This window comes from Dysgonomonas sp. 511, assembly GCF_010501105.1.
In the GTDB taxonomy this organism is placed as follows: Bacteria; Bacteroidota; Bacteroidia; order Bacteroidales; family Dysgonomonadaceae; genus Dysgonomonas.
In genome coordinates, this window is sequence record NZ_QVMQ01000005.1 from 57,672 (window position 1) to 144,478 (window position 86,807).

General features: G+C 43.2%; 69 protein-coding genes and 1 tRNA gene (1 of these 70 only partly in view). 31 read left to right on the forward strand and 39 right to left on the reverse strand.

What is annotated here, in order from left to right:
- Positions 1–1,112 carry the 3' portion of a DUF1735 domain-containing protein gene (locus D0T57_RS03390; RefSeq protein WP_163270895.1) on the forward strand. Its footprint begins 97 nt before the window's first position, so only the last 1,112 of its 1,209 coding nucleotides appear in the window; the start codon falls outside the window, past its left edge; its stop codon occupies positions 1,110–1,112.
- A gap of 82 nt (positions 1,113–1,194) precedes the next feature.
- A complete protein-coding gene (locus tag D0T57_RS03395; RefSeq protein WP_163270897.1) occupies positions 1,195–2,253 on the forward strand; it encodes an Ig-like domain-containing protein in 1,059 nt (352 codons plus the stop codon).
- 130 nt (positions 2,254–2,383) lie between these two features.
- Here the strand turns inward: D0T57_RS03395 and D0T57_RS03400 are convergent, their stop codons facing one another.
- Complete coding sequence (locus D0T57_RS03400) at positions 2,384–6,631, reverse strand: acyl-CoA dehydratase activase (protein WP_163270899.1); 4,248 nt, start codon at positions 6,629–6,631, stop codon at positions 2,384–2,386.
- A 24-nt stretch (positions 6,632–6,655) separates the two neighbouring features.
- Entirely contained in the window at positions 6,656–7,288 is a 633-nt protein-coding gene (locus D0T57_RS03405; RefSeq protein ID WP_163270901.1) for a TetR/AcrR family transcriptional regulator, read from the reverse strand.
- 652 nt (positions 7,289–7,940) lie between these two features.
- Between D0T57_RS03405 and thiL the strand changes: the two genes are divergently transcribed.
- From thiL to D0T57_RS03460, 11 genes are all read left to right on the forward strand, one after another.
- On the forward strand, positions 7,941–8,969 hold the full coding sequence (gene thiL, locus D0T57_RS03410) for a thiamine-phosphate kinase (RefSeq protein WP_163270903.1): 1,029 nt from the start codon (positions 7,941–7,943) through the stop codon (positions 8,967–8,969).
- Between the two features lie 15 nt (positions 8,970–8,984).
- Positions 8,985–9,644, forward strand: a complete 660-nt coding sequence (locus D0T57_RS03415; RefSeq protein WP_163270905.1) for a Pr6Pr family membrane protein — start codon at positions 8,985–8,987, stop codon at positions 9,642–9,644.
- Between the two features lie 106 nt (positions 9,645–9,750).
- A tRNA-Asn gene (locus D0T57_RS03420) sits at positions 9,751–9,824 on the forward strand.
- A gap of 302 nt (positions 9,825–10,126) precedes the next feature.
- Positions 10,127–11,533, forward strand: coding sequence for a glucuronate isomerase (gene uxaC, locus D0T57_RS03425; RefSeq protein ID WP_163270907.1), 1,407 nt, complete (start codon positions 10,127–10,129; stop codon positions 11,531–11,533).
- Between the two features lie 118 nt (positions 11,534–11,651).
- Complete coding sequence (kduI, locus tag D0T57_RS03430) at positions 11,652–12,494, forward strand: 5-dehydro-4-deoxy-D-glucuronate isomerase (protein ID WP_163270909.1); 843 nt, start codon at positions 11,652–11,654, stop codon at positions 12,492–12,494.
- A gap of 29 nt (positions 12,495–12,523) precedes the next feature.
- Positions 12,524–13,681 (forward strand): DUF4861 family protein, encoded by a 1,158-nt coding sequence (locus tag D0T57_RS03435; RefSeq protein WP_163270911.1) that lies wholly within the window; start codon positions 12,524–12,526, stop codon positions 13,679–13,681.
- 82 nt (positions 13,682–13,763) lie between these two features.
- Positions 13,764–14,801 carry a sugar kinase gene (locus D0T57_RS03440; RefSeq protein ID WP_163270913.1) on the forward strand — a complete coding sequence of 346 codons (1,038 nt, stop codon included), beginning with the start codon at positions 13,764–13,766 and terminating at the stop codon, positions 14,799–14,801.
- 88 nt (positions 14,802–14,889) lie between these two features.
- A complete protein-coding gene (locus D0T57_RS03445) occupies positions 14,890–15,681 on the forward strand; it encodes a gluconate 5-dehydrogenase (RefSeq protein WP_163270914.1) in 792 nt (263 codons plus the stop codon).
- A gap of 37 nt (positions 15,682–15,718) precedes the next feature.
- Positions 15,719–16,081 carry a four helix bundle protein gene (locus tag D0T57_RS03450; protein WP_163270916.1) on the forward strand — a complete coding sequence of 121 codons (363 nt, stop codon included), beginning with the start codon at positions 15,719–15,721 and terminating at the stop codon, positions 16,079–16,081.
- A gap of 48 nt (positions 16,082–16,129) precedes the next feature.
- Positions 16,130–16,801 (forward strand): bifunctional 4-hydroxy-2-oxoglutarate aldolase/2-dehydro-3-deoxy-phosphogluconate aldolase, encoded by a 672-nt coding sequence (locus D0T57_RS03455; RefSeq protein ID WP_163271026.1) that lies wholly within the window; start codon positions 16,130–16,132, stop codon positions 16,799–16,801.
- 110 nt (positions 16,802–16,911) lie between these two features.
- Entirely contained in the window at positions 16,912–18,495 is a 1,584-nt protein-coding gene (locus D0T57_RS03460) for an MFS transporter (RefSeq protein WP_163270918.1), read from the forward strand.
- A gap of 98 nt (positions 18,496–18,593) precedes the next feature.
- On the opposite strand, the gene D0T57_RS16010 is transcribed toward D0T57_RS03460, so the two are convergent.
- Positions 18,594–19,613: an FKBP-type peptidyl-prolyl cis-trans isomerase gene (locus D0T57_RS16010; RefSeq protein WP_163270920.1), complete on the reverse strand. Its 1,020-nt coding sequence runs from the start codon at positions 19,611–19,613 to the stop codon at positions 18,594–18,596.
- Positions 19,614–19,869: 256 nt separating this feature from the next.
- Here D0T57_RS16010 and D0T57_RS03470 point away from each other — a divergent pair, with 256 nt between their 5' ends.
- The gene (locus tag D0T57_RS03470; protein WP_163270922.1) at positions 19,870–21,645 is read left to right on the forward strand and encodes a DEAD/DEAH box helicase; all 1,776 of its coding nucleotides are present in this window, start codon (positions 19,870–19,872) and stop codon (positions 21,643–21,645) included.
- Positions 21,646–21,802: 157 nt separating this feature from the next.
- On the opposite strand, the gene D0T57_RS03475 is transcribed toward D0T57_RS03470, so the two are convergent.
- The 16 genes from D0T57_RS03475 to ruvB all read right to left on the reverse strand — a co-directional run bounded on the left by D0T57_RS03475 (position 21,803) and on the right by ruvB (position 49,031).
- Positions 21,803–24,547: a substrate-binding domain-containing protein gene (locus tag D0T57_RS03475; RefSeq protein WP_163270924.1), complete on the reverse strand. Its 2,745-nt coding sequence runs from the start codon at positions 24,545–24,547 to the stop codon at positions 21,803–21,805.
- Positions 24,548–24,638: 91 nt separating this feature from the next.
- Entirely contained in the window at positions 24,639–25,526 is an 888-nt protein-coding gene (locus D0T57_RS03480; RefSeq protein ID WP_163270926.1) for a carbohydrate kinase, read from the reverse strand.
- Positions 25,527–25,561: 35 nt separating this feature from the next.
- Positions 25,562–26,722 carry an MFS transporter gene (locus D0T57_RS03485; protein ID WP_163270927.1) on the reverse strand — a complete coding sequence of 387 codons (1,161 nt, stop codon included), beginning with the start codon at positions 26,720–26,722 and terminating at the stop codon, positions 25,562–25,564.
- Between the two features lie 14 nt (positions 26,723–26,736).
- On the reverse strand, positions 26,737–28,953 hold the full coding sequence (locus D0T57_RS03490) for a GH32 C-terminal domain-containing protein (protein ID WP_163270929.1): 2,217 nt from the start codon (positions 28,951–28,953) through the stop codon (positions 26,737–26,739).
- Positions 28,954–28,984: 31 nt separating this feature from the next.
- Positions 28,985–30,574, reverse strand: a complete 1,590-nt coding sequence (locus tag D0T57_RS03495; protein WP_163270931.1) for a glycoside hydrolase family 32 protein — start codon at positions 30,572–30,574, stop codon at positions 28,985–28,987.
- A 12-nt stretch (positions 30,575–30,586) separates the two neighbouring features.
- A complete protein-coding gene (locus D0T57_RS03500) occupies positions 30,587–31,990 on the reverse strand; it encodes a DUF4960 domain-containing protein (protein WP_163270933.1) in 1,404 nt (467 codons plus the stop codon).
- Between the two features lie 25 nt (positions 31,991–32,015).
- Positions 32,016–33,749, reverse strand: coding sequence for a RagB/SusD family nutrient uptake outer membrane protein (locus tag D0T57_RS03505; RefSeq protein ID WP_163270935.1), 1,734 nt, complete (start codon positions 33,747–33,749; stop codon positions 32,016–32,018).
- A gap of 19 nt (positions 33,750–33,768) precedes the next feature.
- The gene (locus D0T57_RS03510; protein ID WP_163270937.1) at positions 33,769–36,876 is read right to left on the reverse strand and encodes a TonB-dependent receptor; all 3,108 of its coding nucleotides are present in this window, start codon (positions 36,874–36,876) and stop codon (positions 33,769–33,771) included.
- Positions 36,877–37,287: 411 nt separating this feature from the next.
- Positions 37,288–38,091: a DUF4249 domain-containing protein gene (locus D0T57_RS03515; protein ID WP_163270939.1), complete on the reverse strand. Its 804-nt coding sequence runs from the start codon at positions 38,089–38,091 to the stop codon at positions 37,288–37,290.
- Positions 38,092–38,115: 24 nt separating this feature from the next.
- Entirely contained in the window at positions 38,116–40,464 is a 2,349-nt protein-coding gene (locus D0T57_RS03520; RefSeq protein WP_163270941.1) for a TonB-dependent receptor, read from the reverse strand.
- A 455-nt stretch (positions 40,465–40,919) separates the two neighbouring features.
- Positions 40,920–42,524 (reverse strand): hypothetical protein, encoded by a 1,605-nt coding sequence (locus D0T57_RS15600; protein ID WP_185154617.1) that lies wholly within the window; start codon positions 42,522–42,524, stop codon positions 40,920–40,922.
- 53 nt (positions 42,525–42,577) lie between these two features.
- Positions 42,578–43,498, reverse strand: coding sequence for a FecR domain-containing protein (locus D0T57_RS03535; RefSeq protein WP_163270945.1), 921 nt, complete (start codon positions 43,496–43,498; stop codon positions 42,578–42,580).
- Positions 43,492–44,067: an RNA polymerase sigma-70 factor gene (locus D0T57_RS03540; RefSeq protein WP_163270947.1), complete on the reverse strand. Its 576-nt coding sequence runs from the start codon at positions 44,065–44,067 to the stop codon at positions 43,492–43,494. Before D0T57_RS03540 ends, D0T57_RS03535 begins: the two co-directional genes overlap by 7 nt.
- Before the next feature lie 446 nt (positions 44,068–44,513).
- Positions 44,514–46,571: an acetate--CoA ligase family protein gene (locus D0T57_RS03545; protein WP_163270949.1), complete on the reverse strand. Its 2,058-nt coding sequence runs from the start codon at positions 46,569–46,571 to the stop codon at positions 44,514–44,516.
- Between the two features lie 172 nt (positions 46,572–46,743).
- The gene (locus tag D0T57_RS03550; RefSeq protein WP_163270951.1) at positions 46,744–47,991 is read right to left on the reverse strand and encodes an ABC transporter permease; all 1,248 of its coding nucleotides are present in this window, start codon (positions 47,989–47,991) and stop codon (positions 46,744–46,746) included.
- A 17-nt stretch (positions 47,992–48,008) separates the two neighbouring features.
- Positions 48,009–49,031 carry a Holliday junction branch migration DNA helicase RuvB gene (ruvB, locus tag D0T57_RS03555; RefSeq protein WP_163270953.1) on the reverse strand — a complete coding sequence of 341 codons (1,023 nt, stop codon included), beginning with the start codon at positions 49,029–49,031 and terminating at the stop codon, positions 48,009–48,011.
- A 253-nt stretch (positions 49,032–49,284) separates the two neighbouring features.
- On the opposite strand from ruvB, the gene D0T57_RS03560 reads away from it, so the two are divergent.
- The 7 genes from D0T57_RS03560 to D0T57_RS03590 all read left to right on the forward strand — a co-directional run bounded on the left by D0T57_RS03560 (position 49,285) and on the right by D0T57_RS03590 (position 54,918).
- Positions 49,285–49,911 carry a phosphatase PAP2 family protein gene (locus tag D0T57_RS03560; RefSeq protein WP_163270955.1) on the forward strand — a complete coding sequence of 209 codons (627 nt, stop codon included), beginning with the start codon at positions 49,285–49,287 and terminating at the stop codon, positions 49,909–49,911.
- 213 nt (positions 49,912–50,124) lie between these two features.
- Complete coding sequence (locus D0T57_RS03565; protein WP_163270957.1) at positions 50,125–50,718, forward strand: TetR/AcrR family transcriptional regulator; 594 nt, start codon at positions 50,125–50,127, stop codon at positions 50,716–50,718.
- Between the two features lie 37 nt (positions 50,719–50,755).
- Entirely contained in the window at positions 50,756–51,502 is a 747-nt protein-coding gene (gene fabG, locus D0T57_RS03570) for a 3-oxoacyl-[acyl-carrier-protein] reductase (protein WP_163270959.1), read from the forward strand.
- A 244-nt stretch (positions 51,503–51,746) separates the two neighbouring features.
- Entirely contained in the window at positions 51,747–52,895 is a 1,149-nt protein-coding gene (locus D0T57_RS03575) for a porin (RefSeq protein WP_163270961.1), read from the forward strand.
- A gap of 27 nt (positions 52,896–52,922) precedes the next feature.
- A complete protein-coding gene (locus D0T57_RS16055; RefSeq protein WP_163270963.1) occupies positions 52,923–53,843 on the forward strand; it encodes an acyltransferase family protein in 921 nt (306 codons plus the stop codon).
- Between the two features lie 3 nt (positions 53,844–53,846).
- Positions 53,847–54,047: a hypothetical protein gene (locus D0T57_RS03585; RefSeq protein ID WP_163270965.1), complete on the forward strand. Its 201-nt coding sequence runs from the start codon at positions 53,847–53,849 to the stop codon at positions 54,045–54,047.
- A 13-nt stretch (positions 54,048–54,060) separates the two neighbouring features.
- A complete protein-coding gene (locus D0T57_RS03590) occupies positions 54,061–54,918 on the forward strand; it encodes a beta-1,6-N-acetylglucosaminyltransferase (RefSeq protein WP_163270967.1) in 858 nt (285 codons plus the stop codon).
- Here D0T57_RS03590 and D0T57_RS03595 read toward each other — a convergent pair whose 3' ends face one another.
- Complete coding sequence (locus D0T57_RS03595; protein WP_163270969.1) at positions 54,919–55,290, reverse strand: 2-amino-4-hydroxy-6-hydroxymethyldihydropteridine diphosphokinase; 372 nt, start codon at positions 55,288–55,290, stop codon at positions 54,919–54,921.
- A gap of 285 nt (positions 55,291–55,575) precedes the next feature.
- On the opposite strand from D0T57_RS03595, the gene kdsB reads away from it, so the two are divergent.
- Positions 55,576–56,334 carry a 3-deoxy-manno-octulosonate cytidylyltransferase gene (kdsB, locus tag D0T57_RS03600; RefSeq protein ID WP_163270971.1) on the forward strand — a complete coding sequence of 253 codons (759 nt, stop codon included), beginning with the start codon at positions 55,576–55,578 and terminating at the stop codon, positions 56,332–56,334.
- On the opposite strand, the gene D0T57_RS03605 is transcribed toward kdsB, so the two are convergent.
- From D0T57_RS03605 to D0T57_RS03625, 5 genes are read right to left on the reverse strand one after another with little or no spacing between them, the layout of a single operon-like run.
- A complete protein-coding gene (locus D0T57_RS03605) occupies positions 56,331–57,020 on the reverse strand; it encodes a ComF family protein (protein ID WP_163270973.1) in 690 nt (229 codons plus the stop codon). The two genes, kdsB and D0T57_RS03605, sit on opposite strands and share 4 nt — an antisense overlap.
- Positions 57,001–57,492 (reverse strand): regulatory protein RecX, encoded by a 492-nt coding sequence (locus D0T57_RS03610; protein WP_163270975.1) that lies wholly within the window; start codon positions 57,490–57,492, stop codon positions 57,001–57,003. The genes D0T57_RS03605 and D0T57_RS03610 overlap by 20 nt, the downstream gene beginning before the upstream one ends.
- Entirely contained in the window at positions 57,489–58,328 is an 840-nt protein-coding gene (gene prmC, locus D0T57_RS03615) for a peptide chain release factor N(5)-glutamine methyltransferase (protein ID WP_163270976.1), read from the reverse strand. Before prmC ends, D0T57_RS03610 begins: the two co-directional genes overlap by 4 nt.
- A gap of 11 nt (positions 58,329–58,339) precedes the next feature.
- Complete coding sequence (locus D0T57_RS03620) at positions 58,340–58,951, reverse strand: YiiX/YebB-like N1pC/P60 family cysteine hydrolase (RefSeq protein ID WP_163270978.1); 612 nt, start codon at positions 58,949–58,951, stop codon at positions 58,340–58,342.
- The gene (locus tag D0T57_RS03625; protein WP_163270980.1) at positions 58,921–59,262 is read right to left on the reverse strand and encodes a DUF4878 domain-containing protein; all 342 of its coding nucleotides are present in this window, start codon (positions 59,260–59,262) and stop codon (positions 58,921–58,923) included. The genes D0T57_RS03620 and D0T57_RS03625 overlap by 31 nt, the downstream gene beginning before the upstream one ends.
- A gap of 402 nt (positions 59,263–59,664) precedes the next feature.
- Here D0T57_RS03625 and D0T57_RS03630 point away from each other — a divergent pair, with 402 nt between their 5' ends.
- Both D0T57_RS03630 and D0T57_RS15605 read left to right on the forward strand, forming a co-directional pair.
- Complete coding sequence (locus tag D0T57_RS03630) at positions 59,665–64,362, forward strand: C10 family peptidase (RefSeq protein WP_368666897.1); 4,698 nt, start codon at positions 59,665–59,667, stop codon at positions 64,360–64,362.
- Between the two features lie 20 nt (positions 64,363–64,382).
- Positions 64,383–64,529 carry a hypothetical protein gene (locus tag D0T57_RS15605; protein WP_185154618.1) on the forward strand — a complete coding sequence of 49 codons (147 nt, stop codon included), beginning with the start codon at positions 64,383–64,385 and terminating at the stop codon, positions 64,527–64,529.
- Between the two features lie 148 nt (positions 64,530–64,677).
- Here D0T57_RS15605 and hflX read toward each other — a convergent pair whose 3' ends face one another.
- A complete protein-coding gene (gene hflX, locus D0T57_RS03635) occupies positions 64,678–65,895 on the reverse strand; it encodes a GTPase HflX (RefSeq protein ID WP_163270983.1) in 1,218 nt (405 codons plus the stop codon).
- A gap of 232 nt (positions 65,896–66,127) precedes the next feature.
- Between hflX and D0T57_RS03640 the strand changes: the two genes are divergently transcribed.
- Positions 66,128–66,298 (forward strand): hypothetical protein, encoded by a 171-nt coding sequence (locus D0T57_RS03640; protein WP_185154619.1) that lies wholly within the window; start codon positions 66,128–66,130, stop codon positions 66,296–66,298.
- 459 nt (positions 66,299–66,757) lie between these two features.
- On the opposite strand, the gene rplS is transcribed toward D0T57_RS03640, so the two are convergent.
- On the reverse strand, positions 66,758–67,123 hold the full coding sequence (gene rplS, locus D0T57_RS03645; protein ID WP_163270985.1) for a 50S ribosomal protein L19: 366 nt from the start codon (positions 67,121–67,123) through the stop codon (positions 66,758–66,760).
- Between the two features lie 352 nt (positions 67,124–67,475).
- Here rplS and D0T57_RS03650 point away from each other — a divergent pair, with 352 nt between their 5' ends.
- The gene (locus D0T57_RS03650; protein ID WP_163270987.1) at positions 67,476–68,348 is read left to right on the forward strand and encodes an alpha/beta hydrolase; all 873 of its coding nucleotides are present in this window, start codon (positions 67,476–67,478) and stop codon (positions 68,346–68,348) included.
- 22 nt (positions 68,349–68,370) lie between these two features.
- The gene (locus D0T57_RS03655) at positions 68,371–69,603 is read left to right on the forward strand and encodes an isocitrate dehydrogenase (NADP(+)) (protein WP_163270989.1); all 1,233 of its coding nucleotides are present in this window, start codon (positions 68,371–68,373) and stop codon (positions 69,601–69,603) included.
- A 54-nt stretch (positions 69,604–69,657) separates the two neighbouring features.
- Here D0T57_RS03655 and D0T57_RS03660 read toward each other — a convergent pair whose 3' ends face one another.
- Complete coding sequence (locus D0T57_RS03660) at positions 69,658–70,026, reverse strand: DMT family protein (RefSeq protein ID WP_185154621.1); 369 nt, start codon at positions 70,024–70,026, stop codon at positions 69,658–69,660.
- 499 nt (positions 70,027–70,525) lie between these two features.
- Between D0T57_RS03660 and dnaN the strand changes: the two genes are divergently transcribed.
- Positions 70,526–71,650, forward strand: a complete 1,125-nt coding sequence (gene dnaN / locus D0T57_RS03665; protein WP_163270993.1) for a DNA polymerase III subunit beta — start codon at positions 70,526–70,528, stop codon at positions 71,648–71,650.
- Positions 71,651–71,804: 154 nt separating this feature from the next.
- Here dnaN and D0T57_RS03670 read toward each other — a convergent pair whose 3' ends face one another.
- The 11 genes from D0T57_RS03670 to D0T57_RS03715 form a co-directional block, all read right to left on the reverse strand.
- The gene (locus tag D0T57_RS03670) at positions 71,805–73,445 is read right to left on the reverse strand and encodes an ABC transporter ATP-binding protein (RefSeq protein WP_163270995.1); all 1,641 of its coding nucleotides are present in this window, start codon (positions 73,443–73,445) and stop codon (positions 71,805–71,807) included.
- 1 nt (position 73,446) lies between these two features.
- A complete protein-coding gene (locus D0T57_RS03675) occupies positions 73,447–74,556 on the reverse strand; it encodes a nucleotidyltransferase family protein (RefSeq protein WP_163270997.1) in 1,110 nt (369 codons plus the stop codon).
- Positions 74,557–74,562: 6 nt separating this feature from the next.
- Entirely contained in the window at positions 74,563–74,832 is a 270-nt protein-coding gene (locus D0T57_RS03680; protein ID WP_163270999.1) for a PqqD family protein, read from the reverse strand.
- Positions 74,829–75,278: a hypothetical protein gene (locus D0T57_RS03685; RefSeq protein WP_163271001.1), complete on the reverse strand. Its 450-nt coding sequence runs from the start codon at positions 75,276–75,278 to the stop codon at positions 74,829–74,831. Before D0T57_RS03685 ends, D0T57_RS03680 begins: the two co-directional genes overlap by 4 nt.
- Positions 75,269–76,132, reverse strand: a complete 864-nt coding sequence (locus tag D0T57_RS03690; protein WP_163271003.1) for a hypothetical protein — start codon at positions 76,130–76,132, stop codon at positions 75,269–75,271. Before D0T57_RS03690 ends, D0T57_RS03685 begins: the two co-directional genes overlap by 10 nt.
- 38 nt (positions 76,133–76,170) lie before the next feature.
- A complete protein-coding gene (locus tag D0T57_RS15770) occupies positions 76,171–76,293 on the reverse strand; it encodes a hypothetical protein (RefSeq protein WP_255490477.1) in 123 nt (40 codons plus the stop codon).
- Positions 76,294–76,473: 180 nt separating this feature from the next.
- Entirely contained in the window at positions 76,474–78,474 is a 2,001-nt protein-coding gene (locus D0T57_RS03695; protein ID WP_163271005.1) for a glycoside hydrolase family 97 protein, read from the reverse strand.
- Between the two features lie 121 nt (positions 78,475–78,595).
- Positions 78,596–79,981: a Gfo/Idh/MocA family protein gene (locus tag D0T57_RS03700; RefSeq protein ID WP_163271007.1), complete on the reverse strand. Its 1,386-nt coding sequence runs from the start codon at positions 79,979–79,981 to the stop codon at positions 78,596–78,598.
- 32 nt (positions 79,982–80,013) lie between these two features.
- Positions 80,014–81,117 (reverse strand): phosphotransferase enzyme family protein, encoded by a 1,104-nt coding sequence (locus tag D0T57_RS03705; RefSeq protein WP_163271009.1) that lies wholly within the window; start codon positions 81,115–81,117, stop codon positions 80,014–80,016.
- 213 nt (positions 81,118–81,330) lie between these two features.
- A complete protein-coding gene (locus D0T57_RS03710; protein WP_163271011.1) occupies positions 81,331–82,047 on the reverse strand; it encodes a hypothetical protein in 717 nt (238 codons plus the stop codon).
- Positions 82,048–82,057: 10 nt separating this feature from the next.
- On the reverse strand, positions 82,058–82,738 hold the full coding sequence (locus tag D0T57_RS03715) for a M15 family metallopeptidase (RefSeq protein WP_163271013.1): 681 nt from the start codon (positions 82,736–82,738) through the stop codon (positions 82,058–82,060).
- Positions 82,739–83,144: 406 nt separating this feature from the next.
- Between D0T57_RS03715 and trpS the strand changes: the two genes are divergently transcribed.
- The 3 genes from trpS (at position 83,145) to D0T57_RS03730 (ending at position 86,754) form a co-directional block, all read left to right on the forward strand.
- Complete coding sequence (trpS, locus tag D0T57_RS03720; protein WP_163271016.1) at positions 83,145–84,134, forward strand: tryptophan--tRNA ligase; 990 nt, start codon at positions 83,145–83,147, stop codon at positions 84,132–84,134.
- A 274-nt stretch (positions 84,135–84,408) separates the two neighbouring features.
- Positions 84,409–85,761 carry a DUF4026 domain-containing protein gene (locus D0T57_RS03725; protein ID WP_163271018.1) on the forward strand — a complete coding sequence of 451 codons (1,353 nt, stop codon included), beginning with the start codon at positions 84,409–84,411 and terminating at the stop codon, positions 85,759–85,761.
- A 9-nt stretch (positions 85,762–85,770) separates the two neighbouring features.
- On the forward strand, positions 85,771–86,754 hold the full coding sequence (locus D0T57_RS03730) for a glycosyltransferase family 2 protein (protein WP_163271020.1): 984 nt from the start codon (positions 85,771–85,773) through the stop codon (positions 86,752–86,754).
- The last annotated feature ends 53 nt before the right edge of the window (positions 86,755–86,807 follow it).

Here is an 86,807-nt window from a genome sequence, read left to right on the forward strand (position 1 = left end):
ATAATGTAGCATATATAAAGGATGCATATATGAAAAAATATGCCGAGCTCTATGTTGGGAACGAGGACGCTACTATTTTGGCAATCCCTGTGAGCATGACTCATGTGGACGAGGAGAAAGAAGTAAAGATGAATATCGACTTCTCTACTGAGGTATTGGATGCATACAACAAGAAATATAACAAAAACTATGTTATGTATCCAGCCGAAAGGAGAAAGTTTTTGTCGAAGGAAGTTGTAATAAAGAAAGGAGCAGCTGCATCATCGGCACAACTGGAAATCAGCCCTTTTACCCAAGATCTGAAAGACTCGGGAGATACCTATGCCATTCCGGTAACTATAGCAAAGGTTGACGGCGCCGGTATAATGAAAGGCTCTGAATCGTTTATTTATATACTTCGCGAAATTCCTATTGCCACCACAGGCTCGGTAAAGAGCGGAGCCAATTATATACGTTTCGCAATGCCGCAGGAGGAATATTTCGAATTTACTGCGTTAACGGCTGAATTCTTGTTTAACATAGAAACATTCTCTAAGACTAATAATCATGTGATGTTTTATAATAACGTAACCAGTAGTGCCAACAAAAATGAAGGAAGTATATTCACCCGTTTAGAAAATGGTTCGTTAGGTATCGACAATACATATTTTGAGTTTAGTATTGGTGATAATGTATTTGTAACAGGAACTCCTAACGGCGGAAAATTCGAAGTCGGGAAATGGTACCATATTGCATGCGTGTATGCCAGCAAGAAAATTTACCTGTATATAAATGGCAATCTGGCTGCTAAAAAAGATGTACCTAGATCATCATTCAAGTTGCACACAGAAGTAGCTACCAAGTGGGGTGGATTTAATTTTGGCGGTGGAGGCATTGGCCTTACCAAAGTTGCCGAAGTAAGACTGTGGAATGTAGAGCGGACTCAGGAACAAATAAAGGAAAATATGTACAAGGTAAACCCTAAGACAGACGGACTTCTGGGATATTGGAAAATAAACGAAGGTTCGGGTTATGAGCTTACCGATGCTACCGGCAATAGTCCTGAAAAGGCCTATCCTAATACGAAGGAGGAGCCGCAATGGTACACAAATCAACAGCTCAATGTGGAATAAACCAAATATTTAGCAGGAAGATTATGGATGTATTTTCCATTAATCTTCCTGTAATAAACCAAATATGAAAAACATTTGAAGTATGAAAAAAATTATTATAGGATTTGTTTTCTGCTTGTCTTTCTTCCTTGTTAGTTGCTCCGACGACGATAACAACGAAAGCACAAACGTAGAATCTATAAAGATACTGGAAACTGTGAATGATACTATTTACCTGTTTAACGGAGATGAGTATCGGATAAAATTGCAGACTGTTCCGGCTAATAGCGAGGTGAAATTTTATAGTACTAATCCTGTATCTTTCAGGGTTAACCAGAATACCGGACTTATAATGACTACAGCCGGAGGTGTGGGCACAGTTATTGCCTTTGCTCCCAATGGCGATGGATGGACAAAAGCTATAACTACCGTTTTTGTGACAGAATATGTTGAAAAGATTTCGGTCAAGGCAGGCAAGGAAACGCGTATCCTGGCCACAAATGGCTCTGCTACCTTGTCGAGTGATTTTGTTGTTTCGCGATTTACAGCCACAAACAAGAAGGTGACTTACAGTTCGTCAGACCCTGATATTGTGAGTGTTGATGCAAATTCCGGGCTTATCCGTTATGTATCCAGAGGGATAGCCGAAATAACAGCAAAGGCTGAAGACGAAGGAGGTGTTGTCTCCGATCCTATAACTGTTTATTCGGGTTATAAATACGTTGAGGTATCGAGAACTACCAACGGAGCGGTAGGTACTGCATCCGAGACTGCATCCGGCTACACTATAACGAGAGCTCACGATGGCAATACTACTAACAGTGCTAGCTATTGCTGGAGAACGACCGGGCTAAATTCCCCTGAATGGCTAATGATAGACCTCAAATCCAAAAAGGATCTTAGCCAGCTATATTTCAAGAAAGGCTATAATACCAAAACGATGGAAGTTTACTATCATCCTTCAGACGAGGACGGAATAACCGGCAACAGCGAAGGCTTTGTGCAGTTCTACTCTTATGTGTTCGCCAATTCATCATGGGCGACTGTTACTTACGACATATTCCCCGAAGTTATAAGTACGCGTTATGTGCTCATGCGTTTCCCTGATACCTACAACACGTATGTAGCCATGAACGAAGTAAAATTCTCGGTAGTAGAATAATATGAACATCTGCAAGACGGATGTGTACCCAATACAATGATATAGTTCTATAATGAAGAAGAAGGTGTCCCCAAAAGTAAGTTAAGGACACCTTCTTGCTATTTTATATTATATATGCACTTCTTTTCGTTTATATCATAAAATGCAAACGGTTTTGCAGGTTCACCTCAGCAATGCCGCCGTCGATATCCAGATACAGGATATTCATATTCGGGTAAATCTCTTTCATCCGTTTCTCCACCCCTTTGGCCACAATATGGTTGGCGATGCATCCGAATGGTTGCAGGCAAACCACCTTGTCTACACCCTTACGGGCATAGTGGGCTATCTCTCCGGGGATAAGCCAGCCTTCGCCAAACTGGTTCGACAGGTTCAGCACTTCCGATGCCGCTTCTGCTTTGGCAAAGATAGATTCCGAAGCTTCGTAGAACTTAAAATTGCTGAGTATCTTTTCGGCTTTCCTCACTTTACCGTTGATATATTTCCAGATAAGTGGTTTCAGGCTTTTGAAGAAAATACTCTCTTCGCTTATACCGATCTCTACGTTTACCTTGCTGTTTACAAAGAATTGCAGCAGGAAGTCGAGCAAAGGAGGGGTAGATACCTCCACATTCTTCGAGCGCAGCCACTCCGAGATATTTGCCTGTGCATAGTTGTTGTACTTCACAAATATTTCGCCGATAAGCCCCACCTTCGAGAATTTGCGGTCGTAGATAGGCACATCGTTAAAGTCTTTCACAGCCTCGTTCAGCAGACGGAACATCGTTCTCACATCTTTCGCCCTCAGGGCATCTATACCACGTTCGATATAGAAATCGAACACGGCCTGCGATGCTCCTGCTTTCTTTTCGCGCACCGATATGGCACTGTGCATCTGTTGCAGCCCATCGCCATAAAGAACGAGAGGAATGGCCAGTTTTGCTATTTTCTTCCATTCGAGCGAAAATTCACTTTCGCCGTTCTGGTACGTTTCGCCCGAACTAAGGGCTATGACAGGGATATCGTTGAACCCTGCATTCTGCAATCCGGTTTTTATCTGTGCTATGTAGTTTGTCGCACGGCATTGCCCTCCCGTCTGGGTAATGGCAAGCACAATATCTTTCACATCGTAGTTGCCCGATTGCAATGTTGCTATAATATCTCCTAAAACCAACGTAGACGGATAGCACACCTCATTGTTCCCGTACATCAGTCCGAGGTCGGCCGACAGCTTGTTCGATTTCGGCAGGTTTTCCACCTTCAGCCCCAGCAGGTCGCCAAGGGCAGGGGCAAACGGAGAAATGAAGTCGCAAAGCCAAGGCACAAGTATTGTTTTCCGACTGTCTTTTGCTTTCTTATATGGTACAGAGTATCCTTCGTATGAAGTAGCTTTATTTACTTCTACCGATTTAACAGCTTTGAGCGATTCCACCAACGAACGCAAACGCAGGCGGATACTGCCCGGACTGGCTATTTCGTCGATACGCAATACGGTAATATTCTTGCCTACAGCCTTTAATATATCGCGGGTTTCGTCCATAAAGAAGGAATCGGGTCCGCAACCAAACGAATTGAGTTGTATCAACTGTACATTTTGCGGCAGCTTGGCTACTTCCATTGCGGCTTGTACCACACGGTTGGGGTACGACCATTGCGAAACGATATTCAACCGGGTAAACCCGTGGCTCTCCGGCTTGCGGAATACATCGTCCGTCAATACCTTGACGCCCAGATCGGATAATATCTGCCCCACTTTCTGGTGGATAAGCGGGTCGGTGTGGTAAGGACGGCCGGCAACGACGAATACAAATTCGCCGCTCGCGATGGCATCGTCCAGTATTTCTTTCTGGAATCCGTATAAATCCCGTTTCAGGTTATCTCTTGTAGCCAATGCTTTTTGGAAAGCTTTTTCAAAAGTGCTTTTAGAAACTCCGAGTTCCGACAGGTAATTGAAGCATCCTTTTGCCAGTGCCTTATCGGTGCTGAATGTGATGACCGGTGCATCGAACGGAATGCCGTGCCTTCCCATCGGGTCTATCGAGCTTCTTATCACATCGGGATAACCGCTGACTACAGGGCAGTTGAACGAGTTGGACGCCTGCCCAAACTCTTTTTCTTCCTTCACTACCAGCGGATAGAATATCCGGTCTACCTTCTGGTCTATCAAGGCTAATATATGCCCGTGTACCAGCTTGGCAGGGAAACAGATATTGTCGGACATCACCCCTCCCACACCTTTCTGATAAAGCGGGAAGGTAGATTCGGGCGACAGGCGTACATTGAACCCGCATTCGGATAGCAATGTGTGCCAGAAAGGGTAGTTGTCGAACATATTCAGCACACGCGGTATGCCGATGGTACGCCCTTTCTCTATGTTTTCGGCTTTCACAGGATGGTCGAACAGTATTTGGTTTTTCCTGTCGAAAGCATTATAGCCTTCTTTGCGGTCGGCACTCTTGTTGAAGAATACCTTTTCGCACTTATTGCCGGCGTAACTGATATTGCCGTTGCTGAACTTGAAGCGAAGCACCGAGCAAAGGTTTGTACACCCTTTGCAGGTCAACTCGCGCGAATCTATTGAGGATACATCAAACAGGGCTTTTTCGCCTGCAAATGTCGTTTCTTCGTTGGTCTTCTGCCACAGGCGTTGCGCGTATAAGGCAGCACCAAGCGCACCCATCAGTTCGGGATGGTCGGTCGAACTAACCGATTTGCCCGACAGCATTTCCAGTGCGCGGTAAACAGAATCGTTGCGGAATGTACCTCCCTGCACCACGATGTTGTCGCCCAACAGGTTGAGGTTAGATATCTTAAGTACTTTGAAAAGGCAGTTCTTCACAACTGAGTAAGCCAGCCCCGCTGCAATGTCGTCATTGCCTGCATTTTCGCGAAGCGATTGCTTTACCTTCGAGTTCATAAAGACAGTGCAGCGCGAACCCAGGTCGCTCGGATATTTGGCAAGGCAGGCAGCCCGTGAAAATTCCGACAGTTCCATGTTCATGGTAGAAGCAAAGTTTTGCAGGAATGAGCCGCAACCAGCCGAACAAGCCTCGTTCAACTCTATATTCGATATCAGCCCGTTGCTGATAAAGATGGACTTGATATCCTGCCCTCCGATGTCGAGGATAAAGGACACATTCGGGTCTACATATTGTGCCCCCGACAGGTGGGCGATGGTTTCCACAATGCCGTGATCGAGTCCCAGAGCCGATTTCATAAGGTCTTCGCCGTAGCCTGTTGCTGCCGATGAAAGGAATTTTACGGTAACACCTTTTTCTTCGGCTTCTTTGTAGAAAGCAGCTAGTCCTTCCATCGCTTTTTTGAGCGGATTGCCTTCGTTGTTGCCATAGAATTTATAGATAATATTGGCATCGGAGTCCATTATCACAATCTTGGAAGTAGTAGAACCTGAGTCGATACCCAGAAAGCATTCTACTTGTTTTTCCTCTCCCAGTTGTTTGAATTTAAGGGCTTTTATATGGCGATTTTCATTCCATTCCCTGTATTGCTCTTCGCTATGGAAAAGCGGTTCGAGTGCATCGGTATGGTTCGATGTGGTTGTCTCTTCCAGCTTGCCGATCAGCACTTGCAAATCGAGTTCCCCGTTCTTCTCATCCTGATATAAGGCTGCACCCCATGCAGGGAAATATTCGCCGTTTTCGGGTACGATGATGTCCGAATCCTGTATTTTGAGTACCTCGCGGAAAGCATTGCGCAAGGCAGGTATAAACGTCAAAGGGCCACCTATGCAAATCACTTTGGGTATTACATCGCACCCGCGCGCCAGTGTGGTCACCGATTGCAGGGCTACGGCATGTAGGATGGATGCGGATATGTCGGCAACGGGAATATTGCGGCTGATAAGGTTTTGCACGTCTGTTTTGGCAAAAACCCCGCAGCGCGAAGCTATAGGCAATATCTTATCGAAGCCCAACGCTTTTTCGCCCAGTTCTTCGATAGGGATATTCATCAGGCTTGCCATCTGGTCGATAAATGCACCTGTACCTCCTGCACAACTTCCGTTCATGCGGATGTCGGGGTGACGCCCTTCGCTGAAAAATACCATCTTGGCATCTTCGCCCCCTAGGTCGATAAGGGTATGGGCTTCAGGATACACATTTTTTACTACTTCTACGGCGGCTACTACTTCCTGTACGAATGGTATGCCTACGCGCTCGCCGATACCCATTCCGGCAGAACCCGAAATGTGTATATCGAAAAGATTGGCAGGATATTTAGCGGCAACTTTCTTTAGTTCCGTCACCAATGTCTGCTGTATGTTTGCCTGATGGCGGCAGTAGGATTTATGGACTATTTGTTGCTTATCGTCCAGTACAACTATTTTTACAGTTGTCGACCCTACGTCGATTCCCATTTTATATTGTTGTGTCGTATCCATATTCTATTCTATGTAGTTGATTCGTTATTTTGTTTCCTCGTTGGGTTTTAGTGCGTTGAGCGTGAACTCTATGACGTATTTTTGATGATTGGCTATCAGTTCGTTGTAAGTGTCGAGTGGAATATCCATGAGCGTCATTGCCAGTGTGCCAAACATGAAAGGAAACATGGACATAGATAGGATGTTCAGCAAGAAATCGGCGGCAGGGGTTTCCCTTATCGTTCCTTTTGCCACTTCTTCTTCTATGCGTTGCTCTATCTTACAGAAAGACCCATATGGATTACGTTTTTTTATCCGTTGCGTCAGTCCTTCGGGATTGAGGCTTACTTCGTTGAGGATGAAAGCAGCGATTTGCGGGTATTCGAACAATATCTCGTAGTATGTCCGTATCCATGTTTCTATCAGTTCGAGGAAGGGCAGCTCGGAATTTATGGTTTCGAACAGCCGTTTGGTAAGGACATCGAGTGCATCCTCGAATATGATCTCGAACAGGTTGTATTTCGACTTGAAGTAGTAATTGACCATCGCCACATTTGTCTCCGAGGCTTTGGCAATATCGCGGACGCTTGTCCCCTTGAAGCCGTTTTTGAGGAACAGGGCTTGCGCTTCTTTTTGTATGCGGTCTTTTACGACCGACGAGTCTTCGTTGTTAAACATGTGTTCTAAACGTTTGTTTAGCGCAAAGGTATGGAGGAAAATTTAGTTAAACAAGTGTTTAACAAAAAAGATATGGGTAATCAGATCGAATAGTCGTAGAAAATGTGAATGTGCAGGGCAAACTTTATGTAAAACACTGTGTGCTTTTTAGTTAAAAAACAAAGGCGAGCCTGATAAGACTAATGGCATAAAAAAGTAACACACTTACAATTTATCTCTCACAACTTTATCTATATTACGTAGAGTGTAAAGTTGTTATATAATAAAAACTCATAAAATTCAGAACGATAAAAAATGTGTTACAAGTGTTACTTTTTAGAGATACAAGATACCAGTAGACGAGTTAACGAGTTGGTTTCTGATAAAATATGAACTCGTATCTCGTATCTTGTCTACTTGTATCTAAAGAGAAGGTAACAATAAGAAAGTAATGAGAAGGTGTTACATGTGTTACTTTTTGGAGATACAAGATACCAGTAGACAGGTTAACGAGTTGGTTTCTGATAAAATATGAACTCGTGTCTTGTATCTTGTCTACTTGTATCTAGAGAGAAGGTAACAATAAGAAAGTAACGAAAAGATGTTACATGTGTTACTTTTTTATATTTCAAATATAGCTACCTTTACATCCTCAAACAATTTGGAAAAGGAAATGGAAAGAACAGAAATATCAAGTCTGGGCGAATTTGGGTTGATAGATTACCTGACAAAAGATATCGAACTCAAAAATGAAAGTTCGGAAAAAGGAGTAGGCGACGATGCCGCAGTTTTGTCCTATGGCAATAAAAAAACGTTGGTGACTACCGACCTCCTGCTCGAAGGCATACACTTCGACCTGATGTATGTTCCATTGAAACATCTGGGGTATAAATCGGCAATGGTAAATATCTCCGATATATATGCCATGAACGGACGCCCACGCCAGATCACTGTTTCGCTGGGCATTTCGAAACGCTTTTCGGTCGAAGACCTGCAATTATTCTACGAAGGGCTTTACCTTGCATGCCAACAACATGGCGTAGACGTGGTGGGAGGCGATACTTCGGCATCGCTTACCGGGCTGACTATCAGTATAACATGTCTTGGCGAAGGCGAAGAAGGTAGGATTGTGTATCGCAACGGGGCTAAAGACACCGATCTGGTATGTGTTTCGGGCGATCTGGGTGCTGCTTTTATGGGGCTGCAACTTTTGGAACGCGAAAAATCGGTATATGAAGGGGAGGAGAATTTCGAGCCCGATTTCATAGGAAAAGAGTATCTGCTCGAACGCCAGTTGAAACCCGAAGCGCGCAAAGATATTGTCGACCTGCTTGCCGGCGAAGGGATAGTACCCACAGCAATGATCGATGTTTCCGACGGGCTTTCGTCGGAATTGAAGCATATCTGCAAACAAAGTAATGTGGGCTGCCGCATATATGAAGAGCGCATCCCGATAGATTACCAGACTGCTTTGCAGGCCGAACAGTTCAACATGAATGTGACAACTGTAGCTCTCAATGGGGGCGAAGACTACGAACTGCTGTTTACAGTGCCGCTCTATATGCACGATAAAGTGTCGAAGATGAAAGGTGTGCACATCATCGGGCATATCACCAAAGAAGAATACGGCCTGATGCTCGAAACACGCGATGGCGGCGAAATAGCCCTTAAGGCTCAGGGCTGGGATTCGATAGGGCAATAAACATACATTACAGATATGCGGTTGAGAAATATATACAGGTTATTCTATATATTGCTGGGGATATTCGGCATACTAATGCAGTTCGGGGTATTTGCAGGTAATTTCAATGCATGGGTGCTGAACTATTATACGGTATTGAGCAACTTGCTTTGCATTGTATATTGCGCCCTCAGGATGGGATATGAAAACCGTTGGCTGGCAGATGGCAAAATGAGGGAACTTGTTATGTCTCCACTTACTAAATATACGGTTACGATGTGCATAACGCTCACTTTTCTGGTTTATCATTTCATGCTCGTTCCCGTTTGGGGCATGACATGGGATTTGAGCCTTAGCAGTATCGGCAACTATGCTGTACATTATATTATCCCTGTGCTTACTATTGCCGACTTCCTGTTTCTCGACAGGGGAGACAGTCCTGTGGCATGGTACGCCCCTTTTTGGTGGATAATGGTGCCGCTGGCTTATTTTGCATATATATTGCTGCGTGCCCCCATATTTGGCAATATCGGGACGACACCGAGCCCGTACCCTTATCCGTTTATAGATTTTACGGTTTATCCGGTTTCGCAGATACTATTGAATATCGTGGTAATAATCGTTGTTTTCGTTGTTGTGGGCTATTTGCTTCTGCTGGCGCATTATCTGATAAAAAAGGGTAAAAAGAATGCGTGAAGAAGATGTAAATTTATCTATACTATGCAGCGTTCTTATTTTTACTGTCGATTAATTGCTTTATTAAACAATAATTGTTAGTTTTGTACCCGGTTTACAAAAACACTCTTCCTTAGCTCAGTCGGTTAGAGCATCTGACTGTTAATCAGAGGGTCCTTGGTTCAAGTCCAAGAGGGAGAGCAAGGAAAGATAAGGGGTTACAGATGATGTAATTCCTTATTTTTTTTATTTAGAATGTTATCCGTCCAGACTAATACCATTACTTCCCGATAATTGTGAAGATGATCTTTCGCTATGTTATAAAACATTTTTTGTTTTTTTAAGATTTACAAATCCGGTTGTTTATCAGCCATATAGACTGTGTGAGAAAAAGTGTGTGCGTACACACATTTGTTTTTTCAACTATTCCTAATACTTTTGTGTAGAAATGTGTTCGCACACACCATATAATATTATAAGTAAACAACAAAAGATATACAATTATGAAACAGTTTCTGGATGATAATTTTGTACTACAAAACGAAACAGCACAACAACTTTATCACGAGCATGCTAAATCATTGCCTATAATCGACTACCACTGCCACCTCGACCCGAAGATGATAGCAGAAGATCATAAGTTCGACAACCTTGGTGAAATATGGCTTGGTGGCGACCACTACAAATGGCGTGCAATGCGTACCAACGGCGTTGATGAGCGTTTCTGTACAGGAAAAGACACCAGCGACTGGGAAAAGTTTGAGAAATGGGCTGAGACAGTTCCTTATACTATGCGCAACCCATTGTACCACTGGACGCACCTGGAACTGAAGACTGCATTTGGCGTCAACAAACTGTTGAAACCTGAGACTGCAAAAGAAATATTCGACGAGTGTACAGCAAAACTCCGCACTCCTGAGTTTTCGGCACGCGGCATGATGAAACATTACAATGTAGAAGCCGTATGTACTACCGACGATCCTGTAGATTCGTTGGAATACCATTTGGCTCTCAAGAAAGAAGGCTTCGAAATCAAGGTATTGCCTACATGGCGTCCCGATAAGGCTATGGCTGTAGAAATACCGGAAGTATTCAGGGCATATGTAGAAAAACTGTCGGAAGTTTCGGGCGTGCCTGTAAACAATTATACCGACCTGATAACAGCCCTGCGCAAACGTCACGACTTCTTTGCCAGCGTAGGCTGTAAGCTTTCCGACCACGGTATAGAAGAGTTTTATGCCGAAGATTATACCCAAGCCGAAATAGACGCTATCTTCAATAAGGTATATGGAGGTAAAGAACTTAGCCATGAAGAAATCATCAAATTCAAATCGGCTATGCTTGTCGAAGGTGCGATTATGGATTGGGAAAAAGGATGGACACAACAGTTCCACTACGGAGCTATCCGCAATAATAACACCCGCCTGTTCAAACAATTAGGGCCGGATACCGGCTTCGACTCTATCGGCGACTTCACTGTGGCCAAAGCAATGTCTAAGTTCTTTGACAGGCTGGACACCAACGACAAACTGGCCAAGACTATTATATACAACCTCAATCCTCGCGACAACGACATGATTGCCACAATGATAGGCAACTTCCAGGATGGTTCGGTTGCAGGCAAGATACAGTTCGGTTCGGGCTGGTGGTTCCTCGATCAAAAAACAGGAATGGAAGCACAAATGAACTCGTTGTCTAACTTAGGTTTATTAAGCCGTTTCGTAGGTATGCTGACAGACTCTCGCAGCTTCTTGTCGTACCCGCGCCACGAATATTTCCGCCGCATACTTTGCAACCTGATTGGTACAGACGTAGAGCAAGGATTGCTTCCTGCTTCCGAATTGCCATTCCTGGGGCAATTAGTAGAGAATGTATCGTATTATAATGCGAAGAACTTCTTCAATTTTTAATCAAGTGAACAAGTAGACAGGTAAACAAGATATAAGTTGTCGATTTTTTGAGTATAGAACTCGTTTACTCGTATCTTACCTGCTTGTCAACTAAACAATATTTAAAACATAGGAAACAATGAGAACATTTATCGAAGAACGTTGGGGTACACATCCCGATGATGTAAAACATTACGACACAACACAGTTAAGAAAAGAATTTCTGGTTGAAACGCTATTCGAAGCCGACAGTGTATTGATGACTTATACACACAACGACCGCCTGATTATCGGTGGTGCGCTTCCGGTAAAAGAAGCTTTGAAACTGGAAACAGTAGACCTGATCCGTTCCGAATACTTCTGCGAACGCCGCGAACTCGGTATCATCTGCATCGAAGGCGAAGGAACAGTATCAGTAGACAGTAAAGAATATAAGATGGCATTCAAAGATGCCGTATATGTAGGCCGCGGATCGAAAGACGTTGTATTCAAAAGCAACGATCCGGCAAAACCTGCTAAATTCTACTTCGCATCTTCCCCTGCTCACAAAGAATATCCGACAGCACAGATTACGTCCGAGATGCGCCGTACACGCGACCTTGGTTCGCCGGCGACCTCAAACGAACGCTTGCTCAACCAGCTAATCCTTAGCGAAATCGTTCCTTGCTGCCAGTTGCAAATGGGAATGACCGAACTGAAAGAAGGAAGCGTATGGAATACAATGCCTCCGCATACACACTCGCGCCGTATGGAAGCATATTTCTATTTCAAAATACCCGCTCAACAATCTGTATGCCACTTCATGGGGCAACCTCAGGAAACCCGCCACATATTCATGGGCAACGAGCAGGCTGTAATATCTCCTTCATGGTCGATCCACTCGGCTGCCGGAACAAGCAACTATACATTCATCTGGGCAATGTGTGGCGAAAACCTCGACTATGATGATATGGATACCTTCACTGCCGACAAATTGAGATAATAAAAATACAATTAATACCCAAATAGACTATGAATAAGATTATCAGTGTATTATTTGCATGCATATTTTTATTGTCCTGCGGTTCTTCGACCCAAGAAATGACAGTAACAATAGAGAATCCGAGCGATTTCGACCGCGTGGCGGAACTCGTTGAAATTCCGATAGACAATATCATAGAGAAAGTAAAACTTTCCGACAGCCTTGTATATGTAGTTAAAACCGAGTCGGGCGAAGTAATCCCTTCCCAAGTGACTTACAACAGGCTGCTTGTTTTCCAACCTCAACTGAAAGCAAAAGAGGCAAAGACATTTGTTATCACAAAAGGCGAACCTCAACAGTTTGAAGCCAAGACATACGGACGCTTCATCACCGAACGTAAAGACGACTTTGCATGGGAAAACGACCGCGTAGCATTTCGCGCATATGGCCCTGCTTTGATCGCTACCGATGGGCCTAGCAACGGTTTCGATGCGTGGTACAAGCGCACAAACAACCTGGTTATCGACAAATGGTATAAAAACGACCTTGCAGGAGGAGAATCGTACCACGACGATCATGGCGAAGGGCTGGACGACTATAAGGTAGGACGCACACTGGGTGCAGGCGCTATGGCTCCATATGTAAACGGTAAATTGTGGCTCAACGAGAATTTCGCATCGCAAGAGGTCTTAGAAAATGGCCCACTGCGTACTACATTCAAACTGACGTATAAAGATCTGGATGTAGACGGCAAGCAAATAGCCGAAAACCGTACGATCTCTATCGACGCCGGTTCGCAACTATCTAAAGTTGTAGAAGCATACACCATAAAAGAGCCGATGGACGTAGCAGCAGGCTTCCCTAAGCGCGAAGCCGGAGATTCTATAATCCACAGCAACAAAGGCTATATCATCTATGCAGAGCCGGCATCGCCTAAAGTAGAAGGCGTATTTCTGGCAATGATATTTCCCGAAGGAATGAAAGAAATGGTGACAGACAACACCTATGAAGTTACAAACCCTACAAGCAAGCAAAAATCGACTTTTACCCACGTACTAGGAGTAACGACCCAGCAGCCGAAAGTTCCTGTAACATACTATACCGGTTACGGATGGACAAAATTCGGGTTCGAAAACCTGCAAGCGTTCGAAAAGTATGTTGAAAACTTTGCCTCAGCGTTGAAAGAACCACTCGTAATTAAATATTGATATGATTCCGGCCTGCGGATTTGGATAGTTCCCGCAGGCAAATCATAAATCGAAAAAACAAAAATTTATTCACAAATAATCTATGAAAAAAGTTGTAACATTTGGCGAAATTATGTTGCGTCTGGCAACTCCCGGCTACCAACGTTTTATACAATCTACTAACCTCAATGCCACTTTTGGCGGAGGCGAAGCAAACGTAGCCGTATCCCTGTCAAACTATGGTATCCCTACCGATTTTGTAACCCGTCTTCCTAAAAACGACATTGCAGAATGGTGTATTTCCGATCTTAGAAAATACAATGTGGGTGTCAACAACATCCTTCGCGGCGGCGACCGTGTAGGTATCTACTTCCTCGAAACAGGAGCAGTAGCACGCGCATCGAAAGTAGTTTACGACCGTGCTAACTCAGCTATTGCCGACATCAAACCGGGAATGGTAGACTGGAAAGAAATATTCAAAGATGCACAATGGTTCCACTGGACGGGCATCACTCCTGCCCTTTCGCAAGGAGCAGCAGACGCTTGCCTCGAAGCCATCAAAGTGGCAAACGAAATGGGCGTAACCGTTTCTACCGACCTTAATTTCCGCAAAAACCTTTGGAAGTATGGCAAAACTGCATCAGAAGTTATGCCGGCTCTTGTAGAAGGTTGCGACGTCATCTTAGGCAACGAAGAAGATGCGGAAAAAGTATTCGGCATCAAGCCCGAAGGTTTCGATGTGGCGCATACAGGCGGTGAAGTAAATGCTGCTGAATTTGAGTCGGTTTGTACTCAAATGATGAAGAAATTCCCTCGTGCCAAGAAAGTGATTATCACTCTTCGTGGTTCTATCAATGCTAACCACAACACATGGCGCGGATGTCTGTATTCAGACAAATTGTATGTGTCAAAAGGTTACGACATCACACACATCGTAGACCGCGTAGGTGGTGGCGACTCTTTCATGGGCGGACTTATCTATGGTTTGATTACATATCCTGACAACGACCAAAACGCACTGGAGTTTGCAGTTGCTGCATCTTGCCTCAAACATACTGTTTACGGCGACTTCAACCTGGTTACTGTACCTGAGGTAGAGAACCTGATGAAAGGCGACGGCTCGGGACGGGTATCGAGATAAAATAAATGGATACGAGATACAAGACACAAGTAGACAAGTTAAACTTGTATCTCGTACCTTGCTTACTAACTAAATAAAATATAAAAATATGACTCAATTTTCACTAAACGGAAAAGTAGCCCTTGTAACAGGAGCTTCTTACGGAATAGGTTTCGCTATAGCTTCTGCATTGGCCGAAGCGGGAGCAAAAATAGTATTCAACGATATTAATCAAGCAGCTGTTGATAAAGGTTTGGCTGCCTACAAAGAAGTAAATATCGAAGCTCACGGATATGTGTGTGATGTTACCGACGAAGACGGTGTTTACGCTATGGTGGCACAGATAGAAAAAGAAGTTGGTGTTATTGATATCCTTGTAAACAATGCAGGTATCATCAAGCGTATCCCGATGCACGAAATGTCGGCTGCCGATTTCCGTCAGGTAATCGACATCGACCTCAACGGCCCATTCATCGTTTCCAAAGCTGTTATCCCTTCTATGATTAAGAAAGGTGCAGGTAAGATTATCAACATTTGCTCTATGATGAGCGAACTGGGCCGCGAAACAGTGTCAGCTTACGCTGCTGCAAAAGGCGGACTGAAAATGCTTACCCGTAATATCTGTTCCGAATATGGCGAGCACAATATACAATGTAACGGTATTGGCCCGGGTTATATCGCAACCCCTCAAACTGCTCCGCTTCGTGAAAAACAAGCAGACGGTTCGCGCCATCCGTTCGATTCGTTTATCATTGCCAAAACTCCTGCTGCGCGTTGGGGAACACCTGAAGACCTTAAAGGCCCGGCAGTATTCCTTGCATCAGAAGCTTCTAACTTCGTAAACGGACACGTCCTTTATGTCGACGGAGGTATATTGGCATATATCGGTAAACAACCGTAAAAATAAATTAATAATTAAAAATGAAGAATGAAAAATTATGACTAAAATATCTGATTCTGTATTAAATATTAAAAGTTATGCTTTTGCAATTCGCATCGTAAAGCTTTCTCAATATTTATACAAAGAAAAATCAGAATTTATCATATCTAAACAAGTATTGAGAAGTGGTACAGCAATAGGAGCAATGGTAAGAGAGTCTGAGTTTAGTCAAAGCACCTCCGACTTTATTCACAAATTGAGTATTGCTCTTAAAGAAGCAAATGAAACAGATTACTGGATATCCTTATTATTCGATACTGAATATATAGATAAAAAGCTATCAAATAGTTTACAGATCGATTGTAAAGAATTAATTGCATTACTGGTATCATCTATCAAAACATTGAAAAGTAAAAAATAATTTTTCATTCTTAATTTTTAATTTTTCATTCTTAATTTTTAATTAAATATTATGCGATTTTCAAGAATAAAAGCCTGTCAGGTAATGGCAGAGACCGGTATGGTTCCGGTTTTTTATCATAGCGACCTCGAAGTTTCAAAGCAAGTACTAAAAGCTTGTTATGAGGGAGGGGTAAGAGCTTTTGAATTTACTAACCGTGGCGATTTTGCACACGAAATATTTGGCGAACTGAATAAATGGGCTGCAAAAGAATGCCCGGATATGATACTTGGTATCGGCTCGATAGTCGATGCCGGAACAGCATCTTTGTTTTTACAACTTGGGGCCAATTTCGTAGTAGGACCCCTATTAAATCCCGACATCTTCAAAGTGTGTAACCGTAGGCAAGTAGCGTATATTCCCGGTTGCGGATCTGTATCCGAAGTCGGTTACGCACAAGAGTTGGGTGCCGAAGTAGTGAAAGTATTCCCTGGCGATGTTGTAGGCCCGGCTTTTGTAAAAGGAATAAAAGCTCCTATGCCGTGGTCGAACCTGATGGTGACCGGTGGAGTAACCCCTACCGAAGACAACCTGAGTAAATGGTTTGCTGCCGGAGTTACATGTGTAGGTATGGGATCTAACCTGTTTCCTAAAGATGTTATCGCAGCAAAAGACTGGGGTAAAATAACACAGTTATGTAAAGACGCATTTGCCATAATTGCAAAGCTAAGAGCTAAATAAGGTCTCAGACCTTTTTGTTGTTTTCTTAAGCATAAATATGAGAGGAAGTTAAGTTGAAAATATATCATTAAATACTTTCTTTTGCTTAAAATACTAATAAAACTAATTATATGAATACCGGAAAAACTAAAATGACAAATTACAGGTGGATGGTCTGTGCGATGCTGTTCTTCGCCACCACGATCAACTATCTGGACAGGCAGGTACTGTCTCTTACCTGGAAAGATTTTATACAGCCAGAATTTCACTGGACAAACAACGACTATGGCAACATTACAGCGCTGTTCTCTATATTCTATGCTGTAAGTATGCTTTTCGCAGGCCGCTTTGTAGACTGGATGGATACCAAAAAAGGATTCCTCTGGGCTATCGGGGTATGGTCTTTAGGTGCTGTATTGCACGCATTCTGCGGCATCGCTACTTCGGGTATCGTTGCAGGCGAATGGTTTGTAGGATTTGAAGGCGCGAGAGAGGTAATTTCTACTGTGCAAAACATAAGCAGGGTAGCCTCGGTAAGCGTTATCTTATTCATCTTTGCCCGTTTGGTGCTAGCCATCGGGGAAGCCGGGAACTTTCCTGCTGCTATCAAGACTACAGCAGAATATTTCCCTAAAAAAGACCGCGCTTTGGCAACCAGCATATTCAATGCCGGAGCTACAGTAGGTGCACTTGCTGCTCCTGTGACTATTCCTGTCATAGCTAAATACTGGGGCTGGGAAATGGCATTTATTATCATTGGTGCACTTGGTTTCGTATGGATGGGATTCTGGGTATTTGTGTATAAGAAACCCGAAGTACACCCTAAAGTAAATTCTGCCGAATTGGCTTATATACAATCGGATGCAAATGATGAAACAGCAGAAGAGATTGCTGCCGAAAAAGCAAACGAAGGAAAGAAAATAACCTTTGGACAAGCTTTCCGTTACCGTCAGACATGGGCATTTGCCTTTGGTAAATTTATGACCGATGGTGTATGGTGGTTCTTCTTGTTCTGGGCTCCGGCATACCTGAGCTCGGTATATGGCATAAAATCGTCTGACACTGCCGGACAGTTGGCTATTTTTGTGCTTTATGCCATTACATTGTTGTCCATCATTGGAGGATGGCTTCCGTCTTACTTTGTAGACAAAAAAGGCATGAACCCTTATGCCGGACGGATGAAAGCGATGTTGATATTCGCATTCTTCCCATTACTGGCATTGTTGGCCCAACCGTTGGGAGGCTACTCATATTGGATTCCTGTTATCATTATCGGTATTGCAGGTGCTGCTCACCAAGCTTGGTCTGCAAATATATTCTCTACCATCGGCGATATGTTCCCTAAGAAAGCCATTGCTACCATCACAGGTATCGGAGGTATGGCAGGGGGTATCGGTTCGTTCCTTATAAACAAAGGTTCGGGTGCTCTTTTCGATTTTACTCAGAAGAATTGGAGTACTGTAAACGGACAGTCTCTTCTTGAAAAATACCCTCAGCTTAATAACTCTGAAACAGCAGAAGCTTTGCTAAGAGAACACAATGTGGGAAGTATCGAAGAATTACTGAAATCGTTGGCAGCAGCCGGAGATACGGTAGTGAACGGTATTAGTTCGGGATATATGATTATCTTCTCTATCTGTGCCGTTGCTTATCTTATCGGATGGGTTGTAATGAAGATATTGGTTCCTAAATACAAACCAATTACAGATCTATAAAGATTCCGTGTTTTAATATATTAGTTCAAACGAAAACATCCGAAGAAAGGCTAAGCCCGACTTCGGATGTTTTTATTTTTCAAGAACTAAAGCTCTTACTAGTCCTCTTTTACTATATCAAGCAATTCTACTTCGAATATCAGATTAGAGAAAGGCTTGATCTCCCCTTGGTCGCGCGAACCATAAGCAAGCTCGTGAGGTATATAAAGTATCCATTTAGAACCTACAGGCATCAATTTTAGAGCCTCTGTCCATCCTTTTATCACCTGAGTTACACCAAAGGTAGCAGGTTCGCCTCTTTCTATGCTGCTATCGAATACAGTACCATCGAGCAACTTGCCTTCGTAGTGAACGACAACACGGTCTTCATCGGTAGGCATTTCACCCGTACCCATTGTTATCACTTGGTATTGCAATCCGCTAGGCAATGTAACTACACCTTCCTTCAGTCTATTATCGGCCATAAATTTATCTCCGGCTTCTATCTGCTCCTTATATTCGGCTCTCATTTCATCAGCTTTCTTTTGTTGTGCTTTTTCCTGTGCCTTCATTGTAGCATTCTGAATAAGTTGCTCATGATCTTCTATCAGCAGGTTTTCTTTCTTCAGGCTTTTGGCAAATGCTTCGGCAAATGCTTTTGTATTGAATTCACTACCTGCCAGTACTTCTTCAGCAAACCTCTCTTTCATCGAAGCCATTTGTCCGCCTATTGCGATTCCGGTATTGAATGCCGTATTATCTTTTGTATCATTCATTGCCTGATTGAACCCCGACAGGAATAAATCTATACTCTTGACATTAGCTTTACTCACAGAGTCCAATTTGAAAGCCATTTCTTTCATCAACTTGTTTTTTGCTGTAGCGTCAACTGCGTTGTCCATTTTAGTACGATAGTCAGCAACTAGGGCAGCAGTATCTGCCAACACTCCCATCTGAGCAAGGTAAGGAGTTAATCCGGTGCCTGCAATACTTGCGCCCAAAGCATATGAAATAGAATCAGCCTCAGTTTTAAGTGTAAGAGGTACAGGTTGTTTTACTGTAGATTTCTTTTGCGCCGATACTGCCAAAGGACTTAGCACAGCACATGCGATAAACGCAAATAGTAATGATTTCTTCATCTTAATATTGTTTTTACAGATTGATAATCTTATGTTATTTAAACACAGAATTTTGTGTAAAAGTACTACAAAAATAGCATTTTTTATTCGTCTGCACCGGCATAGATAAAACTAAATGCAAATATCATGCGAAAAGCCGGAACAAATTACTACCTTTGCATCCTCTTATTAGCCAGCTCTTTTATGTCGAATCATTTTTTGGGGTGAGAGTAGGTTGATAAGCTTTTTACCACAAATAGATATTTGAAAATTTTTAATGAAGACATTTGAAGAGTTAGGAGTTGCCGCGAACATCCGCAGGGCAATCGAAGAAATGGGATACGAGAATCCCATGCCGGTACAAGAGGAAGTGATTCCATACCTACTGGGCGAAACCACAGACGTAATTGCACTGGCACAAACAGGAACGGGAAAGACTGCCGCTTTCGGACTGCCGATATTGCAAAAGACCAATGTAAAAGAAAACGTACCTCAAACTTTAGTACTTTGCCCTACACGCGAACTTTGTTTGCAGATAGCAGGCGACCTTGCCGATTATTCCAAATATATGGACAGCCTGAGGGTATTGCCTGTATATGGAGGATCGAGCATCGAAAGCCAGATTAAGGCGCTGAAAAGAGGAGTACAAATAATTGTAGCCACTCCCGGAAGGCTTATCGACCTGATAAACCGTAGGACCGTAGACTTGGCTAACGTGGAACATGTGATTCTGGACGAAGCCGACGAAATGCTCAACATGGGCTTTATGGACAGTATAGACGAAATACTGTCGAAAGTACCCGAAAGCAGGCAAATGCTTCTTTTCTCGGCCACAATGCCTAAGGAAGTATCCAAGATTACAAAGAAGTACATGAACAGTCCTAAAGAAATCACGATAGGACGTAAGAACGAAGGTTCTGAAAACGTGAAGCATATATACTATATGGTTCACGCACGCGATAAATACCTCGCACTGAAACGCATAGCCGACTACTATCCCAATATATACGGGATCATATTCTGCCGTACACGCCGCGAAACACAGGAAATAGCCGACAAGCTGATACAAGACGGCTACAATGCCGATGCATTGCATGGCGACCTGTCGCAAGCACAGCGCGACTATGTGATGCAGAAATTCCGCATACGCAACCTGCAACTGCTTGTAGCTACCGATGTGGCTGCACGCGGTATAGATGTCGACAGCCTGACCCATGTTATCAATTATGGTTTGCCCGACGATATAGAATCGTACACACACCGTAGCGGGCGTACCGGTCGTGCAGGGAAAACAGGTATCTCCATCGCTATTGTCCATGTTAAGGAAAAAGGGAAAATACGTGAAATAGAAAAGATACTGAACAAGAAGTTCGAGCAAGGAGAGATTCCTTCGGGAGAGGCTATTTGCGAGAAACAACTGTTCAGCCTGGTAGACAGGATAGAAAAAGTGAAGGTAAACGAGGAAGAGATTTCCAACCTATTGCCTTCGGTTTACCGTAAACTCGACTGGCTGGAAAAAGAAGACATCATCAAGCGTGTCGTTGCTCTAGAGTTTAACCGCCTGATAGATTATTATCGCGATGCATCTGAAATAGAAACAGTATCAGAACGTTCGTCGCGTAAAGATGAGAGCTATCCGCGCCGCAAAGACCGCGACCGCTCTAATGGCAGGAATGCAGAAAGAGGCTATTCGCGCCTGTTTATCAACATCGGCCGTACCGACAGGGTAAATCCTGCTACACTGATGGGATTGGTAAACGACTTTGTTCCCGAGAAAATCAACATTGGCCGTATCGACATCATGCAAAATTTCTCATTCTTCGAAGTGCCTGAAAAGGATGTGCAGAAGGTGATAAAATCTATGAGCCGCCAGGAGCAGAACGGACGCCGTATTTCGGTAGAAGTAGCACAAGGCGGAAATGGAGGCGGTGGAGAACGCGACCGCTCGTATGACCGAAAACCATCGGGACGCCCTAATAGAGAATTTTCATCAAACAAACCGGCTAAAAAAGAACATCGCAAAGGTGGAGGCCGCAAACCGAAATTTTCGTAAATAAGGGAATATAAAGATTTGGAAAGGGGCTGGCCAAAAGGGAAGTGACCCCAAAAAGGTGATAATTAAAATGTTATATAAAAGAAGGTGTCCCAAAGGTAATAAAGGACACCTTCTTTGTGTTTATGTAGTGAAGTGGTCCCAAAAATATTTTTATTTAAAGCTGCTCAATATATTCGGTCGGACTCACACCATAAATATCTTTAAAACATTTAGCAAAATAGGAAGGAGACGAGAATCCTGCTTCGTATGCCACTTCGGATACCGATGAGACTTTACTATTCAGCAATTGCTTGGCGTATTTAAGCCTTACTATCCTGATCAATTCGTTAGGAGAATAGTTTGTCAAAGATTTTATTTTCCGGTAGAGTTGCGAACGCGAAAGCTTGAGATGGTCTGCCAATTCATCTACACTCAATTCCGGGTTGGAAATGAATTTCTCTACATAAGCCTGGAAGTCATTGATAAAGTTTTGCTCCATCTCTCCCAACGACTCTTTCTTTGTATCATTTATAAGGTTGCTGCCAAAAGCTTCCTTTATTTTCTGGCGGTTTTCTATCAATTTACGCACCCTGATTTTCAGCAGGTGAGCGTTGAATGGTTTGGGGATATAAGCATCTGCTCCACTTTCGAAACCAATTGATTTTTGTTCATCGAGAGAACAGGCTGTCAATAAGATTATAGGAATGTGATTGGTAGGGATGTTCTCTTTCAATTGGCTGCACAGCTCAAAACCGTCTTTTTCGGGCATCATCACATCGCTGATAATAATATCGGGAATGAATTTTTTCGCGATGCTAAGGCCATCTGCCCCATTATCTGCTGTTATTACATTATATTCCGTATCGAGGATATATTGTATGAACTTACGCATATCGTAGTTATCCTCTACTACCAATACCATTGGCTTATCTTCATTCTCAGGGTTTAGCAATTGCACTCCCGGTTCAATCTCGTCTGTTTCCAATTCAAGCCTCGATTCTATATATCCCGAAGCATATGGGGCAGATGTACCTGCGTTGCCCGAAACAAATGGCAATAAGACAGAGAACGTAGTCCCTGCATCTTTATCGCTCCATACATCTATTTTCCCGTTATGAGCATCTACGAGCGCAGCAGTCAGCGAAAGCCCTATACCCGTGCCCTCGTTGCTCTGGTCTACCTTATAAAAGCGGTCGAAGACATTCCCCAGCATTTCGGGTGCTATATACGATCCGCTATTTGAGACTGACAGTTCTATATAATCCTTATCTTCGAGAGCCTTCTTCTTCAGTTCCACTTTAACCTTCCCCGATAGATTGACAAACTTTAAAGCATTAGATATCAGATTAAAGTATATCTTTTCCACCTTTTCTTTATCAAATACCGTATAGAAAGAAGCGGTGTCGGGCACAAAGCTAAAATCAATACGTTTGCGTCTGATCCAATCGCGAAACAGAGGATTTAATTCTTCTATAAATTCGATCAGGTTGCCTTCCGAAAAATTCATTTTCATCTTGCCATTTTCATAACTCCTGAACTCGATGATTTCTGAAATGAGATACAACAGGCGGTTGCTGTTTTTCTTGACCAGGGTAAGCAGTTCGTGCTGTTCGTTAGTCAGATGCCCGTCGCCAAGCAAAGATTCTACAGGCCCCAGTATAAGCGACAACGGGGTCTTGAACTCATGCGAAATATTAGTAAAAAAAACCAATTTGGCATGAGTAGCTTCTTCCAGCTGTTTCGAGATAGAGATCAATTGCTCTTTCTGCTCCCTTAGTTCTTCTGCCTGACGCATTATTTCTTCGTTCTGGCGTTCGAGCAACAGGTTTGCCTTGCTTTTAGCCCGATAAGCCTTAAAAGAAATGAGCAGAAGGAAGGTGATGAGAACAATGGCTATAATAGAAATATAGAACAATGTCTTCTGGTTGGTATATCTTGCCAGGCTATCGTCTAGCGAAGAGTTTATAGAATCTATTCTCGATTGCTGCTCGGCTATTTGTTCGGTCTGCAACTGCAATACCCGCACGTTGCTTTTATCCACAACGGTAGTGTACAAAGTATTCTCCCTTTGGAATGGCTGGTTTTTCAATATCTTCATCGCCAAATCGACAACCTTGTCTCCCCCCGTAGGATAAATGAAGGATGCGTCCTGCACATTATTCTCTATATTCTGTATCCCTCCGCCTTCGCCGGACAGTGCATCAACACCAATAATAAAGGGAGTCTTGCCTGTATATTTCCGCGATGCTTCATATACACCTGCTGCCATTGGATCGTTCATGGCAAACACGAGGTCTATCTGATCGTATTCGCGCAAGATATCGCTCATCTGTAGCTTTGCTTCCTCCTTGAGAAAATTGCCACGGGCCTCGGCTATGATCTTTATATCGGGATAATTCCTAAGCCCGTCTATAAATCCCGCATGACGCTCGGCATCGGAGGTAGAGCCATTCCATCCCCTCATCTCCACTATGTTCCCTCTCCCGTTGAGTATGCCTACGGCGTACAGCCCTACTTCTTTTCCTATCTGATAATTATCGGCACCCACATAGGCTGTATAGTCTTCGGTATCTATTTTCCTGTCGACCAGTATAACAGGAATACCGCTTTTATAGGCTCTTTGTATCACCGGCGTGAGGGCTTTCGACTCGTTTGGCGATATGACCAGCAGGTCTACATTTTGTCCTATCAGCCATTCTATATCTTCTATCTGCTTTTGCGTATCGTCTTTCACACTACGGATAATGATATTGGCATCCTTGTGGAATCCGATTTCCCGTTGCATCTCGTTGTTCATCGTTTCGCGCCACAAATCGTCACTACACTGCGATACACCTATGGTATAACGTATATTCTTATCTTGCTTGCATGACAAGAAAAGGAGCAAAGGAATAAAACAGAGTAAGGTTTTAATTTTCATGGTATCAAATTTAGAACAAGCTAATAAAAGTACAAAAAGCACTATTATATTGATATGTAATGGTGCTTTTTTAACAGTATATAGCAAGAGACTATCCCCTATTGTGGAACAGGTCTAAATAGGCATCGGCAAGCTTTGGCATTGCCCCATGCTGCAAACAGACATAAGCCGATACTTCTACAGCTAACTGATGGGCGTCCTCGATCCGTTCCCCATGCAAATAAGCTGCAACAAAGGCGGCGGTGAAGGAGTCGCCGGCGCCTACCGTATCGGCGACATGCACCTTCGGCGTAGCCTGATAAGATGTCATATGTGGAGTAAATACAAAGCTTCCGTCAGTACCTTTAGTAAGGATCAGGATATCGAGGTTGTACTCTCCCAAAAGCCTTTTGCATATTTCCTGCTCATCTCCATTCCATCCCAGGAGGGCGGCAACCTTGACAACCTCCTCGTCATTTATCTTCATCATATTAGCCATCTGTAATGATTCCTCGATGATTTCCTTTGTATAATAATTCAGCCGCAGGTTGATATCAAATATCTTGAGGCTGTCTTTAGGCATCAGTTCCAGGAATTTACGGATGGTTTCGCGCGATACGGCACTACGCTGAGCCAGCGAACCGAAACAGACCGTCTGTGTATTTTTGGCAAGGTTCTCGGTACGGGTGGTAAAGGGGATGTTGTCCCAGGCTACATCTTCGAGAATCTCATATTGCGGCACTCCTGCATTATTGAGCGTAACTTCTACTGTGCCTGTCGGGTAATCGGTGGTTTCAATCAGGTAATTTAGCTTTTTATCTTCCAGCCCCGACAGTATTTCTTTTCCCAAAAGGTCTTCGCCGATAGCGCTTACTATGTACCCGTTGAATCCGAACTGCGATGCATGATAAGCAAAATTAGCAGGCGCTCCGCCCAATACTTTCCGTTCGGGAAATACATCCCAAAGAATTTCACCTAATCCTACTATAATATTTTTCATTTTTTTAAACTATTATTTTATTGATATTCTCTTTTTTATGCAGCCGCCTTCCCTTTCAATCGGAACGACATGAACAGCAGATAAACCACGCCGATGCTCAATATAGCCAAAGCCCCTATCTGAGACGAAAGCGAGTCGGTAGCCAGCCCCATAAAGAATGGGAAGACAGTTCCTCCGAAAAGCCCCATAATCATGAGCCCCGAGACTTCATTCTTCTTATCCGGATTGTGCAATAGGGCTTGAGAGAATATTATAGGGAAAATATTAGAATTGCCGAAACCGACTAATGCTATGGCTATATATAATGCTACCTTGTTGTCGAAAGCAAAAAATACCAGCATTGACAATATCATGCAAACGACACTTATCCCAAAGAATTTTTTAGGAGAAAAACGCGCTAATATAAATGCTCCGGCAAAACATCCTATCGTGCGGAAAAGGAAATAGACGCTTGTAGAATAGGTCGCATCTTGTAGAGATATCCCCAAGCGTTCCATCAGTATTTTAGGGGCTGTCACATTCACGCCAACATCAATGCCCACATGGCACATTATCCCCAGAAAACAGAGCAATATAAACCCATTGCCCAATAATGCAAAACACTCTTTGAACGACGCATTCTTACTGTCTTCTTTTTCTTCAGATATAGATGTAAATCCAAGCCAGAGGATTGCCATAACAGCCACTACCATAAACAGGGGGAATAGCAAACGCCAGTTGTCGAACATAAGGGCTGCCCGCGCCATTATGATAGGTGCTATAAAAGATGCTATTGCCTTTACGAATTGCCCGAAGGTGAGCGAACTGGCCAGCTTATCGCCTTTCACTATGCTCGACAGCAAAGGGTTTAAGGATACCTGCATCAGCGTATTGCCAATTCCCAGCAGGGAGAAAGAAATAAGCATGGAGATATATGAATAGCCGGCAATAGGTATGAGCAACGATATTGCTGTGACAATAAGGCTCAGTATCACCGTTTTCCGCCTGCCTATTTTACCCATCAGCACCCCGGTAGGCACCGAGAAAAGCAAAAACCAGAAGAAAACCATCGAAGGAAATATATTTGCTTCGGTATCGGTCAGTACCAGGTCTGCCTTTACATAATTAGACGCAGCACCTACCAGGTCTACAAAACCCATACAGAAGAAAGCGAGCATCACCGGCAACAGGCTTGCATATATACTTTTTTGTTTCATTTCAGAAATTGTTATTAATTTAGATTATAGATGTTTATATCTTCCACCTCGATGGCCTGTCCGTCGGTCGTAAACACCAACGAATTGTATGGCTCGGCAGGGAAAACAATATTTGTCTGTACCACCTCTCCATCATTGACAAATAATTCGGTAGAAGCTTTATCGACAAACAGCCTTATTTTATAAGAATCTTTGGCTGCCAGCGGAGCATCAATAAGAGACGAAGCAAAATTGTCGGAGAAATCGACCAGCCCGCTTTTCGTCCTGTCTACAGAAAGGATATTCTTCGTCAGGTCGAATATAAAGCGGATGTTTTCACCCTTTATATTTACCAATTTAAACTCAAAACTATCTGTTCCTTTCGGTTTTACCGAAAATTCAATTTCATAAGCTCCCCGATTATCCCTCAGCAATTTGTCAACAGTATATGTTTTATCTACTTGCTTGGTTCCTATCTTTTCCGCATTTCTTCTCAGGTCTGCCACTTCGGCAACAGGAGGATTAGCCACCACCAAATGCTTGCCGTTGTGTACCAGTTTCAGCTCGCGAACCAATGTGTTGGCACTCGAAAAGTTTAGCGGAGGAACTGAATTTGCATAATCCCAGTTGTTCATCCACCCTATAAACAGGTGCCGCCCGTCTTTTGCCGGTGTATTATTCCATGTCACTCCGGCATAATTATCGCGACCGTAATCGAGCCATAAAGGATAATCGAGTTTATCGGCCGTAAACGTTTTACCATCGAAGTTGCCGATAAAATATTGGGTGGCGCTTCCACCATTAGGCCCTCCGGGGTTGATACTTACGAATAAGACCCATTTTGTTTGCCCGTTATAAGCCAACGGTATCAGGTCGGGGCATTCCCAGACCCCGGCATGCGAGCCAATACCTTCTCCAAATTCACTCAGCTTATTCCATTCTTTCAGGTTTTTCGAACCATAGAATGTAATGGTTTGCGATGTGGCTAACGACATCACCCATTGCCCCGAAGCATCGTGCCAGAAGACTTTCGGGTCGCGGAAGTCTGCAATATCAGGATCTGCCAATACAGGATTATGCTCATATTTAGTAAATGTGCGCCCCTTGTCGGTGCTATATGCTATAGATTGCGTTTGGCTTTTCCCGGCTGAGGTATATATAGCTATCATCGCATTTTTACCAAAACCTGCCGTATTATTCTTGTCGATAACGGCACTACCCGAGAAGATAGAACCCAGCGAGTCGGGAGCTAAGGCAACCGGCAGGTATTCCCATTTTTTAAGGTCTTTGCTCACGCTATGCCCCCAGTGCATATTCGCCCATCTCGACCCATAGGGATTGTACTGGAAAAACAGATGGTACTCGCCATCGTAGTAAACCATCCCGTTAGGATCGTTCATCCACCCATATAGCGGAGTATGATGGTACGACGGCCGGTAGGTTTCATCATAATTGAAATTGAAAGCATCGGATTGCCTGATATCACCCAAATGTTTGTCCGTCTTTTTTGCATGGGCAAATGTCAGGGTTACCTTTTTCCCCTTATATTTTTCGATGTCGATAGGAATCCAATAATCTATCCTTTCGGTCTGAGCTACTCTTATATACATGGGTACGCCTATTGGTGTGCCCTCTACGGCGAGTGCTATAACAGATTCGGGACTATCATCGTCGACAGGGACAAGGATATATTTCTTGTCGGCATCGAAGGCTAGTTCATGATCGACCATAAATACACTTTTCTCTGTATTGCTTTGTTCTATCTGGTCTACCAGTATGTGCCCCCATCCGCCACGCTGGTTATCTACGATGCGAATGATTGCTTTTTGCCCGGTGTATTCCTTCACATTCCATGTCATCCATTGCAAGGTTTCGGTTTCGACAACAGAACGCGATTTGTAAATGCTTTCATTGTTCATCACCAACTCGATATAGGTATCCTGGTTCATGCCACCGCCCAGCAGGAAATTGATATAATCGCGTTCGATAGTAAACTCTTGTGAGATAAGGGTTCCGCGCGAATCATCTCCTCCGTTGAAACTATTGGCCAGATGTTTCCCTTCAAATCCTTCTACGGCCTGCTGCCCGGCATAGCTCCCTGTGGCGGGCGTTGCTCCAAAAGCATCGCCCTCTACAGTCCATTTGTTATAAGTGCCCGATTCAAAATCGTCTATAATGATATCCGGATTTGTAGCACAGCCGATAAGCATGAGTGCTAAAAGGGTACTGGATATTTTTAATATATTATTCATTTCTTTCTTGTTTTGAAAGTTTCATATTCAATCAATAATAACTTACCTTAAGATTGCTCACTTCCACAGTTCCCGAATAACTGTTTACAGACCACGGATTCTTTTGTATTCCATAGATGCGGTTTGTATAAGCAACGTTGTCATTGATATACACTACACAAACCGAATTGTCGGTACAGATAGTCACATTATAAGTATTATCGGCAGGTGTGTCGAACAGGTAGCCATCTATTCCGGCGATGAAGCCTTTTCCTGCCTCGCCTTCTTCTTCAAAGTTTATTTTTCTCTTGTTGTTATTGTCTTCCGGATTTACCACTATTGTGTAATATTTTTCTGAGTCTGTACCACGGACAAAAGAAAAACCGAATTTGTCAGCATTACTTGCCGTTTTCACTGTGAATGAAATCTTATTATGCACATTCAGACGGTTGAAAAGAACATACGAATTATCGGTCAGTAGATAGCTGCCATTGTTGTGAGATGCACCTTCGCTCTTCTCCATCACTTTTACAGCAGACTCTGTATTATATTTCCGGGCAATTCCTTCTACAACTCCAAACGATATTGTACCATCGGCATGCTGAACAATTCTATGGGCAACCATATTTCCCGCCCATTCCGGCTCATTGTCGGCACCCACATCCGTGTTGTCGTTGCCCGGACGTGTAGGGCACCATCCCCAGATATAACGGTTTGTTCCGTCTGATGCTGTTTTTCCGGCATAGAAAGCACGCGAATCCAGAACTCCTTCTTTGCTGTCGGGGAAGGTAAGCGGATCCGACGATTTCTTCAACTCGTCTAATGTACGACCTTTGAGGTACTGAACTTTGCGCGACCATTTAGACATATCTGAATAAACGAGATACCACCAGTCACCCATCTTGAATACATCGGGACACTCATAGAAGCGATCCCAGTGCATAGGCATAAATATACCTGCATGATCCCATTGTTTCATATCAGCAGATGTGTATTCAGCCAATGCGCCTTTCCCATCTTTGGTGGTAGATACTAGCATATGATAAATACCATCCTCTCCTTCGAATACAAACGGATCGCGAAAATCATTCTTGCTATAACCGTCGGTATCGCCTTTCAAATAGAAATTGCGGTCTTTTGTCCATGTCTTGAAGTCGCTGGAGGTTGCCACCATTACCACCTGCCCGTTTTCCGAAGATGTAGGCCTGTGTTTATTACCTGTATAGAAAGTATAATATAACTTATCCGCAGGATTGTAAATAGTGCTGCCTGTGCCAATGGCCGCATCCTGTTCGGACAGCCCGCCACACGAAATCAATTCTCCCAAAGCAGTATAGTTGCCTGCATCCTTGGTGCTTAATGCCCATATGGGGTGGTAAGTGCCTACCTGATTGGGGCGATATTCCTGTAGATACATTATCTTAAAATCTTTGGCAACCGGGTCGTAAAACGGCATAGGGTCGCCTACATAGCCCACATAAGGCTTATAGTAGGTGTCAAACTTTTTTGCATCGGTAGACTGGAAATAAGTCGCTGTCCCATCCCAGTCTTTCTGAGTCAACACCGGGTCGTTATCGTCGCTGCAACCGGTAAAAGAAGCCAGCAACACAGTTAAAGCAAGCGAATATATCATTGTTTTCATAGATTACGTTTTTTATTTACTTGTTAAATAGTTGATTGCATTCTCTGTCATCCGGGCTACATTGCCATGATATCTGTCGGACGAGATATCTACTCCGAAAGCATACCAGTCGTAACATCCCGAACCGATACACAAAATGCCTCCTTTGGTGCCCTCCGGTAAGTATTCCCATGCCACGATAGCACCATCGCCGCCATAGCCTAAGTCTACTCCGCCGGTTCTATCTCTCCATACATCATAGTTGTCGTAGCCTCCCCAATCGGCTCCTATATGCCATTGTGCCGTACTGTTTGTAATCCGGTATCCGGCATCGCAGGTATATACATTGCTCGCTTCGCCGTTTACCATTACCAGATTTTGGTAAAGGGGATGATCTTCGTTCCCGTTCATAAAGAAACTCCACGGACCGCCGGTGATTTCGCCTGTTTCTTCCGACTGTCCCCAGCAGTTGTTAGGGTTATTACCATCCAGAGTTGCACCAAGTTTAGCTGCATAATATGTAGCATAGCGGGTAAGCAGCAGGTTCATTCCATTGTTATACAGTTCTTTTATCTTGACCAAAGCATTGACCGCCGAAGGTGCAGCAGCATCAAACTTGTTCATAGCGTCTATTCCTCCGTCTATATGCAGATGCCACCACATTATTTTACATTCGCTAAGGTCTACTCTGCCTGCCTGTACGTCTTCGAAAGAAATGTATTGCGAATTTGCAATGTTGTTGAGCATCCAGGTGGCTGCTTCTTTTTCCTCTGCGTTCAGCAAATCCATTGATGCAGCTAAGCCGACATACACAGCACTCGGAGCATCGGTAGGAATGACAGTAACTGTATAAACTGCTGTTGCAGTGTTGTATGTTACGGTATAATCTACAGGATTAGTAAAGTCGGCTGCAACGCCCGATGCCGGAGTTACGGCAGCACCCTCGGAAGTAGTAATCGACGGCACTAAGTTGGTTACGTCCACTGTACTCGGAACACGTACTGTAATGCTTCGTTTTGTATGGTCGATGACTCCGGCGTATGTATCGTTCAGCTTGAATGAAAGAATCTTAGCTTCATCATGCTTGATATTAACAGTATAGTCCATATAAACATCTCCATTGGTGATTTTTATAACCTGTGGAAAAGAGAAGTTCAATACGTCGCCCACCTTCACAGATGCCATAGCCCCACCGGAAAATCCGATAGCAGTAACAGTCATCGCATCCGTATCATATACTTCGGGCACACCCACTGTTATCGTCTTTGTAGTACGGTCTATTACTCCCGGATAATTGTTGTCCAGTGTAAAAGAAGTTATCCATGTATCCCCGTCTAACCGGAGGTCTGATTTATTGTCATCGCTGCATCCGGAAGCAATAAACATGATTGCACTTCCCAGAATGAGCAGGCCTATTTTATTTATTATCGTTTTCATATTCGTGATCATATAAAGATTATTATTACCATCCGCCAATATTCTGAGTATAGTTTCCATTGCTGGCGCTCATCTGAGCAAATGGAATCGGCAAATATTCATTCTTGTTCTTAGTAAATGAAGCATTGGTGTAGATAACACAATTATCTGCTTCCTGCGCAAAAAACCTGTTCAATACTCCGGCAGCTTCGCCCCATCTTACTAAATCGAAGAAACGTTCGGATTCGAGAGCCATTTCTACACGGCGTTCGAACTTCAATAAATCAAGAGCTTCCGGTTGCGAATAAGAACCTGTATAAGTCTGTATATTGAAACGGACACCATATTCCATTTCATAATCCGAAATCATCGCCGTACTCTGTTTTGCGCGGCTGCGTACCTGGTTTATCAGGCTGATAGCCTCAGCTATACGCCCATCGTTTAACTGGATTAATGCTTCGGCACGCATCAATAAAACATCGGCATAGCGCAATACGATACGGTTCATAGGCGAACCCCACCATGAGCCTTTAACCAAGTAATCGCCATCGGGGTCTACGTTGTGCTTCAATGTCACATAGTATCCATAAAGCCCGTTGCTACGGCTCCAGGTAGTAGATTCGTCCATCATATACTTCTTATTGAACTCGTAAGGGAAGCCCGGCATACCTACGGTGAGGAATAAGCGAGGGTCGGCATAATCGCTTTGCGGGTCATAATCCTGATTGTTGAAAGTGTCGAATAGTGGATATCCGTTATTGTCTGTCTTGAACGCATTTACAAGATTCTGGCTCGGTTTGTAAAAGTCGCAACCTCCATCGGTCACTCCCGGTATGTTGGGAACAATCAGCCCGTAAGACCAGTTGCAGTTACCGTTATTCGTCCCGTCATTCATCGAATATTGCATTGCCCACAGAGATTCCGTCCCGTTTTCGTATTGAGGCTCCGGACGGAAATTATTGTGGAAATCGGGTTCCAGCGCATACCCCCCTGCCGACATGATACTGTTTTCTGTATATTTCACTACTTGCAGTAAATCTTCTTTGCTGATGCTTGTCACTTCGTGGCTTTCAGCATTATCCTGACGGTATGCTTTGTATAAATAAGTCTTTGCCAGATAGGCTGCTGCCGCAGCTTTAGCCGGACGCCCTTTGTCTGCTTGCTTAGGAGGAAGATTGTCGTAGGCGAATTGGAAATCGTCAGCTATTCGCTGCCAGCCTTCATCATTGGTATAAGCTGTGTTGGAAAGGAAGTTGTATTCTTCGGGCGACAGATTGGCGTCGTTGGCAAACACTATATTTTTGTACAGGCGTTTCAGTAAGAAATGGCCGTGGCCACGTAGAAACCTCATTTCGGCAATACGTTGCTGCTTCAGCGAATAAGTGTTCCCATCAACCTGCTCCAACAATTGTAAAGCTGTATTTACACGCGATATGCAATTGTAGAGGCGTTGCCACATATCGCTTATATTCCATGCAGTAGTCATTATGCCCTGCGAAACATCGAGAGCATGAAAGACGTCTCCGTCTTCTGTTCCGTTGCCGCCTTTATAAGCGTCGTCGGAACGTACGTCATAGTTCCACATGGAGAAAGATGAATTGATATCTTCGGCTGTAATCCATACTGCATAAGCCGATATAACGAGATTGTCGATATATTCGGGATTTTTAAGTTGTTCGTCGCTGATAGTTCCCTGAGGTACCTGATCGTCAAGGAAGCCGGAACAACTGCCACACATAAGCGAAAGCCCTAAGATTGCTGTATATATTATTTTTTTCATAAAAGACTGATTTTATTTATTAGAAACCTACATTAACCCCAAATGTCAGATTCATAGGGATAGGATAGCCATAGTTTGCGTTTTCAGGGTCTACGCCTGTAAAGCTGCTGCTCTTGATAGTGAGAGCATTCTGAGCACTAAAGTAGAAACGAAGCCGGCTCATTTTCATTTTTTTGGTGAAGCTTTCAGGAACATTATAGCCCAGTTGTACATTGCGTAGTTTGAGGAAAGAGCCATTCTCTACGAAGTAAGTGGAAACACGCTTTTCGTTGTTCAAATCGCTACGCGACAATGCCGGTATATCCGAATTAGGATTGGTAGGCGACCAGGCATCAAGCACACGCTTGCCTTTGTTGAGGAAACCAATGTTAAGCCCGCTCCACAGGTCGGTTTCTTTCTTCAAATCGCTGATTACGTCTACTCCCTGCACTCCTTGCCAGAACATGGTGAAGTCGAAATTCTTATATTCCAGATAGATATTCAATCCATAGCTGAACGACGGGGTAGGATCGAAAATCCACTGTTGGTCCCGTTCGTCAATCACTCCATTATTATCCAAATCGCGCCAGCGGATACGTCCCAAACCGGCACCTTCTTGTGTAGCATGGTTATCAATTTCTTGCTGAGACTTGAAAATGCCATCGGCTACATAACCTACCTGCGAACCATTGGCATGCCCTATCACACTGCGTACTCCGTTTCCTCCGAAGGTTCCGTTTGCTGCAACTGTAGACGGCAACGCCGTAATTTCGTTACGGTAAGAAGAGATATTGGCATTCACATTGTATTTCAGCCCAAAAGATGTTTCGTTACGGTAGCCCACATTAAATTCGAAACCGGTATTCTTCATTTCCCCGGCATTGATCCACTGGGTGCTGCCTTCTCCCATTGCTGCAATACCTGCCATTTGCACCAGGATATCGGTAGTCTTTTTATAGAACATATCGAACGACCCGTACAGGCTTTGTTTCAGTACCGAGAAATCGAGTCCTATATTAGTCTGGGTAGTTGTCTCCCATTTTATATCATTATTGCCTATCTGGTTGCGCTTGAAACCGGATTGTAGAATGCTTCCTCCGTTGGTTCCGGCAATATCGTAAGAAGTACCATAACTTTGTCCTCCCGATTCTGTAACGCCGTAGTTAGGAACATAAATAGTATAACGGGCAATATTGGATATTTCCTGATTACCTGTCTGTCCCCATGATGCACGGATTTTAAGGTCATCGATCCAGGTGAGCTCTTTCATAAAGTTTTCGCGGCTCATACGCCAGCCCAGCGAAAAAGAAGGGAAGGTTGCATAACGGTTGTTTTTTCCGAAGCGGGAAGAACCATCGTGGCGCAAGGTGAGTGATGCCAGGTATTTATCATCATAGGTATAGTTCAGTTTTCCGAAGAATGAAACCAATGAGAAACCTTGTCCCGAACCGTATGACTGGGCTGTACCCGAACCTGCATCGGGCCACATATAATCGGGATTTAAGATTGAATAGCCTTCTTTATAGCCCGAAAAATAAGTATCGTCTTCGCGGTTAAGCTCCATACCCGCCATTGCATCTCCGCGGTGCTTGCCTACTTCGAGGTTGTAAGTGGCAATGGCATTCCACATCCATTTAGTCCAGTGTTCCTGCTTGGCTTCCACTGCATTTTTGTTGTTGGCCACATTGCCCTCGGTTATCGGATATGTAAAGATACGTTGCGATTTCTGAGCATAATCTAATCCGAATGTAGAACGCACGTTGAAACCCTTGAATGGATTGAGGTTGACATAAGCATCGCCAAACATACGCCAGTATGTATAACGGTTGTCGGAATTACGGTCTAACCTTGCAACCGGATTTTCGCGGTCGGGGTAACCACCTACCGGACCTGCATAGTTTCCATTGATGTCATAAACAGGAAGAGAAGGGTTGAACTGTAGTACATTCTGCAAGAATCCTCCCGGAGCCTGTACTTCCGAAGTGCGGTTAAGCGTGAAATGCTCTCCGATAGTGAGCATTTTGCCTATCAGGTTGTATTCGGTGTTTATACGCGCCGAAAAACGCTCGAAATCGCTGTCTTTTATAATACCCAGATTCTTGTAGTACCCTAAAGAGAAAAATGAGCTTCCTTTTTCCGAACCATTGCTTACCGATACATTGTATTGCTGTATAAGTCCGGTACGGGTCGTTTCATCGAACCAGTCTGTATCGGCGGCGGGAACAGTGTTGCCCGAATCGAGGTATCTGGACATACTGATGTTGTTTAGTTGCGGGTATCCGTCTGCATTGTATCCCCAGTCGTATTTATAGCCTAAGGCATTGGTATTAGGGTCTTGTCCTTCATTCACATAGGCTTGCCACATGGCACGCCCGTATCCTTCGGCATTCAGCACTTTCATCTTATTGGTGTACATGGAAGCTGCAATGGAGGCATCGAAGTTGATCTTCAACTGGCCGTCTTTTCCTTTCTTCGTAGTAATGATGATTACACCGTTTGCGGCACGAGAACCATAGATAGAAGCCGAAGCCCCGTCTTTCAAAACCTGGATGGACTCGATATCGTTGCCATTCAGTTCGTGCATCCCCGATTTGGTAGGCACTCCGTCGATAATGTAAAGAGGGTCGTTGTTGTTCAATGTTCCTATACCACGGATACGGATAGTAGCGTTACCGCTAGGATTTCCGTCTGCGGTAATATTCATTCCGGGTACACGCCCCTGCAAAGCCTTCATGGGATTGTTTTCATTCTGCTTCGCAATTTCATCTATACTCACTACTGATATAGCACCCGTAAGGTCGGCTTTGCGCTGGGTAGTGTATCCTGTTACAACTACCTCCTGCAACATTTCCTGGTCTTCTTCCAGCGCGATACTCAACGTGGCCTGCGCTTTTACCTGAACAGCCTTAAACCCGACATAGGAAATAAGGAGATCTGCCCCATTTTCAACTGTTAGTGTAAAGTTGCCATCGTAGTCGGTGATGGTCCCATTTGTTTTTCGATTAGTATCCAATACTGTGGCGCCAATAATAGGCTCTCCGTCAGTTTTGGAAACCACTTTTCCTTGTACTGTCAGGGTTTGCGCCTGAACAATAGTGCACATTAAAAAGAAGAGTGCACATAGCAGTAATTTTTTCATGCCTTCCATTCTTAGATTCTGTTATATTAATGTTTGAATTAATTTCTCCAATCGCCCTCTGCTGGAGGGGATCATTGCTTGTCTGTGAATTTAAGTATCTCCTATCTGTAAATATCTCTGCTATATGAGAGAAGGCAGAACAAGAAGATCTCTCTTATTTTTCATCATGGTAATAATTTAGAAGTTTGGTTAGTTGCTACTATTATAGATTAATCTGCATACAAAGAACATTTTATTAATGCGCTTGGACTATAAAAAAATGTTCAAAAGCTATCAAAAATGTAGCCTCTCCACATATATACAATGCTACAGGATGGCAAGGCAGCACTCGCAACGCATTAATAAACAGAAATATACAACAGAAAGAGGTCATCCATTGGACAACCTCTTCCTGTAGCTTTTCTTATTTCGAAAACGATATTACCAATCGGCAATAATCGTCATCTGATCGACAGTGGAAGCACAAAAATAGCCCAATGCACCGCCTGATATATTCGATATAGGATTGGTCTTTGAATCTTCGATCTTACTCAGTGTATCGAAGAAAATATAAGCACCCTTGTCTATGCACTGAAACTCTATCAGTATCTCGTCTCCTTTCTTTACCGGATCGTTATCTTCATCATGGGTAAATGTAGCCAATGGGTCGTGCATAGGGCTTCCATCGGTAAATTCGCAACTATATACCTGTTCTTTCATATCTGGTAGCTGTTGGCCATTGATATACACAAGGGCACGATAATATTGATTGGCCTCGCCTTTAGGATCTGTGTAATGAATCATGGGTATGGCAAAATCCATGATTGGCGCTTTGTACATTGTTAGCGAATCGAGCTTCACCAATGGCGGGATCTTCGATGTTGCGGTATATTCCTTTTCCTCATAGGTTACCGAAAGGCTGTAGGTACGCCCTATCACTCCTTTAATGTCTTGGGCAACATACCAGCCAGTACTGTTTTGCAGCAGGGTTTCGGTATTTCCGGCATCGTCCGATATTTTCACTATGGCTCCTTTGAGGAAAGGGTAACCGCTGTTGTCGTTGAAGTCGAGCGTCTGGCTGACCCTTACCATAGCAAGCTGGTCTTGTTTTACAATACCTTCTATCTGTATCCGTGGGGTAACCGAACGGAGGTCTACTTCTATTTCTTTCTCGCACGAACTGACGGTGAATAGCAGTGCCAGCACCGAAAATATAATTGTATAGTTATTCTTTAGATTTTTCATATGCTTCTATATTGCTTTTGAATGTTAGAACTTGAAATTCCATGAAATGGATGGAACGAATGTAAACAGCGAGTATTGATAAGCGGTTGTCTTACCCGAATCTTTGGTGTTGGTACGGAACTCGATCATGTAAGCATTTTCGCGCCCATAGGCATTGTACAATCCAAAGACAAGTTCGGATTGGAATTTCGGTGTTTTCTTCAACTGGCATGTCGCCCCCAGGTCGAGACGGTGGTAGTTGGGCATACGGTAACCGTTTCTCTCGGCATAATACATTACATCCCTGCCGTTTATCTGGTATTTGCCACTTGGGTACGAGATAGCATTTCCGGTATAGAATACCCATGCTGCCGATAACGACCATTTTTTGTTCAGTTCGTACATGCCAACGATGGAAAGGTCGTGTGTGCGGTCTTGAAAAGCATTGTACCACCTGTTCTCGTTTATACCGTCTATTTTTCTTTCCGATTTAGACAATGTATATCCTATCCATCCCGTAAATCTTCCCAATCGCTTTTTCAGGCTTAGTTCTATTCCGTAGGCGCGCCCTTTTCCCGATAGTATCTCTGTTTCTATTACGTCATAGCCTTCTATGTCGGCTCCGTCTTTAAAGTCCAGTTGGTTCTTCATCTTCTTGTAATAACCTTCGATACTGAATTCGAACATATTATCGTTAAAGTTGCGGAAATATCCTAGCGATACCTGGTCGGCGATTTGCGGTTTCACATTGTTGGAACTCATTGTCCACCGGTCGAACGGAGTGCCTTGTGCCGAATATGATAACAGGTGCATATTCTGCACTGTGCGCGCATAGGCCGCTTTTACAGACGAAACCTTATTTAATTTATAGGCGGCTGACAAACGCGGTTCAAGGTTTACATATGTCTTTACTACTTTTCCCGATTTGTGCCAAATACTGTCGGTCACCTCCCTATTGCCATCCAATGTATAATATTCTCCTTTGCCAAGTGCCATAAAGGCTGATGCGCGAAGCCCGTAGATAACTTCGAGGTTGTCAGTAATCTTTATCTGGTTAGAAATATAAGCAGCATTTTCGGACGAATAGCGGTTGTGCAGGTCTACAGAGTTTTTCTGTTCCGAGTCCAGGTTGTAATTGCCCGGAGCCAGGTTGTGATAGGTAGAACTAAGCCCAAATCGCCACTGGCTGTTTTTGCTTTGCTGAAAAAGGAGATCTTCCTTGAAGCTATAATCTTTGATGTTGGATTTGCCTTCCATATTCATACCTATTTCCATACCCATATGATAGTCGTATTGATTGTAGGAAAGGGAGGTTCTCGATGTCCATTTGCTATTGAATGTGTGGTTCCAGCTTGCAGTCAGGAATTTGTTGCCCCAGTCGGCTTCGGCTGCATCTTTCAGCACCATCTTATCTTTACCCATAAACCCGGAAATAGATAACTGGTCTTTGTCTGAAAAGGCGAAATTGACTTTCATATTCAGGTCGTAAAAATATAGGTAGGCATTCTTGGCATCTTCTACCCCCGACAGCCGTGCTATGGCATCGGCGTAAGTACGCCTTCCACCGACAAGGAACGAAGACTTTCCTTTCTGTATTGGCCCTTCTACATTTATATTAGAGGAGATCAGTCCTATACCTCCGTTCACGTGATACCTCTGATTATCGCCATTGCGTTGCTGCACATCCAATATGGAGGCAAGACGCTCACCGTATTGTGCCGGCATTGCTCCTTTATAGAGTGTTACATCGCGTAGCACTTCCGAATTGAATGTAGAGAAGAAGCCCATCATATGCGACGCATTGTATAGCCCTACGTTATCGAGCAAGATAAGGTTCTGGTCGGCACTGCCTCCACGCACATAGAAGCCCGAACTGCCTTCTCCTGCTCCTTGTACACCGGGCATCAGTTGTATGGTTTTTATAATGTCGCGCTCGCCTAATAGTACGGGCAGCCGGTTTATTTGCTGTATCTCCATTTTTTCGATACCCGTTTGCGGTGCCGTAACGTTGGCATCGGCACGTTCGGCCGAGATCACTACTTCGCCGAGTCCGATAGTGGCTTGCTTGAGTTCTATATTTTGTGTAATATTTTGTGTGAGGGAGACTTTTATCCGCCTCTTTTCGAAGCCTATATAATCTACCTTGAGTGTATATTCTCCTTGGGGCAGGGTAAGCGTATAGTTGCCGTTTTCGTCGGTAGATACTCCGCTGCCGTTGCGGTTTTCGATAATGATGGGCACACCTATCAGGTTTTCTTTGGTGTTGGCATCGGATACAGTACCGCTGATTTTATATGTTTGGGCAAAGGATAGTGCCGGAAACAAAAAGAGGCAGAATATCCAAAGAAGTGAACTCCAGTTTTTTCTTAACGAAAAGTTAGAATGTAATCGCATAAATTGTTAGTTATTTATTAATGTTCTTATTCGTAAAACCTGTACGTTTTTCAGTTAGCTGTTAGCAATATCTTTAGATACAAGTAGACAAGATACGAGATACAAGTTCATATTTTATCAGCACCCAACTCGTTAACTCGTCTACTGGCGTCTTGTATCTCTCAAAAAAGTAACACTTGTAACACATTTTCTTGTCGTGGCTTGCAGCCCTCTCTCCCTTTGGAGAGAGGTGGCAAAAAGTAACACATGTAACACATTTTCTTCACTTTTTCACTGTTACTTTTTTCCTCTCCCTCGTCATGGCTTTGCCTATTTCCCCCTTCGGGGGGATAAAGGGGGGCTTATATAGATAAACTTTTCTCCTGCCGATTGACTTTGTCGATATATTTATATCCCGTGTAGAAACCTATTGGATATGTCTGTTGAGCCTTGTCCTTAGTAACTGTTGGGCATTTTTATTTTAGATTAAATCTGACACCTACCTCTGCACCTATCCACAGGTCGAGTTTGTGATTGTTGCTTCTGTTTTTTATTATACTGTAAACAGGGTCTTCGACCTCGGTGAAATCCGTATCCCTGAGCAATATATTTATCGTTGGCCCACCATATAAAGTGAATTTATTTTTCCGTACCGAATAAAATACCCGTGCCTGATTCAACGCCGCCCGGCGACCCTCGTTTTTAAAATTGTTCCTATATATCTGGCTGTGCATCAACTCGAAGAGTATGCCTTTCGGCGAATCGCCCAGTTGGATACGCGTTCCTACGCCCAGCCCTACTGTTACATTCGAAGAAGGGGAATATGCTCCGAAGCTAAGGATAGAATACATCCTGTCGGTTCCTGTAATAAGGTTTGCAGCTCCGTACACATAGTCATTGGCAGAAATGCCGATTTCAAACAATCCTCCATTTTTCACATAATTGAATAACCCGAGCATGGCAGCTTCGTCTGTTTCGGCTATATTAATTACCCCTAACTGAAATCCTGCATGACTAGCTATATTGACAGTACCTATCTGAACGTCGGCGCCTTGTGCATAGTTGACCACACCTGCTATCTGGAGCCTGCTTCCGGTTGCCATATTGGCTATACCCGCTATTTGCATATCATTTATTTCGGCTGTATAATTGGCTATTCCTGCTAGCTGCACATCGCTCGATTTTCTGACAACGTTTACAAGGCCTCCTATTTGCAACCCCTTCATATCGCCTTTTACATAGTTAGCCAAGTCTCCTATCTGAACCCCGCAGGCATTGCCTCCGGTAGAATTGAAAAGCCCTGCTATCTGCACTCCTCTCATATCCTGCTTGTTTATATTGTACAAGCCGCCAAATTCGACACCGTTTACTCCACCTGTAATTCCTCCCAGTATGTTCAGCGATAGTTTATATTCTTTTTCTTTGGTATTGCTGCCATCTGTACTTATCGGTGTTATAAATGTGAGTTGCCCGAACGACTTTTGCAGACCAATATTGTATTCTGTTTTGCTGGCTGGCGCTTCTTTCGTATCCGGTTGTTCCTGTTGGGCATCAGCACCAACCCATGTGAAAGCCGATAATGCAATAATTCCTGCGATTTTTTTTAACATAGTGGTTTCGTTTTCTTGATTATTAATTAATAGGGGCGAACCCATTTCTATTCGCTCAATGGCGATTTTTCTATCTCTAATAATGCTAAGACCACTACTGAGGCCGTTTCCACTACTCTTATCTTTATTTTTTTTATCTTCTGCTATAACAGGCTCATTATCAATGGCTATTTCCGGAAGTTTTTTTGCAGATGTTATTATCACATATCTGCCTTTTATTGTATAGTAATATTTGTCGCCTACCAGCAGGTCTACTGCTTCTTTTACTCCCTTGTTGATGATAGTGACCGAAACCATATGATTGGTATCGACTACCCGCGGATTGTAAGAAAATACGATCCCCGTTTGTTGAGTTATGAGATTCATTGCCACACCCAGCTTTTCATTTTGCAGGTTCAGGTTCACTACATTTTCGGAAAGTAAACTGACAGAGAACAGGATAAATAATGATACAAGTTTTGCTTTTTTCATATTAAAACAGCATATGCTTTTGGCGTGAATGATACAATATAGGACAAGCCGGTCTATTCTATTACATAGCCGCTTTCGTTGTGGCTGGCTTTCAGGTTCAATGTTGCAGCTACTACATCCAGGATAGTGGGTAGGTCTTCGTCGGCGAATGTAACGGTAATCGGTAAGTTTTGCATATTTTTACCTTTCAGCTCTATTTGTTGCCCGTAAAATTCATTCAGCCGGGTAATTACTTCGCCTAAAGATGTTTCGTCGAACCGGAAGCTACCTGTCTTTATCACTTGATAGAACTTGTCGCTCTTCGACAGGTAATAGCCGCTTTCATTCATTCCCAGCTTAATACCTGTATTCGTATCCGAATAAAACAAGACTTCGCCTTCGGCCACACTTACATAGATGGAATCGGGCGTGTTGGCATCCACTGTGAAGCTTGTACCTATATCTTTCACATACACATTACCCGCTTTTATTATCTTGCTCCCTGTCTTCTCCGATTCCATTTCGAAGAAAGCTTTCCCTTTCAGGAAAATTGTATCATTAGCCTGATTGTCGCTAAGGTATATTTCACCATCCATCAGGTCTATTTTTGTGCTGTCGGCAAAAGAATATAAACGCTTTTCGGTAATAACGGTATATGCATCGCCTTGTTCTCCGGTGAAGATGATAGCCAGAAGTGCTATCGCTGCGGCGGCACCTAGTGACCAGATCAGGAGTTTTCTTTTACTCTTTTGCTGGGGTACGAGCCTTGGCGTCTGTTGGCCGATATGTTCTTCCAGTTTTCCGAAAGCCTCTTGTGTAGCAAATGAGGGATAGTCTGTTGTTCCCACATTCTGATATAGCGAAGTGAGCTCAAAGAAATAGTCTTCATTTTCTTGAGATTCGGCAAGCCATTTTTCTAAATGTATTTTATCCTGAGGACTTAGTTCCCCTGCAAAATACCGTGCTAATAATCTGTCTGTGTCATTTGTTACCATAATTCAACCAGCCTTATCAAGTAGTACAAAACTATAACCGAAATAAATTCCCTCAGGTTTTCCCTTAGTAGCTTCAGTGCCTTAGCTATTTGATTTTCGACCGTATTGGGCGAAATTTCCAATTGCCGGGCAATTTCCTTATAACTCAGCATTTCGAACCGGCTGAGCTCAAACACTTCCCTGCATTTGGGTGGTAGTTGTGCTATCGCCAGCTTAATCTTATAATCCAGTTCTTTTTCTACAACGCCTTCATATACTTCATTGTGCTCCGCCTGCCCTTCGAGGGCAAATTGCTGATTGTGCTTTTGTTGTATTTTCAACTGTTTAATCCTGTTCAGGCTGATATTGTGAACTGCCATATATAAATAAGACTTTACAGACGTAGTTATATTTGTATTATGGCGGTCGTCCCACAACTTTAAAAACACTTTCTGAACAACATCTTCCGCCTCAAATTGGTCTTTGAGCATACTATAAGCATATTTACATAAGGGCTCATACCAGGTCTTGAACAGATGTTCATGGGTTTCTTTATCTGTCAATTCCACTTTTGCGTAAATAAATTCCACCGTTTTCTTTTCCTTTTAATTGGGAGATAGGCAGGTTGCAAAAGACCTATTTACCCTTATATTAATATATGACAATCGTGGAGAAGTATTCCACTATGCGAGAGCACAAATATATCCTTTTTTCCGGCAAGTATTAGCCGTGCAGTTTTTTTTGAGTCTGTTTAAATTATATATCCTTTGCTAAAAGAGGCTGAATTCTAAGTCTCTCCCAAATTTAGAATTCAGCCCCCTTGCTACCGCGCGAATCTTTCGCGTGGTTCTTATTCTATCTCCTAAGGAGCTGGTAGGAAATAGAATAAATTCGTTTTCGTCTGAGAAAACAAAAATCTTTTGTTTATTTTCAGCCTGTTTAAATTTTGAGACAAAACACCCCCTTTGTCATGTTGAATGGAGTGAAACATAACAATAAAGAGTATCACCTTGGCATTTAGCAACTAGCCTCTAAGTTATTTTTCTATTCTTATTCTCGCGTCTACAGCAACCACCTTTTCTTCGTTGGCCAACAGCGGATTGATATCTATTTCCTTTATTTCCGGTGCAAAGCGCAGCATGATAGACAAACGGACAATAATCTCCACAAAGAGTTTTTCGTTAAGCCCCTTTTGCCCGCGCACTCCTTTTATTATTTTGTATGCCCTCAGCGACCTGACCATCGAAGTTGCTTCGTGGAAACTAAGCGGAGCCAACCCGGAAGCCACGTCCTTGAGTATTTCTACAAAGATACCTCCCAAACCGCACAGCACAATGTGTCCGAATTTTTCTTCATATTTAGCACCTATAAACAGTTCTTGCCCCGATAGCATCGGCTGTATCATCACGGCAGTGGTATCGGGTATCTTCATCAACCTTTCAAATTCGAAAGCAAGATGCTCGTCAGATTGGATATTGAGTACCACGCCCCCTACATCCGACTTGTGTATCGGCCCTACGCATTTGGCAACTACAGGATAACCTATCTTGCTGCCGAATGCAGTTGCTTCTTCCTTGTTGGCAGTTACCAGTTCTTCGACCTGGGGTATGCCTGCTGCATCGAACAGTTCGCGGATGGTACCGTTGTCGATATATCCCTCGCCAGCACTGTCTATTATATTGCGTATGCGTGGTATGTTGACCGGCAGGTCTTCCATCTTGCCCAACGATGGCGGTGTCCACGACACTACTTTCGACAAGGCATTTGCCAACGCATACTCATCGGTGAAATTAACGTGCCCTTTATCCACAAAGGCCTCCATCTCTTTCGATGCTGCAATTACCGATGGCAGGATAGGATATATAGGCAACTTGCTCGACTTTATTTTCTGGTCGAGTATCTCATATGCCTCTGACACATTGCTCACTCCCGGATTACCGTAGATGACGGCAATACCATCTATTTCCTTAAAATACTTCTCGCAAAAGTCTATGCAATAAGACATATGCTCGCCCGTACCTGTTCCTATAATGTCTATCGGATTGGATACCGCCGCACCCGGCAGAAGGTGTTTTTTCAACTCTGCCGATAGCTCCTTATCCATTTCAGGGACTTCGATATTCCCTTTCGACAGGGCATCTGTAAGGATAACGGCAGGGCCTCCGGCTTGTGTGATAATAGCCAAATTGCGTCCTTTCAGTTTTTTGAGCATCAGCACGGCAGCAACGTTTGCCATCTCTTCGCGCGAGTAGCAACGGATAATACCCGCCTTACGGAACAAAGCTTCGACAGCCGAGTCGGAACTGGCGATAGCTCCTGTGTGCGACGATGCGGCACGGCTTCCCGACGACGAACTTCCCGATTTGATGGCAACGATGCGGCAACCTTTATTGACCAGCGATGCCGAATGCCGGAGGAAACGGTCGGGAGCTTCTATTTTTTCCAGATATAATAATTTGATTTTAGGGTCTTTTTTGGGATCAAATTCGCGGTCGAGATACTCCAGTATATCTTCTACCCCTACCTGCGCCGCGTTTCCTATCGACCATGCCGAATTGAACCGCAAGCCGATGCGCATAGCCGATTCTATAATATATGTAATCGTACCGCCCGAACTGGAAATAATATCTATGCCCTGCGTATTCAGGTTTGGCACAGGGCGGGTAAATATACTTTGGTGCTTGGTATTGAAAAAACCGGAACAGTTGGGCCCGATCATCAAAGCTCCTGCCTTTTTCACTATCTCAGCCAGTTCACGTTCCATTCTTGCACCTTCTTCCGATTCTTCGCTGAATCCTGCCGAAAATACAATAAATGCTTTTATACCTTTTTTGTTAGCCAGATAATCTACCGTTTGCAGGCATTGGCCGGCCGGCACGGATATGATAGCCAAATCGGTATAGGGTATTTCTTCTATCGACTTATAGGCTTTTACTCCCTGTATGGTTCCGCCTCTGGCGTTTACTACATACAGGTCTTTATCGAAAGTTCCGTTCACCAGATTGTACAAAACGCTGCCTCCGGGTTTCAAAATGTTATCCGACGCGCCTACTACTACTATGCTTTGAGGGTCTACAAGCTTATTGTATATCATAAAAATAAACTTTATGTGTTATTTTGTAAAAATAATGATTTTCATTAAACTACAAGCAATTTGCAGGTATAATGTAAAACATATCTTGCTATAGCTTTGCAGCCCTCTTTTTTGGGAGAAGGCAGGGAATGAAGTAGTATAAAATATTTTATTTCAGCCGCTAACCCGCACTTTACTCAAACCGGATCGACTTGGCAGGAGATATTTTTGCAATGAGGTACGACGGGCCTATCATCATCAGCATGGAGAAAAACAATGTTCCCAGATTGATAAGTACGATATATAAGATATTGATATCCACAGGTACTTCGGTCATGTAATACTTGTCGGGGTCGAGTTTAAGGATACCGAAATGTTTTTGGATGAACAGGATCGACAGACCGATAATATTCCCTATAACCATTCCTTTCACTATAAGGAAAGACGATACGTAGAGGAATGTTTTGCGTATGCTGTAATTGCGTGCACCCAGCGTTTTCAGCATACCTATCATATTGGTACGTTCGAGAATGATGATAAGCAGCCCCGATATCATCGTAAAAATGGAGATGGCAAACATCAGTATGATTATGATAACCACGTTCATATCCAGCAGGTTGAGCCAACTGAATATCATCGGGTTCAGTTCCTTTATCGAACGAGACAGGAGGGTATTGCCTTTCTCGTCGCGAAAAGTCATCATTTTCAGGAAGGTATTCTGGTAAATATTATCCAGATTGTCGAAATCATCGACTAAGAGTTCCATACCACTGGCTTCGTTTTCTTCCCAGTCATTCAGCTTGCGTATAAGGTTGATATCCGTTACAACAAAGAGTTTGTCATAGTCCTCGAAATTGGTGCTGTAAATGCCCGTTATCGTGAATTTACGATACCGGATATTTTCTCCTATAAAGTAGCAAAGAAAACTGTCTCCGGTTTTCAATCCCAGTTTATTTGCAATGTTTTGGGAAAGGATGGCCTGGTTTATGTTCGTAGTATCACTTGTATTTATTATCGAACCTTCCACCATGTTATACTCGAAAAAATCCCAATCGTAGTCCGTACCTACCCCTTTCAGGATAATGCCTTGGAATGCACTGTCGGTCTTTATAATTCCCGGTTTTGTAGAAAATTGCTGTACATGTTTTACCCCTCCTATATTTTGCAGGGTAGATATCAGTTCGGGGCTGATGCTGATCGGCAAGGTTTCGTAACTGCTGCTGTTTGCCAGGTTGGTGACCTGTATATGCGAGCCGAAACCGACAACTTTGTTGCGCACTTCTTTTTTGAACCCGATAACGATAGACAAAGCCAGTATCATAGCGGCAAGCCCGATTGCCACTCCGGCAATGGCGATACGGATGGCAGGAGCAGACGCTTTTTTCTCGTCTTTACTACCTCCGAAATGGATTCGTTTTGCTATGAATAATTCTAAATTCAAGTTTGCTGTATCGTAAGTTAAAATAAAAACCCTTGTTCGCTCTGCCTTTTCCTGCCTAAATGTGTATAAGCAAGGTCTGTGACTTCGCGCCCGCGGGGAGTACGTTTCATAAAGCCCTCCTTTATCAGAAACGGTTCGTAGACCTCTTCTATTGTACCAGCATCCTCGCCCAGGGCTGTAGCAATGGTGGAAATGCCTACCGGCCCTCCTTTGAATTTGTCAATGAGTATCAGCAGTATTTTGTTGTCTATTTCATCGAGTCCGTATTTGTCTATATTCAATGCTTCCAGTGCGTAATTGGCTATCGCCCTGTCTATCTTTCCCGACCCTTTCACCTGTGCAAAATCGCGTACACGGCGCAACAGCGCATTGGCTATGCGGGGAGTCCCCCGGCTTCGCGACGCTATTTCTACGGCAGATTCCCGCGAGGCTGGTACATCCAGTATGTTTGCCGAACGCAGGATTATATTTGTAAGGGTTTCGATATCGTAATATTCCAGATGCAGGTTGATGCCAAACCGGGCACGCAACGGACTGGTAAGCAACCCGCTGCGGGTAGTGGCGCCAATCAGTGTAAACGGGTTGAGGTCTATCTGTATCGAACGCGCGCTAGGCCCCTTATCTATCATTATGTCGATACGGTAATCTTCCATCGCACTGTAAAGGTATTCTTCTACTACAGGCGACAGGCGGTGTATCTCGTCGATGAAAAGCACATCGTTCGCCTCAAGGGATGTAAGCAACCCGGCGAGGTCGCCCGGCTTGTCGAGTACAGGCCCCGACGTGATTTTAAATCCTACCCCAAGTTCGTTGGCTATGATGTTCGACAGAGTGGTCTTGCCAAGCCCCGGAGGCCCGTGCAAGAGGGTATGGTCGAGCGATTCCCTCCGCATTTTGGCTGCTGCGACAAATACCTGGAGGTTTTCCACCACCTTGTTTTGTCCGCTAAAGCTGCCGAATGTGAGGGGACGCAAGGCGTTTTCATACTCCTTTTCGTTGTCGTTTATATTCCCTCTGTGTATGTCGAATGATTCTTCCATAAACTTAATGCACAAAGGTAAGTCAATATATTCTGAAATGGAAACAACGGGAACAAGAATATCCGAATAGGCACTACATATTCGGAAGCTATTTTGAAACGAAGTTGTTTCGGGGGTTAGCAAAAACAGGCTCTTAATGTAAAAAAATGTTTTTTTTGGTTTTCAATCGTAGAAAAAGCTTTAATTTGTACTCCTAACTAGCAGAAGCAGATATTATAATTGTAAATAAGTATTAACAAGCATTTTTCCAGAAATGTTAGAAGAAATTATTGAATGGGACAAAGAACTTTTTCTTTTCCTCAATGGTAAGCATACCGACTGGCTCGACCCGGTTATGCTAGTCCTGAGTTCCTATTGGAACTGGATTGTAGTATGCCTGATAATAATTGTAATGATCTTTTTCAAGGGCAGGGTGAAAAATATACTGGCCACGCTGTTCTTCTTGTTCTCGGTAGGTGTAAGTGCCTTTATAACCAATTTGGTTAAATTTATAGTGCAACGCCCCCGCCCTATCCATAGCTACTGGGATAGCGCGATACATGCCATAGAAAAGGACAGCGACAGCTATAGCTTCTTCTCTTCTCATTCGGCTACAGCGTTTGCCATGTCTGTGTTTTTCCTTCTGTTTTATCGCGTAAATAAGGTTTATGGATGGATTGCATTAGTATGGGCTACACTTGTTGCTTATAGCCGTATCTATGTAGCCAAGCATTATCCTTTAGATGTTATATGCGGAATCATATGTGGCGTGGTAATAGGGGTTGCAGGGTACAAAGTATTTGCCCACTACGAGGAGAAAGAGCGGGAGTTTCTTGCGCGTAGCCCTTACGACAACGATGAATATTTTTGCAAAAAGGATATAAATAACACGAATAAATAATAGGATAGTTGCCACCTCTCTCGAGAGGTGTCTAAAAAGTAATCCATATGCTTCATTGCTTTTTAGAAAGACACAAGCTCTGGGGAGGCTAAAATCATAGTTGACGGCTAATTTTACTACCTTTAACGCGATAAAACCAAGAAAAGCTTACAGATTATAATAAAAATGTGCTAAATTTGCACACTTACAATATTTGTGTGCAGATTTTAGTATATGGCTATCAACAAAACCAGAAATATACTTATTGAAGTTGCCCGTCAGCTTTTTGCAAAATTGGGAGTGGAAAATACCACCATGAACGATATTGCTGTGGCTTCGCATAAGGGAAGAAGGACTTTGTACACATATTTCAACAACAAGAACGAGGTATATCAGGCAGTACTCGAAACCGAGCTCAACCAGATGTACCAGTCGTTGCAAAACGTTGCTGCCAAAAGGCTTCCTGCCGACGAGAAACTGATGCTATTCTTTTATACAAGGTTCGACACCATCAAAAATGTTGTTGCGCGGAACGGCACATTGAAAGCAGACTTTTTCCGCGATATATGGCGCGTACAGAATGTCCGCAAATCGTTCGACATTAAAGAAATACAGATACTAAAAGACATCCTGAACAAAGGCGTGGAAGAAGGCACTTTCGAAATGCCCGACACACAAGCCACAGCCGAAGTGCTCCACCATGCACTGAAAGGATTGGAAGTACCCTATATACGTGGGCAGATAAGGGCAGAACGCCTTAAAACCGAATCGCAACGCGAAAATATCGCCTACCTGATATTCGAGGGATTGAAGAAGAAAAAGAAATAGGATCAATAAAATAAAACCATAATCAATTAATAACATTATGAAATTATTAGAAGGTAAGACCGCTATTATTACAGGAGCAGCACGTGGCATAGGTAAAGCCATCGCCCTGAAGTATGCCGAACAAGGTGCCAACATCGCATTCACCGACCTGGCAATAGACGACAATGCAAAAGCAACCGAAGCTGAAATTGCAAAATTAGGTGTAAAGGTAAAAGGCTATGCATCGAATGCTGCCAACTTCGACGAAACGCACCAAGTGGTAGAAGAAATAGTAAAAGACTTCGGACAGGTAGATATACTTATCAACAATGCAGGTATCACCCGAGACGGGCTGATGATGCGTATGAGCGAGCAACAATGGGATATGGTAATCAACATAAACCTGAAATCGGCGTTCAACTTCATACATGCGCTTACCCCTGTTTTTATCAAGCAAAAAAGCGGGAACATCATCAATATGAGTTCTGTAGTAGGCCTGTCGGGCAACGCAGGACAAACAAACTACTCGGCATCGAAAGCAGGTATGATAGGGCTTGCAAAATCTATCGCTAAAGAGCTTGGTTCGAGAAATGTACGTGCCAACTGTATCTGTCCGGGATTCATCATCACCGAAATGACCGGCGTATTGTCGGACGAAGTGAAGAAAAAATGGGCTGAGCAAATTCCGTTGCGCCGTGGAGGTACTCCCGAGGACGTGGCTAATGTAGCCGTATTCTTAGGTTCAGACCTTTCTGCATATGTTACAGGACAGGCTATCCCTGTGTGTGGCGGTATGAATATGTAAGAGCCTGTTTAAATTTTAGCGAAAATATTTCTTATAGGTTCTTTAGTATAGTTCTTAGCAACTTTTTTATGCTCTTTTTAGCGTATTTTCCACATATAGCTATAAAAAAGGTTTGCTATAAAATTTAAACAGACTCTAAGATATTTTTGAAGTATTATACAAATAAGAGGTGTCCCAAAAGGATGCCCCTTATTTTTGTATCAAATATAAACTCTACTCTCTTACTAACAGCCACTTAAATAAAATGAAGAAGAATTTTACCCTACTCCTCCTCCTCTTGCTTATATCTATATTCAGCTTAGCTCAAGACTCGAATACAGAATTGCTGAAAAAACTCGTAGAAAAGAATGTCCTTACCCAAAGCGAAGCCGACTCGCTTAGTATCTTGTCGTCCGAAAAAACGAATCGGAATGAGATAAATACCATAGAGAAGATAAGGAAAGCATTCAATACCCCCTATATGCAGTTTGGAGGATATGGCATGATGATGTACAAATATAACAATATGGCTTCCACAAAGCATTCACTCGATGCCCGGGTATTATTCCTGCATGTGCGGGGCGATATTTTTAAGAATTTCAATTACTTTGCCATGTACGAATTTATAAAACCTACACTTACCGAGTTTTATGTACAATGGACACCCGATAAGAGGTTCAACCTAAGGGTAGGACAAGGCAAAATACCTCTCTCCCTCGAAAATCAACTATCCCTCACCGTTCTCGAATCTATAACAAACAGCCGTTCTACCTCCAGCCTGATAGGGATGGGCGACGATGTACTCAGATGGCAAAATGGTAAAAGTAATGGCGGACGCGATATGGGAATATTATCATATGGCAGCCTGATAGAAACCAAAACACACGACTTGTTGGAATATGGAATCGGTATATTTCAGGGAACGGGGTTGGTAACCGGTGAAACGAACAACACGAAAGATTTTGCCGGAAACTTACTGGTGCAACCGATAAAAGGCTGGCGCATAGGTGGAGGCGCATATTTCGGAGAAGCTACATACACAAAAGACGGGGAGGATACCAAAAGCGACCATGTACGCAACCGCTGGATAGCCAGTTCCGACTACAAGTCGGATAGGGTGTACGCCCGCGCAGAATGGATAAAGGCTAATGACGGCGGTATCCAAAAAGAGGGATTGCATGGAATGGGTTTATTCTATTTTATGCCTGAAAAGTTGAATACTTTTGCGAAAATAGATTACCTGAACCAGAATACTGATATAAACAAGGAGGTAACAGACTATCATCTGGGTATTAATTACTACTTTTACAAATCGTGCCGCCTGCAACTGAATTATACATATTCGGATTATTCGAAGAAATGGGATGCTCGGAATACCCATTCGGTTTTGGGGCAGATGCAGATAGTTTTTTAAAAAACATATAACTAATTTTCTAATATTATGGAACAAAGACACGTCCTCCTGGATTATTATAAAATACTATTGAGTATTTTTGTTGTGATAATACATATACCTTTTTTTAAAGAAACACCAACTTGTCAAGGTTTAATGAATGATAATATTGCGCGAATCGCAGTACCTTCATTCTTTATAATAAATGGATATTTTTTATTCACAGTATTGGAAAAGGGTCATTTTTTTAAATATATCAAAAGAAGTATTTTATTGTATATATTTTGGATGGTTGTCTATTTACCTTTTTACTTCTCTGATTTGAATATAAAGAAAATCGTTGTTACATTATTTTTCGGATGGCATCACTTGTGGTATATTATCGCATGGATTGTATCATCAATAATTATTACTATTATTTACAAATCAAAATTTAATACTAAAGTATGCTTTATCATATCTTTATCATTTATTTTTTTAGGTTATTTTTTACAATTTACAGACATTCATAATTTCCATTTTTATAGAAACGCTTTATCTTGCAGTTTTCCATTTATACTCATTGGATATTTAATAAATAAAAACAAAATACTCCAAAAACGATTTAAGTATATCGACCTTCTTATTTTATTTTCTTTAACAGTATTTATTCTCGAATCGTTCTTTTTAAAAGAATATTTTAATCTTCATCATAAATTCATAAAGCATATTGACATTACATTATCTTCATTAATCTTATCTCCCTTACTTTTTTATTGGATAATGAATAAAAAAACTAAGAACCTAAAGTTAACTCCCTTTATTTCGAAACTATCAGCAGGAATATATTTTATTCATGTACTTTTTATTTATTTAGGAAGATATTTAGGGCTAACCGAATTTAGCCTTTTATTCTTTGTTTTAATTACCTCATTTATTTCATCCTATTTCCTATTCCTTATCAATAAGAAATTGAAATTTATTTTATAAAACATGAAAAAAGTTGCTTTTATCCTCATCCTCCTCATCTATTTCATTTCCACTACTGCCTGTGGAAGTGATTCATTGATTAAAAGTTCGAGTTCGAAAGGAACAGTGAAAGCAAAAGATATAAAAGAAGATTTCGGGCATTACCTGCATGGTGTGAAGCGCCTAAAAAAGACAGTTGTAGAAAAGGTATGGATGAGTCTTTAACTAACTCTATAATATGAAAATCTGCTACCTCATATTAGCCCATAACAACTTCCGGCATCTCGACCGGTTGTTATCCGCATTGAACGATGAAGACAGCACTTTTTATATCCACATAGACAAAAAGGCTAAGCCGGGCTATACTCCCCTCATCAACAATGCCCGGATAATACCGGAAAGAACAGATATAAAATGGGGAGGCTACTCTATGGTAGAGGCTACTCTGGCATTGATGAAGAACGCAATGGAGAGTACGCCCGATGCTGATTATTACGCTCTGATAAGCGGAGTAGACTATCCTGTACGACCAAAAAAATTCTTATACGAACTTCTTGCCAAGGGAAAAGAATATATTGATATAGCTCCCATACCTGTACCATATAAACCTATAGAGAGGTACGAATACTATTATTTCGATTACGAACGCCGCAACCTCAAACATTATAACCCTAAATTCCTCACAGAAGTATTCCTTAAAAAGCTGAAAATAAGACGTAAAGCACCCTTCAAAGTATATGCCGGAACCCAGTGGTTTGCACTGACAAACAGTTGTGTGCAATATATACTGAAAACTGTGCAGGAAGACAACCGTTATACCCGTTTCTTCAAACACACCCTTGTGCCCGACGAAGCCTTTTTCCAGACCATTATCGGCAATTCGCCTTTTATGAAGGATACGGCAGCCAGCCTTACTTATACCGACTGGAATGTGCCTGTACCTCCCGCTACAATAGAAGAAAGGCATATAGAGTACCTCAAAACACATATAGAGTTCGATGACGAATACGGAAAGCGTTTCCCTTACTTTGCCCGTAAGTTTAATGATGATAGCGAGGGATTGCTGGAAAAAATCAGGGCGGAACTATGGAAGTAGTTATTTGAGCAGGCTGGGCAATAATTCGGCGATGTAGGTGCGTTCTATTTCGTTTGGCCTCAACACATCATTATTCCAGATAACCAAGTCGATATCTATCTTTACAATTCCCCTTTTCTTGTCGGCAGGCCGACGCCCCATTTGCTTTTCCAGCTTCTTGAGCAAGGGTGTTATTTCTTCCTTGTCCTTTGATGTATATCCAATTGCAAGCTGGTTGAGAAAATCATCTTTATAGCTGTCGCCATAGGGTGTGGTAACAGACGTTTCCGAATAATGGATCTCTTCGAAAACATTGTCCAACAACCGGTGGCAGAGAGCCAGATTGACCTCCCTGTCTATATTAGTACCTATGCTAAGCAAAACCTTGTTCATAACTTATGCAAATATACATCCCATTTCTCAAATAAACTTTATCTTTGTTTAGAGTCTGCTTAAATTTTATAGCAGAACTTTTTTATAGCTATTTTTAGATGGATTTTATGTATTTTTATTGCTGGTTTAGCAAGCTAAACCGAAATAAGAATGTAAAAAATACGCTAAAAAGAGCATAAAAAAGCTGCTAAGAGTTCGAAGAATCGGCAGAGTCAATATTCATGAAGCCTACAAAATAAATTTTCGCTAAAATTTAAACAGGCTCTTTATCTAAATGGAAACAACATGAGGTTTATAGCAATTATTCCCGCACGATACGAGTCTACCCGTTTTCCCGGCAAACCATTGGCCGACATGGGTGGCAAACCTATGATACAGCGTGTGTACGAACAGGTAAAAAAAGCCATAAACGATGTATGGGTAGCTACTGACGACAAGCGTATATTCGATGCCGTCGATGCCTTTGGCGGGAAAGTTGTGATGACATCGGCAGACCATCGCAGCGGAACCGACCGCATAAGGGAAGCATACGAAAAGATCGGGCAGGAGTTCGATGTAATAATCAATGTGCAGGGCGACGAACCTTTTATACAACCCGTACAGATAGAGACATTGAAAGCCTGTTTCGACAGCAAAGATGCAGAACTGGCTACATTGGTAAAACCCTTCAAAAAGGAAGACGGGTTCGATGCACTCTTCAATGCCAATTCTCCGAAAGTTGTGGTAAACAAAAGAGATGAAGCCATATATTTCAGCCGTTCTATCATCCCTTATATCAGGGATGTACACCATAGCGAATGGCTCGACAAACACACTTTCTACAAACATATCGGGATGTATGCCTACCGCCCCGATATACTGCAGGAAATAACCCGGCTGAAACCATCATCGCTCGAAAAAGCCGAATCGCTGGAACAACTTCGCTGGATAGAAAACGGCTACCGCATCAAGATCGGTTATACCGATGTAGAAACCATCGGGATAGATACGCCGGAAGATATGCAGAAAGCGTTGGATTATCTTATCAAGATGGATAAGAACTAGTTTGCTGTAGCCAAAGCATAGATACTGATCCGGCTATCTGCACTTTTCAATATCTCTTTTGCGCACGACTCTATGGTCGACCCCGTAGTGATAACATCGTCTACCAGCAAAATATGTTTCCCGGCAAAGGCTTCGGCATCTGCAAGCGAAAAGATATCTTCCACATTCTTCCACCTGTCGAAGCGCGAGTTCTTCGTTTGCGACTGATTGTTAACCACACGCCTCAGTGTTGTATCGTCTATGGGTATGCCTGTAACAGCCGAAATACCTTTGCATATCTCCATCGACTGGTTGTACCCCCTTTGCCTCTCACGTTTAGGATGCAGGGGAACAGGGACAAGCAGATCTATACCGCGCACAAAATCGCTACCTTTGATATTCTCGCCACACAGCCGCCCCAGGTAACGGCCTAGTTGTGGGTTGTACCTGTACTTCAATTCGTGCACTACGCTTTGCATACTGCCACCTTTTACGAAGTAGGCATAAGCCGAAACGCGCCCGAAAGGGATACGTCCTGCAAAGAATTGTTCGATACGGTTGTCTTCCTGTAGGTGAAAGTTCGTTTTGGGCAAAAGCAGGAGGCACTCGGTGCAGATATGCTCTTCGCCCTCGGCCAACCGGCTGTGGCAGACGATGCACAAAGGAGGGAAAAACAGGTTGAGAAAGTTATGGAGAAGTTTCCTCATAATCGCCTCCCAACAGCTTGTTTACGCACTTGATAGCCATATCCATGCCAAAGCCGCGCCCAAGTGCAAAGCGGATCAGTTTGGTCTTCCTTTCGTAATCGTTCTTCGCTTTTACCGACTTTACTTTTACCGAAAGTATATGCAAAAGTTGTTCCTCAAATTCGTCACCCGACAGCTCCTCCAACAGAGGTTCGTAGATGGCTGGGGATATATTCTTCCTTCGTAGTTCGAACGAAATCTTCGTCCTTCCCCATTTGTTGAACTTCATCTTATCGTTTATAAAGCTTCTGGCAAAACGGGCATCGTCCAGAAACCGTTCTTTTTTCAGGCGGTCGACAATGCGGTCGGCAATATCAGCTTCAAGTTCCCATGCTGCCAGCTTCTTGCGCACATCAAACTCCGACCGTTCGGTACGCGAACAATAGGCAGCTATGCGGTTGAGGGCTTGGGGTTCGGTCAGTTTCTTTTTCATCGTCTTATCTCGGCCCTTACCATCCTGTCATTTCCACTCAGGTCGCAAAACAGTGCTACATTTCCGAATCCTTTCGCTTCCAACATTTCTACAGTCTCATGGCCTTTTGCCTGATTGATTTCGAAATAGAGTTTTCCTTCGGGCAATAGCAACTCTAAAGCAATATCTGCTATCCGTTCGTAAAAGAGCAGGGCCTTGTCGTTAGGTACAAATAGTGCGGAATGCGGTTCGTAGTCCAGCACATTTTTGTCCATCACGGCTTTTTCTTCTTCCAATATATAAGGTGGATTGCTGACTATGATATCAAACTTATTGTCAATAGGATAAGCGGATAAAACATCTACTTTACGGAACGAAATATACTGCTTGTTCCTCTCCGCATTTTGTGTTGCCACCTTCAATACTTCTTCCGAAAAATCCCATGCAGAGATATCCGCATTCTTCATGTGTTTTGCCAATGCAACGGCTATTGCCCCACTACCTGTTCCGATATCCAATACCCGGAGATTTCCAGTGCTGTTTTCGTTTAATATCAACTCTACGAGTTCTTCCGTTTCGGGACGCGGGATCAATACATTCTTATCTACAAAGAAAGGCAAGCCGAAAAACTCGGTTTCGCCTGTTATATATTGTATCGGCTCATATTGTTTCAGCCTGGCAATGATTGCATCCAGCGCCCGGCAATCGTCCTCGCTCAATCCGGCATCTTCCATCAATGCCAACGAGTAAGGTTTGCCTGTAAGGTATTCGATAATAATACGCACAAATCCCGAAACCTCAGTCTCGGGATAATATGCAGTTAATGATTGCTTTATATACGATATAGCTTTCCGCACCTGATAATATTTTATTCTGTAACCTTCTGTACTACTGTTGTTCCCGGCAACAAATATACATTATCTATTCCGTAGATTTTCAGCTTGCCCAGATTTAGTTCGGGTTTTACAACTGTGTAGCCAAACGCCTTATTGACAGCCAGTGCCACCAACTCGGTGCAATAGACTTTGCTATCGTCCGCAGCATCGAAATCCAGATCGAAAGGGGTATGCCTTTGATAATAACCCTTAGCGATGGAGGCCATACAGTGGCGTATAGAATCGGCGGCGGCAACCCGGTACACGCCCCAAGTCTTGATGCCATCGAGAAAAACCGATATAGGTTCGCGCTTTACGAAGCCTATCCCGGTAAGTTCGCTCGCCTCGGCATGTATTACAAAAAGGCTATCGCCCACCTGCTCGACAATGCCGGCATGAGAGTATATTTTTTCGCGGGAAGAAAAATCTTTAAACCTGTTGGAAAAGAACCCGTTGCCCATCCGGCAAACGATGTCGCCATTGCTTATCTCCGGCGACAGGTTTAACGGTTGTTCCTCTTTCGGGCTACTGCCACAGGCAGATAAAAATAGTATGAATGAAAAAACAAGAAAAACTATTTTTTCATTTCCATATTTACTTTCCAATCGCCGTCTATTTTTACAAGCTCAAAAGTTTCTTCTTTTTCGGTACTCTTATCCATAAAAGTAACCCATGCCCTGTTGTCGGCAACAGAGTCTTTCACCAACTGGAATTTGAAGTCGGGATTTATGTCCATCTTGCCCATGCTGGCTGCAAAATCGAGCAGTTTACCGGTCGATTCGGTTGCATATTTCTTAGCTTCGTCAACCTTCCCTTTGGCCAGGTTTTCAGAAAAGTTGCGTGCTGCATTTTCCGGTCCCGACGAACAAGCACACATTAGCAGGGCTGTAATAGCAATAAAGAGTAATTTTTTCATATCTATGTGTTTTTTAAGATTCAGTAACAAAGATATGTTTTTTTGCGAGATAGCGGTTTGGTTTATAGATAAAGTTGCGCAATTGAAAAAACTAATACTTGAATGGATTTATACAGGACATTACTTAACAGATTAGGTAATTATATCAAGTTGCCTTGTTTTTAATCACATAGCTTTTGCAGACTATATTCTTAAAAATATATCCCAAAAATCTAACTGACTTCAATTTTGACATGAAAAACAGTTCGATCTATTAACGAAAATTTGCATAAATTAGATAAAACATGTACCTTCGCGACATGGGTAAACTGTGTCGAAAAAACAAACTTACAGAAAACTATTATAACCTAACTTCATTCTTGTAGAGAAATGATAAAGAGATTTAAATTCATTTTGCTACTAGTGATTCTAATTCCTTATTTCTTGCCTTCACCTTTGAATGCAAAAGAAATAAGCGTAGAAATGGCTGAAAAAGTAGCACGGAACTACGTCCGGACAAAAAAACAACTCGTCAAAACTGATTCAGAACTAACTTTAGTACACACTGAATTTAACACACAAGGGCGGAAGAGTTCAGTTTCCGAAACTTCGGAAAAAAGAGCGGTTTATTATGTATTCAGTGGAGGTGATAATCAAGGATTTATTATCGTATCAGCTGATGATGTGGCAATACCTGTTTTAGGGTATGTAGATTCGGGTAATTATAATTCAGGTAATACACCTCCCAACTTTGCTTATTGGATGGAGTGCTTGGCGCAGGAAATCGCATATGCAATAGAGAATCAAATAAAACAAGATACAGAAACAAAGACCCAATGGGAAAATTACTTATCCGGTAGCATAACTACGAAAGGAACGAAAGCGGCTGTAGCTCCTTTGGTTAAAACTAAATGGAATCAGGGAACGCCATATAATAATCTGTGTCCTTCAAGTAGCTATACCGGCTGTGTAGCTACAGCAATGGCGCAGATAATGAAATTTTACAATTATCCTGATACCCGCACAGTTACAATTCCTGGTTATACTACTGCTACCAATGAATATGTGATACCTGCTATTACAGTATCAACAAAATATGATTGGACAAACATGACCAATACTTACAGCAGTTCTTCGACTTCAACTGCCCAAAAAGCTGTGTCAACTTTGATGTTTCACTGTGGAGTAAGTGTTGAAATGGACTATACTCCGTCTTCGAGTGGAGCTGTGACCAAAAAAGTAGGTAATGCGTTATGTACTTATTTTAATTATGATAAAAGCGTTCAACACAGGAAGCGATGTTATTACTCTAATACAGAATGGATTAATACACTAAAGGCGGAGATCAATGCCGGGCGTCCTATATTATATTCCGGACGCAATACATCCAGTGGCCATGCCTTTATCTGTGATGGGTATGACAGCACTGATAAATTCTATTTCAACTGGGGATGGGGCGGATACCGGGATGGGTATTTTGCTACTACTGCCCTGAATCCTGGTACTGAAGGAGCCGGATCCGGTGCCGGGACGTATAATCTGGAACAAGCTATACTCATAGGCATTAAGCCTAACGCAGGAGGAAATCCTGTAACCAACATGACCATGCGGAAGAATACCAATATGACAACTACAAAGACCGAAGTAGCCCGAGGGGAAGCCTTTAGAGTTTCTACCACTATCATTAACAATGGTTTTTTTGACTTTTCAGGAGATCTTGGTATTGCTTTAGTTGATGCAAATGACAACATATTGGAAGTTATAGGTCTAAAATCTATTAGTATTCTTGAACCTGGTTCTGGACTTACCTCTTCTCTTTCTTCTATCCCTTGTACCATTCCGACAACCAGAGCTGCCGGCACTTATTATTTGAGAACTGTAACCAAAGAAACGAATGGATCATCATGGACTATTGCACGAGGGACAACCGGCTATGTCTGTAAGTTAACCATAACTGCAACTAGCAAGATTGCACCTCACAATATGAAGATAAATGCTACTTATCCCTTTACCAGTTCTGCTACTTCGGTAAAAAGAGGAGAAGGGTTTACGATATCTCCTTTGTCTTTTAAGAATGTTGGCACAACAACATTTAGTGGCGACTTAGGGTACGCATTGGTTGACGACAATGATAATATATTGGAGATAATAGGTGTATCAGGTACTGGGGTTTCGGTTAATGCAGGCAGATCATCTAAAAGGTCGAGCATTATCTGCTCTGTATCAACGAAAATAAAGGCAGGTAATTATAAAATAAGAGCTGTAGCAAAACCTACAGATAAAGAATGGAGTATTGTTTATGGCGAAACAGACGCAATAACAGCCATATTACCTTTGCAAGTGACCAGTGGTATTGTTACTCATGGAATTAAAATTGTAACGGGTTCTGCATTAACATCATCTGCTACTTCTGTTGAAAGAGGAGAAATATTTACAGTATCGGCCAAATTTGGTAATAGAGGGTCTAGTACATTTGTTGGGGATTATGGTGTTGCAATTGTAAATAATAGTGACCAGATTTTGGAAGTTATTGGTACCTCAAAAACAGGGCTTACTTTAAATTCAGGCTCCACTTGGTCTAGTGCATTTGATGCAACTTGCGCTATATCTACTAATATATCTGCTGCCAGTTACAACTTAAGAGCCGTGGTAAAATCTATTGATGGGGTTTGGTCGATTGCATATGGAGAAACAGGTGTTACAGATATTTTACCTATTACCGTAACCAGTGGTATTGTTGCGGATAATAGTAATCTTGTATTTTACAATAGGGACAATCCCAATAGCTTTACATTAAGCATCGACCCTATAGTTCAATTCTCACCTTTGTCTGTCTCTATTGGCATCTATAATTATAAAGGGAATGATGGAAATAGCCCTTTTTTAGGCGATGTAGAACTTGTATTATGCGACCTGGAAGGAAACGATATCGAAACTATTGCAACCAAAAAATTGTTTATTACCAATGATGGGACTTATGGTACACATGCTTTTTCATCGTCAAGTATTACTTCTCCTGGCGGCTCTTATTTGTTACGCCTGTATCAACACAGCCTTACAGGTGAAAGAAAAAAAGTAGGGGCTATCTATCCTAAATTTCAAAATGATTTACAGGTAACAGTTGTAGGCACCCCTCCTCACGTCGCAGCTGTTTCCCCTGCCAATGGTGCAACAAACATTCCACTTAACGGGCAATTGGTAATCACCTTTGACGAACCAATGAACGTAAATACCGAAATTGGAATAGTGAGTCTGGGCGGTGGTGTTGTCAACACAGAAGATAAAACCTGGGCAACCGGAAACACTATTTGTACTATCCCATATACCAGTCTGGATCATAGTACTACTTATACTATAAAAATATCTGGATTCCAAGATGCTTCCGGCAATGTAATGGATGCTGTAACCAGTGGATATTCCTTTACTACCATAGCCGCGCCAGCTACATCAACATGGAGTCCTCAAAATGGTTCTACCGATTGGTTTAATGCTGCCAACTGGACTAATGGCATGCCTGGGGCAACTACTATAGTCACAATACCAAAAAGCAGCTCGTATCCGATTTTATCAACGAATGCCACTGTCAAGAACATTACGTTCGGGGCAGGAGCTGAACTTGGACGCCAAGATTTACTTTCTTATCAAAAAGCTTTCATCGAATATGATTTTGGTACGGGAGTGCGTGATGCTCGTCATCGTATGCTGTCAGTTCCTTTGATGGAAGTATATCCGGGAGACTATTCCTTTGGAAGCTATCCGACCACCTACTTCCAAACCTTTGAGGTTAACAGTAGCGGAAAAGGATACTGGATCAGCACATCCGGTGGCAGTAAAGGTAAATTAACAGCAGGAACAGGCTTTGTGATATCGATTGGTTCCGACAATGCAGCAGATAAAGGCCTGGGACTTTCGGGCGGCATACTAAGACTACCTTTCTTTGACAGTGAATCCGGTGTTGTACAAAAGGTACATCCCAATCATAGTTACAGTTCATGGATAAGTACATTTACAAATCCATATGGTACGGGTTCATACAATGTCAGCCGAACAGCACTAGGCTACCGTTTGGCCGGAGCAAATGTAAGTGTAAACGCTCAGTTTGGACAGAATAACGGAAAGAGCCTGACCTTGGTAGGTAATCCATTCATGGCAACAATAGATTTCACTCAATTCTACAATGAGAATAGCGAATTGATTAAAAACAACTACCAGATATGGACAAAAGTTGGGGAACAAGAAGGTTATGCCGGCTATGGCCCTATCGGAACATGGGGGCTGGAACCCACTACCCCTCTTAGCAATAAAATAGCACCTCTGCAAGGTTTTATAGTAGAACAAAATACCGGAACCGGAACATTATACTTCGACTTGCCCAATATTGCAGCCACAGGACAAGGAGGAGGTCTTCTATACGATATAAAGATGGGAGATAAACTGGATATTGTTGCTGCCAATGGAACAGCTTCGGTGCGAACCTTCATCGCGAAACGAGAAGGGGGTTCGGCTGAATTTAGTTTTTATGATGCGCGCAAACTAATGAATAATGCGACAGCTACTCCTGAAATTTATACAATCAAGCCTTCTAATGGAGAGTTGGTAACAGTAGGTGCAAACGTTGTTGACAATGATAATTTTGAATATCCACTTGGCTTAACAACCTCTTTCGCCGGTGAAATAACATTGACATTCAGCGGAATGGACAGGTATAATGCTCGAATATTCCTTGTAGATAAAGTTGCAGACAAGAAGATAGAACTCACAGATATGGATATTTATAAATATTCATTCAACCACACCCCTATCCAAAAAGATGGAGAAATCATTGCTACAGACAACCGGTTCGTTATCAGCGCAGTTCCCAAAGGCAGTATTTTAGCCGAAGATGCCAATACAGTAACTATATACAGTCAATACGGTTTCATACATACGACAGTTAGTGAGCCTAATCTAATCAAGACGGTTACAATTTACAATATGCAAGGCCAAACAATGTATCAGGCAAAGGTCAATGCAACAACACATACAACAACCCGTAGGTTCGCACAGGGAATTTACATAGCGCAAGTAGAAACTGAAAATGGCACTGAAACTAAAAAGCTAATTATTAATATTAATGACTAACTATAAACACGCAAAACATAATGGAAAAATTATTGAACGATACAGAAAATAAGAAGCCCTATATAGCACCCGGCATTGAAGTAATAGAAGTTAAAATAGAAAGGGGATTTGCTGGATCAGGAAACGAAAACCCAAATAGCGATGAGAATCTTGATCCAAATTGGTAAGCTACAATGAAGATATAATCATTATAATATTGCAGAACATAAAGAAAGGCTAGAGGTGTATGCCCTAGCCTTTCTTTCGTGAAATAAAACAGTCAGTCTTTCTCTAATGTACACTTAAATATCCTGAGTCACTGCCCTGCACGTAGGATTATTCCTCTTCATCATATTTCTGAAACAGAAAATCGTTGTACGGATAACGTTCGATATGAATTGCTTTTACCCGTTCGTACAACAGGTTGCGCAGGTTGTCGATATTCTTTTTCTCCTTTGCCGAGATAAAGATACAGTCGTCGTGCATCTTGCTCATCCACGATCTTTCGAGTTCGTCGAGGGAAATATTCTCGCGGGTCTTCGGTGTCAGGTCATCTTCATCCTTCGGCTTATAGGTAAAGGCATCTACCTTGTTGAACACAAGAATGGTAGGCTTTTCTTCTTTATCTATATCCAGAAGGGTCTTCTGCACCACGTCTATCTGCTCTTCGAAGTTGGGATGCGATATATCTACCACATGCACCAACAGGTCGGCTTCGCGCACTTCGTCGAGGGTAGACTTGAACGATTCGACCAGATGTGTAGGCAATTTACGGATAAAACCGACCGTATCGGACAGCAGGAACGGCAAGTTGTCTACAATCACCTTGCGAACGGTAGTGTCCAGTGTTGCAAACAACTTGTTTTCGGCAAATACTTCCGATTTGCTCAGCAAGTTCATCATGGTAGACTTGCCCACATTGGTATATCCCACAAGGGCTACGCGCACCATCTTTCCCCTGTTTTTCCGTTGCGAAGCCATCTGACGGTCTATCCCTTTCAACTCTTCTTTGAGGAATGCTATCTTGGTAAGGATGATACGGCGGTCGCTTTCGAGCTGTGTCTCTCCTACTCCACGCATCATCACACCTCCACCCCGCTGGCGGTCAAGGTGCGTCCACATACGGGTAAGGCGCGGCAACAGGTATTGGTATTGGGCCAGTTCTACCTGCGTTTTGGCATAAGCTGTCTGTGCGCGCATGGCAAATATGTCGAGGATGAGGCTGGTACGGTCGAGTATCTTCACCTGCAATTCTTTCTCTATATTGCGTATTTGCTTGGGCGACAGTTCGTCGTCGAAAATAACAAGACCAATCTCGTTATCCTCCATATATTGCTTTATCTCCAGCAACTTGCCGCTACCCACAAATGTTGTAGAATTGGGGTGGTCGAGCCGTTGGGTAAAGTTTTTTTCGGGCACTATCCCTGCTGTCTCAGCCAGGAAAGCTAGTTCGTCGAGGTATTCCTTTACCTGGTCTTCGCTTTGCTGCTGTGTGATAAGGCCGACAAGGACGGCTTTTTCGTTTTTGGATTCTGATATTATAAAATCTTTCATATAAATTCGATATATTAATTAACCAATATGCCGGTATGCCAGTGTAATGATAATAAAATAATTTATGTCAATCTGCAGTTAAATAATGAACTCATCTTGACTTTTTCGACACAAAACAAAAAAGTCGAAACGACTTCAATATGCTCCATTAAATTATGTATAAACTCAATCTTGAGTTAAATATTTCATCTTTAACTCATCCTGCCGCGCCCTCCTGGGCTTGGCCTCCCTTTTGGCATTGCCCAAAAGGAAGCAAAAGGCTAGTGCTTCGTTCCTCGGCGACCTGTCATCGGTTTGCCGGCTGAAAGGGATAAACGGGCTCCGCCCCATCCCTTTCTCCGCCGCCTTCACCGGACAGGTTCCCGCCTGCGGAACTGATGCACGTCCGCTGACGCACGACTAGAATTGTCGCAAACTCTTGTCCGGCGTCAGCCTGCGCCCTTAGCTTTGCGTACGGGGTACCCACGCGAAGCAGGCGGCGTAGAATGAAGTGGGGTTGCTGTTATGCAACTTTGCTAAGCTAACAAAAGGATTGGTGTTAGTTCACTTCATTCAGCCGGCAAAGCGCAAAGTGGGTCGTACGGCGAAGCGGGGCGCAAAAGAGTTTTTGGTTCCTTTTGGGGCTTTGGCCAAAAGGAACGCAAGCAAACACCGTTCGGCAGAGCGAAGCGGAGCCAATCTATGATTGCGCGCAGTATATAAAAGAACGTTTTGCAGTCATATCCCAACCGCTGATTTGCACAATTTATTAATCGGCTACTTTTCATTAGCATACCGGCACATTGATTTGTGACAAAAAAAGCCTGCTTGTAATAAAGCAGGCTCCTCATATCTTTCTCGCTCTTGCAAGCCGGGTAAAGAATTAAGCGTTTTTCTTTGTAATAACTCTTTTTTCTTTGATTCTGGCTTTCTTTCCTGTAAGACCACGCAGATAATACAGTTTAGCACGGCGAACTTTACCTACTTTGTTCACTACGATGCTGTCGATGAATGGAGACTCGATAGGGAAAATTCTTTCTACACCTATGTTGTCAGACATTTTGCGGACAGTAAAGCGTTTCTTTGTTCCGTGTCCTCCAATTTTGATAACAACGCCGCGATATTGCTGAACGCGTTCTTTGTTACCTTCTTTGATTCGGTAAGCTACTGTTACAGTATCACCACTTTTGAATTTAGGAAACTCTTTCCCTGTAGCGAATGCTTCCTCTGCAACTTTAATTAAATCCATGATTATATGATGGTTTTATTAGTTTAATATACGCAATATACACGAGCTCGTCTCGTCAGAGATTACGCAAAGCGGGTGCAAAGATAAATGTTTTTTTAGAATATGCAAAGATGTTGGGTAGCTAATTATGTAATACATAGCCTTTTTATCTCACTTTTTTCGATGGCTATATTGTTGATGACCGGTATAAGGATGAAAGATCTCTGTGATTTGGGTTAGAGCCTGTTAATATTTTATTACAAATCATTTTCCAAAAGTTTCTTTCGCTGATATTCTTCTGTCTTTTTGCTGCTTTGATTTAATACTTAAAAACTCTATCTTTGAAAAACTGAATTTTTTAGACCAAAAAGCTATGAACAAACTTTTATTCAACCTCGTTTTATTATTATTTATATGTATGGGCATTAACGCACAAAAGACAATTAAGCTATGGGATGGCAATCCTCCCTCGAAGAATAATATTACCGAACCAGAGAAGGTAGAACGCGACGGCGGATGGATTACCAACATCACCGATCCCGAACTTATTATATATCCCGCATCGAAAGATAATAATAATAAAATGGCTGTTATCATATGTCCGGGAGGAGGATACGGCGGCGTAGCCATAGAACACGAAGGGCACCAGTTTGCGCGATGGCTGAACGAAAGGGGAATAGCCGCATTCGTCTTAAAATACCGCATGCCAAATAAGAATAAGCGGATACCACTCGACGATGCACAGCAGGCAATGCGCTATGTGCGCAGCAATGCTTCCGGGTATGGTATCGATATAAATAAGATAGGGATTGCAGGCTTTTCGGCAGGGGGGCATCTGGCAGCTACGGCGTCTAACCAATACGCCACGGAAGGAATAAGTACCCGCCCCGACTTTTCCATCTTGTTTTATCCCGTTATTACGATGGAGACGGCAACACACGGTGGTTCGAGAAAAAACCTGTTGGGCGAAAAACCTTCCGCTACCGATATGCATATATTTTCGAACGAGAAGCAGGTCAACGCAAACACACCTCCGGCGATACTTCTGCTGAGTGACGATGACAAGGGCGTTGTTCCCGAAAACAGTATCGCTTATTACAGGGCGTTGAAAGAAAATAATATCCCTGCCACCATGTACATATTCCCCCGGGGAGGCCACGGCTGGGGCATGAATGCAAGTTTTTCGTACCACACCCAGATGCTCAACCTGCTGGATATGTGGCTGAAGGATATCGAAAAGAAATAACAATAAATACATATAATATCAGATGCAGAAAATAAAAGTAACGAATCCCGTTGTGGAAATGGACGGTGATGAGATGACCCGTATTATATGGCAATACATCAAAGACAAACTGATATTGCCCTACGTAGATGTAGACCTCAAGTATTTCGACCTGAGCGTACAAAACCGTGATGCGACAGACGACCAGGTAACAATAGACAGTGCCGAAGCAACCCTGAAATATAATGTAGCTATAAAGTGCGCTACCATCACGCCCGACGAAGCACGTGTGGAAGAGTTTGGACTGAAAAAAATGTGGAAATCGCCGAACGGTACAATACGGAATATTATCGGCGGAACAGTTTTCCGCGAACCTATCATTATCAGCAATATCCCGCGACTGGTAACTACATGGACCAAACCGATAGTTATAGGCCGCCACGCCCACGCCGACCAGTACAAGGCTACCGACTTTGTAACGAAAGGCAAGGGAACGCTTACCCTCACTTTCACCCCTGAGAATGGCCAGCCGCAACAATATACTGTTTACAATTACAGTGGCGACGGGGTGGCAATGGGGATGTACAACACCGACGAATCTATTTACGGCTTTGCACACTCATGTTTCAGGCTGGCTCTGGCCAAGAAATACCCTCTGTACCTGTCTACCAAGAATACGATATTGAAGGCATACGACGGACGCTTCAAAGACATCTTCAACGAAGTATATGAAAGCGAATATAAGAGCGAATTCCAGAAAACAGGCATCACCTACGAACACCGCCTGATAGACGATATGGTAGCTGCCGCCCTGAAATGGGACGGAGGTTTTGTATGGGCTTGCAAGAATTACGACGGCGACGTGCAATCCGACACTGTAGCGCAAGGCTTTGGTTCATTGGGACTCATGACTTCCGTGTTGCTCACACCCGATGGAAAGACAATGGAGGCCGAAGCGGCTCACGGCACGGTTACGCGCCACTATCGCCAGCACCAGCAAGGCAAAGAAACATCGACCAACGCCATAGCTTCTATCTTTGCATGGACAAGGGGGCTTGCCCATCGTGGCAAGTTGGATGGCAACCAACCGCTGATAGACTTCTGCCAGAAATTGGAAAATACTTGTATCGAAATAGTAGAGCAGGGAAAAATGACGAAAGACCTTGCCCTGCTTGTTCATGGCGATAAAATGCAACGCGCCGATTATCTGAATACAGAAGATTTTCTGGATGCAATAGCAGATGGATTGAAAAAAAAGCTGAAAACAGACTCTTAGATAAAAACCATTTTGTGATATTTCCTAACAGTTACTAAAGTCCCTGCGGGGACTTTACTTCTTAAACACCAGATACACTGCCGCCACAAGGAAAAGCAACGCCAACAGATGATTCCAGCGTAAGGTTTCGGTCTTGAAGGCCAATGTGCTGAATAGCACAAAGACCACAAGTGTTATCACTTCTTGTATTACCTTGAGCTGCATCAAAGAAAAAGGCCCTCCGTTTTCCTGAAAGCCGATACGGTTGGCCGGAACCTGAAAGCAGTATTCGAAGAAGGCTATCCCCCAACTGATAAGGATTACGCCGAAGAGGGGTAATGCGGCAAACCACGAATATTCTTTCATCTTGAGATGACCGTACCACGCAAAGGTCATAAAGACATTGGATACGATAAGCAGTAATATGGTGTAAACACCTGACAGGTTCATATTTTTGTGTAAATTGTGAGTTTAATTACGGACGGTAAAATTAGTTTATTTTTCAGATAAAATGTTGTGAAATACCCGGAATAAATACAGCAAACTTTATCTATATAACACCTCCGCCAGCCTCCAAAGGGAAGCCCCCTAATCCCCTTGGGAGACTTATGTGCAAAGCCATGACGAGGGAGAGGGAAAAGTAACAGTGAAAAAGGGATAAAAATGTGTTACATGTGTTACTTTTTGGAGATCGCTGTCATCCTGAGGATAGGAAGAGTCTCTTGTCTCAATGGTGTTGTAGGGGCGAATTATCATTCGCCCGCAGATTTTTTCTATTTCGGGCGAATGATAATTCGCCCCTACAATAGCCAAAACCGGAATATCATTTTTTCATGCGTTTGCCCTATTGTATCTAAAGATATTGTTGACTGTTTACTGAAAAATGCTTATATTTGCTCTATTGATTTTTCAAGAAAATAAAAACCAAATAATACACTGAAATATGAAGTTTGTTGTTTCCAGTACTGCGCTTTTGAGCCATTTGCAGGCGATAAGTAAAGTGATAAATTCGAAAAATACATTACCTATCTTAGATTGTTTCCTTTTGGAACTGGAAGGTGCTAAGCTAACCCTTACCGCTGCCGATTCGGAAACACGCCTTGTAACTTCCATCGAAGTAAACGAGGCCGATGGTTCGGGTAAATTTGCAGTAAATGCTAAGAACCTGCTCGATCCGCTGAAAGAGCTGCCTGAGCAACCTCTTACATTCGAGATAAACAACGACAATCTGGAAACATTCATTTATTTCCACAACGGAAAATACAACTTCGTAGGACAAAGCGGCGACGACTATCCTCAACCGAAAGAATTGAAAGACACGGCTGTAGGCCTTACGATAGATCCTCAGGTATTATTTTCGGGAATAAACCGCACACTGTTTGCCAGTGCCGACGATGAGCTTCGCCCGGTGATGAACGGGGTATTTTTCGACATTACGCCCGACGACCTCACTTTCGTAGCATCTGACGGGCATAAGCTGGTTCGCTGCAAAACTTTGGCGGCAAAAGGAGCCGAAAGGGCTTCTTTCATCCTGCCTAAGAAACCGGCCAACTTACTGAAAGCCATACTGCCAAAAGAATCGGAAACAGTAGAAATAAAATTCGACGAAAACAACGCCTACATAAAGATGTCGAGCTATACAATGACTTGCCGTTTTATAGAAGGGCGTTATCCGAACTATAACTCTGTAATTCCTCAGAACAATCCGAATAAAGTTGCGCTCGACAGGCTTGCATTTTTCAATGCCCTTAAACGCGTATCCGTATTCTCCAACCAGGCAAGCAACCTGATACGTTTGCAATTGTCGGAATCGAGCATCGTAGTTTCGGCTCAGGACATTGATTTCTCTACTGCTGCCGAAGAAACTATCCCTTGCGAATATACAGGCACTCCGATGAACATAGGATTCAAATCGAGCTTCCTCATCGACATACTGAACAATATCCCGTCTTCGGATATAACGCTCGAACTATCCGACCCTTCGCGCGCAGGGCTTATTATCCCTACCGAAAACGAAGAGAACGAAGACCTGCTTATGTTACTTATGCCAATGATGCTCAACGACTAAGCAGCATTTATTAAGATATTACAACGCCCTATCTCTTGCGGGATGGGGCGTTTATTACCAAATCGAAGTACTGTAGCCATAATATAAAAATTTCACCTGCCGAATACCGCAGGAATTTCAGGACTACGTCTATAGGCAGCTTATAATTTGAATCTTATATTCTTATTATTCTATCGCAATGTATAAGGCTCGATTCCCTGTGTGCTATGATGATAATTGTCAGTCCGTTTTCTTTAGCCGACAGGTCGTTGATGGTTGCGACTATACTCTGCTCGGTCTGAGTATCGAGCGCGGAAGTTGCTTCATCGAAGAAAAGGACTTCGGCTTTTTTGTACAAAGCCCTTGCAATGCCTACGCGCTGGCGTTCTCCACCGGAAAGGCGGCTTCCATTCTGCCCTATTTTGGTATCAATACCTTCGGGGAGGGTGTCGACAAGAGATGCTAATCCGCTTTGTGCGATAACTTGCATCAACCGTTCGTTATCAATGTCTTCCGATCCAAGTGCGATATTCTCAGCGAGAGTGGCTCTCATTATAAAGATATCCTGAGGAACATAAGCAATCATCTTTTGCCATGCTGCATAGGTTTGTTTGTCGAGGAGGGTATTGTCTATCCGTATTTCGCCCTTTTGGGGTGTATAGAATCCTAAAAGGAGATTGAATAGCGTTGTTTTGCCAATGCCGGAGAAGCCCTGTATACCAACGCATTCCCCTTTGCGTATCTTTAAGGAGAAATGCTCGAAAACAAAAGAGGTATCATCCGGATAATGAAAGCTGATATCGTCTATTGTTATTTGCTCTTTGAAACTGATGGGTAGTGATTCTGTCTCTACCTCTACTACAGGAGGTATTTCTTTGATAACATCAATGGTAAATGAATTATTCTTCCATTGTGTCATCATCGTTATAAGCGAACGTATGGAAGGCAGCATGCGCAGCGTAGCTATAGCCAGAATGCCAAGTGTAAGCCTTGTTTCACTATCATTGCCGCCTATAAGTATAAACAGCACCATGCCTATCATCACATAACACTCCATCATGCCCGACGGTATTTGCTGGATATGTGTCATCCGTTCCCTGCTGTCAACAACCTGGGCAATGCTCTCTCCGAAACGGCGTTGGAACCATGAATAGGCATTGTTCAGCTTTACTTCTGTGTAACCTTGAAAGGTATCGTTGACAAGAGCCATCGACCGGCGTTTGGCTTCATTCTCCTTTTTTCCGTAATCTTTGAGTTTCTGCCTTACCCAGTAATAATATCCTGCTACAAATGGAAGCAGGCAGCCGGCTATGCTTAGAGCCATTACCGGAGAATACCAAAACATAGCTCCCCATATCAGAAGGAGAAGGAGGGCTTCGCTGGCTATGGAAAATGACAAGGACAACAAGCCGTGGGTAAATAAATAGCTGACTGCACTGACATTGTATGCCAACTCGTTGGAATGTTTGCCTTTCAGGAATAACAAACCTTGCTGATAGTAAGTATTGTAGATCTTCTTCGAGTAGTAAATGTATAAGCTATTGATAAACCGTATCCGTATATCGCTGAGGTAGATGTTAAACAGGTTCTTTACTACTAAGAAGACTATTATAGCCACTACTATCAGTATATGGTGCGACGCCAGTAATGGATATTCCTGCATCTTTTCGGGGTCGAATATCAGAATTATAAGTGGAATCAATACCGTCAATCCTGCCATATTAAGCAAGGCCTTGAATACTACAGACAAAACGATCCATATACCTCGTTTTCGCTGTGCATCGGGAATTAGCTTTATGACTTCGGATATCTGCATTTTAGTGGAATTTGAATATCGCCTGAGGATGTTTAATATAGTGTATCAGTGAAGGAAAGAAATATGTAAAGAAGTTGCCCCCATAAAGAGCTATCCGGCGTTTGTATGTAATACGGAAACGTTTGTATCTATACAACAAAGTACGCCACCGCGTAGTTTCTTCATATGGAGGATAGGGTGGTTCTGTCATTTCTTTAGTCAGAAGGTTTTCCCAATCCGGGTGCTTCTTTGTTACAAAATTCTCAACGGGAAAAGGTCCTAGCCAACGAAAAGTGAGGGTTGTAAGAGCCTCGGCAACATCTAAGAATCCGGCTTCAGTGAGTGCAGCTCTCCATTTTTCTATATCCAGTTCATTTATATTGGCTTGTAGAAATAATGCCCAATCGCAGTAAGTACGTAAAAGCATAGGTTCCGTAGATAGATGTTTAATAGCATGTATAGTAAAGAATATAGCAGTAAAATCGCTTGGAGGAAAGAAGCTTCTGTTTGCCTGCCTGTGTTTCTCAGATAAATCGTTTTCGAGGATATCTAATAATGTATCGTTTAGTTTTGCTATTTTGACTGAATCGTGGACATTCAGAAAATATGCATGGTTTTCGATCACCACATTTTTGTATAATAAGTTGGAATGCTTATCTCCATCATATTCTTTTCCTATTGCTCCTATTTGCCTTATCAATTCATCCCCTTTTGTATGCTCCCCAAAGAGATAAATATCAATGTCGCCAAATTCACGATGCGAAGGTATAGGGTAATAGTTTGATAGGCTGAAACCTTTGAATATCAGCATCCGGATTTGCTCTTGACTAAAGATCTCAGCTAATTCGTCAGCTACCGATAACTTAAGATTATAATCTTGTTCTATCCGTTCTACACCGATTCCCCACGTAAGCCGTAATTTTAAAGGAGGCTGAAGGTCTTTAGACAGACGCATCATTCCATCAAAAGCAATCGCCATTACACCATGCTGGATTGCAAACTGGTATAAGCCGTCCCAGTCTTTAGCACTCATCTCAGCGAAGAGACTTTCATCCGGTTCTTTATTCCATAAAGCCAAATTGACTAAAGCCAGTAATTGCCGGAATGTAATATCTTTTGTTGGATTGCTCATTATCTTTTACAGGTCTATTATTTCGGCTTTGATACATTGGTCAAGCCATTTTTTAGCATCAGCTGTTGCCGTAGTTTTGTCCAAAGAATATTCGGTCATTAATAAGTCGATAACATCTTCTTCCGAAAAATCCTTGCCTGATAGTTGATGCCATAGCCACTCGGCAGAAGGATTGAATGCAATGATTTTTGTCAAATCGGCTCCAGCACGCCCTTGACGGATAGCTACTCTTTCGCCGGCTATATCTTTTATTACGATTTCTTTTTTTGTTCTCATTTGTTTAAACGATGGTATATATATAATAAATACTTTCTGAAAGGGCGTAGCAGATACCAAATACGCCAATATATCCGCGACTTAAGATTGTTTACAGATTTCTGCCTTCCATCTGGATAAATGATAGTGCAAGCAATGCCTAAAACATCTTCCGGCTTTACATCTTCTGTTTGGATGTAATTACCATCACCCTGTGCAATTAGCCTATTATTCTCTTTCTTTATAATGCGATGGAGAACATTTTTCCCTTGATGAACAAAGAGAATAATTGTCCCAACGGTTAGTTCTTGGGGGTTAAATGCTGATATGGCAATATTTTCATTACCGTCGCCCCGCAAGTATGGGCACATACTCTTTCCCGTTATACGATAGAGGGTTATTGTTCTTTTCTCTCCTCCGGATCGTTCGATATCATTACTGATCGTTGTATCGGTCTCTATAGCCATCCATCCTTCTTTAGCGTATTATGAACAAGATGTGCGGCATCTGCATCAGGCAAACAGTCGAGCATATAGACCGGAACTTGTTTCAGTATCAATGATAGGCTTTTGTGCATAAGGTTTGAAAGCGTAGGGTCGGATGCAAATATCGGAGGGAGCGAAGGCAGTAATGCCCCGATAGCCTCTATTGTACTCAACCGCTTAATCGCATTAAAAGGAGCCTGCCGTATCCTAACAAAAGCCGTGGTTGGTATTTGTTTATTCTTATAGCATGGCGTTTTGCCACTCCAGGGTGATCCCCAACTATACAAATTCCCATCTTTGCCGATACTGACAAAAGGGCTGTCATCATTCAATAGTTCGGTATTATCAATATTCTTCAACCAGAGTTTCGAATGGGTACTCTTCCCTGTCCCCGATTCTCCGAGGAAGAGAATCGACTTGTTTTGATGCATGATAACGGAAGCATGCACTGCTACGGTTTGTTGCCATAAAGCGGCTATACCAAAGGCTACCCAGATAGAAAAGCCTGACAGATATGGGTGAGTAGTATGATCTATATTGCTGGATGCAATGAAAGAATCTCCTTTGGAACATATCTCTGTTAGCCATATTTTATCATCCGCCTCTCGTAAGCGCACAAGATAACGGTTCTCACTTACTAAGAACTGACAATTTGCCATCAAGGTATCCTCTTGATACAAAGGTTCTGTATCCCAATCGGATACCTGTCGGGATGGATAGACTGTAAGCAAAGGCTGTGTATCTGTCGATTCCGAAACAAAAGAAGAAAAGCTGGAGATACCCCCCAGCTTTTCGTCAAATATCTTGAGTATATATCCCGCAATATTATAGTACATAAGCTATCCTCATGTTTTACAAATTAGCAAAGAACGAACTAAAACTCTTCTTCTTCGAAACTTTGAGAAACCTTACTTCGTCCAAGTGGTTCTGATGCTGCAAACCCATACTCTATGACTTCTACAACTTCTATCTCAGGAGATGTATACAATTTTTTCATAATCTTTTTATTTCGTTTCATAAAGATGAAAAGTGTTCGCAAAAGTATATGTTTTTTTCAAAGCACAAAAGAAAATGCCGTTTTTTTTAATCTCAGTGACCCCGTTATCAATTAGAATACAAGGATTTAAAGCTTGCATAATCAATACTGATACCACATAGAGACCAGCCGGCATAAATTCTATTTTCTTACGATCTTAACAACATACCCGCCGCCTTGTGCCATAGACACAGCTAGTTTCTTATTTGCCGGAATAGCTATTGTCTCTTTCTTATAGTCACGGGCTGCCTTATTGGCATTCACTCCATCTTTGAACACTTCACCTACAAACTCGCCTTCGCCAAGGAAAGACAAATCCAACTCCAGGTTCCGGGCATCCCAGTTGGTCAGCGAACCCACATACCAGGCATCGCCTTTCTGGCGAGCGATAGATATATACTTCCCTATTTCCCCATTCAGCGCGATGGTGTTGTCCCATACTGTAGGAACTGACGCTATAAACTGTGTACATTCCTCCTCCTGCATATAATTAGAAGGGCTGTCGCAAAGCATATTTAGCGGCGATTCGAATATTACATATTCTGCCAATTGCCGGCAACGGGTTCCCTGGCTCATCGCTTCGTTGTTGATGGCTTTGAAGTTGTTCTTTGTAGCATTGCGCATCGCACCTTGTGTATAGTCGATAGGACCTGCCACCATCCGGATAAACGGCATGGTAACATCGTACGTCACCTGATCGAGATTGTGGCTCCATTTCATCTGCTCCAATCCGTTTACACCCTCAAAGTTGATAACATTAGGATATGTCCTTTGCAACCCTGTAGGCTTATATGTGCCATGATAGTCTATCAGCATCTTATACTTGGCTGCTATTTGTGCCCCGCGATGGTGGAACTCGACCATCGGCTGGTCGTCCCTGTCCATAAAGTCTACCTTGAACCCTTTGATTCCCATCTCGCTGTAATGCTTACAAATAGCCTCCATATCCCTGTCGAATGCCCAATAGCCTGCCCAAAGGATGAGCCCTACGTTTTTGCTATTGGCATAGCCGACCAGTTCTTTCAGGTCTATTTCGGGTACTACCTGAAACAGATCCGCTTTTTTGTTCACAGCCCAACCTTCGTCCAGTATCACATACTCGATGCCGTACTTCGAAGCGAAGTCTATATAGTACTTATATGTTTCATTATTCACGCCTGCCTCGAAATCTACGTTGTACAAGTTCCATGCATTCCACCAGTCCCATGCAACTTTCCCCGGTTTCACCCACGAATAGTCTCCCTGCGAAGCTGTAGCAAGCTTATACACCATGTCGCTATCTGCCAGTTCCGAGTCTGTAGACGAAACGATTACTGCACGCCACGGAAACTCAGTAGCTCCTTCAAATTTGGCAATATAGCCTTCTCTCGTCTTAACCAACCCCTGCAACATATTGTGCCCGCCTTGCTCTATATCCTTAGGATAGGGAGCAAACATCCCTTTCAAGGAATGCGGGGCATCACCCGGATAGAGGAACATTCCCGGATAATCCATCAGGTCTGCTTCTACGATGCACACCTTCTTGCCATTGACGCCTTCTACAACAAGTGGGGAAATACCCAGTCGTTTCTTATTCCATTCCGACAGCAGGTTATGGTAATAAGGCTGCTCGAAAGAGTTCATAAACTGGTCTTCCAACTTCCCTTCGGCTTTGTTGGCATAGTTGATAAAGGCCTTCGTATCTGCCGGAAAGTTGAAAGTAGCCTGTTCGTTTTTCACCATAAAAGGGCTTTTCGAAGTAGATACGAAGCGGTATGCGACGCCATCGTTGTATACCCTGAAAATGATATTATAGTTTCCTTTAAATTTCAATGTCAGCTCGTTGTAATTATCGGCTATCTTGCTCCGCTTGTAGACGGCGGCATCTATAGCCTGATTGACAGCTTTGGTTGACGAACCCGAAAGTTTAGGATTGATCCCAAATGCCGTTCCATCGGTCAGCGTCATTGATATAGGCGACTTGGCCAACATTAAATCACCTTGGTGAGCCACTGAATATTCTACAATATTGCCTACAGTAATGCCGGCCTCCAATTTGCCGTCCGGCGATTTTAATGAAAATTGTTTCTGAGCCGAAACTGTTATCGTACAGCACAATAACAGGCTGAGTAATAACTTAATTGATAAACGATGTTTTTCCATGTTTTTAGCTTGGGTAATTAATATATTCGTTACAAAATGGTTCTTTTTACAAATATCCGATTATTTTTTGATATTTAACATCCATTCCTTAAGAAACCTTACCCGTCAATATATCATTACCCTATTGCTCAAATTTCAATCCTTTCAGCTTCTCCCATCCTCCACGGGTAAAGTCGGGAATCTCTACCGGCGCAGAGTTGTTGTCCAACGATATCTCCGTCAGCGGGATCAGGCAGCACCATTCGGCAAGGTCATAAACATCCATATCCAGAGGCAGCCCTTTTTGCAGGCAGTATATCAGGCGGTAATCCATAATAAAGTCCATGCCGCCATGTCCACCTACTTGCTTAGCCAGCTCTTCTATATCCCTGGCTATGGGATGCTTGTATTTCTCCATCAAAGCCTTTCGCACATCATCGGGAACAAAGCTGTGCGTGGTCAGGTTCTCGTGGTTTGCAGTCAATGCCGGATCAAGATCTTCCGCTCCCAGAGCATAGCCCTGTACAGGGTATTTGTTGGCAAACCCTTTTGTCCCTGTCAACTGGTACATGCGATTGTATGGGCGGGGCGAAGTCACATCGTGCTCTATAAGGATAGACTTCCCTTTCTCGGTGCGTATAAGAGTAGATGTATGGTCGCCATTGCGGAAACCGGTTGCGTCCTCTCCCCTTTTCTCCTTCAGGTATCCGGGATTGCCAACCGCTTTGGTATCGACAGACACAAGGTAGTTCATCTTGTCGCCCCTATGTATATTCATCGCCTGGCAAACAGGCCCCAAGCCATGCGTAGGATATACATCGCCTCTGTGTTTTTTGTTGATATCCATACGCCAGTCGTTCCAATACTCATCCCAATATGGCTGCAACCCGTGGATATAAGCCCCTTCGCCATGAATTACCTCTCCCAGCAATCCTTGCTGAACCATATTGAGGGTAGTCAGTTCGAAGAAATCATACACACAGTTCTCTAGCTGTATGCAATGCCTGCGCGTTTGCTCCGATGTGTTTATCAATCCCCATATCTCATCCATTGTCAGTGCGGCAGGCACTTCGATGGCCACATGCTTGCCGTCTTTCATCCCTTGTATGCCCATCATGGCATGGCTCTTCCAATCGGTAGCGATATAAATAAGGTCTACATCGGGGAATGCACTCACCTTGCGCCAAACGGCGGTATCGCCATAGAACTCCTGAGCCTTCGGAAAACCGCGCTCTTCCAGCATCTTGTTTACCTTCTCGGTATTTGCCTGTTCTACATCGCACAGTGCGACTATCTCTACACCCGGTATATGCGTCATCCTCTGCACTGCACCGGGGCCGCGCATGCCCAGTCCGATAAATGCTACCCGTACGGTAGGAAGCGGATCGGCGCGCAATTCAAGAACATCTGTTTGCCCGGCAGCACGACCGGGAGTGGCGGTTGCAATAACACCACCCGGCTGCTGAGGTTTATCGCAGCAACCATACATCAGCAATGCGGCCGCAACGGCCAGTAATATCTTCTTCATAGACAAACGGTTTGGTCAATATTCATTCCTACCTATCTTTTCAGGCTATCTACAGCATCTTTTACTATACGGCACATTTCACCGTAGCTTGCTTCCATCGACTGCAATAGCTTATACTGGGCATGGGTACGCACCAGGTTGTGATCTTCCGACTTCACCTTATAATAATTGTCGCCGTCTATATAATCCATCAGGAAGCGAAGCACTTGCTCGAAGGTTATATACTTGGCAGAGAACGCAAGGTTGTCGATCTCGGCAGCGTTGAGGAAAGATATAGTTTCCGAAAGGTAGCCTTTGGTATATCCTTCAAATATATCCATCTTGATATATACATTGTCAAGGTTCTCATCGTCTTCCAGCCCCGCATTGGCATACGAACGGATGGCATCGCCATAATCGTTGAGCACAATGCTGCTCAGCACGGTGTCGAGGTCGATAACACAAAGCACATTCCCCTGTTGGTCGAACAGTATATTGCTGATCTTGGTATCGTTGTGGGTAACCCGTGTAGGTATCTCGCCCGACTCAGCTTTCTCCCACAGGGCAAGCATTTCGGCGCGGCGGCTTTCTATCCACTCTATTTCCTTTTGCACCTTAGCTTTCCGCCCTACAGGGTCGCGCCGTAGCGTATCGTCCCACTGCTCGAACCTGAATCTCATATTGTGAAACCCGGGCAGAATATCGGCAAGCGGCTCTTTCATATCGGCAAGCATAGCCTGAAAAAGCCCGATACCCTTGCCGCCCTGCGCTGCCAGCTGGGGCGAATCGGCAGTCTGGTAGGTTATCGTATCTTCTATAAAGAGGCATGCCGCCCAATATTCCCCGTGGCTGTCCTGGTAATAGAGTTTGCCGTCTGTCGTAGGGGTTACGATAAGAGCCTCGCGCATAGGGTCGCCGCCTCTGGCTACAATTTTCTTCTTCAGATGCCCGGTTACCTTATGTATATTGTCCATCATGGAAGGCACATCCTTGAATATGGACTTATTTTTGCGTTGCAGGATATAGTTAGGACTATCGCCTTCAGTCTCTATAAAGAAGGTGTCGTTGATAAGTCCTTCGCCTAGCGGACGTATAGTTTTTACTGTTCCTTCGATGGCGAATTGTTGTTCGATGTTAGCTGGTAATATAGCACTCATAGGTCAAAATAGGGTTATTAGATTATTGTATATCGGTTAATTATCCTTCTGTGCAGTTGCGTCATACAACCTTATCCAACAACGAAGATAAAAGTTTCATTTATAAAACAATAGCTTTGCATCGAAAAAAACGACCTTCCAAGTGTTAATTAACATTTGGCAAAAACCCGCAACATCCCCATCACAACACCGACCTGAGAGAAACAGCAACCACTACTTTATCGAAGGATCGAATACATACGGGCCGGAAACTCCCCTTGGAGACACCTGCCACAACACACTGTAATAAGCCTTTGTACCGCCATTATTAGCAATTATATATACCAGGTCTTTGTCGGGATTATGATATACGACCATGTTGTCTATCTCCGGTTCGAGCAGAAAATTGTACCTGCCGGCAGGAAAAGCAACCGTCTTGCCTTTTATACTGACACTTATACTCTGGTAACGTATTTGGGGTGTTTCGCCTTTTGCCACTCCTTTCACCGCCTTGCCGCCTACATAGTACGCGCCATCGGCCTTGCGCTTGATATAAGTATCGGAGGGAGTAACCTTTGCCACGGCGATCTCTACTTTCACATCATCGTTCTTGAGCGAAACCCTGCCTTGTGCCGACAACCGGCTGACTTCTACCAACTCGTAATCGTCTACCCGCATCAATTTATCGCCCCGTATATATCCTTTTTCTATTTGCCGCGAAGGGGTGTAAAAGTCTACGCGCCGCCACGGGTCGATATCCAGGTCGGGAGGATAGAGGTAAAAGACCGAATCGTTGGCTATAGTTTTCATATTTGCAAAATCGCCCATCCGCTCGGTGAAGTTTATCTGCCCCCTGATGCTGTCGTGTGCTACTACAAACTGGGCAGACATATTGTGTGCATAAAGGCTAATGATGCCTGTGATGAATAACGTGATGTGTAATCTTTTCATAACTCAAACTTTACTTTACTACTTTATAACTCCTGCGCGCTTCGCCCAGCGATACGGCATTGAAGTGCCACCATTCGCCGCTAATGGTAAGGAATCCCGCCGAAGTCATCACCTTGCGCAATAGCCGGCGGTTTTTCACCTGCCTGCTGGTGAGCAATCCCGCTGCCAAGAGTTCGGCCTCCTTGTTGGTACCTGCCGCACGCCCGAAGAAGTCGAAAGGCGTACCCATGTCGAGGGGCTTGCCATTTTGGTCGCAGATGGTGAGGTCTACAGCCATGCCATAATTGTGCAGCCCCGTGCGCGACGGATTGGCTACATAGGCGGCATACTTGGTGTTTTGCACTACGGTGTACATTTTCTTTTGCACACTTAGGGGGCGCACACCATCGTAAACCAGCAGGTTCAATTCGGGATGAAGCTTTTTCAAATAACGTTGTGCTTCCAGCAGCTTTTTGGCAGCCAGCGGATGCAGGTATATAGTATTAAACAAGCTGTCGTAGAGTATTGTTTTGGTAAAGTTGTCGGTGGTAGCATATTTCAGGTCGCACTTTATGGTGCTGTCTTGCCTGCTCACGTTTTCCATTCCTTGTAGTTGCAGGTAGGTTTCGAGCGCAGAAAGAGGTTTTTGTGCAACCAGCAGCAACGGTGCACAGAGCAAAAAAATGCAGTATAATACGGTTTTCTTATTCATAATTATTTGTACTAACAGACTAATATGGATGCAAAAGTACCAGGTTTTCAGTTAGCAGTCAACAATATCTTTAGATACAAGTAGACAAGATACGAGATACAAGTTTATGTTTTACAAGAAACCAAGGCGCAAAGTGGGTCGTACGGCGAAGCGAGGCGCAAAAGAGTTTTTGGTTCCTTTTGGGGCTTAGGCCAAAAGGAACGCAAGCAAACATCGCTCGGCAGAGCGAAGCGGAGCCGATCTGTGATTGCGCGCAGTATAAAAAAGAACGTTTTGCAGCTAGATTCTAACTGCTGATTCTCATAAATAATAAAGTATTCGTATAAAATTTAAACAGTTACTTAAACAGACTCTAAGAATTAAGATGTAAATTTGTACTTCAAAAATAAAAACATAGAAAAAAATTATGGATACAGTATTAAGCGGAATACGTTCTACAGGCAATCTTCACTTAGGAAACTATTACGGAGCGTTGAGGAATTTCACAAGGATGCAGCATGAAAACAAATGTTTCTTTTTCATAGCCGACTACCATTCGCTGACTACGCACCCCGACCCTAAATTGCTGCATAGCAATGTAAAAAGCGTACTTACCGAATATTTGGCGGCAGGTATCGACCCCGAAGTATCTACCATATATATACAAAGTGACGTGCCTGAGGTGTGCGAGCTTTACCTCCTGCTCAATATGCACGTTTATCTGGGCGAGTTGTCGAAAACCGTCTCTTTCAAGGAAAAAGCAAGGAAGCACAAAGACAATGTAAATGCAGGCCTTCTTACCTACCCTACTTTGATGGCAGCCGACATCTTGTTGCACAATGCCGACAAAGTACCTGTGGGAAAAGACCAGGAGCAACATCTGGAAATGACGCGCAAGTTTGCCCGCCGCTTCAACAACCTTTACGGAGTAGAATACTTTAAAGAACCCGTTGCCTATAACTTCGGACAAGAACTTATCAAGATACCGGGGCTCGATGGCAGCGGCAAGATGGGAAAATCGGAAGGCAACTGCATCTACCTCGACGAAGAGCCTAAAAGCATAGAGAAAAAAGTGAAGCGCGCCCTTACCGACGAAGGACCTAAGGCTCCCAACTCGGAAAAGCCCGACTATATAGAAAACCTTTTCACCATCCTCAGAGTAGTATCTACCGATGAGGTGGTAAAACATTTCGAAGAGAAATGGAACACTTGCGAAATACGCTACGGCGACCTTAAAAAGCAATTGGCAGAAGATATTATCAAAGTTACAGACCCGATACGCGAACGCATAAAGGATATCCAAAACGACGACGCCTACCTACACCGCGTAGCTAGCCAGGGCGCCGAAAAAGCCCGCGAAAGTGCACGCAAAACACTTGCGGAAGTTCGCGAGATAATGGGTATTACGAAATTCTGAAAAAATTAAAATCGAGAAGGTGTCCTAAAAGTAATAAAGGACACCTTTTTTGCGTTTATGTAGCGAAGTGTTCAAAAAGTGATTAGATTCCAAGCCGCTCATTTTTAGACAAAAGGGAGCATACTAAAGCATGTGGCCGATGGCTATCTCCCCTGTCATTAAATACAGGCAATATTTTAAGAAAACATTCTGTTATGAATATCAATATTTTCATTAAGTTTGTATGGTTCAATACTATGAAAATAAATCTTATTATATAACTTTTAATTACACAATGGATAATAACGAAAAATACGAACTACTCGAAAATGGCGAGACCGGTTTGTCTTCTGTAATGGGCATTTTCCCTTCCAACAAGGAATTTAAATTCGATGCCGCACAAATAGAAAAATCACTGGCGGGAAACAAGGACTTCAAGCTGAAATCTTTTTCCGAAGCACCCAACGACAGCGATTACCTCCTCATGAGCTTCGAAGCCGAAATAGAATATAAAGAAACAGAATTCAGGGTAGAATTCTATGTCTGCGAAGCGGGGAATATAAACCTGCGCGAATATGGATTTGCCAACGCAATAGCACAAGACGAACTCGAAAAAGCGGTAGAACAGGAATACTATCTCGAAACCTCGATGTATTTCGAACTCGACCCGCTAACATCGTTCCACCTCCAACTCAAGATAATGAATGCCATCGTGCCCGATGCAAGCCTCGCCATAGACTTTATGTCGTATCGCCTGCTTTCGGCCAAGTGGCTGAGAATGACAGCCAAATCGGCAATACCACCTTCTCCCGACTACCTATATACCCTGCATTGCGTTTACGACGAAGAAGGAGCAGAAGGCCAACGCCGCTACTGGTTCCATACACACGGGCTGCACCGTTGCGGGTCGGTAGAACTGGAGATGCTCAACTTCAGCAATGGGGCAGAGGAAATGAATACCATGATAAATATGACGGTGAAGAAATTCCTGACACACCCTGCCAAAGAGAAAGAACGCTTTACCATAGGATACGATGGCATGGGCATCAACCTCTGCTGGCTGCGATGGGAAGAAGCGCTTAAAGACCTGCCGAAAGACATCCTGGGTGGGTTTGCCGACAGGGATGAGGTAGACAGCGTACACGCCGAACCATCGGGAGTACTGTTTGCCGTAGAAGACGGGAATATGATTTCGCCTGAAATATATGCACCTACACTGGCCGAAAACCCTATTTATTATATCACAAACGAGGAAACCGAACGCATGAGTGCACTGGCTAAAGAACGTTTCCCCGCTTTCGAAAAAGCATTTAACGAACACCATAAAGCACCTGAAAAAAAATCGTTCCTCAAGAAAATGTTCGGACAGAAAGAAGAGGAAGAGCAACAGTCTTGGTCGTTTCTGGTAAAAATGGGACTACAGGTAGACGAAAGCGAAGATGGTACAGACCGCGAGCATCTGTGGTTCGATGTGTTGTCTGTCGGTAATGGATCGATAGAAGGCAAGCTGCTCAACCAACCATACTGGATAGCAGGACTAAACGAAGGCGATATAAACACATACCCGTTGGATGTACTTACCGACTGGATAATATACGCGCCGGATAATACATACACTTCCGATTCTATTTATCAACTTGAAAACTGATAGGCAGATATGCTCAAAACACTTTCGGTTATAGTACCATGTTTCAACGAAGAAGCCGTAATACAGGAGTTCTATAAAAGGACGAGCCAGGTGTTGACTTCGATGAAGGGAGTAGAGTCTTACATTATATTTATCAACGACGGCAGCAGAGACAATACGGGGCTGATACTCGATTCCATTGCCACGGGAGACAAAAGGGCGAGGGTGATACACTTTTCCCGCAACTTCGGCCATCAGGCTGCCGTGACTGCCGGGCTCAACAGTTGTAAGACAGACTTCGCCGTCATTATAGATGCCGACCTGCAAGACCCTCCCGAACTGATTCCGCAATTGCTGGAAACACAAGGCAGGGAACAGGCAAGTGTTGTATATTGTGTGCGCAAGGAAAGGAAGGGAGAAACGGCATTCAAGAAATGGACAGCCAAGACATTCTATAAAACAATGAACAGGATGTCGGAAGTAGAATTTCCGCTCGATACCGGCGATTTCAGGCTGATAGACCGCAAAGCAATAGATGCCTTCAACAAATTGAGTGAAAAAGGAAAGTACATAAGGGGGCTGATTACATGGATAGGATTTAAGCAAGTTCCTTTCTACTACGACCGCGACGCCCGTTTTGCCGGAGAGACGAAATATCCTTTGAAGAAGATGATGTCTTTTGCAAGGAAGGCATTACTCTATTTTTCGAAAAAGCCATTGTTGATATCCATCAGCCTCGGTAGTCCTGCCTGCGTAATAGGGCTTGTATATGCCTTGTGGGCATGGCTGGGACATTTCTTCGGATTTGCGAATACTATTACAGGCTGGACTTCTACTGTAATACTCATTATTTTCTTCGGAGGTGTGCAGTTGCTCACTATCGGTGTGCTGGGGCAATATATCGGTGTATTGTTCGATGAAGTGAAAAACCGTCCCGAATATATTATCGACAGGAAAATAAACTTCGAGAGGGTGTGTCAAAAGCCCCAAAATATGAAAGACCGAAGTTTTTAATAGCTTCGGTCTTTTTCGTTCACTCTAAAATATGTATCTTAGAGTTGCAATGA

Excerpts from the sequence above, each read along its gene's own strand:
- D0T57_RS03395 (WP_163270897.1), top strand. The coding sequence starts at position 1,195 with ATGAAAAAAATTATTATAGGATTTGTTTTCTGCTTGTCTTTCTTCCTT.
- D0T57_RS03400 (WP_163270899.1), bottom strand. The coding sequence starts at position 6,631 with ATGGATACGACACAACAATATAAAATGGGAATCGACGTAGGGTCGACA.
- D0T57_RS03405 (WP_163270901.1), bottom strand. The coding sequence starts at position 7,288 with ATGTTTAACAACGAAGACTCGTCGGTCGTAAAAGACCGCATACAAAAA.
- thiL (WP_163270903.1), top strand. The coding sequence starts at position 7,941 with ATGGAAAGAACAGAAATATCAAGTCTGGGCGAATTTGGGTTGATAGAT.
- D0T57_RS03415 (WP_163270905.1), top strand. The coding sequence starts at position 8,985 with ATGCGGTTGAGAAATATATACAGGTTATTCTATATATTGCTGGGGATA.
- uxaC (WP_163270907.1), top strand. The coding sequence starts at position 10,127 with ATGAAACAGTTTCTGGATGATAATTTTGTACTACAAAACGAAACAGCA.
- kduI (WP_163270909.1), top strand. The coding sequence starts at position 11,652 with ATGAGAACATTTATCGAAGAACGTTGGGGTACACATCCCGATGATGTA.
- D0T57_RS03435 (WP_163270911.1), top strand. The coding sequence starts at position 12,524 with ATGAATAAGATTATCAGTGTATTATTTGCATGCATATTTTTATTGTCC.
- D0T57_RS03440 (WP_163270913.1), top strand. The coding sequence starts at position 13,764 with ATGAAAAAAGTTGTAACATTTGGCGAAATTATGTTGCGTCTGGCAACT.
- D0T57_RS03445 (WP_163270914.1), top strand. The coding sequence starts at position 14,890 with ATGACTCAATTTTCACTAAACGGAAAAGTAGCCCTTGTAACAGGAGCT.
- D0T57_RS03450 (WP_163270916.1), top strand. The coding sequence starts at position 15,719 with ATGACTAAAATATCTGATTCTGTATTAAATATTAAAAGTTATGCTTTT.
- D0T57_RS03460 (WP_163270918.1), top strand. The coding sequence starts at position 16,912 with ATGAATACCGGAAAAACTAAAATGACAAATTACAGGTGGATGGTCTGT.
- D0T57_RS16010 (WP_163270920.1), bottom strand. The coding sequence starts at position 19,613 with ATGAAGAAATCATTACTATTTGCGTTTATCGCATGTGCTGTGCTAAGT.
- D0T57_RS03470 (WP_163270922.1), top strand. The coding sequence starts at position 19,870 with ATGAAGACATTTGAAGAGTTAGGAGTTGCCGCGAACATCCGCAGGGCA.
- D0T57_RS03475 (WP_163270924.1), bottom strand. The coding sequence starts at position 24,547 with ATGAAAATTAAAACCTTACTCTGTTTTATTCCTTTGCTCCTTTTCTTG.
- D0T57_RS03480 (WP_163270926.1), bottom strand. The coding sequence starts at position 25,526 with ATGAAAAATATTATAGTAGGATTAGGTGAAATTCTTTGGGATGTATTT.
- D0T57_RS03485 (WP_163270927.1), bottom strand. The coding sequence starts at position 26,722 with ATGAAACAAAAAAGTATATATGCAAGCCTGTTGCCGGTGATGCTCGCT.
- D0T57_RS03490 (WP_163270929.1), bottom strand. The coding sequence starts at position 28,953 with ATGAATAATATATTAAAAATATCCAGTACCCTTTTAGCACTCATGCTT.
- D0T57_RS03495 (WP_163270931.1), bottom strand. The coding sequence starts at position 30,574 with ATGAAAACAATGATATATTCGCTTGCTTTAACTGTGTTGCTGGCTTCT.
- D0T57_RS03500 (WP_163270933.1), bottom strand. The coding sequence starts at position 31,990 with ATGAAAACGATAATAAATAAAATAGGCCTGCTCATTCTGGGAAGTGCA.
- D0T57_RS03505 (WP_163270935.1), bottom strand. The coding sequence starts at position 33,749 with ATGAAAAAAATAATATATACAGCAATCTTAGGGCTTTCGCTTATGTGT.
- D0T57_RS03510 (WP_163270937.1), bottom strand. The coding sequence starts at position 36,876 with ATGGAAGGCATGAAAAAATTACTGCTATGTGCACTCTTCTTTTTAATG.
- D0T57_RS03515 (WP_163270939.1), bottom strand. The coding sequence starts at position 38,091 with ATGAAAAATCTAAAGAATAACTATACAATTATATTTTCGGTGCTGGCA.
- D0T57_RS03520 (WP_163270941.1), bottom strand. The coding sequence starts at position 40,464 with ATGCGATTACATTCTAACTTTTCGTTAAGAAAAAACTGGAGTTCACTT.
- D0T57_RS15600 (WP_185154617.1), bottom strand. The coding sequence starts at position 42,524 with ATGAAAAAAGCAAAACTTGTATCATTATTTATCCTGTTCTCTGTCAGT.
- D0T57_RS03535 (WP_163270945.1), bottom strand. The coding sequence starts at position 43,498 with ATGGTAACAAATGACACAGACAGATTATTAGCACGGTATTTTGCAGGG.
- D0T57_RS03545 (WP_163270949.1), bottom strand. The coding sequence starts at position 46,571 with ATGATATACAATAAGCTTGTAGACCCTCAAAGCATAGTAGTAGTAGGC.
- ruvB (WP_163270953.1), bottom strand. The coding sequence starts at position 49,031 with ATGGAAGAATCATTCGACATACACAGAGGGAATATAAACGACAACGAA.
- D0T57_RS03560 (WP_163270955.1), top strand. The coding sequence starts at position 49,285 with ATGTTAGAAGAAATTATTGAATGGGACAAAGAACTTTTTCTTTTCCTC.
- D0T57_RS03565 (WP_163270957.1), top strand. The coding sequence starts at position 50,125 with ATGGCTATCAACAAAACCAGAAATATACTTATTGAAGTTGCCCGTCAG.
- fabG (WP_163270959.1), top strand. The coding sequence starts at position 50,756 with ATGAAATTATTAGAAGGTAAGACCGCTATTATTACAGGAGCAGCACGT.
- D0T57_RS03575 (WP_163270961.1), top strand. The coding sequence starts at position 51,747 with ATGAAGAAGAATTTTACCCTACTCCTCCTCCTCTTGCTTATATCTATA.
- D0T57_RS16055 (WP_163270963.1), top strand. The coding sequence starts at position 52,923 with ATGGAACAAAGACACGTCCTCCTGGATTATTATAAAATACTATTGAGT.
- D0T57_RS03585 (WP_163270965.1), top strand. The coding sequence starts at position 53,847 with ATGAAAAAAGTTGCTTTTATCCTCATCCTCCTCATCTATTTCATTTCC.
- D0T57_RS03590 (WP_163270967.1), top strand. The coding sequence starts at position 54,061 with ATGAAAATCTGCTACCTCATATTAGCCCATAACAACTTCCGGCATCTC.
- D0T57_RS03595 (WP_163270969.1), bottom strand. The coding sequence starts at position 55,290 with ATGAACAAGGTTTTGCTTAGCATAGGTACTAATATAGACAGGGAGGTC.
- kdsB (WP_163270971.1), top strand. The coding sequence starts at position 55,576 with ATGAGGTTTATAGCAATTATTCCCGCACGATACGAGTCTACCCGTTTT.
- D0T57_RS03605 (WP_163270973.1), bottom strand. The coding sequence starts at position 57,020 with ATGAGGAAACTTCTCCATAACTTTCTCAACCTGTTTTTCCCTCCTTTG.
- D0T57_RS03610 (WP_163270975.1), bottom strand. The coding sequence starts at position 57,492 with ATGAAAAAGAAACTGACCGAACCCCAAGCCCTCAACCGCATAGCTGCC.
- D0T57_RS03625 (WP_163270980.1), bottom strand. The coding sequence starts at position 59,262 with ATGAAAAAATTACTCTTTATTGCTATTACAGCCCTGCTAATGTGTGCT.
- D0T57_RS15605 (WP_185154618.1), top strand. The coding sequence starts at position 64,383 with ATGGAAAAATTATTGAACGATACAGAAAATAAGAAGCCCTATATAGCA.
- hflX (WP_163270983.1), bottom strand. The coding sequence starts at position 65,895 with ATGAAAGATTTTATAATATCAGAATCCAAAAACGAAAAAGCCGTCCTT.
- rplS (WP_163270985.1), bottom strand. The coding sequence starts at position 67,123 with ATGGATTTAATTAAAGTTGCAGAGGAAGCATTCGCTACAGGGAAAGAG.
- D0T57_RS03650 (WP_163270987.1), top strand. The coding sequence starts at position 67,476 with ATGAACAAACTTTTATTCAACCTCGTTTTATTATTATTTATATGTATG.
- D0T57_RS03655 (WP_163270989.1), top strand. The coding sequence starts at position 68,371 with ATGCAGAAAATAAAAGTAACGAATCCCGTTGTGGAAATGGACGGTGAT.
- dnaN (WP_163270993.1), top strand. The coding sequence starts at position 70,526 with ATGAAGTTTGTTGTTTCCAGTACTGCGCTTTTGAGCCATTTGCAGGCG.
- D0T57_RS03670 (WP_163270995.1), bottom strand. The coding sequence starts at position 73,445 with ATGCAGATATCCGAAGTCATAAAGCTAATTCCCGATGCACAGCGAAAA.
- D0T57_RS03675 (WP_163270997.1), bottom strand. The coding sequence starts at position 74,556 with ATGAGCAATCCAACAAAAGATATTACATTCCGGCAATTACTGGCTTTA.
- D0T57_RS03680 (WP_163270999.1), bottom strand. The coding sequence starts at position 74,832 with ATGAGAACAAAAAAAGAAATCGTAATAAAAGATATAGCCGGCGAAAGA.
- D0T57_RS03685 (WP_163271001.1), bottom strand. The coding sequence starts at position 75,278 with ATGGCTATAGAGACCGATACAACGATCAGTAATGATATCGAACGATCC.
- D0T57_RS03690 (WP_163271003.1), bottom strand. The coding sequence starts at position 76,132 with ATGTACTATAATATTGCGGGATATATACTCAAGATATTTGACGAAAAG.
- D0T57_RS15770 (WP_255490477.1), bottom strand. The coding sequence starts at position 76,293 with ATGAAAAAATTGTATACATCTCCTGAGATAGAAGTTGTAGAAGTCATA.
- D0T57_RS03695 (WP_163271005.1), bottom strand. The coding sequence starts at position 78,474 with ATGGAAAAACATCGTTTATCAATTAAGTTATTACTCAGCCTGTTATTG.
- D0T57_RS03700 (WP_163271007.1), bottom strand. The coding sequence starts at position 79,981 with ATGAAGAAGATATTACTGGCCGTTGCGGCCGCATTGCTGATGTATGGT.
- D0T57_RS03705 (WP_163271009.1), bottom strand. The coding sequence starts at position 81,117 with ATGAGTGCTATATTACCAGCTAACATCGAACAACAATTCGCCATCGAA.
- D0T57_RS03710 (WP_163271011.1), bottom strand. The coding sequence starts at position 82,047 with ATGAAAAGATTACACATCACGTTATTCATCACAGGCATCATTAGCCTT.
- D0T57_RS03715 (WP_163271013.1), bottom strand. The coding sequence starts at position 82,738 with ATGAATAAGAAAACCGTATTATACTGCATTTTTTTGCTCTGTGCACCG.
- trpS (WP_163271016.1), top strand. The coding sequence starts at position 83,145 with ATGGATACAGTATTAAGCGGAATACGTTCTACAGGCAATCTTCACTTA.
- D0T57_RS03725 (WP_163271018.1), top strand. The coding sequence starts at position 84,409 with ATGGATAATAACGAAAAATACGAACTACTCGAAAATGGCGAGACCGGT.
- D0T57_RS03730 (WP_163271020.1), top strand. The coding sequence starts at position 85,771 with ATGCTCAAAACACTTTCGGTTATAGTACCATGTTTCAACGAAGAAGCC.